At 60.0% G+C, this 113,557-nt stretch carries 107 protein-coding genes, 2 tRNA genes and 3 pseudogenes (2 of these 112 running past the window's edge); 62 read left to right on the top strand and 50 right to left on the bottom strand.

All coding sequences use genetic code 11. The annotated features are described in order from the left end of the window. From PMI25_RS18845 to PMI25_RS18860, 4 genes are all read left to right on the top strand, one after another. Positions 1–880: the 3' portion of a S41 family peptidase gene (locus PMI25_RS18845; protein ID WP_007961721.1), read on the top strand. The gene continues 440 nt to the left of window position 1, outside the view; 880 of the gene's 1,320 nt are visible here — the last part of the coding sequence; its start codon lies beyond the left edge, outside the window; its stop codon occupies positions 878–880. A gap of 2 nt (positions 881–882) precedes the next feature. After that, positions 883–1,659, top strand: a complete 777-nt coding sequence (locus PMI25_RS18850; protein ID WP_045122122.1) for a divergent polysaccharide deacetylase family protein — start codon at positions 883–885, stop codon at positions 1,657–1,659. A 279-nt stretch (positions 1,660–1,938) separates the two neighbouring features. Continuing rightward, positions 1,939–2,358 (top strand): hypothetical protein, encoded by a 420-nt coding sequence (locus PMI25_RS18855; protein ID WP_007961717.1) that lies wholly within the window; start codon positions 1,939–1,941, stop codon positions 2,356–2,358. Between the two features lie 207 nt (positions 2,359–2,565). Continuing rightward, a complete protein-coding gene (locus PMI25_RS18860) occupies positions 2,566–3,870 on the top strand; it encodes a Vps62-related protein (protein ID WP_007961716.1) in 1,305 nt (434 codons plus the stop codon). Here the strand turns inward: PMI25_RS18860 and PMI25_RS18865 are convergent. The 7 genes from PMI25_RS18865 to PMI25_RS18895 form a co-directional block, all read right to left on the bottom strand. After that, positions 3,851–4,606 carry a substrate-binding periplasmic protein gene (locus PMI25_RS18865; protein ID WP_045122123.1) on the bottom strand — a complete coding sequence of 252 codons (756 nt, stop codon included), beginning with the start codon at positions 4,604–4,606 and terminating at the stop codon, positions 3,851–3,853. The two genes, PMI25_RS18860 and PMI25_RS18865, sit on opposite strands and share 20 nt — an antisense overlap. 74 nt (positions 4,607–4,680) lie before the next feature. Next, a complete protein-coding gene (gene hisF / locus PMI25_RS18870; protein ID WP_007909211.1) occupies positions 4,681–5,451 on the bottom strand; it encodes an imidazole glycerol phosphate synthase subunit HisF in 771 nt (256 codons plus the stop codon). Positions 5,452–5,460: 9 nt separating this feature from the next. After that, positions 5,461–6,198 carry a 1-(5-phosphoribosyl)-5-[(5-phosphoribosylamino)methylideneamino]imidazole-4-carboxamide isomerase gene (gene hisA, locus PMI25_RS18875; protein ID WP_007961714.1) on the bottom strand — a complete coding sequence of 246 codons (738 nt, stop codon included), beginning with the start codon at positions 6,196–6,198 and terminating at the stop codon, positions 5,461–5,463. Positions 6,199–6,240: 42 nt separating this feature from the next. Beyond that, positions 6,241–6,501, bottom strand: a complete 261-nt coding sequence (locus PMI25_RS18880; RefSeq protein WP_007961713.1) for a DUF2164 domain-containing protein — start codon at positions 6,499–6,501, stop codon at positions 6,241–6,243. After that, positions 6,502–7,140 (bottom strand): imidazole glycerol phosphate synthase subunit HisH, encoded by a 639-nt coding sequence (gene hisH, locus PMI25_RS18885; protein ID WP_007961712.1) that lies wholly within the window; start codon positions 7,138–7,140, stop codon positions 6,502–6,504. Continuing rightward, entirely contained in the window at positions 7,140–7,733 is a 594-nt protein-coding gene (hisB, locus tag PMI25_RS18890; protein ID WP_007909204.1) for an imidazoleglycerol-phosphate dehydratase HisB, read from the bottom strand. Before hisB ends, hisH begins: the two co-directional genes overlap by 1 nt. A gap of 273 nt (positions 7,734–8,006) precedes the next feature. Beyond that, positions 8,007–9,671 (bottom strand): OFA family MFS transporter, encoded by a 1,665-nt coding sequence (locus PMI25_RS18895; protein WP_007961711.1) that lies wholly within the window; start codon positions 9,669–9,671, stop codon positions 8,007–8,009. Between the two features lie 318 nt (positions 9,672–9,989). Here PMI25_RS18895 and PMI25_RS18900 point away from each other — a divergent pair, with 318 nt between their 5' ends. The 7 genes from PMI25_RS18900 (at position 9,990) to PMI25_RS18930 (ending at position 16,408) form a co-directional block, all read left to right on the top strand. Next, entirely contained in the window at positions 9,990–10,394 is a 405-nt protein-coding gene (locus PMI25_RS18900) for an acetyl-CoA sensor PanZ family protein (RefSeq protein ID WP_007961710.1), read from the top strand. A 78-nt stretch (positions 10,395–10,472) separates the two neighbouring features. Next, positions 10,473–12,698, top strand: coding sequence for an AsmA family protein (locus tag PMI25_RS18905; protein ID WP_007961708.1), 2,226 nt, complete (start codon positions 10,473–10,475; stop codon positions 12,696–12,698). Beyond that, positions 12,695–13,762: an A/G-specific adenine glycosylase gene (mutY, locus tag PMI25_RS18910; protein WP_007961707.1), complete on the top strand. Its 1,068-nt coding sequence runs from the start codon at positions 12,695–12,697 to the stop codon at positions 13,760–13,762. The genes PMI25_RS18905 and mutY overlap by 4 nt, the downstream gene beginning before the upstream one ends. After that, entirely contained in the window at positions 13,759–14,031 is a 273-nt protein-coding gene (locus tag PMI25_RS18915; RefSeq protein ID WP_007961706.1) for an oxidative damage protection protein, read from the top strand. The genes mutY and PMI25_RS18915 overlap by 4 nt, the downstream gene beginning before the upstream one ends. Before the next feature lie 103 nt (positions 14,032–14,134). After that, positions 14,135–14,210, top strand: a tRNA-Phe gene (locus PMI25_RS18920). Between the two features lie 262 nt (positions 14,211–14,472). Beyond that, entirely contained in the window at positions 14,473–15,546 is a 1,074-nt protein-coding gene (locus PMI25_RS18925) for a hypothetical protein (protein WP_007961705.1), read from the top strand. Between the two features lie 70 nt (positions 15,547–15,616). Next, on the top strand, positions 15,617–16,408 hold the full coding sequence (locus tag PMI25_RS18930) for a TSUP family transporter (RefSeq protein ID WP_007961704.1): 792 nt from the start codon (positions 15,617–15,619) through the stop codon (positions 16,406–16,408). Positions 16,409–16,526: 118 nt separating this feature from the next. Here PMI25_RS18930 and PMI25_RS29985 read toward each other — a convergent pair. Further along, positions 16,527–16,730, bottom strand: a pseudogene (locus PMI25_RS29985) (hypothetical protein); the annotation flags it as partial. Positions 16,731–16,818: 88 nt separating this feature from the next. On the opposite strand from PMI25_RS29985, the gene PMI25_RS18935 reads away from it, so the two are divergent. Continuing rightward, positions 16,819–17,169: a hypothetical protein gene (locus PMI25_RS18935; protein WP_007961703.1), complete on the top strand. Its 351-nt coding sequence runs from the start codon at positions 16,819–16,821 to the stop codon at positions 17,167–17,169. A gap of 50 nt (positions 17,170–17,219) precedes the next feature. Here the strand turns inward: PMI25_RS18935 and PMI25_RS18940 are convergent, their stop codons facing one another. Beyond that, on the bottom strand, positions 17,220–17,669 hold the full coding sequence (locus tag PMI25_RS18940; protein WP_007961701.1) for a hypothetical protein: 450 nt from the start codon (positions 17,667–17,669) through the stop codon (positions 17,220–17,222). Positions 17,670–17,927: 258 nt separating this feature from the next. Between PMI25_RS18940 and PMI25_RS18945 the strand changes: the two genes are divergently transcribed. The 4 genes from PMI25_RS18945 (at position 17,928) to PMI25_RS18960 (ending at position 20,935) form a co-directional block, all read left to right on the top strand. Further along, entirely contained in the window at positions 17,928–18,986 is a 1,059-nt protein-coding gene (locus PMI25_RS18945; RefSeq protein WP_007961700.1) for a PDDEXK nuclease domain-containing protein, read from the top strand. Positions 18,987–19,053: 67 nt separating this feature from the next. Next, positions 19,054–20,034: an alpha/beta hydrolase family protein gene (locus PMI25_RS18950; protein WP_007961699.1), complete on the top strand. Its 981-nt coding sequence runs from the start codon at positions 19,054–19,056 to the stop codon at positions 20,032–20,034. Positions 20,035–20,062: 28 nt separating this feature from the next. Next, positions 20,063–20,476 carry a hypothetical protein gene (locus PMI25_RS18955; RefSeq protein WP_007961698.1) on the top strand — a complete coding sequence of 138 codons (414 nt, stop codon included), beginning with the start codon at positions 20,063–20,065 and terminating at the stop codon, positions 20,474–20,476. Between the two features lie 6 nt (positions 20,477–20,482). Further along, complete coding sequence (locus tag PMI25_RS18960) at positions 20,483–20,935, top strand: hypothetical protein (protein ID WP_007961697.1); 453 nt, start codon at positions 20,483–20,485, stop codon at positions 20,933–20,935. A gap of 306 nt (positions 20,936–21,241) precedes the next feature. On the opposite strand, the gene gabP is transcribed toward PMI25_RS18960, so the two are convergent. Beyond that, positions 21,242–22,633, bottom strand: a complete 1,392-nt coding sequence (gabP, locus tag PMI25_RS18965; protein WP_007961696.1) for a GABA permease — start codon at positions 22,631–22,633, stop codon at positions 21,242–21,244. Between the two features lie 552 nt (positions 22,634–23,185). Between gabP and PMI25_RS18970 the strand changes: the two genes are divergently transcribed. From PMI25_RS18970 to PMI25_RS18995, 6 genes are all read left to right on the top strand, one after another. Then, positions 23,186–23,959, top strand: coding sequence for an ABC transporter ATP-binding protein (locus PMI25_RS18970; RefSeq protein ID WP_007961695.1), 774 nt, complete (start codon positions 23,186–23,188; stop codon positions 23,957–23,959). Positions 23,960–23,972: 13 nt separating this feature from the next. Beyond that, on the top strand, positions 23,973–24,722 hold the full coding sequence (locus PMI25_RS18975) for an ABC transporter substrate-binding protein (RefSeq protein ID WP_007961694.1): 750 nt from the start codon (positions 23,973–23,975) through the stop codon (positions 24,720–24,722). A 76-nt stretch (positions 24,723–24,798) separates the two neighbouring features. Beyond that, positions 24,799–25,494, top strand: coding sequence for an ABC transporter permease (locus PMI25_RS18980; RefSeq protein ID WP_007961693.1), 696 nt, complete (start codon positions 24,799–24,801; stop codon positions 25,492–25,494). Continuing rightward, positions 25,491–26,180 carry an ABC transporter permease gene (locus tag PMI25_RS18985; protein ID WP_007961692.1) on the top strand — a complete coding sequence of 230 codons (690 nt, stop codon included), beginning with the start codon at positions 25,491–25,493 and terminating at the stop codon, positions 26,178–26,180. The genes PMI25_RS18980 and PMI25_RS18985 overlap by 4 nt, the downstream gene beginning before the upstream one ends. Continuing rightward, positions 26,161–27,396, top strand: a complete 1,236-nt coding sequence (locus PMI25_RS18990; RefSeq protein ID WP_007961691.1) for a methyltransferase — start codon at positions 26,161–26,163, stop codon at positions 27,394–27,396. Before PMI25_RS18985 ends, PMI25_RS18990 begins: the two co-directional genes overlap by 20 nt. Positions 27,397–27,814: 418 nt before the next feature. Continuing rightward, a tRNA-Thr gene (locus tag PMI25_RS18995) sits at positions 27,815–27,890 on the top strand. A 118-nt stretch (positions 27,891–28,008) separates the two neighbouring features. On the opposite strand, the pseudogene PMI25_RS19000 reads toward PMI25_RS18995, so the two are convergent. The 5 genes and pseudogenes from PMI25_RS19000 to PMI25_RS19020 all read right to left on the bottom strand — a co-directional run. Further along, positions 28,009–28,134: pseudogene (locus tag PMI25_RS19000) on the bottom strand (helix-turn-helix domain-containing protein); the annotation flags it as partial. A gap of 64 nt (positions 28,135–28,198) precedes the next feature. Further along, entirely contained in the window at positions 28,199–28,879 is a 681-nt protein-coding gene (locus PMI25_RS19005) for an RES family NAD+ phosphorylase (protein ID WP_007961689.1), read from the bottom strand. Then, on the bottom strand, positions 28,876–29,286 hold the full coding sequence (locus PMI25_RS19010) for an MbcA/ParS/Xre antitoxin family protein (RefSeq protein ID WP_007961687.1): 411 nt from the start codon (positions 29,284–29,286) through the stop codon (positions 28,876–28,878). Before PMI25_RS19010 ends, PMI25_RS19005 begins: the two co-directional genes overlap by 4 nt. Positions 29,287–29,422: 136 nt before the next feature. Beyond that, positions 29,423–29,737 (bottom strand): type II toxin-antitoxin system YafQ family toxin, encoded by a 315-nt coding sequence (locus PMI25_RS19015; protein ID WP_007961686.1) that lies wholly within the window; start codon positions 29,735–29,737, stop codon positions 29,423–29,425. Then, the gene (locus PMI25_RS19020; protein WP_003220704.1) at positions 29,703–29,993 is read right to left on the bottom strand and encodes a type II toxin-antitoxin system RelB/DinJ family antitoxin; all 291 of its coding nucleotides are present in this window, start codon (positions 29,991–29,993) and stop codon (positions 29,703–29,705) included. Before PMI25_RS19020 ends, PMI25_RS19015 begins: the two co-directional genes overlap by 35 nt. Before the next feature lie 469 nt (positions 29,994–30,462). Between PMI25_RS19020 and PMI25_RS19025 the strand changes: the two genes are divergently transcribed. Next, entirely contained in the window at positions 30,463–31,389 is a 927-nt protein-coding gene (locus PMI25_RS19025; RefSeq protein WP_007961685.1) for a LysR family transcriptional regulator, read from the top strand. Here PMI25_RS19025 and PMI25_RS28215 read toward each other — a convergent pair. The 6 genes from PMI25_RS28215 to PMI25_RS19050 form a co-directional block, all read right to left on the bottom strand. Then, entirely contained in the window at positions 31,306–31,623 is a 318-nt protein-coding gene (locus PMI25_RS28215) for an AzlD domain-containing protein (protein ID WP_003220702.1), read from the bottom strand. The genes PMI25_RS19025 and PMI25_RS28215 overlap by 84 nt on opposite strands. Further along, positions 31,602–32,318, bottom strand: coding sequence for an AzlC family ABC transporter permease (locus tag PMI25_RS19030; RefSeq protein ID WP_024164477.1), 717 nt, complete (start codon positions 32,316–32,318; stop codon positions 31,602–31,604). The genes PMI25_RS28215 and PMI25_RS19030 overlap by 22 nt, the downstream gene beginning before the upstream one ends. Beyond that, positions 32,315–32,692: a GNAT family N-acetyltransferase gene (locus PMI25_RS19035; RefSeq protein WP_003220700.1), complete on the bottom strand. Its 378-nt coding sequence runs from the start codon at positions 32,690–32,692 to the stop codon at positions 32,315–32,317. Before PMI25_RS19035 ends, PMI25_RS19030 begins: the two co-directional genes overlap by 4 nt. 79 nt (positions 32,693–32,771) lie before the next feature. Further along, positions 32,772–33,518 carry a 2OG-Fe dioxygenase family protein gene (locus tag PMI25_RS19040; protein WP_007961854.1) on the bottom strand — a complete coding sequence of 249 codons (747 nt, stop codon included), beginning with the start codon at positions 33,516–33,518 and terminating at the stop codon, positions 32,772–32,774. Positions 33,519–33,750: 232 nt separating this feature from the next. Further along, on the bottom strand, positions 33,751–35,037 hold the full coding sequence (locus tag PMI25_RS19045) for an OprD family porin (RefSeq protein ID WP_007961853.1): 1,287 nt from the start codon (positions 35,035–35,037) through the stop codon (positions 33,751–33,753). A gap of 295 nt (positions 35,038–35,332) precedes the next feature. Next, the gene (locus tag PMI25_RS19050) at positions 35,333–36,001 is read right to left on the bottom strand and encodes a DsbA family protein (protein ID WP_007961851.1); all 669 of its coding nucleotides are present in this window, start codon (positions 35,999–36,001) and stop codon (positions 35,333–35,335) included. A gap of 256 nt (positions 36,002–36,257) precedes the next feature. On the opposite strand from PMI25_RS19050, the gene PMI25_RS19055 reads away from it, so the two are divergent. Continuing rightward, a complete protein-coding gene (locus tag PMI25_RS19055; RefSeq protein ID WP_007961850.1) occupies positions 36,258–38,351 on the top strand; it encodes a TonB-dependent receptor in 2,094 nt (697 codons plus the stop codon). Between the two features lie 173 nt (positions 38,352–38,524). Here the strand turns inward: PMI25_RS19055 and PMI25_RS19060 are convergent, their stop codons facing one another. The 3 genes from PMI25_RS19060 to PMI25_RS19070 form a co-directional block, all read right to left on the bottom strand. Then, positions 38,525–38,737, bottom strand: coding sequence for a hypothetical protein (locus PMI25_RS19060; protein ID WP_007961849.1), 213 nt, complete (start codon positions 38,735–38,737; stop codon positions 38,525–38,527). 245 nt (positions 38,738–38,982) lie between these two features. Continuing rightward, on the bottom strand, positions 38,983–40,089 hold the full coding sequence (aguA, locus tag PMI25_RS19065) for an agmatine deiminase (protein ID WP_007961848.1): 1,107 nt from the start codon (positions 40,087–40,089) through the stop codon (positions 38,983–38,985). 226 nt (positions 40,090–40,315) lie between these two features. Next, positions 40,316–43,228: an aminotransferase gene (locus PMI25_RS19070; protein WP_007961847.1), complete on the bottom strand. Its 2,913-nt coding sequence runs from the start codon at positions 43,226–43,228 to the stop codon at positions 40,316–40,318. Positions 43,229–43,375: 147 nt separating this feature from the next. On the opposite strand from PMI25_RS19070, the gene rfbC reads away from it, so the two are divergent. Genes rfbC through PMI25_RS19090 form a run of 4 tightly spaced genes read left to right on the top strand, consistent with a single transcriptional unit; the run spans position 43,376 to position 47,606 of the window. Beyond that, positions 43,376–43,921 (top strand): dTDP-4-dehydrorhamnose 3,5-epimerase, encoded by a 546-nt coding sequence (rfbC, locus tag PMI25_RS19075; protein WP_007961846.1) that lies wholly within the window; start codon positions 43,376–43,378, stop codon positions 43,919–43,921. A 42-nt stretch (positions 43,922–43,963) separates the two neighbouring features. After that, on the top strand, positions 43,964–45,772 hold the full coding sequence (locus tag PMI25_RS19080) for a sensor histidine kinase (RefSeq protein ID WP_024164478.1): 1,809 nt from the start codon (positions 43,964–43,966) through the stop codon (positions 45,770–45,772). Next, positions 45,769–47,154 carry a sigma-54-dependent transcriptional regulator gene (locus PMI25_RS19085; RefSeq protein WP_007964663.1) on the top strand — a complete coding sequence of 462 codons (1,386 nt, stop codon included), beginning with the start codon at positions 45,769–45,771 and terminating at the stop codon, positions 47,152–47,154. The genes PMI25_RS19080 and PMI25_RS19085 overlap by 4 nt, the downstream gene beginning before the upstream one ends. Next, positions 47,151–47,606, top strand: coding sequence for a YiiD C-terminal domain-containing protein (locus PMI25_RS19090; RefSeq protein ID WP_007964664.1), 456 nt, complete (start codon positions 47,151–47,153; stop codon positions 47,604–47,606). The genes PMI25_RS19085 and PMI25_RS19090 overlap by 4 nt, the downstream gene beginning before the upstream one ends. Positions 47,607–47,753: 147 nt before the next feature. On the opposite strand, the gene cysQ is transcribed toward PMI25_RS19090, so the two are convergent. Continuing rightward, the gene (gene cysQ, locus PMI25_RS19095; RefSeq protein ID WP_007964665.1) at positions 47,754–48,581 is read right to left on the bottom strand and encodes a 3'(2'),5'-bisphosphate nucleotidase CysQ; all 828 of its coding nucleotides are present in this window, start codon (positions 48,579–48,581) and stop codon (positions 47,754–47,756) included. A gap of 11 nt (positions 48,582–48,592) precedes the next feature. Further along, positions 48,593–49,159 (bottom strand): ADP compounds hydrolase NudE, encoded by a 567-nt coding sequence (nudE, locus tag PMI25_RS19100; protein ID WP_007964667.1) that lies wholly within the window; start codon positions 49,157–49,159, stop codon positions 48,593–48,595. Positions 49,160–49,247: 88 nt separating this feature from the next. On the opposite strand from nudE, the gene yrfG reads away from it, so the two are divergent. Next, positions 49,248–49,910 (top strand): GMP/IMP nucleotidase, encoded by a 663-nt coding sequence (gene yrfG / locus PMI25_RS19105; RefSeq protein ID WP_007964668.1) that lies wholly within the window; start codon positions 49,248–49,250, stop codon positions 49,908–49,910. A gap of 103 nt (positions 49,911–50,013) precedes the next feature. Here the strand turns inward: yrfG and lysM are convergent, their stop codons facing one another. Next, positions 50,014–50,454 (bottom strand): peptidoglycan-binding protein LysM, encoded by a 441-nt coding sequence (gene lysM, locus PMI25_RS19110; RefSeq protein WP_007964669.1) that lies wholly within the window; start codon positions 50,452–50,454, stop codon positions 50,014–50,016. A gap of 233 nt (positions 50,455–50,687) precedes the next feature. On the opposite strand from lysM, the gene fdhD reads away from it, so the two are divergent. From fdhD to PMI25_RS19125, 3 genes are all read left to right on the top strand, one after another. Then, the gene (fdhD, locus tag PMI25_RS19115) at positions 50,688–51,527 is read left to right on the top strand and encodes a formate dehydrogenase accessory sulfurtransferase FdhD (RefSeq protein WP_007964670.1); all 840 of its coding nucleotides are present in this window, start codon (positions 50,688–50,690) and stop codon (positions 51,525–51,527) included. After that, the gene (locus PMI25_RS19120) at positions 51,524–53,872 is read left to right on the top strand and encodes an FdhF/YdeP family oxidoreductase (protein WP_007964671.1); all 2,349 of its coding nucleotides are present in this window, start codon (positions 51,524–51,526) and stop codon (positions 53,870–53,872) included. Before fdhD ends, PMI25_RS19120 begins: the two co-directional genes overlap by 4 nt. A 346-nt stretch (positions 53,873–54,218) precedes the next feature. After that, the gene (locus PMI25_RS19125; RefSeq protein ID WP_007964672.1) at positions 54,219–54,701 is read left to right on the top strand and encodes a glycine zipper domain-containing protein; all 483 of its coding nucleotides are present in this window, start codon (positions 54,219–54,221) and stop codon (positions 54,699–54,701) included. Between the two features lie 103 nt (positions 54,702–54,804). Here the strand turns inward: PMI25_RS19125 and PMI25_RS19130 are convergent, their stop codons facing one another. The 4 genes from PMI25_RS19130 to PMI25_RS19145 form a co-directional block, all read right to left on the bottom strand. Continuing rightward, the gene (locus PMI25_RS19130; RefSeq protein WP_007964673.1) at positions 54,805–55,236 is read right to left on the bottom strand and encodes an acyl-CoA thioesterase; all 432 of its coding nucleotides are present in this window, start codon (positions 55,234–55,236) and stop codon (positions 54,805–54,807) included. Between the two features lie 30 nt (positions 55,237–55,266). After that, positions 55,267–56,490 (bottom strand): 3-hydroxyacyl-CoA dehydrogenase, encoded by a 1,224-nt coding sequence (locus tag PMI25_RS19135; protein ID WP_007964674.1) that lies wholly within the window; start codon positions 56,488–56,490, stop codon positions 55,267–55,269. Positions 56,491–56,688: 198 nt separating this feature from the next. Continuing rightward, complete coding sequence (locus PMI25_RS19140) at positions 56,689–58,617, bottom strand: RecQ family ATP-dependent DNA helicase (RefSeq protein ID WP_007964675.1); 1,929 nt, start codon at positions 58,615–58,617, stop codon at positions 56,689–56,691. 191 nt (positions 58,618–58,808) lie between these two features. Then, complete coding sequence (locus PMI25_RS19145; protein WP_007964677.1) at positions 58,809–59,312, bottom strand: hypothetical protein; 504 nt, start codon at positions 59,310–59,312, stop codon at positions 58,809–58,811. A 302-nt stretch (positions 59,313–59,614) separates the two neighbouring features. Between PMI25_RS19145 and PMI25_RS28220 the strand changes: the two genes are divergently transcribed. The 5 genes and pseudogenes from PMI25_RS28220 to nadS all read left to right on the top strand — a co-directional run bounded on the left by PMI25_RS28220 (position 59,615) and on the right by nadS (position 62,486). Beyond that, positions 59,615–59,890, top strand: coding sequence for a hypothetical protein (locus tag PMI25_RS28220; RefSeq protein ID WP_003220660.1), 276 nt, complete (start codon positions 59,615–59,617; stop codon positions 59,888–59,890). A 92-nt stretch (positions 59,891–59,982) separates the two neighbouring features. After that, complete coding sequence (locus PMI25_RS19150) at positions 59,983–61,125, top strand: hypothetical protein (RefSeq protein ID WP_007964679.1); 1,143 nt, start codon at positions 59,983–59,985, stop codon at positions 61,123–61,125. A 342-nt stretch (positions 61,126–61,467) separates the two neighbouring features. Continuing rightward, positions 61,468–61,770 (top strand): annotated as a pseudogene (locus tag PMI25_RS19155) (hypothetical protein). 111 nt (positions 61,771–61,881) lie between these two features. After that, entirely contained in the window at positions 61,882–62,196 is a 315-nt protein-coding gene (locus PMI25_RS19160; RefSeq protein WP_007964684.1) for a type II toxin-antitoxin system RelE/ParE family toxin, read from the top strand. 2 nt (positions 62,197–62,198) lie between these two features. Continuing rightward, a complete protein-coding gene (gene nadS / locus PMI25_RS19165) occupies positions 62,199–62,486 on the top strand; it encodes a NadS family protein (protein ID WP_007964686.1) in 288 nt (95 codons plus the stop codon). 65 nt (positions 62,487–62,551) lie between these two features. Here nadS and PMI25_RS19170 read toward each other — a convergent pair whose 3' ends face one another. Both PMI25_RS19170 and hslO read right to left on the bottom strand, forming a co-directional pair. Beyond that, on the bottom strand, positions 62,552–64,093 hold the full coding sequence (locus PMI25_RS19170; protein WP_007964688.1) for a phosphoenolpyruvate carboxykinase: 1,542 nt from the start codon (positions 64,091–64,093) through the stop codon (positions 62,552–62,554). 181 nt (positions 64,094–64,274) lie between these two features. Further along, positions 64,275–65,177 carry an Hsp33 family molecular chaperone HslO gene (gene hslO, locus PMI25_RS19175; protein ID WP_007964690.1) on the bottom strand — a complete coding sequence of 301 codons (903 nt, stop codon included), beginning with the start codon at positions 65,175–65,177 and terminating at the stop codon, positions 64,275–64,277. Between the two features lie 104 nt (positions 65,178–65,281). Between hslO and PMI25_RS19180 the strand changes: the two genes are divergently transcribed. After that, entirely contained in the window at positions 65,282–66,085 is an 804-nt protein-coding gene (locus tag PMI25_RS19180) for a phosphatase PAP2 family protein (RefSeq protein ID WP_007964692.1), read from the top strand. A 166-nt stretch (positions 66,086–66,251) separates the two neighbouring features. Here the strand turns inward: PMI25_RS19180 and PMI25_RS19185 are convergent, their stop codons facing one another. Next, the gene (locus PMI25_RS19185) at positions 66,252–66,659 is read right to left on the bottom strand and encodes an RNA-binding S4 domain-containing protein (protein ID WP_007964694.1); all 408 of its coding nucleotides are present in this window, start codon (positions 66,657–66,659) and stop codon (positions 66,252–66,254) included. Positions 66,660–66,874: 215 nt separating this feature from the next. On the opposite strand from PMI25_RS19185, the gene rimB reads away from it, so the two are divergent. Both rimB and rimK read left to right on the top strand, forming a co-directional pair. Beyond that, positions 66,875–67,354, top strand: a complete 480-nt coding sequence (rimB, locus tag PMI25_RS19190) for a retropepsin-like aspartic endopeptidase RimB (protein WP_003220644.1) — start codon at positions 66,875–66,877, stop codon at positions 67,352–67,354. After that, positions 67,351–68,256, top strand: a complete 906-nt coding sequence (rimK, locus tag PMI25_RS19195; protein ID WP_007949201.1) for a 30S ribosomal protein S6--L-glutamate ligase — start codon at positions 67,351–67,353, stop codon at positions 68,254–68,256. Before rimB ends, rimK begins: the two co-directional genes overlap by 4 nt. Positions 68,257–68,456: 200 nt before the next feature. On the opposite strand, the gene PMI25_RS19200 is transcribed toward rimK, so the two are convergent. Both PMI25_RS19200 and ompR read right to left on the bottom strand, forming a co-directional pair. Then, on the bottom strand, positions 68,457–69,770 hold the full coding sequence (locus PMI25_RS19200; protein ID WP_003220639.1) for an ATP-binding protein: 1,314 nt from the start codon (positions 69,768–69,770) through the stop codon (positions 68,457–68,459). Between the two features lie 114 nt (positions 69,771–69,884). Further along, on the bottom strand, positions 69,885–70,625 hold the full coding sequence (gene ompR, locus PMI25_RS19205) for an osmolarity response regulator transcription factor OmpR (RefSeq protein WP_007964700.1): 741 nt from the start codon (positions 70,623–70,625) through the stop codon (positions 69,885–69,887). Between the two features lie 358 nt (positions 70,626–70,983). On the opposite strand from ompR, the gene PMI25_RS19210 reads away from it, so the two are divergent. The 7 genes from PMI25_RS19210 (at position 70,984) to tauD (ending at position 79,431) form a co-directional block, all read left to right on the top strand. After that, complete coding sequence (locus tag PMI25_RS19210) at positions 70,984–73,308, top strand: Tex family protein (protein ID WP_007964702.1); 2,325 nt, start codon at positions 70,984–70,986, stop codon at positions 73,306–73,308. Continuing rightward, the gene (locus PMI25_RS19215; RefSeq protein WP_003220635.1) at positions 73,308–73,691 is read left to right on the top strand and encodes a PaaI family thioesterase; all 384 of its coding nucleotides are present in this window, start codon (positions 73,308–73,310) and stop codon (positions 73,689–73,691) included. The genes PMI25_RS19210 and PMI25_RS19215 overlap by 1 nt, the downstream gene beginning before the upstream one ends. A 270-nt stretch (positions 73,692–73,961) precedes the next feature. Continuing rightward, positions 73,962–75,545 carry a glutamate--cysteine ligase gene (gene gshA, locus PMI25_RS19220; protein ID WP_007964704.1) on the top strand — a complete coding sequence of 528 codons (1,584 nt, stop codon included), beginning with the start codon at positions 73,962–73,964 and terminating at the stop codon, positions 75,543–75,545. Positions 75,546–75,827: 282 nt separating this feature from the next. Continuing rightward, positions 75,828–76,805 carry a taurine ABC transporter substrate-binding protein gene (gene tauA, locus PMI25_RS19225; RefSeq protein WP_007964707.1) on the top strand — a complete coding sequence of 326 codons (978 nt, stop codon included), beginning with the start codon at positions 75,828–75,830 and terminating at the stop codon, positions 76,803–76,805. 16 nt (positions 76,806–76,821) lie between these two features. Next, the gene (tauB, locus tag PMI25_RS19230) at positions 76,822–77,616 is read left to right on the top strand and encodes a taurine ABC transporter ATP-binding subunit (protein WP_007964709.1); all 795 of its coding nucleotides are present in this window, start codon (positions 76,822–76,824) and stop codon (positions 77,614–77,616) included. After that, positions 77,613–78,446, top strand: a complete 834-nt coding sequence (gene tauC / locus PMI25_RS19235) for a taurine ABC transporter permease TauC (protein ID WP_007964710.1) — start codon at positions 77,613–77,615, stop codon at positions 78,444–78,446. The genes tauB and tauC overlap by 4 nt, the downstream gene beginning before the upstream one ends. A 142-nt stretch (positions 78,447–78,588) precedes the next feature. Then, positions 78,589–79,431 (top strand): taurine dioxygenase, encoded by an 843-nt coding sequence (gene tauD / locus PMI25_RS19240; protein WP_007964711.1) that lies wholly within the window; start codon positions 78,589–78,591, stop codon positions 79,429–79,431. Positions 79,432–79,591: 160 nt separating this feature from the next. Here tauD and mgrA read toward each other — a convergent pair whose 3' ends face one another. The 3 genes from mgrA to PMI25_RS19255 form a co-directional block, all read right to left on the bottom strand. Beyond that, positions 79,592–80,629, bottom strand: a complete 1,038-nt coding sequence (gene mgrA / locus PMI25_RS19245; protein WP_007964712.1) for an L-glyceraldehyde 3-phosphate reductase — start codon at positions 80,627–80,629, stop codon at positions 79,592–79,594. 173 nt (positions 80,630–80,802) lie between these two features. Continuing rightward, positions 80,803–82,122: an LLM class flavin-dependent oxidoreductase gene (locus PMI25_RS19250; RefSeq protein WP_007964713.1), complete on the bottom strand. Its 1,320-nt coding sequence runs from the start codon at positions 82,120–82,122 to the stop codon at positions 80,803–80,805. 1 nt (position 82,123) lies between these two features. After that, positions 82,124–84,349 (bottom strand): TonB-dependent receptor, encoded by a 2,226-nt coding sequence (locus PMI25_RS19255; protein WP_007964714.1) that lies wholly within the window; start codon positions 84,347–84,349, stop codon positions 82,124–82,126. 205 nt (positions 84,350–84,554) lie between these two features. On the opposite strand from PMI25_RS19255, the gene PMI25_RS19260 reads away from it, so the two are divergent. Together PMI25_RS19260 and PMI25_RS19265 are read left to right on the top strand one after the other, a co-directional pair. Then, positions 84,555–85,592: a LacI family DNA-binding transcriptional regulator gene (locus tag PMI25_RS19260; RefSeq protein WP_007964716.1), complete on the top strand. Its 1,038-nt coding sequence runs from the start codon at positions 84,555–84,557 to the stop codon at positions 85,590–85,592. A gap of 183 nt (positions 85,593–85,775) precedes the next feature. Beyond that, a complete protein-coding gene (locus PMI25_RS19265) occupies positions 85,776–86,036 on the top strand; it encodes a hypothetical protein (protein WP_007964717.1) in 261 nt (86 codons plus the stop codon). A 24-nt stretch (positions 86,037–86,060) separates the two neighbouring features. Here the strand turns inward: PMI25_RS19265 and betT are convergent, their stop codons facing one another. Next, the gene (betT, locus tag PMI25_RS19270; RefSeq protein ID WP_177325728.1) at positions 86,061–88,022 is read right to left on the bottom strand and encodes a choline transporter BetT; all 1,962 of its coding nucleotides are present in this window, start codon (positions 88,020–88,022) and stop codon (positions 86,061–86,063) included. A gap of 424 nt (positions 88,023–88,446) precedes the next feature. Next, positions 88,447–89,373 (bottom strand): serine O-acetyltransferase EpsC, encoded by a 927-nt coding sequence (epsC, locus tag PMI25_RS19275; protein ID WP_007964719.1) that lies wholly within the window; start codon positions 89,371–89,373, stop codon positions 88,447–88,449. 190 nt (positions 89,374–89,563) lie between these two features. On the opposite strand from epsC, the gene PMI25_RS19280 reads away from it, so the two are divergent. The 12 genes from PMI25_RS19280 (at position 89,564) to PMI25_RS19335 (ending at position 102,011) form a co-directional block, all read left to right on the top strand. Beyond that, a complete protein-coding gene (locus PMI25_RS19280) occupies positions 89,564–90,562 on the top strand; it encodes a D-cysteine desulfhydrase (RefSeq protein WP_007964721.1) in 999 nt (332 codons plus the stop codon). 342 nt (positions 90,563–90,904) lie between these two features. After that, the gene (gene tcyJ / locus PMI25_RS19285) at positions 90,905–91,705 is read left to right on the top strand and encodes a cystine ABC transporter substrate-binding protein (RefSeq protein ID WP_007964723.1); all 801 of its coding nucleotides are present in this window, start codon (positions 90,905–90,907) and stop codon (positions 91,703–91,705) included. Then, entirely contained in the window at positions 91,705–92,370 is a 666-nt protein-coding gene (gene tcyL, locus PMI25_RS19290; RefSeq protein WP_003220607.1) for a cystine ABC transporter permease, read from the top strand. Before tcyJ ends, tcyL begins: the two co-directional genes overlap by 1 nt. A 4-nt stretch (positions 92,371–92,374) precedes the next feature. Beyond that, the gene (tcyN, locus tag PMI25_RS19295; protein WP_003220606.1) at positions 92,375–93,124 is read left to right on the top strand and encodes an L-cystine ABC transporter ATP-binding protein TcyN; all 750 of its coding nucleotides are present in this window, start codon (positions 92,375–92,377) and stop codon (positions 93,122–93,124) included. A gap of 471 nt (positions 93,125–93,595) precedes the next feature. Continuing rightward, the gene (locus PMI25_RS19300; RefSeq protein ID WP_007964726.1) at positions 93,596–94,366 is read left to right on the top strand and encodes a hypothetical protein; all 771 of its coding nucleotides are present in this window, start codon (positions 93,596–93,598) and stop codon (positions 94,364–94,366) included. 398 nt (positions 94,367–94,764) lie between these two features. Next, positions 94,765–96,006 (top strand): SfnB family sulfur acquisition oxidoreductase, encoded by a 1,242-nt coding sequence (locus PMI25_RS19305; protein ID WP_007964728.1) that lies wholly within the window; start codon positions 94,765–94,767, stop codon positions 96,004–96,006. Positions 96,007–96,042: 36 nt separating this feature from the next. Beyond that, on the top strand, positions 96,043–97,236 hold the full coding sequence (locus PMI25_RS19310) for an SfnB family sulfur acquisition oxidoreductase (RefSeq protein WP_007964730.1): 1,194 nt from the start codon (positions 96,043–96,045) through the stop codon (positions 97,234–97,236). Continuing rightward, positions 97,236–98,594, top strand: coding sequence for an LLM class flavin-dependent oxidoreductase (locus PMI25_RS19315; protein WP_007964732.1), 1,359 nt, complete (start codon positions 97,236–97,238; stop codon positions 98,592–98,594). Before PMI25_RS19310 ends, PMI25_RS19315 begins: the two co-directional genes overlap by 1 nt. A 126-nt stretch (positions 98,595–98,720) precedes the next feature. Next, on the top strand, positions 98,721–99,530 hold the full coding sequence (locus PMI25_RS19320) for a MetQ/NlpA family ABC transporter substrate-binding protein (protein WP_007964733.1): 810 nt from the start codon (positions 98,721–98,723) through the stop codon (positions 99,528–99,530). 2 nt (positions 99,531–99,532) lie between these two features. Further along, positions 99,533–100,654, top strand: a complete 1,122-nt coding sequence (locus PMI25_RS19325; RefSeq protein ID WP_007964735.1) for a methionine ABC transporter ATP-binding protein — start codon at positions 99,533–99,535, stop codon at positions 100,652–100,654. Beyond that, the gene (locus tag PMI25_RS19330; protein WP_007964737.1) at positions 100,644–101,288 is read left to right on the top strand and encodes a methionine ABC transporter permease; all 645 of its coding nucleotides are present in this window, start codon (positions 100,644–100,646) and stop codon (positions 101,286–101,288) included. Before PMI25_RS19325 ends, PMI25_RS19330 begins: the two co-directional genes overlap by 11 nt. A gap of 93 nt (positions 101,289–101,381) precedes the next feature. Continuing rightward, a complete protein-coding gene (locus PMI25_RS19335) occupies positions 101,382–102,011 on the top strand; it encodes a class I SAM-dependent methyltransferase (protein ID WP_007964739.1) in 630 nt (209 codons plus the stop codon). 84 nt (positions 102,012–102,095) lie between these two features. Here PMI25_RS19335 and PMI25_RS19340 read toward each other — a convergent pair whose 3' ends face one another. The 3 genes from PMI25_RS19340 to PMI25_RS19350 are packed head-to-tail and all read right to left on the bottom strand — an operon-like array spanning position 102,096 to position 107,310. Further along, positions 102,096–105,149, bottom strand: coding sequence for an efflux RND transporter permease subunit (locus tag PMI25_RS19340; protein WP_007964741.1), 3,054 nt, complete (start codon positions 105,147–105,149; stop codon positions 102,096–102,098). After that, complete coding sequence (locus tag PMI25_RS19345) at positions 105,146–106,210, bottom strand: efflux RND transporter periplasmic adaptor subunit (RefSeq protein ID WP_007964743.1); 1,065 nt, start codon at positions 106,208–106,210, stop codon at positions 105,146–105,148. The genes PMI25_RS19340 and PMI25_RS19345 overlap by 4 nt, the downstream gene beginning before the upstream one ends. Next, positions 106,207–107,310, bottom strand: coding sequence for an efflux RND transporter periplasmic adaptor subunit (locus tag PMI25_RS19350; RefSeq protein ID WP_007964746.1), 1,104 nt, complete (start codon positions 107,308–107,310; stop codon positions 106,207–106,209). The genes PMI25_RS19345 and PMI25_RS19350 overlap by 4 nt, the downstream gene beginning before the upstream one ends. A 259-nt stretch (positions 107,311–107,569) precedes the next feature. On the opposite strand from PMI25_RS19350, the gene PMI25_RS19355 reads away from it, so the two are divergent. Beyond that, entirely contained in the window at positions 107,570–108,766 is a 1,197-nt protein-coding gene (locus PMI25_RS19355) for an AAA family ATPase (RefSeq protein WP_007964749.1), read from the top strand. Between the two features lie 120 nt (positions 108,767–108,886). On the opposite strand, the gene PMI25_RS19360 is transcribed toward PMI25_RS19355, so the two are convergent. From PMI25_RS19360 to PMI25_RS19385, 6 genes are all read right to left on the bottom strand, one after another. Then, positions 108,887–109,768: a transporter substrate-binding domain-containing protein gene (locus PMI25_RS19360; RefSeq protein WP_007964751.1), complete on the bottom strand. Its 882-nt coding sequence runs from the start codon at positions 109,766–109,768 to the stop codon at positions 108,887–108,889. After that, on the bottom strand, positions 109,765–110,547 hold the full coding sequence (locus PMI25_RS19365) for an amino acid ABC transporter ATP-binding protein (RefSeq protein ID WP_007964752.1): 783 nt from the start codon (positions 110,545–110,547) through the stop codon (positions 109,765–109,767). Before PMI25_RS19365 ends, PMI25_RS19360 begins: the two co-directional genes overlap by 4 nt. Continuing rightward, positions 110,544–111,203 (bottom strand): amino acid ABC transporter permease, encoded by a 660-nt coding sequence (locus PMI25_RS19370; RefSeq protein WP_007964754.1) that lies wholly within the window; start codon positions 111,201–111,203, stop codon positions 110,544–110,546. The genes PMI25_RS19365 and PMI25_RS19370 overlap by 4 nt, the downstream gene beginning before the upstream one ends. Further along, positions 111,184–111,849 (bottom strand): amino acid ABC transporter permease, encoded by a 666-nt coding sequence (locus PMI25_RS19375; RefSeq protein WP_007964755.1) that lies wholly within the window; start codon positions 111,847–111,849, stop codon positions 111,184–111,186. Before PMI25_RS19375 ends, PMI25_RS19370 begins: the two co-directional genes overlap by 20 nt. Before the next feature lie 597 nt (positions 111,850–112,446). Then, positions 112,447–113,244 carry a MetQ/NlpA family ABC transporter substrate-binding protein gene (locus PMI25_RS19380; RefSeq protein WP_007964757.1) on the bottom strand — a complete coding sequence of 266 codons (798 nt, stop codon included), beginning with the start codon at positions 113,242–113,244 and terminating at the stop codon, positions 112,447–112,449. Positions 113,245–113,505: 261 nt separating this feature from the next. Further along, on the bottom strand, positions 113,506–113,557 hold the final stretch of the coding sequence (locus PMI25_RS19385; protein WP_007964758.1) for a sigma 54-interacting transcriptional regulator. The gene runs 869 nt beyond the window's last position; the window shows 52 of its 921 coding nt (coding positions 870–921); the start codon falls outside the window, past its right edge — the gene reads right to left on this strand; its stop codon occupies positions 113,506–113,508.

Below are 113,557 nucleotides of genomic sequence, written 5' to 3' on the forward strand. Positions count from 1 at the left end.
CAACGGCCAGCCAACTCGCGGCCAGACCATGACCGAAGCCGTAGACAAGATGCGCGGCAAGATCGGCCAGAAGATCACCCTGACCCTGGTGCGCGACGGTGGCACGCCGTTCGACGTGACCCTGGCCCGCGCGGTGATTCAGGTGAAGAGCGTCAAGGCGCAGCTGCTGGAATCTGGCTACGGCTACATCCGCATCACCCAGTTCCAGGTCAAGACCGGCGAAGAGGTTTCCAAGGCCCTGGCCAAGCTGCGCAAGGACAACGGCAAAAAGCTCAACGGCATCATCCTCGACCTGCGCAACAACCCGGGCGGCGTGCTGCAGGCAGCAGTGGAAGTGGTCGACCACTTCATCAAGAAAGGCCTGATCGTTTACACCAAGGGCCGGATCGCCAACTCCGAGCTGCGCTTCTCCGCCACCGGCAAGGACGAAAGCGAAGCGGTGCCAATGGTCGTGCTGATCAACGGTGGCAGCGCCTCGGCTTCGGAAATCGTCGCCGGCGCCCTGCAGGATCAGAAACGCGCCGTGGTCATGGGCACCACCAGTTTCGGCAAAGGCTCGGTGCAGACCGTGCTGCCGCTGAACAACGACCGCGCGCTGAAGATCACCACCGCGCTGTACTTCACGCCGAACGGTCGCTCGATCCAGGCCCAGGGCATCGTCCCGGACATCGAAGTGCGCAAGGCCAAGATCACCAACGAAGCGGATGGCGACTACTTCAAGGAAGCCGACCTGCAAGGTCACCTGGGCAACGGCAACGGCGGTGCGGACAAGCCGACCGGTTCCGGCGCCAAGGCCAAAGCCATGCCGCAGGATGACGATTACCAGTTGGCCCAGGCCCTGAGCCTGCTCAAAGGGCTGAGCATCACGTCCGGCCGTTGAGGATGTCGTTGCGTTTCTTCTTCGTCCTGCTCTGCTGTCTGGCGGGTGCTGCTCACGCAGAACCCGCCAGGACGTCCCCGCCAAAAGCCTACCTGACGCTGATCATCGACGACCTGGGACAGAACCTGCCCCGGGATCGCCGCGTGCTGGCCCTGCCCGGCCCGGTGACCACAGCGATCATGCCCGACACTCCGCACGCTACCGAATTCGCCCGCGAAGCCCATCGCGCCGGCAAGATCGTGATCCTGCATATGCCCATGGACCCGGCCACCGGCCCGTATGCCTGGCATCCCGAGCTGCCGCTCGAAGAGCTGGAGAGGCGCCTTAACGCTGCGTTCAAAATGGTCCCCTACACCGCTGGCATCAATAACCACATGGGCAGCCGCATGACCGCGCAACCGGTGGCAATGGCGTGGCTGATGGGCGAGTTGCAGCGCCGTCACAAGTTCTTCGTCGATAGCCGCACCAGCGCCCAGACCGTGGCGGCGCAGCAGGCCCAGAAAATCGACTTGGCCAGTGTTTCACGGGATGTGTTCCTCGATGACGAGCGCACGGAAGCCGCCATCTTCACCCAACTGCAAACGGCCATCAGCCTGGCGCAAAAGCAGGGTTCGGCGGTGATGATCGGTCACCCTTATCCGCAGACACTGGCAGTGCTGGAACGTGAAATGCCGAAACTCAAGGCGCAAGGCATCGAGTGGATCGACATCAAGCAGATGATCAGCGTGCGCAGTAACAAAGCCACCGCTGCACACGGAAAGAACGGAATTTACCGTTAGTTTTTGCAGCGGGTTTCCAATAACTCTTTGCAACTCCAACAAATAGCAACACCTCCGAAACCGCAATAAGGCAAAACCACCTTATTCTGCGCCAGTCTCATATCCCGCACATTAGCTAAAGACTGGCCATGAACTTATCCCGCCTGGAACTTTGAAGTAACCGCCAGCACCCGTTTTATCCGGACCAAACGAACTACTGATCCGCTCGACTGCGAAACTCCGCAAGGCTACAGCCAGCCAATCAATACTGACACCCCCCCCACTCGGCTAAATGTTCCAATGGGACCTGAAACCGGGCTTAACAATCTTTGTATCATTGCCACCAACAGTATCGAGGACCTATTGCCCGCCGGCACTTATCGCAATGCCGTCACTGTCCCCACTTACCTGATTGATGCAGGCCCGACGCCTGTTCCGACCGTAGATATATCCTTTAACAAAGAAATAAACAGGGCGCAGATTTTCTGGCCGAAACGCAAGAACGAGGGCTTTGATGGCTACGAGGTAAAAGACGGTCTTGCTGGAAAAGTCAGCTGCGAAGACCCGCAGGGTTATAGGCGTGTGACCTCCAATTGGCTGCGTCCGGAAAGCAACTTCCCCCTCAAGCTCTGCGTTTACGCTGTCGACCCCAACAATCAGCGCTCAGAATTGAAGGAATACGTCCGGGAATGGGAAGCGCTCAAAAACAGCGCCCCCTGAGCTGATCAGCGACACCCGCCTTGTGCTTCCGCATTAATGGGCAAAACGGGAGCGCAAGACAGCCAATGGCACGGAACGGTTTTTTCGGAAACAACTGGTCACGACGTCATACATAGTTACCGCCAGAGAGCGGAGACGAACACCGATAGTGAGACCTGCAACGGGTCGCGACTCCCTTGAGTCGCCGTTCAACTATCAGGAGTGACCATGACCATTCATGACCAGGCCGCAGCGCCATCCAGGCAAATCGAGCCGATCCGACACGACAATCTGCTGATCCATTTCACCTCGGAATTTCACCGGATCTGGGACAGCACCGGCTCACGGGCAAAACCCGCGGCCTTCTGGCGCCCGACTCCGGCGCCAGATGTGTTGCCGGGCTATTTTCCGCTCGGCGACGTGTTCACCGCCGGACTCCACAACATCAACGGCAGCACCGTCGTCGCCGTGGTTTGCGAAGCCGATTTCCCCAGTGCAGATTCAATGAATGGGCCGGCACTGTGCCGTCCGGAGGATTTCGAGCTGATCTGGAAAGATTCCGGCTCAGGCTCGAAGAAAGACGGTGCCGTATGGCGACCGCTTGCCCCGCAAGGTTATGTGGCCATGGGCGCGGTCTGCTCCAATGATCACGAAAAACCTTCACTCAATGCGGTTCGCTGCGTGCGCGCCGATCTCGTGATCGCCTCGGACATCGGCGAACTGATCTGGAACGACAGGGGCAGCGGCGCCCGACAGAGCCTCAGTGCATGGAGTGTCACACCACCCGGTGCAGCCCCGGGAGAGATTCACTTCGCACCAGGTACTTTTATTGCGGCAAACACTTTCAACCGGCCCGAGAGCAATGTCGGGGTCTATTCGCTACGGATGCAGATCACCCCACTGATCAAATCATCGCCACAGTTGCCGGTGCTCAGCGCAGCGGATGCTCCGCAAAAAAACGGCGCAGCGACTATCGCTCAAGTGGTCGAGCTTCCATGGTTTGCCGTCAAGGATGACTTGTCACCACTCGAACAATTGCGCACCACGCCGTTTTATCGCCTGGAAAGAACCGACCAGTACTATCTGGTTGGGAGCGGACACAACACGGGCGATGGAAGCCGGGCGTTCAAATGGACGACGCAGCGGCTGCAGAATCCGAAAATGCTGCGACTATTCACTCAACTGACTACGGTGAATTTCGTCGGTCCCTGGACAAGGCATGCAGATATGCTTCCGACATTACCGTTCTCGGCGAGATTGGACAGTCAGTTCACCCACAGCGAGACTTCAATCAGCGGCTGGCAGGCGCCGTCTGTCACCCATGTAATTGCCATGGCAGGCAAAGGCAGGTTCGTGGCGGTTTATCAACTGGAGAGTTTTTACGAGTTGCTGAGGGCAGACGGTTCGCAAGTGGGGATCAATCTCGGCTACACCCACGATGAAAATCTGTACCTACTGCAATATCCACCGCACGAATGTCCCCACAATACAGCGGAACAGCCGGCACCGACGGCTACAGATAGCGCCCCATGATTTCATCGACAACCCCGTCCTTGCGCATCTGATCCAACGCCGCCTGCAGCCTGGCGACCGTTGCATCCGACACATCCTTGTTCAGCGCCAGGTACAACTCGGCGCTGTTGAAGCGCAGCACGGTCTTGAGGCCGGTGACCCCGTCCTGCCGCGCCAGATAACGCCCGGCAGGATCGCCCGTGGCCCACAGGTCGATCTGGCCGTTGACCAGTTTTTTCGCGTTGTCCTGATCGCGCAGCACGACCATAGGCTTCAAGCCTTGTTTGGTCAGTGTCTCGGCAATCGCATCGCCCTTGTAGGCACCGATCCTGTATTTGCGCGCATCGTTGAGGGTGTCGAGGGTGATCTTGCTGTCGGCCCTGGCCAACATGATCCAGTCGTCCGGACCGATCGGGCCGACCCATTTGAACAGGTTTTCGCGGTCCGGCAGGCGGGCCATCACGAAGGCGCCGTAGCCGGGGTTTTCCAGCGCCAGCTTGTAGACGCGCTCCCATGGGAAGCGCAGCGTCAGGCTGTAGGTGAGCCCGGCACGCTTGAACATTTCACGCACGATGTCGGCGGCAATGCCGTTGATGTTCTCGCCCTTGGCGAAATTCTTGCCGTCTTTCGCCATGTTGTAGGGCGGAAAGTTTTCGGTGAGGAGCACCAGATCGGTGTCAGGACTGTTTTCGGCCCGCGCCGTGTTGATTAACAACACAGAGGCACTGGCGAGAACAAGAAGCAGGCGTTTGATCATGTCGGGGCTACCGGAATCCATGGCGTGCCCAAGAGTGCCTTGGGTACGCCATGCTGTCCACTGGCCTGTACGGTTTAGCGCATCACGATGCCGCGTTTGGCCATATACGCTTTCGCTTCCTGCACGGTGTATTCGCCGAAGTGGAAAATACTCGCCGCCAGTACCGCGCTGGCGTGGCCTTCAAGTATGCCGTCGGCCAGATGCTGCAGGTTGCCGACGCCGCCGGAAGCGATCACCGGAATGCCCAGCGCATCGCTGATTGCGCGGGTCACACCGAGGTCGAAGCCGTTTTTCATGCCGTCCTGATCCATGCTGGTCAGCAGGATCTCGCCGGCACCGAGGCCTTCCATCTTCTTCGCCCACTCGACCGCATCGAGGCCGGTCGGCTTGCGCCCGCCGTGGGTGAAGATTTCCCAGCGCGGGGTTTCACCCGGGCCGGAGACCTTCTTCGCGTCGATGGCGACGACGATGCACTGCGAGCCGAAATGCTGCGCCGCTTCGCCGACGAACTCCGGATTGAACACCGCTGCGGTGTTGATCGAGACCTTGTCCGCACCGGCGTTGAGCAGATTGCGGATGTCCTGCACGGTGCGCACGCCACCGCCGACGGTCAGCGGAATGAACACCTGGCTGGCCATGCGCTCGACAGTATGCAGCGTGGTGTCGCGACCATCGACGCTGGCGGTGATGTCGAGGAAGGTAATCTCGTCGGCACCCTGCTCGTCATAACGCCGGGCGATTTCCACCGGGTCGCCGGCGTCGCGGATGTTCTCGAACTTCACGCCTTTGACGACCCGGCCGTTGTCCACGTCCAGGCAAGGGATGATGCGTTTGGCCAGCGCCATGGTCAGTCCTCAGCCTTGGTACGCGTCGCAGAAAGCTTGCGCTTCGGCGACGTCGAGAGTGCCTTCGTAGATCGCCCGGCCAGTGATGGCGCCGATGATGCCCGGCGCCTTGGCGTCGAGCAGCGACTTGATGTCACCCAGATTGTGGATACCGCCGGACGCGATCACCGGGATCTTCGTCGCTGCAGCCAGTGCAGCGGTGAACGGTACGTTGCAGCCCTGCATCATGCCGTCTTTGGCGATGTCGGTATAAACGATCGAGGACACGCCGTCGGCTTCAAACTGCTTGGCCAGGTCGATGACCTGCACGGTGCTGATTTCAGCCCAGCCATCGGTGGCAACGAACCCGTCCTTGGCATCCAGACCGACGATGATCTTGCCCGGGAACGCGCGGCAGGCTTCAGCGACGAACGCCGGATCTTTTACGGCTTTTGTGCCAATGATCACGTAGCTCACGCCCGCCTTGACGTAGTACTCGATGGTTTCCAGCGAGCGAATACCGCCACCGATCTGGATCGGCAGGGTCGGATAACGCTTGGCAATTGCGGTGACCACTTCGCCGTTGACCGGCTGACCTTCGAACGCGCCGTTCAGATCGACCAGATGCAGACGGCGGCAACCGCCCTCCACCCACTTGGCAGCCATGCTCACCGGGTCATCGGAGAACACTGTGGAATCTTCCATGCGGCCCTGGCGCAGACGTACGCAGGCACCGTCTTTAAGATCGATAGCGGGAATAATCAGCATCTGGCAAACCTTCAAATTTGAATGTTCAGCTTGGCTCGGAAATCAGTTTTTCTCGAGCGCCCACAGGTCGCTTTCGATGCTTTCAAACCGCTCTTTGAGGTGGGTCTGCACATCGAAAATCGCCCTGTTGTAATAGTGCGGAGCAATTTCACGGGTAAACAGCTCAAGAATTTCCGCCGCTTCGAACGAACCCAGGTCGAGTTCAAAATGGTCTTCCATGAACCGCTGAATCTTGCGATTGGCCTCACTCTCCTGTTCGGGCGTGAGAGTCAGGATCGGCGGTTTGGACTTCTTGGCAGCCATTTACCAGCGACCGTCCCATGCGGCGAAGTTCTGCAGCAATTGCAGGCCATGGGTATGGCTCTTCTCCGGGTGGAACTGCACGGCGAAGCGCGAGCCTTCGGCCAGCGCTGCGGCGAAATCGACCCCGTAATGACCGCTGCCCACCACCTGCCGCGCGTTGGCGGCGGCGATGTAGTAGCTGTGCACGAAGTAGAAACGCGCCATGTCCGGAATGTCGTGCCACAGCGGGTGACTGACCTTCTGCTGCACTTCGTTCCAGCCCATGTGCGGGACTTTCAGGTGCTCGCCGTCTTCATGCAGGTCTTTGCCGAAGAACTTCACCGCGCCCGGGAACAGGCCGATGCAGTCGACACCGTCGTTCTCTTCGCTGCTGTCGAGCAGGGCTTGCATGCCGACGCAGATGCCGAGAAACGGACGATCCTGGCTGACTTCACGTACCAGCGAATCGAAACCAAGGCGACGGATCTCCGCCATGCAATCGCGAATCGCGCCAACGCCCGGGAATACCACCCGGTCGGCTTCGCGAATCACGTCGGCATCGCTGGTGATCAGCACCTTGCCGGCGCCGACGTGCTCGAGGGCCTTGGCCACCGAGTGCAGGTTGCCCATGCCGTAATCGATAACTGCAACCGTCTGCATTACAGAACGCCTTTGGTCGATGGCATTTGCCCGGCCATGCGTTCATCCAGCTCGACGGCCATGCGCAGGGCGCGGCCGAAAGCCTTGAACACGGTTTCGATCTGGTGGTGGGTGTTGGTGCCACGCAGGTTGTCGATGTGCAGGCTGACCAAGGCGTGGTTGACGAAGCCCTGGAAGAATTCCTGGAACAGGTCGACGTCGAAGCCGCCCACGGTGGCGCGGGTATACGGCACGTGCATCTGCAGGCCTGGACGGCCGGAGAAGTCGATCACCACGCGCGACAGCGCTTCATCGAGCGGCACGTAGGCGTGGCCGTAGCGACGGATGCCTTTCTTGTCGCCGATGGCTTTGGCGAAGGCCTGGCCGAGGGTGATACCGACGTCTTCCACGGTATGGTGGTCGTCGATATGCAGATCGCCCTTGCATTCAATATCCAGGTCGATCAACCCGTGACGGGCGATCTGATCCAGCATGTGCTCAAGAAAAGGAACACCGATATCGAATCGGGCCTTTCCGGTGCCATCAAGGTTGATCGAGGCTTTGATCTGGGTTTCCAGAGTGTCGCGCTCGACAGACGCCTTACGTTCGGCCATCACCAGCTCCGCAAAATCATTGGGCGAAAAAGGCAGCCATTATAGGCACGCGGGGCCGAAACAGAAACACGCGACGTGAGATGCCTGACGGACAGAAGCCCCGGCTGTCGCGGGTAGACATGTCCATACAAGCCATTACAGGCACCCCGAAAACAAATGTGGGAGCGAGCTTGCTCGCGAATGCGGTAGTTCAGCCAACACTGATGTCGACTGACACTGCGCCTTCGCGAGCAAGCTCGCTCCCACAGGTTCGGTGTTTATCCAGCTAACACCTTAGTGAAACAGTACCGCCGTCTTCTGCAGGGTCACCCACACACCCCACGCCAACGGAATACCCACCGCCAGCCACGCGGCAATCGCCAGCGGCTTGCTGCCCGGTGCGGCTTTCCACTCCAGCACGGTGCTGGCATCAGCACCTTTGTCATGACCCAGCGCTTGTTCGGCGGCCAGTTCGGCGTCGGTCATGAAGTACTTGTCGGCCACCGGACGCACCAGCAGGTTGCACAGGAAACCCAGCACCAGCAGGCCCGCGAGGATGTACAGAGTGATGTCGTAAGCGGCGGCGCGTTCAACGCCGATGCTCAGCTGATACTCACGCAGGTAGTTCACCAGCACCGGACCGAGCACGCCGGCGGCGGCCCAGGCAGTCAGCAGGCGACCGTGGATCGCACCGACCATCTGCGTGCCGAACAGGTCGGCCAGATACGCCGGAACGGTCGCGAAACCACCACCGTACATCGACAGGATGATGCAGAACGCCGCCACGAACAGCGCAACATTGCCCAGATGGCCCATGTTCGGGATCAGCGCGTACAGGGCAAAACCGAGGGCGAAGAACACGAAGTAGGTGTTTTTGCGTCCCAGGTAGTCCGAGAACGAAGCCCAGAAGAAGCGGCCTCCGATGTTGAACAGGCTCAGCAGACCGGTGAAGCCGGCAGCGATCGCGGCGATCGAAGCCAGTTGCCCGGCGTCCAGTTGACCGAACGGCACGTCAACGCCCAGCAGCTTGCCGCCGAACACTTCCTGCAGCAGTGGCGAAGCCATGCCGAGGATGCCGATACCGGCCGATACGTTCAGGCACAGCACCAGCCACACCAGACGGAACTGCGGGGTTTTCCACGCCACATTCACGTGAACGTGACGGTGGGTGATCATCGCGTTCGAGGCTTTTTTCGCCGGCGCAGTCCAGCCTTCAGGCTTCCAGCCGGTTGGCGGCACGCGGTAGGCCAGGGCGCCACCGATCATGAACACGAAGTAGATCGCCGCCATGGCCACGAAGCTCTGCCACACGCCGACACCGGCAGGCGAAGCGAAGTGGCTCATCAGCGCAGTCGCCAACGGTGCACCGACCATCGCGCCGCCGCCGAAGCCCATGATCGCCATGCCGGTTGCCATGCCGCGCTTGTCCGGGAACCACTTGATCAGGGTCGATACCGGCGAAATGTAGCCCAGGCCCAGACCGATACCGCCGATCACGCCGGAGCCGATCCACATCAGCCAGATCTGGTGGGTATAAATCCCCAGCGCCGAGATCAGCAGACCGCCGCACCAGCACAGTGCCGAAACCACACCAGCCTTGCGTGGCCCGGCGTGTTCCAGCCAGCCACCCCAGATCGCGGCCGAGCAGCCGAGGAAGATGAAGAACAGCGTGTAGATCCAGCCGAGCATGGAGATCGGCCAGTCGCATTGCGAAGAAAAGACCTGAGCGATGAAGCTCATGTCCGGCGCGCAAGCCACCGGAGCGGTGACGCCCAGCGCCTTGGACAACGGCAGCCAGAACACCGAGAAACCGTAGGCCATGCCGATGCACAGGTGAATGGCCAGAGCGGCCGGTGGCACCAGCCAACGGTTGAAACCGGGCTTGGCGATGATGCGTTCCTTGGACAGGAACGCAGGCTGGTCGGCGCGAAGGCCGTCCGCCGTGATGCTCGTGCTCATTGTGTATCCCCCAATTATTAGTATGGTTCGCCAGCCACTGCTCACCCTCGGCCTTTATGCACGCAGGCATGACCGTTTTTTCGGGTGAAGCTCCTTGAAGGCGCGACGTTAAGTCGCAGAAGGACGGACGAACCGGCGAAGGTTACCATTTGCACGTGACAGAAAAACCAAACTGATATCACCTTTTTCGTGTCATCTGATCTCGTCCCTGCAGGAGCTGCGGAACGCTGTGATCTTTTGATCTGTTTTGAAATCGCCAACGTCAAAAGATCGCAGCCTGCGGCAGCGCCTGCATAGAGCCTCATAAACGGGAAAATCATGCCTGTCATCGTTCAAATGCTTGAAGACGCCAGTTACCAGGATCAACAGGACTTGCAGAAGATCTATGGTGACGCCCCGCCATGGCTGTTCGCGCCGTACTCCGGGGACGCCCAATTGATTGAAATCAGTCTGGCTGGAGAGTCTTTGATTACAGGACGTTTCAATGATCGCCTGCTTGGTGCGGCTCGCCTGACAAGGCACGACAAGGTTTGGTACTTGTCACATTTGTGTGTACGAAAAGTCACCCGGCGCCGTGGGGTAGCCGAGCGGCTGGTGAACCAAGCACAGAAAATGGCGTCGCAAGCGGGAGCCCAACTGCGCCTGCTGGCACCGGCCGGACACCTTGAAGCTCAGGCGCTGGCTACCAAATTGCAATTGCCGCTGGACGTCATCGCGACATGACAGCGCCCCGATTCGGGCGGATGCAGCGCTATACTCCCCGGCTAAATTACGAATTCGACTAACTACAAGGACTCGCCCATGAAAGCGTTCGGCAAAATCCTGGGTCTGGTACTTCTCGGGCTGTTGCTGATCATTGTGGCGGCGGGCTTCGCCCTGACCCACCTGTTTGATCCCAACGACTACAAAGACGAGATTCGCCAGATAGCTCGCGACAAGGCCCACATCGAGCTGACGCTCAATGGCGATATCGGCTGGAGCCTGTTCCCGTGGCTCGGCCTGGAACTGCATGAGGCCAGCATCGCCACCCTGATCAACCCGACCGAACCGTATGCCGACCTGCAGATGCTCGGCCTGTCCGTGCGCGTGCTGCCGCTGTTGCGCCGCGAAGTGCAGATGAGCGATGTGCGCGTCGAAGGCCTGAACCTGCGCCTCAAACGCGACAAGAACGGCCACGGCAACTGGGAAGACATCGGCAAGCTGCCACCTCCCGCCACGCCTGTCGGCAGCCCGACGCCTGCCAGCCCGCCTGTTGCAGCGGCCCCCGCCCAGCCGGAAAAACCGCCACAGCCAATCCGCCTCGACATCGACAGCCTGACCGTCAACAACGCCCGGGTTGAATACAACGACGAGCAGACCGGCAAGCAGTACAGCGCCGAAAGCATCCAGCTGAGCACCGGTGCGGTACACGATTCGACCAATATTCCGCTGAAAGCCACGGCGTTTCTGAGCACCAATCAGCCTGTTCTGCGCGTGCGTACCGAACTCAATGGCGAGCTGCGCATCGAGCGCGCCTTGCAGCGCTACAAATTCGAAGACATGAAACTGTCCGGCGAACTGACCGGCGATCCGCTGCAGGGCAAAGCCATGACTTTCTCCGCCCAAGGCCAGATCTCTCTGGACAAGGCAGCGAATGTCGCCGAATGGACCGGGATCAAGATCTCCGCCAACCAGTTGCGCGCGCTCGGTGAGCTGAAGGTCAACGACCTCGACAAGACCCCGCAGATCACTGGCGGGCTCTCGATCGCCCAGTTCGATCTGGCGAAATTTGTCGACAGCATCGGCCAGACGCTGCCAGCCATGGCGCCCGGCAGCCTGAGCAAAGTCGAACTGGTGAGCCGCGTGGCCGCCACGCCAACCAGCGTGGCCTTCGACAACATCAACCTGAAACTCGACGACAGCAGCTTCAGCGGACGCATTGCCGTGGAAGATTTCGCCAAGCAGTCGCTGCGCGCGATCCTCAAGGCTGACACCTTCGACGTCGACCGCTATCTGCCGCCGAAATCGGAAAAAGCCAAGAACGCCACGCAAGTGCGTCAGGCCGAAGTCGCCAGCACCGAAGCCGATGCCATGGCCGGCGCCGGCAGCACTCCGCTGCCGGACAAGCCAAGCAAAAGCGCCTGGAGCACCGAGCGTCTGCTGCCGGTCGAGCGCCTGGCCAAACTCGACGTCGATGCCGACCTGACCTTCGGCCAGCTGACCCTGGACAAACTGCCGATCCAGAACGCCGCACTCAAAGCCACGGGCCAGGGCGGCCTGCTGACGTTGGAGAATCTGCGTGGCGGCCTGTACAACGGCGACTTCGAAGCCAAGGGCACCCTCGACGTACGCCCAAGTGCGCCGGTGCTGAACCTGCAGACCAGAATCAACCGCGTGCCGGCCGAGAAAATCCTCGAAAGCCAGGGCAAGAATCCGCCGGTCAAAGGCCTGGTCACACTGACCAGCAGCCTCACCGGCAGCGGCAACAGCCAGCAGGCGCTGATCGAAACCCTCAACGGCAACGCCAGTTTCGTGATCAACAACGGCGTGCTGCTCAACGCCAACCTTGAACAGCAACTGTGCAAAGGCATCGCCACCCTCAACCGCAAAACCCTCAGCGGCGAGCCACGGGGTAAGGACACGCCCTTCCAGGAACTCAAGGGCAACCTGACCTTCCGCAACGGCGTGGCCAGCAACCCGGACCTGAAAGTGCGCATCCCGGGCATGACCGTCAACGGCGATGGCGACATCGACCTGCGGGTGCTGGGCATGGATTACCGCGTCGGCATCATCGTCGAAGGCGACACCAGTGCCATGCCGGATCCGGCCTGTCAGGTCGGCGAGAAATTCGTCGGTATCGAGTGGCCGCTACGCTGCCGTGGCCCGCTGGAGCTGGGCGCCAAGGCCTGCCGTGTGGACAACGAACGTCTCGGCCAGGTCGCGACCAAAATGGCCGGCGACAAACTCAGCGAGAAGATCGATGAAAAACTCGGCGACAAGGTCAGCCCGGAATTGAAAAACGCATTGAAGGGGCTGTTCAAGCGATGAGAGCGGAGCAGTTTTCCACGGCGGTGCTGGAATGGTTCGACCGCCACGGCCGCCACGATTTGCCTTGGCAGCAGGACATCAATCCGTATCGGGTGTGGGTGTCGGAGATCATGTTGCAGCAGACCCAGGTCAGCACCGTGCTCAATTACTTCGACCGCTTCATGGCCGCGCTGCCGACGGTGCAAGCGCTGGCCGAAGCGCCGGAGGACGAAGTGCTGCACCTGTGGACCGGGCTCGGTTACTACACCCGCGCGCGCAATCTGCAGAAGACCGCGAAGATCGTCATCAGCCAGTACGGCGGCGAGTTTCCCCGTGACGTCGAAAAGCTGACGGATCTGCCGGGGATCGGCCTGTCCACCGCCGGCGCCATCGCCAGCATCAGCATGGGCCTGCGCGCGCCGATCCTCGACGGCAACGTCAAACGCGTTCTGGCGCGTTTTACCGCGCAAGAGGGCTACCCGGGTGAACCGAAGGTCGCCAAGCAGCTGTGGGCCAATGCCGAGCGTTTCACGCCGCACGATCGGGTCAACGCCTACACCCAGGCGATGATGGATCTCGGCGCCACGTTGTGCACCCGCAGCAAACCCAGCTGCCTGCTGTGTCCGCTGGAAAAGGGTTGCGAGGCGCACATGCTCGGGCTGGAGACACGCTACCCTATCCCCAAACCGCGCAAGGCCATCCCGCAGAAACACACGCTGATGCCGATGCTCGCCAACAAAGAAGGCGCGATTCTGCTTTATCGTCGGCCCTCCAGCGGCCTGTGGGGCGGTTTGTGGAGCCTGCCGGAACTCGACGACCTCGACGACCTGCAACATCTGGCCGATCAGCATTCGCTGACCATGGGCGAGCAGCAGGCGCTGCCAAGCCTCGTCCACACCTTCAGCCATTTCCAGTTGTCCATCGAACCCTGGCTGGTTCAGGTACAGGAGGCCAGCCATCACGTGGCCGAGGCCGACTGGCTCTGGTATAACCTCGCCACCCCGCCGCGCCTGGGCCTTGCCGCCCCGGTCAAAACCTTGCTCGAACGCGCGGCCGCCGTATTGAACGCAGGAGAGTTGTCATGACCCGCACCATCATGTGCCGCAAGTACAAAGAAGAACTGCCCGCGCTGGACCGCGCTCCTTTCCCGGGCGCCAAAGGTCAGGATATTTTTGACCACGTATCGGCCAAGGCCTGGGCCGACTGGCAGAAGCACCAGACCCTGCTGATCAACGAAAAACGTCTGAACATGATGAATGCCGAAGACCGCAAATATCTGCAGGGCGAAATGGACAAGTACTTCTCCGGCGAGGATTACGCCAAAGCTGAAGGCTACGTTCCGCCTGCGGAGTAAACCCGCAAAATCGGGGGGCGAATCGTAAGCGACGGAATTAATTTAAGAAATTTTAAAAAAGTCGTTGACGTAAATCCGAAAAACCCTTTTAATGCGCCCCGTTGCCCAGATAGCTCAGTCGGTAGAGCAGGGGATTGAAAATCCCCGTGTCGGCGGTTCGATTCCGTCTCTGGGCACCAAATACCGAAAACCCTGAATCGCAAGATTCAGGGTTTTTTTATGCCTGCGATTTGATCAAGCACGCCGCCCGCCTCTGCGAAGCACCGAACCGTCCCTGCGCTCCATATCAAAAATCTCCCTTTCCTGAATTCTTTCAAAACTGCCAGAACGCTCCGTAGGCCCTAGCGGAAATGGACGACATACGCTCGCCCATGGATTGGGCAGAATTGGACTCAGAGCTGCCGCGTAGCCCGAAGCGGATGCATAACAGGGATGTAACAGATGATTAGCAAGATCAAAGCCCAAACCTCTGATTCATGCATTGGGCAAGAATCCAGAACCTTCACCTTCAATTGCCGGCAATCGGCATTGCTTCATCAACTCTCTGTGGAAATCGCAGCCATCGGTGGACCGCAGGCTCCTGGTGCCAATTTCCTGGCCTCTGCCGCGGCCAGTGAATTGAAGCCTTCCTTTTCGCAACGCCAATGTGCATTGCTCGAGGCGTATTCCGACAGCCTGTTCTCGATGTTGATATTCGAAGGCCTCAAGACTATCAACACTTCCAACCCTCCAGATGAACTCCCTGATCTGGCCACTCTGGAAACTCGTCCAGATGTTCTTTGTCTGGCTTCACGCAATCAGATTTTGTTGAAGCTGGTGGACAACAACGCGTTCGCTTACGACATAGACAACGATGGGAAATTGGTACGGCTGGTGGCCAACTTCAAGGGAGGCGGCCTCACAAGGATCAAGGCGGAGCCAGAATCCAGAGAATTGAGTTCACACTCAGGCCTTGCGCTTGGCCCGCACACTGAAGCACCTTACTGGTGTGCCGTAGATGCAAAGGACGGGCATTCACCCTCCCCGTCTTCGCTAATACTTTCTGCGCTGTGGAACCCCACCCTTGAACCTACACGGGTCATCCCGCTCCCACCTGTCCTCGAAAGAATTGGTGTCATCAACTGTCTGGCGCTGACCACTGAAAACTTCCAGTTCACTCGCAGCGACTCCTTTGTCAGTGGCAAAGGTGCAAACGGTCGTGACGTGTCGATTCTGGCTTTCAACGACAAAGTCGGGTTCTCGGCCCGATTCAACTCTTACCGTTTCTCGATGAACAGTAATGTGTCGAAGATTGTGAAAACGGCTTACTCCGCTCTTTGCCAAGGCGTAGAGGAGTCGACTCCGGCGGAGTACGCGCTGACTCAGGAATCAGCCATGGTCATCAATAACACCCGGGCACTGCACTGTCGCGATGTGATTAAAGACAACAGAAGAGTGCTGGTGCGTATTTTCGGACTTTCAAAATTCTCCTCCCCGATTGTCATTTCAGAAGATCCATTACTAGTGCGGGGCTGATCTGCGCACGGCGGGTACGGAACTTCTCGCAAGCATAAAATTGATTGGTAACCATTAAAGAGGTAATGCAATGTCTTGGGACATCATTGGCATGCTGGCGCTTGTCGCGTTTTGTGCCGGTTTTTTTGATGCGATTGCCGGTGGTGGAGGACTGATCACCTTGCCTGCATTGTTTCTGGCCGGTGTAGATCCGATCAGCGCGATTGCAACTAACAAGTTTCAGGCAGCATCAGCAACCATTTCGGCGACAGTGACTTTTGCTCGTAAAGGGTTGATTGAATGGCGTGAAGGACGCTTCCTGGTTGTCTGCGGATTTATTGGTGGAGCCAGCGGCGCCTTGCTGGTCAGTTCAATCGATAAACGATATCTGGAAGCTTGCGTGCCTGTAATGCTGATTCTGGTGGCGATCTATTTTGCTCTATCGCCGAAACTGGCCAATGAAGATCGGCGCAAGAGAATAGGAATTCTGCTTTTCTCCTTTACTGTCGCGCCGATCCTCGGTTTCTACGACGGAATATTCGGCCCCGGGGTGGGATCGTTCTTTATCGTTGGGTTTGTACTGCTCTGCGGTCTGGGCATGATGCGGGCCATGAGTTTTACCAAACTTGCCAACGCCTCGTGCAATCTCGGCTCGCTTTGTGTCTTCATCACCAAGGGCGTGATTATCTGGCCAGTAGCTCTAGCGATGGCGCTGGCTGCCTTCATCGGCGCACAGTTGGGCGCTCGTGCCGCCGTTCGGGTCGGGCCGAAGTTGGTCAAACCGATGTTGATCGTGGTTTGCTGCGCCTTGGCCATCAAACTTCTTAGCGTAGAGAACAATCCATTGCGCATTGCCATAGCTCAGACATTTGCTTCGCTCTAAACGCTGCGTATCCGTACATTTATTCCCGATGAAGAACCCGCGATCCTCCATGGGACCGCTGGTTTTATCGTTCTAGTCGATCAATAAGCCATCGACCAATTCGACGTTTACATCCGCCCACGCCCCGGTAATCGTAGAGATGCGCCGAGCCATAAGTCGGCGAGTGATAGAAGTTGTTGTCTTCGTTGCGGTAAGACGCTTGCAGGTAGAAGTCCTGCCCGAGTACATCGCTGTGGTGATAGTTGGCGTTGAACAGCACGCGCTTGGTACGCGGGTCGAGATCGATGGAATAACCATTGCGCAGTTCGGCGTCTTCCAGGTTCTAAACGAGTTTTCAACGTCGACGGGTTTCGGCCATCGTCGATACGCGCTACTTTGGCCGCACCTTATGGAAGAGGGTCATCCGCTCGATGAACCAGAAAAGAACCCGCGTGCCCCTGCCCCATCCACCACCCTATCGCCAGAGCCGGATTGCATTCTGGCTGACGGTGCTGGTCGGCGTACTGATCGCCTTTCTTATCGCCGCGTCGACTTATCTGATCGTCCACAGCTTGATCAGCGGCTCCATTACCACCTGGAACCGCTCCGGCCCCCGGCATACCTACACCCTGGCGCAGCAACCCCGAATGTTCTGGTTCGAGATCGTGTCGCAGTGCGTTGGCACCCTGTTCCTGATAGCCGTCGGCTGGATTGGATTGTGGATTCACCGAATGGCGCGCGAGCCCGGCGACAAGCAGAAGGCCAAGCGTACGCGGGGGTAAAGGAAGGCGCGGGATTGTACCCGCGCCTCGACTTTTCAATACACCCGACGTTATCCAGCGTCATTCCAGTGGAACACCAGATTGCGCGCAGTGCCGCTGCCAACGTCTGTCACGTCACGCCGTGTTTCGCCATTGCGTGTGGCGACCACAGTGTATTTACCGGGTGGCAATTGCACGTACACCAGCGGCCCCGTTTGAGTGAGGGTCAGCACGGTTTGCCCCGGTGCCTTTTGAATCGTCACATCGACATCCGCGGTGTACTGGTCTTGCGCGCCCACCGCAAACGTCATGTGCAGGTTGTAACCGGGGGTTTGCTGAATGGCTTTTGACTCGTCCAGGCCAATCCCGCCGGACAGGTAGTTGATGCCGTTTTGCTGTTGTTGCTGGACTTGCACGCCGGCACTGTCGACCGGTTCCAGGCTGGCGGCCTGGGACATGCCAGGCAACAGCAGCCAACCGACAGCAGCGAGCGGCAGCATGAATGAACGAATGTTTTTCATGATGGCGACTCCCGGGTTCTGAAGAACCCAATCGTTACCCTTTTTTAGATTTGGCACCGCAAGGCTTGTTTTAGATTGATTGGTACTTGGCGCATGTACGAAATGGACTACAGACCATTGCTATCAATACGCCTTTTGCCGGCAACGTCCTGCACTACCCATCCCGCCTTCCTGCTGACTTCACAGGCTCGCCCGACATCGCCGAGCGGTGAATCCCGGCATGCTTTTGCGTCTGTTTCCAATGATGCGGAAGACCCGATGAACCCGTTAAAAACTGATGATGCGCAAGACCCGAAAATCGATTCATTGCTTGGAGAGTTGGGCGAACTGATCCGCCAGGCGCGGCAAAAAGTGCTGCGTGCGGTGGATACGATCCAAGTGCAGACCTGCTGGCAGATCGGCCGGCATATTGTCGAGTTTGAACAGCAAGGGGCGCAGCGGGCGGGGTATGGCAAGCGGTTGCTGGCCTTATTGGCGAAGGATCTGACGGCGCAGTTCGGGAAGGGGTTTGATGATCGAAATCTGCGCTATATGCGGAGTTTTTATCAGTTGTTTCCCATTTGGAACGCAGTGCGTTCCGAATTGAGTTGGACACACTATCGGCGGCTTTTGGGCGTCACCAGTGACAAGGCTCGCCATTGGTATATGGAAGAGTCTGCCAACCTGAACTGGTCCAGCCGCGCCCTTGATCGCCAGATCAATACGCTCTACTACGAGCGACTGCTGATGAGCCGGGACAAGGCCGATGTGATCGAAGAAGCCACCACCAACATTGCAGCCATGAAACCCCATCCGCGCGAATTCATACGCGATCCCGTCATACTCGAATTCCTTGGGCTACCGTCGGCCGGCAAGGTCAGGGAGAGTCGTCTCGAACAGGCTCTCATTGACCATCTGCAGGGCTTTCTTCTGGAGTTGGGCAAAGGCTTTTCCTTTGTCGCTCGACAACAACGCATCAGCACCGATGGTGACGATCTGTACATCGACCTGGTGTTCTACAACTACGTACTCAAATGCTTCGTGATCATTGACCTCAAGCGCGGCAAGCTCAGCGCTCGCGACGTCGGACAAATGGACATGTACGTGCGCATGTACGACGAACTAAAGCGCAGCGAAGGCGACAAGCCGACAGTCGGGATCATTCTGTGTGCTGAGAGCAACGACTCGGTCGCGCGTTACTCGATGCTCAAGGGCAATGAGCAACTGTTCGCCAGCAGTTACAAAACGATACTGCCGAGTGAGGAAGAGCTGCGCGCCGAACTCAATCGGGAACAGGCTCTGATCGAAGAACGCCTGCTCCTGCAATCCGCTGAATAGAAACGGCGGATTGTTCCCGTGTGGCGCGAAGGCTATTGTTGACAGCTCCGCGAAAGGGTCGAAAGCGATGAGCTGTCAGGATGCGCCAGCAACGCAAGACATGCAGTCACCGTCACCGTCACCGGTGTTGACAGGCAAACAAGGTGAGGCCTTCAAGGAAGTCGCCGCCGATGACTTTGTGCTCGGCGGTTTCACCTGGCAGCACACCCTGCCTGACCCGCAACGCCCGGTGGTCATCATCAACGCTGCCACCTCGGTACGCTGCCGACACTACACGCGCTTCGCCGATTACCTGTTCGCCAACGGCTTCGACGTGATCACCTACGACTACCGAGGCATCGGCGAATCGCGCCCGGCAACCCTGAAAGGCCTTGAGGCTACATGGACCGATTGGGGCGCGCTGGATTTCGAAGCGATGCTCAAGCGCGCTCAACGGGAATTCCCCGGCCAGCCCATCGATGTGGTCGGCCACAGTTTCGGCGGTTGCGCGGCGGGACTTGGCGAGTCCGGGCAGGTCATTCGTCGGTTGGTGACGGTCGGCGCGCAGTTCGCTTACTGGCGCGACTATGCGCCGGTACAGCGCTGGCGCATGTTTGGTAAATGGCATTTGCTGATGCCGCTGCTGACGCGCATCTGTGGCTATTTCCCGGGCAAACGCCTCGGCTGGCTGGAGGACACGCCCTCAGGCGTGGTTCGCGACTGGAGCACACCTGTAGCGCGCTACGAGCAGCGTCCGAGCGGCCGCCGACTGCTGCAGCAAAGCGGTCGCCTGCCCTTCGCCAATGTCCGCGCGCGCACCCTGGCGGTCAGCATCAGCGACGACCCGTACGGCACGATCCCGGCCATCGAACGCCTGCTGGGCTACTTCAGCCATGCGCACAAAACCCACTTGCGTATCGAACCGCAGGACATCGGCGAACAACAAGTCGGACATTTCGCCTTTTTTCGCAGCGCATACCAAGCCACACTATGGCCCATCGCTCTGACCTGGCTGCAAACCGGCGAACTGGCCCCCGACACACCCGGGCGGTCAGTGCCGCGCAGCTGAGCCCTTCCAACGCACGACGGAACACACCATGGCCTCCGCCAACAAGCAGCAAAAACGCGCCGCCCGGGCCAAGACCAAGGCCAAGCAGAACCGCACCAAACGTGCCGAGACACCGGTAGAACTGGACCCGAACGATGACCGCATCGACTTCGAGTCGGTGGACCTGACCGAACTGTTCAAGAAAATGATCGACGCCGAGAAGATCAGCCAGCAGGCCATGTGCACCGCGTTCCTCGAAGACCCGCTGCTGGAGCTGGTCTACGAACAGGAAGGCGAAGAAGGCGCGATGGACTTCATCCTCGCCGCGCTGATCGAGTATCGCCAGTGGTCCAAGGAAACCGACGAAGCCGGCGCCCTGGCGTGGATCGAATCCCCAGCCTTCCAGGCCGACTATGTGGCGGCGTCCGACGCGATTGCCGCACACACCCAACAGAAGAACTGAGTTCCCATGGCATCCCTGAACAAGCAACAGAAACGCGCCAAACGCGCCAAGGCCAAAGCCAAGCACATCCGCATGGTCGGCCGTAAGCCGCTGGACCAGGACGACAACCTCGGGCATCTGGACGAGCCGATCCCGGAATACACCCTCGCAATGTTCAGCAAAATGCGCGATGCCGAAGCCGTCAGCCGCAACGAAATGCTGCTGACCCTGCTGCGCGAACTGGCGTTCATCATCGTTGACCATCCAGAGCTGCTGGACATGGAAAACGCCGAGAACGAAGGCATGGCCGCCACTCACCTGGCCGCCGACATGCTGATCGACTACCGCATGTGGGCCGACGGCATGGACATCGAAACCGCCCAGGCCTGGCTGAGCGAGCCACAGTTCATCACCGATTTCGGGATTGCGCTGGATACTTACGGCAAGTCGCTGGAGGACAGCGCCAGCAAAGCCGAGTAACTTTTTGCACCTGACATTCACGCACGGTCAAAAAAGGAGGTCAGGTGAAGAAGACAGCTTCATGCAAGGATGGACAATTGCCGAAATCAGAAGACTCAGCTGCGACCCTCCAAAGCAAAACCATTAACTCCCAAGGAAACAACTTGGGATGAATGGTTCGACGAAGAGAAAGGCAGCTCAGACTTTATGCTCTTGCGAGAACAAAGCTGATTACGGATTTGTGGTGACGTTTCGCAACCGGCAGCACAAACAAAAACGGCCGCTCGTCATCACTGACAGCGGCCGTTTTGCATTACGCGTTGCGGATCAGTTCAACACCACCGCACCGCGGTTTTCCAGCTTGCGACGGCGTGCCACCAGCAGGCCGGCGGCGACTACCATGAGGCTCAGCAGGCCGGTTGCGAGGATTTCCACGCGGTGGGCTTCCTGGAACAGCATGATGGTCAGGGCCGCGACGATGAAGATGATCACCGCGTAGGTCAGGCCCGGGAACAGCCACATGCTGAAGACGATTTTCTCGCCGCGGGCCATGCGTTGTTTACGCATGCGCAGTTGCGAGAACGCGATCACCAGGTACACCAGCAGTGCAATGGCGCCGGAGCTGGCCAGCAGGAATTCAAACACGGCAGCCGGGGCTACGTAGTTGGCGAAGGTGCAGAGGAACGCCGCGCCGGTCGACAGCATGACTGCCCAGTAAGGCGTGCCGCTTTTGTTGACCCGGGTCGACATGGCCGGTGCATCACCGCGCTTGCCAAGGGAGAACAGCATGCGCGACGAAGTGTACAGCGCCGAGTTCAGGCAGCTGGTGACCGCGACCAGCACCACGATGTCGACGATCATTTTCGCGTTCGGAATGCCCATGCGCTCAAGCACGGTCTGGTAGGAGCCGAGGTTGGCCAGCGTAGGATCGTTCCATGGCACCAGGGCCACAACGATGAAGATCGATACCAGGTAGAACAGGCCGATCCGCCAGATCACCGAGTTGGTTGCCTTGGAAATCTGCTTGCCCGGGTTCTTCGATTCCGCGGCCGCGATGGTCACGATCTCGGTCCCCATGAACGAGAACATGGTAGTCAGGATTGCACCCAACACAGCGCCCATGCCGTTGGGCAGGAAGCCGCCGGAGTCGAACAGGTGCGACACGCCGCTGACCTGGCTGTTCGGCAGGAAGCCGAAGATAGCCGCCAGACCGAGGATGATAAAGCCGATGATCGCCAGCACTTTGATCAGGGCAAACCAGAATTCGAATTCACCGTAGTTTTTTACGCTGAACAGGTTGGTGACCGTCAGCAGCATGGTGATGATCAATGCGAACGCCCAGATCTCGATCCCCGGGAACCAGGCATGGAGGATGGTCGCAGCGGCGTTGGCTTCCAGCGGAATCACCAATACCCAGAACCACCAGTACAACCAGCCGATGGTGAAGCCGGCCCAGTGCCCGATGGCACGGTCGGCGTATGTCGAGAACGAGCCGGTGTCGGGCGAGGCGACAGCCATCTCACCGAGCATGCGCATCACCAGCACCACCAGGGTACCGGCGGCGGCGTAGGCCAACAGTACGGCGGGGCCGGCGGCAGCGATCGCGTGGCCGGAGCCAACGAACAGACCGGCGCCGATAACACCGGCGATCGACAACATGGTCACATGACGCGGTTTGAGCCCCTGTTCGAGGCCATTGGAGCTTGGGGTACTGCTCATCGGAACTACCTTTGCGAGGAAAGCGATTGCGTCCGTCCTGTCTGGTTTTCCTTCTCGTAAAAAGAAACCAACGGGGCGTTCCAGATTCTGCACGCAATAAATGCGCCAAAATGTTTCAAAGTCTTCTGGCCCGCGGCTTTGAACGCGACCGGACAGTCATCGCAAGTCCTTGAGATTAATGGCTATTCGCCAGAGCGTTACCCTGCGACTCACTTTTCAGACGAATCAGCGCACCAGAAACACACTGAAAAAGTGTGGGATGCCCAATAAAAGGGCGAATCGTGTACGTTCAGCCGGATAGCGCTTCCAACACCCCGCCAAAGCTGGCAACATCGCGCCTTTTTTTACGCAACGCCCACGGGTTTTCACGATCAAACACCCGTTCGGTTGTTGATGGGGCGACAGTCTGCTGTGCCGATGCGACAACCTGCCACACGCCATCCGCTTACCGCTCGTAGCGCTGTTGGCTGCCATTGAAACGCTATGCTAGCTTGGCCGCCTCGCCAGGAAGGCCCGCCAACAGCAGGAGCGCAACATATATGAGGAACGCACATGGCTGAGGCCACGCCCGCGCTTGAAATCCGCAACTTGCACAAACGCTACGGACAGCTTGAGGTGCTCAAAGGCATCTCGCTGACCGCCCGCGACGGCGATGTGATCTCGATCCTCGGTTCCTCCGGTTCCGGCAAGTCCACGTTCCTGCGTTGCATCAACCTGTTGGAAAACCCGCACCAGGGTCAGATTCTGGTGGCCGGGGAAGAGCTCAAGCTCAAGCCCGCCAAGAATGGCGAACTGGTTGCCGCTGATGGCAAACAGATCAACCGCCTGCGTTCCGAGATTGGTTTTGTGTTTCAAAACTTTAATCTGTGGCCGCATATGAGCGTGCTCGACAACATCATCGAAGCCCCGCGCCGCGTGCTCGGCCAGAGCAAGGCCGAGGCGATCGAAGTCGCCGAAGCGCTGCTGGCCAAGGTCGGCATCGCCGACAAGCGCCATGCCTACCCGGCGCAACTGTCCGGTGGTCAGCAACAACGCGCGGCGATCGCCCGCACGCTGGCGATGCAACCGAAGGTGATTCTGTTCGACGAGCCCACCTCCGCCCTTGACCCGGAAATGGTTCAGGAAGTACTTAGTGTCATCCGCGCACTGGCCGAAGAAGGCCGCACCATGCTGCTCGTGACCCACGAAATGGGCTTTGCCCGTCAGGTCTCCAGCGAAGTGGTGTTCCTCCACCAGGGGCTGGTGGAAGAGCAAGGATCGCCTCAGCAGGTGTTCGAAAACCCGCTTTCGGCGCGCTGCAAACAATTCATGTCCAGCAACCGCTAACGGAGCAACATGCATGCAGAATTTTAAAAAGGTCTTCCTGGCCGCCGCCGTCACCCTCGCGTTCAGCGCCGGCGCCATGGCCGAGACCCTGAAGATGGGCATCGAGGCGGCTTACCCGCCGTTCAACAACAAAGACGCCAGCGGCAACGTGGTCGGCTTCGACAAAGACATCGGCGACGCCCTGTGCGCCAAGATGAAGGTCGAGTGCAGCGTGGTCACCTCCGACTGGGACGGCATCATCCCGGCGCTGAACGCCAAGAAGTTCGACTTCCTGGTCTCCTCGCTGTCGATCACCGAAGAGCGCAAGGGCGCGGTGGATTTCACTGATCCGTACTACTCGAACAAGCTGCAGTTCATCGCGCCGAAAAACGTCGACTTCAAAACCGACAAGGATTCGCTCAAGGGCAAAACCATCGGTACGCAGCGTGCGACGCTGGCCGGTACCTGGCTGGAGGACACCTATGGTGACGACATCAAGGTCAGCCTTTACGACACCCAGGAAAACGCCTATCTGGACCTGACCTCCGGTCGTGTCGATGCCATCCTCGCCGACAAGTACGCCAACTATGACTGGCTGAAAAGCGACGCCGGCAAGAACTATGAGTTCAAGGGCGACCCTGTCGTGGAAAGCGACAAGATCGGCATTGCTGTGCGCAAAGGCGATCCGCTGCGTGAGAAGCTGAACGCCGCCCTGAAGGAAATCGTCGCCGACGGTACCTACAAGAAGATCAACGACAAGTATTTCCCGTTCAGCATCTATTGATCTGACCTGCGGGACCGGCGCCGTGATCCGACGGCGCCGGTCCCGGCCTTGCCTGCCGCGATTTGAATAGAAATCCATGATTATCGACCTCTACGGATTCGGCCCGGCCCTCGCCGCCGGTGCGCTGATGACCGTCAAACTGGCGCTGACGGCCCTGTGCCTGGGACTGGTGCTCGGTCTGCTCGGCGCCTTGGCCAAGACTTCCCCGTACAAGCCGCTGCAATGGCTTGGCGGTACTTATTCGACCCTGGTGCGTGGCGTCCCGGAATTGCTCTGGGTGCTGTTGATCTACTTCGGTACGGTCAACCTGATGCGCAGCCTCGGTGAGTTCTTCGGCAATCCCGACCTGCAACTCAGCGCCTTCGCTGCCGGCGTGATTGCGCTGGGCCTGTGCTTCGGCGCCTACGCCACGGAAGTGTTTCGCGGCGCGATCCTTGCCATTCCCAAGGGCCATCGTGAAGCCGGTGTGGCGCTGGGCCTGTCGAAATGGCGGATCTTCACCAAACTGATCATGCCGCAGATGTGGCGCATCGCCCTGCCCGGTCTGGGCAACCTGTTCATGATCCTGATGAAGGACACCGCACTGGTCTCCGTGATCGGTCTGGAAGAAATCATGCGTCACGCGCAGATCGGCGTGACCGTCTCGAAACAGCCGTTCACCTTCTATCTGGTGGCGGCGGTCATGTACCTCGGCCTCACCGTGCTGGCGATGACCGGCATGCACTTCCTGGAAAAACGCGCCGCTCGCGGCTTTGCGAGGAGCGCTTCATGAACTGGGAAGTGATCATCAAGTGGCTGCCGAAACTGGCGCAGGGCGCGACCCTGACCCTGGAGCTGGTGGCGATTGCCGTGATTGCCGGCCTGTTGCTGGCGATTCCGCTGGGCATCGCCCGCTCGTCGAAGCTGTGGTACGTGCGCGCCTTGCCCTACGCCTACATCTTCTTTTTCCGTGGCACGCCATTGCTGGTGCAACTGTTCCTCGTCTATTACGGCCTGGCGCAATTCGATGCGGTTCGCAACAGCGCGTTGTGGCCGTACCTGCGCGATCCGTTCTGGTGTACGACTGCGACCATGACCCTGCACACGGCGGCGTACATCGCCGAGATCCTGCGCGGCGCGATCCAGGCGATTCCGCCGGGCGAAATCGAAGCGGCGCGGGCGTTGGGCATGTCCAAACCCAAGGCGATGTTCTACATCATGTTGCCGCGAGCGGCGCGCATCGGTTTGCCGGCCTACAGCAATGAAGTGATCCTGATGCTCAAGGCCAGCGCGCTGGCGAGTACCGTGACCCTGCTGGAACTGACCGGCATGGCCCGCACGATCATTGCCCGCACCTACCTGCCGGTGGAAATCTTCTTCGCCGCCGGCGTGTTCTACCTGCTGATGTCCTACGTGCTGGTGCGCGGCTTCAAGCTGCTGGAGCGCTGGCTGCGCGTCGATGCCTGCCAAGGGCGTTGAAACTTCCCACGTGCTGACGGGCGAGAACCTACTCGCCCGCTTCACTGCGCTGGATGCTTTTCTGATTGAGCATCAGGCGCTGTGGAAACCTCGTCCGTTCACTCATCTTTCGCTTCCATGGGAAATCGTTTACCCCGAATTGGCTTCGTGGCTACGCGGACGATCGCTGGAAGATGCAGAGCGGGCGCATAACCACCCTGCCGACCTTATCGATGCCCCGGAGCCGTTCGCTGCATTGGCGGCGCTGTCGACTGAGCTGAGCGCGGTCGGTGAATTGCCGGGACATACGCTGGAAACCCCAGGCCATCGATTGAACGTCGATGTGCCGGGGCGCAAGTGGCAGCAGATCGAAGCCTTCGCCAGTCGTTTATCTTTCGCCTCGCCGCCGACACATTGGCTGGACTGGTGTTCCGGCAAGGGGCATTTGGGTCGGCGTCTGTTGGGTACGGGACAACAGCTGACTTGTGTCGAATACGATCCGGCGTTGGTCGCCAGCGGTCAGGCCCTGAGTCAGCGGCATCATTTGCACGCCCTGCATGTCGAGCAAGATGTACTGGCGGCAGACGCAGCGAGCGTTATAAGTGCTCAGCACACCCCGGTCGCCCTGCACGCCTGCGGCGACCTGCATGTGCGCTTGATGCAACTGGCGAGCGCGGCCGGATGTCAGCAGATGGCCATCGCCCCGTGCTGTTACAACCGGATCGATCGCAGCGAGTACCAGGCCTTGTCCTCAGCGGGTTTGCGATCCGCCCTACAGCTCTCGCTCGAAGATCTGGCACTGCCAATGAGCGAAACCATCACCGCCGGTGCAAGAGTCCGACGTCAGCGCGACACCTCCATGGCCCGACGCCTGGCTTTCGATTTGCTGCAACGGCAGGTACGTGAAGTAGACGAATACCTGCCCACCCCGTCCCTGCCCAGCGCCTGGCTGGACAAACCTTTCGCCGATTACTGCCGCGATCTGGCTGCATTGAAGGAGTTATCCACAATCGGCACGCCAGATTGGCAGGCACTGGAAGCCGCTGGTTGGCAGCGGTTGGCCGAAGTTCGCAACCTGGAATTACTGCGCGGACTGTTCCGACGACCGCTGGAGCTTTGGCTGAATCTTGATCGAGCCATTTTCCTCGCCGAACGGGGATACGTCGTACGCCTAGGAACCTTCTGCGACCCACTGCTGACGCCGCGTAATTTTCTGCTGCTGACCGAACGCGCTTGAAATCTTTACAGCCTGTGGATAACTCTGTTGATGGTTTTCCACTGGATCCAATATCTACAGCTGTTACGCGGCCGAAACAGCATTGGTCATTTTTTGTTCATATAGATAAAAAACCTGTAAAACAGGCATTTGCGCACAAAATGAGAACGTGTCCACAAAATCCCCCGCAACACTGCCGTAGCGACGATCCGTTGTGCATAAGCTTCCAATCAAAAGGACATAAACGGGCGAATGGGTGCTTGAACGGTGCAGAAACTCTGCCATCACTCTCATGCTGGATTGGCGCCGAGCAGCCCGATTTTGCGGCTTGAAACCCGGCGACACAGCCCACGTCACGCCCGATCCAGCGCCTGCGTAAAAATAGTCTGAATTCAGGGGTTTACAGAACCAACCCAATCGCTATAATCGTCGCCCACACGCCGGTATAGCTCAGTTGGTAGAGCAACTGACTTGTAATCAGTAGGTCCCGGGTTCGACTCCTGGTGCCGGCACCATACAAAACAAAGCCCCTGCAGAAATGCAGGGGCTTTGTTGTTTCTGGTACGTCCACATTACGTCCACACTGCCTCAAGCCTGTGAAGCCCCAAATCGTCATTGATCTGGATGGCTGGTCACCGAGGGACGTGCTTCTGCCGGTGCGAGGCGCGGCACCTCGGTTACACGTGCAGCTTTACCGGCCTTCATCTGACGTACAGATTCCAGCAAGTCCTTCCGGAATTGTTCCAATTCATTGAGCATCAATGAGTTTTCATTCGGTTGCTTAAGGCCGGCTACGAACAGGCTCGTCGAATAAGGTTGCGCTTCAAACCTGACTGATCTCAAACACATACGAAATCCTGCGCTGACTCGCACTCCACACATACCGCAAATGCTTGCCCTGCTTCGGAATCGACACCGCCGGCGGCCGAAATGCGGCGACGCATTCATGGCCCGACAGACGCACGCTGTTGTAGAGCATCCCCCACGATTCCGACTCGCGCAGTTGTCGGGCGAACACCTGGGATGGGCCATAGGCGTCTGGATCGGGTTGATGCAAATCTGGAAAGTCGTGACGAACATCATGCAGCGGCTTAACCACGCGATTAACGTAAGTACGCATGGTCAACTCAAGATCCGCCTCGTTGGTGGCCGCGAGGAAACGCTCCTGGTGATAGCAGGTTTCGGCGATGGCCGCGGCCTGGCTGCTGGCGGCGTAGTAGACGCCGAAGGTGCCATCGGTGAAGCGGCTGCTTTTGCCGATGTGGGTAAATGCCGCCATCACCGGGGTTGAACCGGGGCCGGAGAGCCGGTCTTCGGGGCGCACGCGGGCGAGGACGCCGGCCTGTTCGATCAGGCGATCGTTGGTCAGTGCTTCCAGCGCGTAGGCGATTTCCAGGTCTTCGGGGTCGAGCACGTCTTCGAACAGCGCAATCGGCGGGAAGCTGCTGTTGACGATCCGGTAGGCCTTCGGCCATTGCGGCTCAGCCAGCGGCGGGGCCTTCAACCGCGCACCCCGTCGAGGTAGCGGCGCACGTCGGCGATGTCGACCACCCTCCCCGCCAGCATGTAATCCAGCGCCGTTCGACCATTGAATGGCGCAGCCGTGTTGGGGCTGCTGACCCACGTATAAGCGCGCTCGCGGCTGTTGCTGAAGATGATGCTCAAGGCCTTGTGAATACCCATCAGATATGAGATTCGCTCTAGCGTGTCGTGTGGCAGGCGAATGTTCGGCGGCAGGTGTTTGTACTTGTAGAACGTGGTGTTGCCGACGCCACCCAACAGCGTGCGCTGCTGCTCGGCGTTGCAACCCCAGCGCTCCATGAGGTTGAAGAAGAACTTCAGCGCGACGCGCCCGGCTTCGGGGACGTCGAGTTGTTCACGCGGGGTGAGGGCTGGGGATGAGGTAGGCATAGACGCCTCCTGATTTTTTGTCTTAACTGAAGACTAGTACATAACTGTATTTTTTTAGAGTTTTTATACACAAACGAACAATCGTAACGACCAAGAGCACAGAAGCCGGAGTTAAGCCCGCTTATGTATTTCTGCGCTATTTGAACAATTCTGAATGACTCCCTAGATCCACAAATGTGATCAGGTCTGGGCGCGTGTTCTCGTAAATCATCAGAAAATCGCCACCGATATGACACTCGCGGAATCCAGACCAATCTCCAGTCAGCGCATGATCCAGATATTCTGCCGGTAATTGCTGCCCCAAGAACAACATCGCCATCACCTTCCGGACGTCGTTCATGTCTCGCTTTCCGGCGCGGTTATAACGATCCCAAGACTTCTTGAATTCAGAAGTCTGCGCACACTGTTTAGGCCGATCAGCGCGTTTTTGTGTTTTCTCCGGTCTCGCCATCAGCAGTCCTCAGCATGTCGTCTATCGAGTCGAAACGCTGACGGATTTCTCGTGCTTCCATCATTGCGCGGGCCGTTTTCTCTGATGGAACTCGTACCTCGAAGGGAAGCCCCTGAGTGGCAACAACCTGTCGCAGAAAAAGTCGCATGGCGTCGCTAATGCTCAGCCCGCAAGCGTTCAAGACTTCAGTGGCACGCGCTTTCAAATCCTCATCAATTCGGCAGCGCACATCGGTAGTTTTCAGTAGTGCAGCCATTTCAATTACCTCATCGTGATTTTGTAGCTACATAAGCGCTACCTCTGCATTGTGGTCGGAGGGATCTTCGTCGGTCAACGCGAAGTTGATAGGTGGTTCTCTACCGCCATGACTCGCATGCCAGGCAGCCATTTCAACTCCTTTTACAAGGTAGGGCTATCAGCTGAATCGTTACTTTGCCTGAGACCTATCTGCGCATAACGAAGGCATAAACCCCGGAAGATGTAAGCTGTTTCTCTTCGAAAAAAATTGCCCCACGCATCAAAACCACGCACTTTTCTTGACCCCAATCACCCCCGCGTCATCAAAAATCCCGATCCTGTGTCAGCTTCCAGCCATCGGCGGGGACATCAATTCGCTACTAAACCCGCGACAACTATGCTCAGGTGCTGGAATATAGCCGGCATATGACGCCGGATCGGCCGTCTCGTAAACAACAATACCCAGCCCACTTCAGAGGGCATTACCCATGGATAGCAGAACCTTACGCAACCTCATGCGCATCGTGCAGACCGGCTCGTTGTCGGCCGCAGCCGAGCATTCGTGCCTGACTGTGCAGGCCCTGGCCGCGCAGTTAAACAAGGTCGAAGAGCAGTTCGGTTTCCGCTTGTTTCGACGTTCCAACAAAGGGCTGACGCTGACGCCGCAAGGCACGGAGCTGACGCCCTACATGGACAAAGTGCTGATTGCCACGCGACAGATGGAAGAAAAGGTCGAGGCGCTCAAGGTGCCGGGCCAGCGCACATTGAAGGTTGCGTTGAACAACACGTTGTCGTCTGACTTCAACCGGCGAATGATCGGACGCCTGATCGAGGTGTTTCCCGATTACCAGATGGAATTCAGCTACGCCGAGTCGATGGAGAACCTCAGCAAGCTGAAGAATGAAGACTTTGATCTTGCGGTGTTGATCGGCCCGCAGCGGCCGGGTCTGCCGAGCATTGTTTTGCCGGATGTGCAGGTGCAGGTGGTCGGTGCCCATTGCGGGCAGGAAAACGATCCACTGACGTTGCTGGGCAACAAGTTTCAGGTGCGTCCTGCAGAAGATTGTCCGTATTCCCACAGTTTCTTGCGTTTTCTCGACGCCGGACTGGGCAATCACGAGAACGGTCAACGCATGGTCTATTCCTGCAGCGAAACCCTGACCCTGTCGCTGATCACGCAGATGGACGCGGTGGGCATGGTTTCTCGTGAGGCCGCGCAAAAGAACGGCCTGACTATTTTCCCCGGATTCGAGGATTTCCTCGAAGTGCGTCTGGCGGTGAATAACCCGAACCTGTCGGGCCAAGCCTTGAACGACGTGGTCGATCTGCCGCTACATGAACGAGCCGAGCGCAATGTACGCAGCCGTCCCAACCGCCACACTGAGAAAGAGGTTTTTGCTGAAATACGCACATAGCAACGTCGGAATGGCTGCATAAAATTCCGGGCGATCGAGCTGCAGGTGCTGATCCTTGATCAACAAGGGTGTCAGGCTGATCGCAGCGACGATCGCCACCGGCAGGTACTCCAGCGCCCGCGCAACGAACGGCGGCCAGTGCTCGGTGTTGACCTGCAGTGGCAGCGCGCGTGGCAGGAAGGTCACGGCCATCATCAGCGCGACCACCAGGATCAGGAACGTCTGGTCAGGCATACACCCACTCCGCAGCCCACAAACGTGGCGATGAATACATTGAATGGCGAAGTGCCGACCAGGCTCAGCGCGCCCATGCAGGCCACGGCTGCCGCAGCGGCGATGAGTTTGTTGCGGGTGTTGCACAGCGACACCAGCACGTAGAGCATCATCGCGGTCAGTGCGTAGTCGAGCTGATATTTGATCAGGTGCGACGCATATTGCGCGCAGACAGCGCCCAACAATCCGCCCAGCACCCAAGAGGTGTGGCAGAACAGGTTGAAGCCGATCAGGTAACGAATGTTGACCGGCGCGCCGGTGCCCAGTTTGACGCTGTGAAACGCGAAGGACTCGTCGGTCAGGCCACCGGCGTAGGCCCAGCGCTCCATGCGGCTGAGCCCCAGTGCGCGCAGGGCCTTGGCCATGTACACCGACATCAGCATGTGCCGCGCATTGATCAGGAAGGTGGTCAGCACGATGGTGGTCAGCGACGCACCGCTGGAGATCAGCGCCAGCGCGGCAAATTGCGAAGCGCCGGCGTAAACGAACAGACACATCGCCACCGGCAGCCACATCGGCAGCCCGGCGTTGACCGCCATCAGCCCGAACACGAACGACACCGTGAAGTAACCGGCCACCACCGGGCTGGCTTCGGCAAACGTGCGCGATGGCTGATGAGCAGCCATCAGCGGCGCACTGCCGGACGTTTCATTCATAGATCCCTCTCAAATGTCCGCTCGCCGTGGGGTTCGCAAAAACCCTGGGCAGTCCAGAATCGCTTGCCCGCGAGGTTAGCATCGTCGACGAACAGAAACATCCGTAATACACCGACCCGTTTCATGTCGGATGACGCCGCTTCCACCAACCGCTGGCCGACGCCCTGACTGCGATAGCGTGGGCTGACCGCCAAGTGGTTGATGGTGCCGCGACTACCGAGCATGCCGCCAAGCACCGCACCGACGATCTCGCCTTCGACGTCGAAGGCCAGATAGGCCGTGGTGGTCTTCTGGATCAATACACCGCGCAAGCATTTGGCGTCCTGCCACTCACAGAACGACACTTCGTCGAACTGGCGGAAGAAACGCTCCATGCGCTGCGCGTCCTTGGCGGTGGCGCGTCGCAGCACCACCGGCGTCGAGCACTCGACGCCATCGATTGGGGTGATCTGATTAGCGAACAATGTCGAAAGCGGTCCCGGGCCGCGAGAAGGAAATCGCCAGAATCTGCCGGTACGCCATCGCATGAGTGTGCGTATTGCGGGCCGGGGTCACGTAGTGGCGCATATCACGATCAAGGAAGTAGGTGGTGTCGAGAATTTCCTGGTAGGTGGTCGACGCCAGTTGATGCTCGTGGATGTCGTAAAGACGACTCTCCGCGCCCTCGACATTGTTGCGCCCCCAGAAGTGCACACCGCTGAACGGATAGCCGTCGCAGTGAATCCCTTCCGGGGTGATTTCCAGTTGCTTGCCGGGTTTGATCTCGATGCGGATCTGATGAATTTGGCACTGCCAGATTTCATCGTGCAGTTCTTCCGGCAGCACGCTTTTGTACACTTCAAAATCGGTGTCGATCAGGCTGCGCATCACCGGCGAAGTAATCACTTCATCGGAGAAGTCCTGAAAGTGCCGCACAACACCGCCCACGTAGGCGTTGTTCTCTTTCGACTGCACGTACGCGCGATGCTCGAGTTGCTTCAATTCACGGGTTTTCGGGTTGTACTCAAAGTCGCTGTAACGACGGTAACGCATGCCGGCTTCGGCCTGACCGTAGTAACTGTCTGGCTCCATGTTTTCCCAACTTTTGGTCAGTCTGACGAAGTCGGCAAAATGACCGTAGAGATTGAAGTCACCACCCTGGACGTTGACATATTTGTCGCGCCGTAGCGATTCGCCCACTTCTCTGTTCAAAACGATCATTACCAAATTCTCCGCTGCGTTGAGCGGCCTAATCTATTAGGTGGAGAATTTGCGTCCATGAGAAAGAATTTCAGGCATTTAAAGCCCTGTTTGAAACGGTACTTGAAGACGCTTTAAAACAACTTTTACATGACAAAAACACGGGTTTTTTACGGTTTTTGCAGAAAAGACCTCGAAAAAAAACCCCGAGATCAGTCGGGGTTTTCTCATGTTTCTTACACCGGATCGTGCATCAGAAGATGTTGATCGGGTAGTCCACGAATACCCGCAGCTCGTTGCCGCCGACGTTGTACTCGCTGGATTTCTGCGACACACGCAGGATCGAGCTGCGCAATTTCACGCTCAGATCTTTAGCCGGACCGCTTTGTACGACGTACTTGACCTGGTTGAAGATCTCGCGCTCGGTGCCGCCTTCGCTGGTGGATGTGGTGATGTTGTCGCCACGCACATAAGCGAAGTTGTAGCTCAGACCCGGTACGCCAAACGCGCCGAAGTCCAGGCCGTAGCCCAACTGCCAGCTGCGCTCGTCTTCAGCGTTGAAGTCCGACCAGTAGGAGTTGGCCAGGTAGATAGTGTTGCCACCGTCACCGACACGACCTTGCTCTTTCTGATAGCCGCCGTAGGCGTAGCCCAGGTTGCTGTCGCCAGTGGAGCGCTGGTGTGCCACGGTGAAGGAGTGAGGGCCGGTGGCGAACGTCGCTGCCAGGCTCCAGATCTTGTTGTCATCGCCGGTAGCGCCACTTTCACGGACGTAAGAGTCGTCCAGCTTGGTGCGATAGCCATTGAAGTCCAGGGTCAGGGACTGATCCTTGTCGATCGGGAACACGTAGTTGGCGTTCACGTATTGCTTCTTCAGCACGTCCTCGACGTCGGAAGCGTACAGCGCCGCCTTGAATTGTTCGGTGAACTGGTAGCTACCGCCCAACACGTTGATTGCCTTCAGACCACCGCTGTCACGGCCTTCAGCGCTTTTGCGCGATTCGGCAGTGAAACGACCGGCGTCCAGTTGCAGGCCTTTGATCTCTTTGGAGGTGATCAAGGTACCTGTGTAGCTTTCCGGCAGCAGACGCGAATTGTCGTAGTTCAGCACCGGCAGCGCCGGCATCTGGTCACCGTAGGTCAGCACGGTGTTGGACAGACGGAATTTGACCGCAGCGCCGCCCTTGGACAGGTCGTTGGCAGGTTTGCCGCTGTCGCCACGTTTGAAGAAGTCGATACCGCCAGCACCGCTGCGATCTTCGCTGCGCTCCAGGTTCAGGGCGTACAGGCCGAAAGCATCAACACCCACACCGATGGTGCCTTGGGTAAAGCCGGACGAGAACGTACCGATGGCCGCCTGGCCCCACTCGGATTTGTCTGCGTTGCCGTCTTTGTAATCACGATTGATGTAGGCATTGCGCAGCAGCACTTTCAGACTGCTGTCTTCTACAAAACCCTTGGACTCGGCCTGGCCGTCAGCCATGGCCTGTGTGGCACTCAACATCCCCAGTGCGATCAGACTGATTCGCTTGTTCAACATTTTGTTTTCCTTATTACGGGTTGAAACGCGCTGTGTCGAACGGCTGAAACGGCGCTATTGCACTCTTTTTTCACCCCGAAACAAAAAGACCCGCCCACGGTAAAACCGTGTCGGGCCCTTTTATTATTTTGAGTCATGGCGGTTGGCCACAGGCGTTGGGCCGAATCGTAGCCGCGCCTTCAATAATGTGTCAATTTCAAGAATCGTCTTTAAATAGGTAAAAATCGTCTAAGAATCGTAAATTTTGCGATAGCGCATTGCTCGGAAATGCGCTCAGCCAGTGAATCCAGTGCGATTACGCGCAGCCGTCGAGACTGCATTGCGCGGCGGATTGCCCTGGCTCAACCGCGACCACCGCTTGTCCCAACCAGCCGGCGAAAGCCTGCGGTTTGCCAAGCCATGGGCTGATGTCGATCAAGGTGAATTGCCCGTCCTGCTCCAGCGCCAATGTCGGAAACCCCTGGCCGCCCAGTTGCGCCAAGAGTGCGCGGCTGGCTTTTATATGCGCTGTCGTATCAACGGATTTAAACGCAGCCGCAAAGGTGTCCTCGGCGTAGCCCAACTCACTGGCAAGTTCGAACAGTACGGATTCATCGGCAATCCGCCGTCCTTCCATGTAATGCGCGGTCTGCAAACGCCCGAGCATCTGCAGGCCACGACCGTCGATGGCCGCTGCCGCCAGCACCGCTGCGATCGGCGGCGTCGAATCGAAAACCGCCGATTGATCACGCAGCAGACCTTCGAAATACGTCTCGCCAAATGGCTGCCCGGTGTATTCGGCGATGCGCCGGTCGTGGGGCATGACGTAATCACGCAGTTGCGGCGAAACGCGCTGACGATTCGCGCCGCTCATCATTCCGCCCCCATGCGCCGCGACCGGCAGCACTTGCTGCGCCGCTTGCACCAACGGTTTGGCGCCGTAGCACCAGCCGCACAATGGATCGTAAATGTAGTGAAGGATCATGGGATGACTCCGGCAGGCAATCAGGAAAAATCGATGGCGGCAGACTATGCCTACGCGTGTTGGGGAAAAACGCCGGAATGGCTTTCAGACTGTTCCGAGAATCGGTCGAATGGATTACCTGATCAGGTTGTATCAAAATCGACATAAATTGAAACAATCTGACAGGGGAACTTCTCAGGAATAAATAACGGCAGCAAATGCAAAGCATTACCATTCGCGCGTTTGAATTTCCCTACTCTTTCGGATGTGCTTTTCCATGCCTGCCCCGTTCCGCCTCACGCCCGTCACCCTTGGATTGTCTGCCGTTCTGTCCAGCGGTTTTGCTTATTCCGCCACTGAACTGCCCGCCACGGCGATCAGCGCCGAAGAACAAGCCGAGGACCCGCGCGTCAAGATCAGCACCACTGCGACTCGCACCTCGACCCCGGTGCGTTATGTGCCGCAGGCCATCGACTCGATCAAGACCTCGAACGTCGCCGACTACGGCACCAATGACATCGGTGACGCCCTGAGCGGGATTCCCAACGTCAGCAGCAGCGCCGACACCCGCTTCGACAGTCTGCGCATCCGCGGCTTCGACGCCAGCAACGACTTCTATCTGGACGGCATTCGCGACGACAGCCAGTACAAGCGCGACCTGCACAACATCGAGCGGGTCGAAGTGCTCAAAGGTCCGGCAGCCGTACTTTATGGCCGAGGCAGCCAGGGCGGGATCGTCAACCGCGTGAGCAAGCTGCCCGAGTTCGGCCGTCGCTCGACCATCGAGGCCCAGGGCGGTAGCGAAGACCTGCGCAGCCTGTACGCCGACCTCAGCACCGACCCCAGCGAAAACCTCAGCCTGCGCCTGAACATGGGCAACATGGATGAAAACAGCTTTCGCGACGGCGTCAGCGGCAACCGGCAGTTGTTCGCGCCGTCGATGAGCTGGCAGCTGACTCCGGACCTGAACTGGCTGGTGCAATACGAATACAGTCGCTACAACCGCACGCCGGATCGCGGCATTCCGGGGGTGAATGGCCGTCCCGCAGACGTAGGTCGTGACACCACCTACGGCAACGATCACGATTTCATCGACGACAAGGCGCAATCCCTGCGCTCGAAATTCACCTACGAGATCAACGACGCCTGGCAACTGCGCCAGACCCTCGGCGTGTTCAAGCTCGACAGCGATTTCGACAACACCTATCTGACCGGCTTCGACCCGAAAACCAACAAGGTCGCGCGCCAGCACTGGCAGCAGGATCTGACCACCCGCAACGTCTACAACAACCTCGAACTGGAAGGCGGTTTCGATACCTTTGGCCTTGAGCATCGCCTGCTGACCGGCGTCGAGATCGGCAGCCAGCGCCGCGATCCGAAGTTGTACAACGCCGCCACCGGCAAGACGCCCGGCGCACAACCGGTGCCATCGCTCGATCTGTTCAACCCCAACCGCGAGCTGCGCCACACCGGCAGCATGCAAACGTTCAGCGACAGCCACACCGAAGTCGAAAGCCGCGCGGTCTACGTCCAGGATCAACTGCGCCTGAACGATCAATGGCAACTGCTGGCCGGCCTGCGCTACGACACGTTCGATATCGAGTCGACCAACAAACTCAAGAACATCACCGAAGACCGCGACAGCCACAGCACCAGTCCGCGTTTCGGGATTGTCTGGACGCCGCTGCACAACCATTCGTTCTACGCCTCCTGGTCGAAGACTTTCTCGCCGGTGGGCGGCGGCCTGATCGGCATCACTCCGGGCGCTGCCGGCAACACCAACGACTTGAGTCCGGAGCTGACCAAACAGAAAGAAGTCGGCGTGAAGAGCGACTGGCTCGATGATCGCCTGAGCACCACGCTGGCGGTCTACGACCTGGAACTCTACAACCGCCGCACCAGCGATCCGAACGATCCGACCCTGACCGTCATGACCGGTTTGCAGCGCTCGCGCGGCATCGAGCTGACCGCCACCGGCAAACTCGTTGGCAACTGGTACATGCGCGGTGGCGTCGGCGTGCAGGACACCACCATCGAGAAGGACAACAACGGTCTGGAAGGCAAACGCGTCAACAACGTGGCCAAACACAACGGCAGCCTGTTCCTGACCTGGAAACCGGAGATGGGCTGGTACGGCGAAACCGGCCTGACCCTGGTCGGTCAGCGTTATGCCGACAATGCCAATACCACCGTGCTGCCGGGTTATGGCCGCTGGGATGCGCTGCTCGGCTACCGCTTCAAGGACTGGGACTTGCGCGCGGCACTGAACAACATCACCGACCGCGAGTATTACGCCTCGGCCACCAGCCAATATCAGATCCAGCCAGGCGCACCGCGCAGCGTGGTGATGACCGGTACCTATTCTTTCTGACTCAACCCAATACCTGTAGGAGTGAGCCTGCTCGCGATGACTATTTAACATTCAACAGATTCGTTGGCTGTTACTCCGCCATCGCGAGCAGGCTCACTCCTACAGTGGTTTTGTTTCGTGCATAAAAAGCGCCGCCATCCCGGCAGCGCTTTCAGCAATCCCTGTTGTTTTTCTTATCCTTCCATCACAGCCCATAACGCTTCCAGTTCGGCCTCGCTGAACAGGCCAGCGGGGTAGCGCTCGATCATCATCCGGCGCGGATCAGGTTCCCTGATCTGACGCGTTCCGTTGGATTTCAAAAAGTGCGCGACAATCTGGAGCGATTCGCCGTTGACGGCCATGGGATGCAAAGTCCGCTCGCTGACTACGTTCACTTCGGCGTTCATTTCAGCGCTCTCTCCCCGTTCGTGAGCGGCTAAGTTATCCAAGGTATATGACAGAACTGTTGAAGTTCCCCCCTCTCCCTAGTGCACTTTGTCCGATACAAGAGCTATGCCAAGGTTTCCGATTTGTCGACAGGCGGATACAAACAAGCCCGCGGTCCAACAGGGCCGCGGGCTTGTTTGAATGTGTAGCAAGCTAATTGTTGCCCGGCCGATTTATGAATCAACTCAAGCTGTTACGTCTCAACTCACTCTTTGTGCGGGGCTGGCTGTTGTTGGGTAAGGCAGTGGATATTGCCGCCACCCAGTAACAGTTCACGGCCCGGCACCATCACCACTTCGTGCTGCGGGAACAGCTTCTGCAGGATCTCCCGCGCAGGCGCGTCCATTGGATCGTCGAAGCTCGGCGCGATGATGCCGCCGTTGACGATCAGGAAATTCACGTAGGAACCGGCCAGGCGCACGGACGGGTTACGCTCCTGCGTACCGTCCACCGGATCGACACCGGCGCACTCTTCTTCGGTGGCGTACAGCGGCCCGGGAATCGGCATCTTGTGCACCGTGAACGGGCGGCCCTTGGCGTCGGTGCTGCTTTGCAGCACGTTCATCGCCGCCTGGCAGCGCGGGTAGTTCGGATCCTGCGGATCGTCGGTCCACGCCAGCAACACTTCGCCCGGGCGCACGTAGCAGCAGAAGTTATCCACATGGCCGTCGGTCTCGTCGTTGAACAGGCCATCCGGCAGCCAGATGATCTTGTCCACCGACAGATTATCGCGAAGCACCGCTTCGATTTCTTCGCGGCCCAGGTGCGGGTTGCGGTTGTGATTGAGCAGGCACTCTTCGGTGGTGATCAGCGTGCCTTCGCCATCGACGTGAATCGAGCCGCCCTCGAGCACAAAACCTTCGGTGCGATAACGCGGGCTGCGCTCGATTTCGAGGATCTTGCCGCCAACCTGCGAATCACGATTCCACGGCGAATACAAACCGCCTTCGAAACCGCCCCAAGAGTTGAAGTCCCAGTTCACACCGCGCACTTCGCCACTGTTGTTGATGACGAACGTCGGGCCGGTATCACGCACCCAGGCGTCATCGCTGGACATCTCGACCACGCGGATATTTGGCACGTCGAGGCGTGCACGGGCGTTTTCGTACTGGCCGGCCGAAACGGCAACGGTTACCGGTTCGAAACGGGCGATGGCCTTGGCCACTGCAACGTGCGCGGCCTGCGCCGGCTTGCCACCCAGGCGCCAGTTGTCCGGACGCTCAGGCCAGATCATCCAGGTCTGGGTCTGCGGCGCCCACTCGGCCGGCATGTAGAAGCCATCGTCACGCGGGGTACTTTTCAAAGTGGTCATCGGCACAGGACTCCTGGGGAACCGTCGAAGGGTTGCAAAGCAATGGCGACTTTATAACCGATAAATATCGGCATTAAAAGCTGACAACTAACCGAACATCTAAAATCTCACAACAATTATCGATATAAATCTGAATCCCTGTAGGAGCTGCCGCAGGCTGCGATCTTTTGATCTGGCTACAAAATCAAAAGATCGCAGCCTGCGGCAGCGCCTACAGGGGTATGGGTTACAGTCCTTCTTCGAGCACCCGATCCAGCATGTCGACAAAGAAGTCGACGCTGCGACGCGAGGTGACCATCGGCGGTTTGATCTTGAGAATGTTCAGGTCATCTCCGGTCGGCTGCATGAAGATCCCCAGCTCGCGCAGGCGATCGCACAACAACGTGGTCTCCTCGGTGGCCGGCTCCAGGGTTTCGCGATTGCGGATCAACTCCACGCCCAGATAAAACCCGGAACCGTGCACCGCGCCTACCAGCGGATGTTTATCGATCAAGGCTTCCAGCCGCGCCTTGAAATGCCCGCCAACCACCTGGGCGTTTTCCCAGAGTTTTTCTTCTTCCATCACATCCAGCACCGCCATGCCGATCTGGCAACTCACCGGGCTGCCGCCAGCGGACGAGAAGAAGTAGCCTTCGGCCTCCAGCGCTTCGGCAATCTCCCGGCGTGTGATCACCGCGCCGAGCGGCTGACCGTTGCCCATGCCCTTGGCCATGCAGATGATGTCCGGCACCACGCCCTGCTCTTCGAAACCCCAGAAAAAATGGCCCATGCGTCCGTAACCGACCTGTACTTCATCGGCGATGCACACCCCGCCTTGGGCACGTACCAATGCATACACCTGCTTCAGGTAATTGGGCGGCAGGGCAATACCGCCGGCATTGCCATACACCGGCTCGCAGATGAACCCGGCCAGTTGACGCTCCTGCGCGGCGATATGCGCCAGTTGCGCCTCGACGCTGCGCACATAATCCGGCGCCGAATCGAGGCCACGGAATTCACCGCGATAGATGTTCGGCGCGGTCACCGGGTGCACCCAGTCCGGGCGGCTTTCAAGTGCACGCGGGTTGTCGGCGATCGACGTCGACACCGCATCGGCGCCCACCGTCCAGCCGTGATAGGCCTCCAGCACGCTGAGCATGTCGCGGCCGCCGCTGTAGGCCCACGCCAGACGGATCGCCAGGTCGTTGGCTTCGCTGCCACTGTTGACCAGAAACACCCGGTCCATGCCTTCCGGCGCCAGTTTCAGCAGGCGCTCGGAAAACTCCGCCACGGCTGCATAGTTGAATCGCGAGTTGGTGTTGAGCAGCGACCACTGTCGCGCCGCCACTTGGGCCATACGCGGATGACCATGGCCGAGCACCGCGACGTTGTTGAGCATGTCGAGGTAGGAGCGGCCCTGCATGTCGATCAGGTGATTGCGCCAGCCGCGCTCGATGCGCGGCGGGTCGAGGTAATAGTGTTTTTGCGTGCGGGCGAAACTGGCGTCGCGCCGCTCAAGCAAGGTTTTCGCGTCCAGCTCCGGCTCGGCATCGCAGGCCAAGCCCAACAGCGCCGCTGGCGACGGGCACAAGGCCTGCCACGCGGCAGCGCGCGAAGGGCTGCAGAACAACGGCGCATCCAGCGATGCAACGCGGCTCAACTGCACAAGCAGCCGCCCATTGACCGCACCCAGCACCTGACCTTTGACCAGCGCCGCGCCGCTGTGCAGCGAGGCGTTCACACCGCGCAAACGCACGCTGAGCTGCGGCCCGTCGAGCTGCAACACACCGTCCGCCGCGTGATGCAGCACACCGGCAAACGGCGCTTCCACGACCGTGCCTCGTGGCACACGCAGTTCAACGTGCAGCGGGAAGGTCTCCGGTTCGACCGCGCTGTCCACTCGCGTCTGCGACAAGCGGTATTGCCCGTAACGACTGGCCGCCAGGCCATGCGCGGCGGCGGCTTCAGTCAGCAGCTGCTGATCGATGCCCGCCTGCTCCCAGTTGCCCGCCTCGAAATGCGGACTCAGAACGCCAAGATCGATCAGCGCAAATTCCCGCCCGACCAGTTCCGGCAGCAGCGGCGCGAACCCTTCACTGCCAATGGCCGGCAGTTGCTGGCCGACCGCCGTGAGGATCGCCGCTTCCATCAGCGCCAATGGCACCGAAGTCGCCACGTGGAAAATTTCCCACTCGTGACCAAGATTGTCGCGGCTGTAGGTGTTGCCCGGGTCGATGCTGACCTGCTGCTCGCCACTGAGTACCAGCACCGCCGCCCGCGCCACGATCAGCGGCCACAGTGCCTGCAACTCTTCGTGCTGCAGCGGATTGACCGCGTGATAGGCCTGCACCGCCGGCAGAATCACGAACGGATCACCGCCGGCATGGTGCAGCAGCGCCGCGCAGGTCACCGACAGATCGGTGATGCGCCATGTGCGCACCAGATCGCCAAAATCGATTACGCCCTGCAATTGCCAATGACGCTTGGCATCGCGTTGCCACACGGCGTTGTCATCGGTGATGTCCATGTGAATCGCCTGCACCGGCAGTTTGTCCTGCAACGGCTGCAAGCGACGTTCGGCCTGTTCGGCGGCGGCAGCGATCAGTGCGCGCTGGCGTTCATCCTTGATCACCGGCAGCAGGTGGTTGATCAGCGCACTGGCATGGCGCGCATCCCATTGCAGCGCGCGCTCAAGACCCGGATGGTCGAAGCCGGCCAGCGCCAGATCCATCTCGCCACATAACTGACCGAATCTGGCCACCACGTCATGCCCCAAATGCTCGAGCTGGGTCAGCGACTGACCTTCGATGTACTCCAGCAGCCGCACGTGCACCGGCTCGCCGTTGGCCTGCAGCGATAACAGGTCCTCACCGTTATTGGCCGAGATCACCTTGGGTACGTGCACTGACGAATGCTCGGCGAGGTACTTGAGGCCCGCATGTTGGGCCTGCAACTCCACCAGCGCGTAATCACCCCGGCAGATTTTCAGGACGAAGCGCCCACGCTCGCTGTCGACCCGATAATTCAGATCCTGCTGACTGCCCAGCGCCTGCAACGTGCCGCTGAGCCCGTAATGCTCCGCCAGCCACTGCCGGGCCAGTGCCTCAGAGACCTGCGGGCTGGGCAAACTGGCGCGATGAATCAACGTGGCGAGCGGCATGGAACGACCCCTGAAATTTTATTAGGCGCCTATATCGCCATTGCTACAGAGGATGCGCAACCCCCGACCTGAGATATTCAAGCGCTCGCATCCGCCGGCACTTTGCGCAAGAATGTCGGCCATTCACACCTATCTGGAAATAATCACATGAATGTAATCACCACCGATCTGCCCGGTGTTCTGATCATCGAACCCAAGGTATTTGGTGACGAGCGCGGCTTCTTCTACGAGAGTTTCAACGCCAAGGCCTTTCAGGAAGCGACCGGTCTGGACACTCAATTCGTTCAGGACAACCATTCGCGCTCGCAGAAAGGCGTGCTGCGCGGCCTGCATTACCAGCTGCAAAATACCCAGGGCAAACTGGTTCGGGTGACCGCCGGCGAAGTGCTTGATGTAGCCGTGGACATCCGTCGCAGCTCGCCGCACTTCGGCAAGTGGGTTGCTGTACGCCTGTCGGCCGAGAACCACCGTCAACTGTGGGTTCCGGAAGGCTTTGCCCATGGTTTCGTGGTGCTGAGCGAGTTCGCCGAATTCCTCTACAAGACCACCAACTACTACGATCCATCGTCCGAACGCAGCATTCGCTGGGACGACCCTGCCTTGGGCATCGACTGGCAACTGGACGAAGCGCCGAAACTGTCGGCCAAGGATCAGGCCGGTGCGCTGCTCAAGGACGCTGACGTCTTCGCCTGAGCCTAGGCATAATGCGCCTGTTCACTCAGGCGCATCCGGCTCATGAAACCATCTCTACCCCGCAGACCCCGCTGGCGCAGCCTCGCCCTGCTGGCGTTGTGCCTGGCACCGCTGCTGTGGCCGCTGGAGCATCTGGCCGAGCGCTATTACCGCAGTGAACTGGCCGGGCAAAACCGCCAGACCCTCGATCTTTACGTCGCCAACCTGCTCGGCACCCTCCACCGCTACGAAGTATTGCCGCAGATCCTCGGCGATTTGCCGGCCCTGCGCGCCGTGCTCGGGGCACCGGACGACGGCGTCACCCAAGGCAACGCCAACCGCCTGCTGAAAAACATCGCCGCACAGACCGGCGCCGAAGTCATGTACCTGATGGACACCAGCGGCCAGACTCTCGCGGCGTCAAACTGGGACAAACATGACAGTTTCGTCGGGCGCAATTTCGCTTTCCGTCCGTATTTCAGCGAAGCCATGGCCGGGCGTCTGGGCCGCTTCTTCGGCCTCGGTACTACTTCGGCCAAACGCGGTTATTTCTTCGCCGCGGCGGTGCGCAACGGCGAAAAAATCATCGGCGTGCTGGTGATCAAAGTCGATCTCGACCACACCGAAAGCCTGTGGGGCAAAACCCCGGAACAACTGTTGGTGACCGACCACAACGGCGTGGTGATTCTCACCTCGCGCCCGGAGTGGCGCTTTCGCTCGACCCGCGTCCTCAGCGACAGCGAGCGCGCTGCCATCACCGCGATCCAGCCCTACCCGACCCGCGAGCCGCGCCCGCTGAACCTCAGCCCTAGCGCGTGGCTGATCCAGACCCACGACATCGCCGAAACCGGCTGGAGCGTGAGCATTCTCGCCCCGCGCACCCTTATCGACCGCCCGGTGCGCACCGTCGTAGCCATCGGCGGCGCCACCCTGCTGGTGGTGATGTTGCTGCTAGGCCTGATGATGCAGCGCCGTCGCCATTATCTGGAGCGCATCGCTTTCGAGGCCAAGGCGCGGCGTGAACTGGAAGGTCGGGTCGCTGAACGCACCAGCGACCTCGAAGGCCTCAACCGCCGCCTCAAGCAGGAAGTGCTGGAGCGCGAACAGGCCCAGCAGGAACTGGTGCGTGCCCAGGACGATCTGGTCCAGGCCGGCAAACTCTCGGCACTGGGCACCATGTCGGCGAGCATCAGCCACGAGCTCAACCAGCCGCTGGCGGCGATCCGCAGCTATGCGGAAAACGCCGAAGTACTGCTCGATCATCAACGCACCGACGATGCTCGCGGCAACCTCAAACTGATCAGCGAGCTGACCGGGCGCATGGCCTCGATCATCGCGCACCTGCGTGCCTTCGCCCGCCGTGATCGCCACGCCCCGGAAAGCGTGGCTCTGCAACCGGCGCTGGACGATGCGCTGGCATTGCTGGCCAAACGGCGCCGCAGCATGGAAGTCGAACTGATCCGCGATCTGCCCGCCGCCACGCTGTGGGTCGAGGCCGGGGAAACCCGTCTGCGCCAGGTGCTCGGCAATCTGCTGGCCAACGCCCTCGATGCGCTGACCGAAAAAGGCCCGCCGCGCAAACTGTGGCTGAGTGCCGAATCCACGGCCGAGGGCGTCAATCTGTACATTCGCGACAACGGCCCGGGCTTTTGCATGGAAGCCCTCGGCCGCGCCAGCGAGCCCTTCTACACCACCAAGACCCGTACTCAGGGCCTTGGCCTGGGGCTGGCGATCTGTGAAACCCTGATGCGCGCCTTCGGTGGTGAACTGTCGTTCGCCAACCACAAGCAAGGTGGCGCCTTGATCACCCTGCGGCTGCGCGCCGGCGCGCCCGGGGTCAGCCTGCAACCGTCCGAGGATCGAAGTGCATGACCATCGACAATCGCATTCAGGTGGTGTTGATCGACGACGATCCGCACCTGCGTCAGGCCCTCGGCCAGACCCTGGACCTGGCCGGGCTGAAAATCCTTCCTCTGTCCGAAGCCAAAGGTCTGGCCGGGCAACTGGAGCGTGACTGGCCCGGCGTGGTGGTCAGCGACATCCGCATGCCGGGCATGGACGGCCTGGAGCTGTTGAGCGAATTGCACGCTCAGGATCCGGAGCTGCCGGTGCTGCTGATCACTGGCCACGGCGATGTGCCGCTGGCGGTGCAAGCAATGCGTGCCGGCGCCTATGACTTTCTGGAAAAACCGTTCGCCAGCGACGCCCTGCTCGACAGCGTGCGCCGCGCCCTGGCCCTGCGCCGGCTGGTGCTGGACAACCGCAGCCTGCGCCTGGCCTTGAGCGATCGCAACGAACTGAGCGCACGACTGGTCGGCCACTCGGCGCCAATGTTGCGCCTGCGCGAGCAGATTGGCGCGCTGGCGGCGACCAAGGCCGACGTGCTGATCCTCGGTGAAACCGGCGCCGGTAAAGAGGTCGTGGCCCGTGCACTTCACGATTTATCGAGCCGGCGAAACGGCCCGTTCGTGGCGATCAACGCCGGGGCACTGGCCGAATCGGTGGTGGAAAGTGAGCTGTTCGGGCATGAACCGGGCGCGTTCACCGGCGCGCAGAAACGCCGGATCGGCAAGTTCGAGTTCGCCAACGGCGGCACGCTGTTCCTCGACGAAATCGAAAGCATGAGCATGGACGTGCAGGTGAAACTGCTGCGCATGCTGCAAGAGCGTGTGGTCGAACGTCTGGGTGGCAATCAGTTGATCCCGCTGGACATCCGCGTCATCGCCGCGACTAAGGAAGACCTGCGTCAGGCCGCTGATCAAGGGCGTTTTCGCGCCGACTTGTATTACCGTCTGAACGTTGCACCGCTGCGCATTCCGCCACTGCGCGAACGCGGCGAGGACGCGCTGGTGCTGTTCCAGCATTACGCCGATGAAGCCAGCGCCCGCCACGGTTTGCCGCCTCACGAACTGCAACCGGCGCAACGCGCCTTGCTGCTGCGCCACACCTGGCCGGGCAACGTGCGCGAATTGCAGAACGCTGCCGAGCGTTTCGCCCTCGGTCTGGAACTGGCGCTGGATAACAGTGGCGTCGAAGGCGCCGGCACTACCGTGGAAGTCATCAGCGGCGGTCTGAGCGAGCAAGTGGAAAACTTCGAGAAGTCGTTGATTGCCGCCGAGCTGGCGCGCTCCCACAGTTCGGTGCGCAGCCTCGCCGAAGCCCTGGGTATTCCGCGCAAGACCCTGCACGACAAACTGCGCAAGCACGGCTTGAATTTCGCCGACAGTAACGCCCATGGAGACGAAGCCGAATGAGCCGCGACAGTCACTATCTGGAATCGGTGCTGCATCACGACATTCCCCTGACCCGCGAGATGGGCCTCAAGGTCCTCGCCTGGCACGAGCAGCAGTTGAGTTTGCACTTGCCGCTGGAGCCGAACGTCAATCACAAAAGCACCATGTTCGGCGGCAGTCTCTACTGCGGCGCGGTGCTGGCGGGCTGGGGCTGGCTGCATCTGCGCCTGAAGGAAGAAGGCATCGAAGACGGGCACATCGTGATTCAGGAAGGCCAGATCAGCTATCCGCTGCCCGTGACCGGTGATGCCACGGCGCTTTGCCCGGCACCGGAAGCGGCGGTCTGGAAGAAGTTTCTGGCGATGTATCACCGCTACGGGCGGGCGCGATTGACGCTCAACACGCGGATCGTCAATGCCGGGAGTGATGAGGATGCGGTGACGTTCAGCGGGCAATACGTTCTGCACCGCTGAGTCTTCAGTGATGCACTAATCACTTGTGGCGAGGGGATTTATCCCCGATCGGCTGCGCAGCAGTCGCAATTCATGTCGTACGTAGAGTAGGGCCGTTACGCGGCCCATCGGGGATGAATCCCCTCACTACAATGCGATGTGCAGGAATCAGGAGCGAGCCAGCTCCAACAGTCTTGCACGCCACGCGGCCTTCGCCGGCAACGCCAGAAAGAACTCATTGAGCAGCGATTCCCGCGCCGGATAACAGAACGCCTCGCCCTGCAGATCCAGCACTTCGCCGCCGGCACCTTCGAGTACGCCCTGCGCTGCCGCGGTGTCCCATTGCGAAGTCGGCGCCAGTCTTGGGTAGCAATCCGCCGCCCCTTCAGCCAACAGACAAAACTTCAGCGAACTGCCGATGTTCGCCAGTTGCAACTCGCCCAGGCTGGCGCTCAAACCGGCAAGCAGCCGCTCTTGCTCCGGACTCGAGTGCCGACGGCTCGCCACCACGGTGAACGCTTCACCGGGCGCGAGCACCTCACGCACCTCAATCGCCACCGGCGAACCACCTTTGTCCCCACGCCACGCACCGAGCCCGGCACCGCCGACATAGAACCGGCCATTGGTCGGCATCGACACCACGCCAAACACCACCCGCCCGTTTTCGATCAGGGCGATGTTGACGGTGAACTCTTCACTGCCGCTGATGAACTCCTTGGTGCCATCCAGCGGGTCCACCAACCACCAGCGCTGCCACCCGGCGCGCACGCTCTGCGGGATGTTGGCGTCTTCCTCGGACAGAATCGGAATACTGGAGTCCAGCGCGGTCAGCCCGGCAACGATCACGTGGTGCGCAGCCATGTCCGCGGCGGTCACTGGTGAATCATCGGACTTGGCGGTGACCGCCACGTCAGCGCGCCAAAACGGCAGGATCGCCTCGCCAGCCTGCAATGCCAGCTCAACCACTGGCGCCATCAACGGATGGGTAAACTTCATCAATATCTCACTCATGGCTGAAAGAACCCGCGCTGCGTCAGCAGATCACGCGCCAGATACAGCGCCGCCAAGGCACGGCCTTCGGTAAATTGCGGGTTTTGCGCCAGCGCCGCCAGTTCACGCAGGTTGACCTTGTCGACGCGCATCGGCTCGGGCTCGTCGCCCTCCAGACGCTCCTCGTACAAATCGGTGGCCAGCACCACCTGGATCTTCTGGCTCATGTAACCGGGCGACAGCGACAACTCGGTCAGATGTTCCAGCTGGCGCGCGCCGAAACCGGCCTCCTCCTTGAGTTCGCGCTCGGCGGCTGCCAGCACATCTTCGCCCGGCTCGATCAAGCCTTTGGGCAGGGACAGTTCGTACTCGTCAGTGCCGCCGCAGTATTCCTCGACCAGCACCGCGTGTTCGCTGTCGAGCATCGCCACAATCATCACCGCGCCATAACCCGCGCCTTTGCCGACCAGACGCTCGTAAGTGCGTTCCACGCCGTTGGAAAAACGCAGCTTCAGTTCTTCGACGCAAAACAGACGACTGGTGGCGACGATCTCGCGGGCGAGTACAGTGGGTTTCTGGCGCATGCAAAGCTCCTTGGCGTGAACGCGCTACTATAACGCGGCTTTCCCGATTGTTTGTGTCGGATATCTTTCTACCGCTCGAGACGTTGCCATGCCTTCTCTACCGTGGTCTGACATCGATACCGTCCTGCTGGACATGGACGGTACGCTGCTGGACCTGCACTTCGACAACCATTTCTGGCTGGAACACCTGCCGCAACGCTACGCCGAACTGCACGGGGTGAGCCGCGCCATGGCCGAGATGGAACTGCAGCCGCTGTTCGAGCGCCATGCCGGGCAACTGCAGTGGTATTGCCTGGATTTCTGGAGTGCCGAGCTGAAGCTCTCGGTGCGTGAACTGAAACTGGAAACCGCACACTTGATCGCCCTGCGTACGGATGCCGACACGTTTCTGCAAGCGATTAAAAACGCCGGCAAACGGGTGATCATGATCACCAATGCACACCGGGATTCGCTGTCGCTGAAACTGGAACGAATTGAACTGGCGCCCTATTTCGAGCGGCTGATCAGCTCGCACGATTACGGGTTTCCCAAGGAAAATCCGCAGTTCTGGGATGCCCTGCAGGTGGACATCGACTTTGATCCGGCGCGCAGCCTGTTTATCGACGATACGTTGCCGATTCTGCGTAGTGCGCGGGAATTTGGTGTGACGCATTTGTTGGCGGTGAAAGAGCCGGACAGTCGCAAGGGGCCGAAGGACACGGCTGAGTTTGCTGCAGTTGAAGACTACCGCGATTTGATTCGGGGTCTCTGATTTCCTGTAGGAGCTGCCGAAGGCTGCGACCTTTTGACTTTGATTGTTTAAAAAACAAGATCAAAAGATCGCAGCCTTCGGCAGCTCCTACAGGGGTTGTGAGCTACTCAGGGATACGCAGGGTCTGGCCTGGATAGATTTTGTTTACATCCTTGAGCATTGGTTTGTTGGCCTCAAAGATCTTGTTGTACTGGTTGGCGTTGCCATACACCGCCAGGGAAATTGCGCTGAGGGTGTCGCCCTTTTTCACCACGACAAAACGCGCGGCGGCCACCACCGGCCCGGTCACGGTGATCTGATCATCAACGCTGCCCACGCCTTCGATATTACCCACCGCCAGCAAAATCTTTTCCTTCTCCTCCTGGCTGGCGACTTCACCGGTGACCGTCACCTTGTCGCCGTCCACGGTGGCCTGAACATTCGGGTTGCCCAACCCGACCTTGCTGATATGTTCCTTCAACTGCTCACTGGCATTGGCATTGCCCGGGGTCAGCAGGTCGATCAGCTTTTCACCGGCCTCTTTCACAAAGCTAAAAAGACTCATAGCGCACACTCCTTGATTTGGGTTCCAGACGTCCAAGCCTAGACCACACCAGAGCAACCCGGTTCCAGGCCGACCAATGACCCGGCAAGTCGCGTACTCAAACCTTTGGCGTGCCGCCCCGCCAATTGCGGAGCCGCTTGATCGACGCCATCTATCAATAGATCGACAGTACCGATTAGACGCGACAAGTTGCCGCGCCTAGTCTTAGCGTTGATCAATCCGTCGGTGATGCCATGAACGCCAAGCGCCCAACTTGCGCGGCGCCTGCACTCGAAACGCCCGCGCCCGCCGCCAGCCAGACCTACAGCTACAGCGACCTGCCTCGTGTGGAATCGTCCAGCACCGCGCTCGCCGAGGAAGTCGCGCTGGCGATCGCCTACAACGGCATCAGTCAGGCGGTGATGCTGGTGACGCCGACGGATCTGGAAGATTTCATCGTCGGTTTCAGCCTCGGCAGCGGCATCATCGAAGACGCCAGCGACATTTACGACCTGCAACTGACCGGCGCAGGCTCGGCGCAATACGCGCAAGTGACCATCGCCAACCGTGCATTCTGGAACCTCAAGCAACAGCGCCGCCAATTGGCCGGTACCAGCGGTTGCGGGTTGTGTGGCGTCGAAGCGGTGGAACAGGCCTTGCCCGATCTCAAGGTGTTGCCCGGCGCGCCGCTGCCGCCCGCCGCATGGCTCGATGGTCTGCGCCAGCGCATCGGGGCATTTCAGCCACTCGGTCAGCACTGCGGCGCAGTCCACGCGGCGGTGTTCATGAACGCCAGTGGTGAATTGCTGCTGGGCCGTGAAGACATCGGCAGGCACAACGCCCTCGACAAACTGATTGGCGGGCTGATCCGCCAGAAGATTTCCACCGAAGGCGGCCTGGCGATTGTCACCAGCCGTTGCAGTCTCGAATTGATCCAGAAAGTTTTACGCGCCGGCATCCAGACTCTGGTCAGCCTGTCCGCGCCCACGGGCCTTGCCGTGCAATGGGCCCGTCGCCACAACCTCAATCTCATCCACCTGCCGCAGAAGAATGCGCCGCGGGTCTACAGCCCAGCGATGGAGAATCAAGCGTGAGCCAACATCATCAAGCCGACCAGAAACCTGTCCCGCGCTACAAACCTTACAAAGGTGCAGCCGGTGGCTGGGGTGCCCTGATCAGTGTGGCCCAGGCCTGGTTGACCAGCGACAACGCACTGAAAAACCTGCGCATGATGCTCAAGACCAACCAGAACGGCGGCTTCGACTGCCCGGGCTGCGCCTGGGGCGATTCGCCGGAGAGCGGCATGGTCAAGTTCTGCGAGAACGGCGCCAAAGCAGTGAACTGGGAAGCGACCAAGCGTCGGGTGGACGGCAAGTTCTTCGCCAAACACAGCGTCACGTCGTTGCTGGAGCAGAGCGACTACTGGCTTGAATACCAGGGCCGCCTGACCGAGCCGATGGTCTACGACGCCGAAACCGACCGCTACAAACCCATCGCCTGGGACGATGCCTTCGCCCTGATCGGCAAACACCTGCAAGCGTTGTCGAGCCCCGATCAAGCCGAGTTCTATACCTCGGGCCGTGCCAGCAACGAAGCGGCATACCTGTATCAGCTGTTTGTGCGCGCCTACGGCACCAACAACTTCCCCGACTGCTCGAACATGTGCCACGAGGCCAGCGGTGTGGCGTTGGCGCAAAGCGTTGGCGTCGGCAAAGGCACCGTGACCTTCGACGACTTTGAACACGCCGACGCGATTTTCGTCTGGGGCCAGAACCCCGGCACCAATCATCCACGGATGCTCGAACCACTGCGTGAAGCGGTGAAGCGCGGCGCGCAAGTGGTGTGCATCAACCCGCTGAAAGAGCGCGGCCTGGAACGCTTCCAGCATCCACAGCACCCGATCGAAATGCTCACCAACGGCGACAAGCCGACGAACACCGCGTACTTCCGTCCAGCACTTGGCGGCGATATGGCGGTGCTGCGCGGCATGGCCAAGTTCCTCCTGCAGTGGGAGCGCGATGCGCAGAAGGCCGGTGAACCTGCGGTGTTCGATCACGACTTCCTTAACGCCCACAGCACCAACGTGCTGGAGTATCTCGGCGTGGTCGATGACACGCCTTGGGAGCAAATCGTCGCGCAATCCGGCCTGACCCTTGTGGAAATCGAGCAAGCGGCGCGCATGTACGCCAAAGGCAAGAACGTGATCATGTGCTGGGCGATGGGCATCACCCAGCATCGCCACTCGGTGCCGACCATCCAGGAAATCGCCAACCTGATGCTGCTGCGCGGCAACGTCGGCAAACCCGGCGCAGGCCTGTGCCCGGTGCGCGGTCACAGTAACGTGCAGGGCGACCGCACCATGGGCATCAACGAGCGTCCACCGGTGGCGTTCCTCGATTCACTTGAGCGGCGTTTCCAGTTCAAGGTGCCGCGTGACAACGGGCACAACGTGGTCGAGGCGATCCACGCCATGGCCGAGGGCCGCGCCAAGGTTTTCATCGGTCTGGGCGGTAACTTTGCCCAGGCCACACCGGACAGCCCGCGCACCTTCGCGGCGCTGAGCAATTGCGACCTGACCGTGCAGATCAGCACCAAGCTCAACCGCAGCCACCTGGCCCACGGTAAAGACGCACTGATCCTGCCGTGCCTGGGCCGTACCGACATCGATATCCAGACCGAAGGCCCGCAGGCGGTCACCGTGGAAGACTCGTTCAGCATGGTCCACGCCTCCAACGGTCAGTTGCAGCCGCTGTCGAACCAGATGCGCTCGGAACCGGCGATCATCGCCGGCATCGCTGCCGCCACGCTGGGCAGCAAACCGGTGGACTGGAACTGGCTGGTGGCCGACTACGGGCGCATCCGCGACTTGATCGCCGACACCATTCCTGGCTTCAAGGACTTCAACGAGAAGGTCAAGAACCCGGGCGGTTTCTACCTAGGCAACAGTGCGGGCGCGCGCAAGTGGAACACCTCTTCAGGCCGGGCCAACTTCCGCGCGAACCTGCTGCCCAAGGACCTGGTGCATGAACGCACTCGCGCCACCGGGCAACTGCCGGACCTGATCCTGCAATCGATGCGTTCACACGATCAGTACAACACCACGATCTATGGCCTCGACGACCGTTATCGCGGGGTCAAGGGCCAGCGCGATGTGCTGTTCGCCAACGAGGCCGACATCATTCGCCTGGGCTTCCGCCCGGGACAGAAGGCTGACATCGTGTCGATCTGGGACGATGGCCGTGAGCGTCGGGTGAAAGGCTTTACCTTGCTGGCGTTTGATATCCCGGCGGGGCAGGCCGCGGCTTATTACCCTGAGGTGAATCCGCTGGTGCCGCTGGAAAGCACCGGGGATGGCAGTCATACGCCGACATCGAAGTTCATTGCGATCCGCCTTGAGGCGGCGAGTGAGACCGGGTTGATCATGGCCAAGTCCGCTTAAAGACGCTGCCCTGTGGCGTGGGAGCTTGCTCCCGCTGGAGGCCGCAGGACTGCCTCCGTTTGCATTTTTTGGGGCCGCTTCGCGGCCCGGCGGGAGCAAGCTCCCTCGCCACAGAATTTGTGTTGAGTCTCTGTTTCCTGAAACTTTCATACGCCCACAAAAAAGGCCGCTTTTTTACAAAAGCGGCCTGTCCGAAGTAGCTAAAGACCGGCGAAAATCGCTTAAGTTCCGCATACAAAACAGTAACTTGCATAATTGTATACAAGTCGTGTTATTCGTCGGATTTCGATTGTCAGCCTTGTTACACAGCCTCAGGATCGCGCCGTCATCCCTTTGAGGCTCCTCTATGAAGTTCTCCTCGATTCTCTTGTTGTCCCTTGGCCTGGTCAGTGGCTTCGCTTCTGCCGGAGGCACCACCGAAGCAGGTGTGGGCGGCGCATTGGGCGGGGTTCTTGGCTCGGTCGTCGGTCAGTCTTTAGGCGGCAGCACAGGTTCAACCATTGGCGCAGCCCTGGGCGGCGCGGGTGGTAGCGCGGTCGGCGCCAACAAACACAGCCGTGGCGAAGCGGCCATTGGCGGTGCGTTGGGCGCAGCCGGCGGTAACGTGGTCGGCCGCAGCATGGGCGGCACCACCGGCAGCCTGATCGGCGCCGCAGCAGGTGGCGGCGCCGGTGGCGCGCTGGGCAACTACATGGGCAACAAGAGCAACGAGGACGACCGTCATTACGATCGCGATCGTGATCACCGTCGCTACTACCGCGACGACCACCGTGGTCGCGGCCATGCCTACGGCCATCGCAAGCATCACCGGTATTACAACCACCGCTGATTGCTGAGCCTGGCGGGCAACGGATCAAAAGATCGCAGCCTGCGGCAGCTCCTACAGTCGAACCCTGTAGGAATTGCCGCAGGCTGCGATCTTTTTTGCGTTATCACACCAGCAAACGCTCCAGAGCCTGACGCAACCGGCCAGGAATCGGTACCGGCTGATTGCTCGTCCGATCCACAAACACATGAACAAAACGCCCCGCCGCACACGCCTCGCTTTCACCGACCTTGAACACCGCCAGTTCATATTGCACCGAACTGTTACCCAGCTTGCCTACCCGCAGACCGATCTCGATCTGATCCGGGAACGCGATCGAGGCGAAATAATCGCAAGATGAACTCACGACAAAACCCACCACCTCGCCGTCGTGGATATCCAGGCCACCGACCTGAATCAGGTAAGTGTTCACCGCGGTATCGAAAAAGCTGTAGTAGGTAACGTTGTTGATGTGCCCATAAGCATCGTTGTCGTGCCAGCGGGTGGTGATCGGCTGGAAATGCGGGTAGTCGGTGCGTTGCGCCATGGTGCTGGACATCGGTGTCGATTCCTTGAGTTTCTGCCCAGTCTAAAGGTAAAAACCTTTGCCTCGCGCCGCCAGCTCGCCAATCAGTGGCGCCGGCCGCCATTGATCGCCCTGTCGCGTCTCCAGCGCCAGCAAGCGCTGGTGAATGGCTGCCAGCCCCTGATCGTCCGCCCAGGCCATCGGGCCGCCCCTGTCCGCCGGGAAGCCGTAGCCATTGAGGTAAACCTGATCGATGTCATGCGCCGAATCGGCAATGCCTTCCTGCAGAATTTTCGCGCCCTCGTTGACCAGCGCCAGAAGACACCGCTCGAGGATTTCCTCGGACCCAATCTCCCGGCGCTGAAAGCCGAGGCCTTCGCTGACGCGCAATATCAGCGCATCCACCTCAGGATCATGCTCGGCCTGACGACTGCCCGGCTCGTAGTGGTAATAACCATTGCCGGATTTCTGCCCGAATCGGCCCATCTCGCACAAGCGGTTGTCGACCTGAACCTCTGGCGCATCCTGCCCCTTGCCAGCCAATTCGCGCGCGCGCCATTCCAGATCGATGCCCACGACGTCATACATGCGGAACGGCCCCATGGCGAAACCGAAGCCCTGCAAGGCCGCATCGACCTGCTGTGGATAAGCGCCTTCGAGCAACATCTTGCGCGCCTCCAGCACATACGGATGCAACATGCGATTGCCGATAAAACCGTGGCAGTTGCCCGACACCACACTGACCTTGCCCATGCGCTTGCCCAGCGCCAAGGCTGCTTCCAGCGCCGCCGGTGAAGTCTGCGCGCCACGGACGATTTCCAGCAGTTTCATGATGTGCGCCGGGCTGAAGAAATGCAGGCCTAGCACTTGCGATGGACGTCTGGTTGCGGTGGCAATCGCGTCGATGTCCAGCGCCGACGTATTGCTTGCCAACAACGCCTCAGGCTTGAGCAGGCCATCCAGCTCGCGAAAGATCTTCTGCTTGAGCTCAAGGTTTTCGTACACCGCTTCGATCACCAGATCGACATTGCGAATCGCTGCGTAATCCGCCGCCACGCTGACCCGCGCGACACGCGCGTCCGCCTCGGCCTGATCGATCCGGCCCTGGCGCACGTTGTGTGCATACGTGTCGGCCAATGTGCCCAGCGCCTGTTCAAGCATCTGTGGATTGTTATCGACCCATTGCACGGCGATGCCGGCATTGGCCAGGCACATGACAATGCCACGGCCCATGGTGCCCGCACCAATCACGGCAGCTCGCTGAATATCGAAAGTTGTCTGGCTCATGTTGTTCTCTTGTTGGCGATCCGAAGACAGCCTTCACCATAGTCAGGCACTGGACGTTTTTGAAGTTTATTACCGTGATGATCGGCATTCAGCGCATGGATAAGCCCTGAAGCCGCACCGTGTAGAAGCTGCCGAAGGCTGCGATCTTTTGATCTTGATTTTGAAAGATCGCAGCCTTCGGCAGCTCCTGCAGACAGATCAGAGATGCTCTTGAGCCCAACTGCGGACTTGCGCGTACGGATACTCCTCCAGCGCCGCATACCCGCCAATCGCCCGCGCCTTGAGCTTTGTAAACAACGGCACACTGATCCCGCACAGGAACCGCGTCAGGCGCTCGGCCGTTGGCAAACTGCCGGTGTGCTGCTGGTGCTTGTGGATAAAATCACCGCACAACGCCGCGAAGTTCTTATCCACAAGCGCTGGCAACCCGGGAGGTGCCGGCAGCCGCGCGACATTACCGTGGCACACCGAACAGTGCCCGCAGCGCTCGGGCGCATTGTGGTCGCCAAAGTACTCGGCCAGGCGATAACCCAGGCAGCGCTCAGTGGCGAACAGTTCGAGCATGGCGTGAATCCGCGCGACTTCAGTCTGTTCATGCCGGGTGAAGTACTCGTGCAACTCGGCGCTCAGCACAGCGCTGTCGAAATCGCTGTGCAGCACGTTGTAGACCTCGGTCATCTGCTTGCTCTCAAGCTCGACCCAGCCCTTCTCCTGAAAGTAGTCCAGCGCCTTGACCACCCGATTGCGCTCAGCCGAATACTGCGTGTACATCGCCTCGAAATTCACCGTGGCCCAGGTACGTGCGCGGCTGGAAGTCTGGATGATCGCTGCGACAAAATCCCTGCGCTCACCTTCAAAACGCTCAAGCAACGCTTCCGGTTCCAGCAGGTATTTAAAACGGTACTCGGCGTAATAGGCATAGCGCGGCGCGATGAAACCACGCAACTCCATTTGCACCAGCAAAGTCTTCAGCGGCAGCGTGCGAATGTTGCTCTGATCAGCCAGTGGCCCGAGCAGAAACTCCCACTGCCCTTCGGCTGCGGCACCCTGCATTTCTTCCAGCACACAACGAATCCCTTCGCGCTCCGGGGTATCGCCGTAGACGAAGTTTTCCAGCACGTTGAGGCTGTCGCGGTTGGCCAGCACCAGGCAATCCGACGGCTGCCCGTCACGTCCGGCGCGACCAATCTCCTGGCTGTAGTTTTCGATAGATTTCGGCAAGTCGAAATGCACCACGTTGCGGATGTCGCTCTTGTCGATACCCATACCGAAGGCAATGGTCGCGACAATGCAATTGGACTGCCCGGCCATGAAGCGCTTCTGGATCGCCTCGCGCTGATCGTTGGGCAACCCGGCGTGATAAGCCTCGGCCTGTATGCCGTTGCGCCCCAGATGTTCGGCGATGTGCTCGGCGGTTTTCTGCAACGTGACATAGACGATGCTCGGCTGGCCCGGACGCTCGCTCATCCAATCCACCAGGCGCCGGCGCTTGTCCTGGCCACGCACCGGCTCCACCAGCAGATTGAGGTTGGGGCGATAGAAACCGGTGATCACCACATCTTCGGCAGCGATGGCGAATTTGGCTTGCATGTCGGCGATGACTTTCGGCGTCGCCGTGGCCGTCAGCAGCAGGGTTTGCGGAATGTTGAACTGGCGTTGATAGTCCGGCAGTTTCAGATAGTCGGGACGGAAGTTGTGCCCCCATTCCGAGATGCAATGCGCTTCGTCAATCACCAGCAGCGAGATTGGCACCTGCTGCAAAAAGTTGCGGAAACGCTCGTTCTTCAGGCGCTCCACCGAGATCATCAGAATCTTCAGTTCACCCGAACGGGCGCGAGCCATCACATCATTGGCGTCATCGCGGCTTTGTGCCGAATCGATGCTGCCGGCACTGATGCCGTGACGCTTGAGGAATGCCAGTTGATCCTGCATCAACGCCAACAGTGGTGAGACCACCAGGGTCAGATGCGGCAGCAACAGCGCCGGCACTTGATAGCACAGCGACTTGCCGGACCCGGTGGGGAAAATCGCTGCCGCCGAACGTCCCGCCAGTACCGCGCCGATCGCGGCTTCCTGCCCGGGTCGAAACTGTGGATAACCGAAAACCTGTTCCAGGGTGTTGTGCATGCGCTGTCACTCCGTTGACCGCTGTGATGCCAACAGCCTAGCGGGCGATCGCAGCGAGTCGAGAAAAGGCCGGGGTCAATTCAATTCGGGATGATACAGCCAATGGCGCAGACAACTCGGTCCACTGCAGGAGCGAGCCCTCTCGCGAAGAGGCCCCGTAGAACAAAACAAAACAAAACAAAACAAACAATTCACGGCTTTAAAACCGCCACTCGCAACTGCTCGTTCAACACCAGCTCATGCACGCCCTGGCTCTTGCTCGCCCACGTTGCATGGGCCGGGCTGATGTCACCGGTGAAAGCTGCCGCCAACTGCCGCAGTTCCGCGACACTGCGCACGCGCGGGCAGAACGGTTGCCCGTCACAGTCAACGCTGGCGTTGCGATAGGTGCTCAACAAACGATCCCACAGACCGTCACGCACCTGCCTGATCGACTTGAGCTGCACATGCGGCACACCCAGTCGCTGCTCCAGCCCCACCTCGTCCAGCGCTTCACTGGCGAGCAAGGCCCTGCCGAACATCAACACCTCGGCGCGCGAGGCGGTATCGATGCCGGTCTGGCTGGAGAGCGCATCGGGCCAACCGGTGCGTTCAAGGTCGGCAAACATCCAGCTGTTGCCGACATCAGACGCCATGGCCAAACGACAACCACTGGCCCACAGCAATAAAATCGAGGCCATACGTAGCCACTGCATACTCAATTCCCTTTAAGCGCGTATCGGACGTTTGGAAACGTCCTACAAATTCTGGCGCGCACCATACATAGATTTGCCAAGAAACGCCTGTGAATCCCGTGGGAAATTTCTGCGCTAGGGGTTTCACCGCAAAAAAGCCGCAAAACCTTGTAGGGCATATGCCCGGCCCTCGGAAAATCCCCTACGAACGCCGTCCATTGCGGCGCTCTTGTGAGTGCTCGCCACGCACTTCTATAGTGGCCGGCGCGACTGACCACTGAATCAGCCCCGCCCGAGTGCCTTTGTAAAGGACAAGCCTCACCATGATTACCCGCTATCGCCCCTTGAAGACTTGCTACAACGAAAATCCCGTATTGGTCATCGATACTCACTCCAGCCATCGCGATCTGCTTGATGCCGCTGACCAGCGACTGCGTGCCGCCAGCGATCTGCTGGAAACCCTTTACTGTTTATGTTTCAAACAGGCTGATGTTAAAGATATACCTAACATCGTTAATGCTCTTTATTTATTAGTGCAGGACGGTTGTGATTTGCTCGAAGTAGCAAAACATAAACCCCAACAACCAGACCCACACTGAAAACAACTAAAATCCAGAAACAACAGAATGCTTTAATAAACAATCCAAGAAGATCTAAGTTGTTGACTCTTACTTCAACCGAGAGCAACACAATGACTGTTTTAACTATATTTTTTTGCGGCACTGGTTCCAATAAATTCGACGTTACCCACGAAAACTTCTGGGACGGCGAACTGATTTCCACCTTGGCTGCCAATCATACGGGTTACGAGTTCGCCGAATGGATCGTGGTCGATGGCCCCGGCAGCGGCAACATGCAGGCCGACGATCTATTCACCAAGACCAAGGAATACGGCATGAGCGGCACCTTGTTCGGCAAGGGCTGGGAAGAAAACGTGTTGCATGCGCTCAATATCATCAAGGGCAAGTGCGACTGGCAACGCGAGCAACTGACTGAAGCCGAATACAATCGGCTGAAAGCGGCCGGCATTCCGATCGAAGATGTAAAAGCCGAGGGTTCTTGGTTCTGGCGCAAATATAATTATGGTAATCGCAGCATTACCCAGCAGCAATTACAGGAAGGAATCATCAAAACCCACCGCAAGGATGGTGTTATTCCTACTCAAGTCAATCTCGTCGGTTGGAGCCGAGGCGGCATCAGTTGCCATATGTTGGCCAATGCAATGTTCAAGGACAGTCTGCTGAAAAACATCCCGGTCAATATCTTTGCGCTTGATCCGGTGCCAGGCATTGGTAACTTTCAGGAAGAGCGGGTCAAACTCGCGGGCAATGTCAAAGAGTATGTAGCGTTCTATGCTCGTGACGAACGCTCCAAAGGTTTCAGCTGCGTCATCCCACAGACCGCTACCGGCACTAAAACCTGCATCTATCCTATGGCTGGCCGCCACGCCACCATGGCCGGCAATGCCACCAGCAGCGGCGGCTTCCCGACCGGCGCCAATGATCTGAAAGCGCTGTCCGAGCCCGGACGCATCGTGCGCCATCTCGCTGAAACCTGCCTCAAACGCTGGGGCGTACGACTGCAAAAAACGTTGAATCTGACCCAGGCCGATCTGGAAAACCTCACCAACGGCATCGCACGCGATGAAGCCAAATACACACTGATGCACAAACATTCCTACACCTACTTCACCGAGCTGGACCAAGGCGAGCGCTACGTTTCGCTGGGCAGCAAAGGTGTACCGTTCACCAGCGTGAAGGGCGAGATCTACAAGCCGGCGACCGGCCTGGCAACCAGCTTGCTGGATATTTCGGCGTATCAGCATTTACGTTGAAAAACGATTAAAAATCGGTAGGAACGTCCGATGCAATCTTCATCCCGTTCCTACACGCCACGACTCTTTGTCGCCTATCGCGGCTTGAGGGCACAAATCTATAGTCGTGACTGTCGCTGGCAAATCAGCGGCTCGGGCTTGGTCACCCGGAGGGACACATAAATGTGTCCGTTGTATGCTGCCGACAGTTCAAATGTCTGCACGCTTAATGGTGACTGTATTTGGGACGCCTTTGAGCGTGCCGGACTTGTGTGTTCCTTCGGTTGACCAACCCGAACACAGTTCGCCTCCCATCGCTTGGTCACGGTGGGATGAATCCTCACGACATTTGGAATACACACTATGAAAGCATGGACCCCGTTTCCCCTTGATCGCTACCGCCCACTCGAATCCAACCTCACCGACACCAAGCCCCTGATCATCGACACAGAGGCCAACCCGCAAGACATCCTCGAATGCGCCGTCCAGCGCCTGCGCGCCTCCACCGACCTGCTGAAAACCCTCTACTGCCTCAGTTTCAAACAAGCCGACGTCGAAGACATTCCCACATCACCCACGCCCTTTACCTGCTGACCAAAGAAAGACGGCTTTAACCTGTTGCAGGTCGCCGAACAACGAATGCTCAACTGCAAAGCTCCAGTCTGAGGTTGAGTGATCGGATCGTCCCCATGTTCGACATGAGAACGATCACTTGCCAGTCATCTACTCAAATCCCTTCAGCATTGCTGGAAGGTAAGCCAATGGCGTACATTTACGATGATTTTTATTGAGACTCGAATCTTTACCCGTCGAGTAAATGAGCTGCTGGACGATGACACGTACGCCGCTTTTCAGAAGCAACTGGTTGTAAGCCCTTCGATCGGCGATGTAATTGAAGGCACAGGCGGGATTCGCAAAACCCGAATCGCAGCGAAAGGACACGGCAAGCAAGGCGGAGCACGGGTTATTTACTATCACTTCGTTTCGGCGTCACAAATCGGGTTATTGATGATCTACCCTAAAAATGAACAACACGATCTGTCCAGCGATGAGCGTAAAGCACTCAAGGTCTTGATCGAAAAATGGAGATGACCATGAGCAAATTTTTTGATGAGCTGATGGAAAGTGTGCAAGAGATGGACGAGATCGTACGAGGCGAGCGCACACCTTCTCGCGAATTCCACGTTGATGCATTGCAGGTCAAAGAAATTCGTAAAGCTACCGGTTTGACCCAGATCAAATTTGCGGCACTGATCGACGTCCAACTCGGCACTCTACGAAATTGGGAACAGGGCCGTCGCGAGCCAACCGGGCCGGCAAAAGCTTTGCTCAAGGCCATTCATAACGACCCGGTTCATGTTTTGAATGCATTGGCTCATTGAGAAAATGAACACCCACAAAAAAGCCGCCCCTAAGAGGCGGCTTTTTTATTCACCAGAACTAAGCCTTACAACTTAGGACCCGCAGCCTTGATCGCATCGCTCACTTCGAACTTCTTGAAGTTCTCGATGAACAGACCGGCCAGCGCCTTGGCAGCTTCGTCGTACGCAGCCTTGTCAGCCCAGGTGTTGCGCGGGTTGAGCAGGTTGGTTTCAACGCCCGGTACGGCCAGTGGCACGTCGAGGTTGATGGTGTCCAGGTGCTCGGTGGCGGCACCGATCAACGCGCCGCTCTGGATCGCTGCGATCACCGCACGGGTGGTCGGGATGTTGAAGCGTTTGCCGACGCCGTAGCCACCGCCGGTCCAGCCGGTGTTGACCAGGTAGACCTTGGAGCCGAAGCCGCGGATGCGCTTGATCAGCAGTTCAGCGTATTCGCCAGCCGGACGCGGGAAGAACGGTGCGCCGAAGCAGGTGGAGAAGGTCGACTTGATGCCGCTGCCCGAACCCATTTCAGTCGAGCCCACCAGCGCGGTGTAGCCGGACAGGAAGTGATAGGCCGCTTGTTCTTCATTGAGGATCGACACTGGCGGCAACACGCCGGTCAGGTCGCAGGTCAGGAAGATCACCGCGTTTGGCTCGCCGCCCAGGTTCTTCTCGGAACGCTTGGCTACGTGCTCCAGCGGGTAGGCCGCGCGGCTGTTCTGGGTCAGGCTGACATCGGCGTAGTCGGCATGCTTGGCGTCGTCGATGACCACGTTTTCCAGGACTGCGCCGTGCTTGATGGCTTTCCAGATGACCGGCTCGTTCTTCTCGGACAGGTCGATGCACTTGGCATAGCAACCGCCTTCGATGTTGAAGACAACGCCTTCGCCCCAACCGTGTTCGTCGTCACCGATCAGGTAACGGCTTTCGTCGGCGGACAGGGTGGTTTTACCGGTGCCCGACAGACCGAAGAACAGGGTCACGTCGCCTTCTTCACCAATGTTGGCAGCGCAGTGCATTGGCAGCACGTCAGCGGCCGGCAGCAGGAAGTTCTGCACGGAGAACATGGCTTTCTTCATTTCACCGGCGTAACGCATGCCGGCGATCAGCACTTTCTTCTGCGCGAAGTTGATGATCACGCAACCGTCGGAGTTGGTGCCGTCCCGCTCAGGCACGCACTCGAAGTTGGCGACGTTGAGCACTTGCCACTCTTCACGACCGGCCGGGTTGTACTGGGCCGGATTGATGAACAGGCAACGACCGAACAGGTTCTGCCAGGCAGTCTGAGTGGTCATTTTCACGGCCAGGTAGTGATCTTCAGCCGCACCTACATGCACGTGGGAAACAAAGTGCTCTTGCGCGTTGTTGAACGCCTCGACACGAGCCCACAGCGCGTCGAACTTGTCGGCCGGGAACTTGCGGTTGATCGGGCCCCAGGCGATAGCGGCCTGGGTGGAAGGCTCTTCAACGATGAAACGATCGACTGGCGAACGACCGGTACGGTGACCGGTGCGAACGACCAGAGCGCCGGTATCGGCAAGCTCGCCCTCACCGCGTTGCAGGGCTTCTTTTACCAGATCATCAACACTCAGATCGGTGTACACGGCGTTATTGGCTTGCGTCATGAGGTTCCCCGTCGGCCAGTGGCCGAGTGTGCTCCAAACGTTTTGTAGTAGAAAGTCGTGCACTACTACCGCGAAAAAAGTGGGCCGGATTATGCCAGAAAAGCCCAAAAAGAGTAGGGTCCTCCCGTCGTAACGGCGAAATTCCGTCGTTACGCAGTGAATTTACCTGCGCTGAACCGTTTTAGTGCCGGGTATCTGACGGCGTGTCGACGCCTGCGCCAGCAAACAATTGAGCAATATCGGCCGCGTCGAACAGGTAACGCTGGTTGCAGAACTGGCAATCGATCTCGACTTCGCCACCCCTTTCGGCCACCAGTGCCTGCGCATCTTCCAGACCCAGACTGACCAGCGCATTGCCCGAGCGTTCCCGCGAGCAGCTGCAACGGAAGCGCAAGGTCTGCACATCGAACAGGCGCACCTGCTCCTCGTGGTAGAGGCGGTGCAGGACGGTTTCGTTGTCCAGGCTGAGCAATTCGTCGGCAGTCAGGGTGCTGGCCAGTGCGGTGACGTGCTGCCAACTGGCGGCGCGCTCTTCTTCGTCTTTCAGACGGTCGGCCGGCAGTTGTTGCAGCAGCATGCCGCGGGCACGACGGCCGTCGGCGAACAGCTTGAAGCGCGTGCCGACCTGTTGCGACATGACGAAATAATTGGTGAAGCATTCCGACAGGGTTTCACCATCGAGGTCGACAATGCCCTGGTAACGCTGGCCGATTGTCGGGTCGACGGTCAGGGTCAGATCACCGCCCGGCATCAGGTCGGCAAGGGTCGCGTCCGCGGCGATCTGCTCGGCGTTGTAACGCGCCAGGCCACGGATCTCGCGCTCGCTGGAGCATTCGATCATCAGCAGCGGAATCGGCCCTTCGGAGCGCGCCTGCAGAATAAGCAAACCATCGAATTTCAGCGTGCCCACCAGCAGCGAGGCGGCCGCCATCAGTTCGCCCAGCAATTGCGCGACCGGCTCCGGGTAGGGGTGCTTGGCGAGAACTTCGGCGTAGCTGCGTTCCAGCGCCACCAGTTCGCCGCGAGTGTCGCTGTCATCGAAGATGAAGCGTTGGGTGTAGTCGGTATCCGGTAGGTCGGTCATAGGTCTGGGTATCTGAATTGATGACAAAATGGTTACAAAAGTTGAAAATCCCGCACTTATCCGCACCCATTTGGTGCGAAATGTTCAGCCACGGGAGGCATTTTATGAACAATCCGGGTTTGTTCCAATCAAGGTGGAACCTCGGCCGGCTGGTTCTGTGTAACGTAGTGCCATTGGCGCTACTGGCTTTCTGGTTATGGCCTACAGGCCAGATGCTGTGTGTGATTTTCGACGAGTGGCTGTTCCGCTCACTCAATGCACCACTGGCCAGCAACCCCATATGGCTCCACATCTGGGCAATTGCAAGTCTGCGTCCATTCGACATCGTCGTCGGTCTGATCCTGCTGACGCTGCTGATCAAGGGTGACTGGGTGTTCAAGGCGATTGATGTACGTCGCGCCTTTTTCGGTTTTTTCTCGATTCTGCTGTTGATGGTGGTGATTCGCGCGCTGTTTTCCAAATTCGCCGACTACATGGACTGGCAGCACAGCAGCCCATCGATGGTGCTGGAAGGCGCGGTGCACCTGAGTGACTACTTCCCGCATCTGGAAAAAGCCTGGGAGCTGAAGGATCGCTCGAGCCAGAGCTTCCCCGGTGACCACGCTTCGGTGTTGCTGATCTGGGCGCTGTTCATGGGCGTGTTCAGCCGTACTGTCGGCCAGTTCCTGACGGTCTGGGGCCTGGCGTTGCTGTTCATGCTGCCACGTCTGGTAGCCGGTGCGCATTGGGGTCAGGACGATTACATCGGCGGCATGCTGCTGGCGGTGTGGGCGTTGGGCTGGGGTTACTACACACCGTTCGCTTATCACGCCGCCAATTTCTGGCTGAAGGTGACTGCGCCGGTTTTCCATCTGCTGGGCAAGCTGCCGGTGATTTCGCGGATGAGTGTGGTGTCTGCCGCGAACTGACAGTTTGTACACACCTGTGGCGAGGGAGCTTGCTCCCGCTTGACTGCGCAGCAGGCTCTGGACCAGTCGACTCGGTTGTATTGTGAAATACATGATCGACTGGATTGGGAGTCCTTCGGCCTCCAGCGGGAGCAAGCTCCCTCGCCACAATGGTGTGCCGTGCCGGTCAATCGCTATTGCTGTTGCCACGAAATTTAAACAGATCCCGCCGCTGCTTCTTGCTCGGCTTGCCGTCGGTACTCACACCTAACGCCCCGGCCTTGCGCATCGCCGCAGCCGCTTCACGTTTGGCAATACTCGCCTCGGTCTCGGTATACAGCGTCTGCGCTTCGGGTGCGCCGCGACGCACGATCGACAAGGCTTCAACCCTCACCGTGCGCTCTTCAAAACCGGTCCGGATTTCGAACTCATCGCCAATGCGTGGCTCTTTGCCAGGCTTGCAGCGCTCTCCCCGGCAATGCACCTTGCCACTCTCGATGGCCGCTTTGGCCAGAGCCCGGGTTTTATAAAAACGCGCCGCCCACAACCATTTATCGAGACGGACCTTGTCGTCCTCTTCGCTTTTTTGTGCCATGGAATTTCCTCATTCTGAAATATTGATGAACTGTACTACCGTTTCTGTCATGCCATGAATTACCCGGTCCCGGATTACAATGCGCACCAGCCGATACCTGCTTGAAGCGTCGGCGATCCGGGCCGTAGAAATCTGTCGCCTTTTAACCCTTATTCTGCGTGAATACCGCGATTCGGCCGTACGCGGCCCGAGCGGTTTCTGCCGGTTGATTACCTTTGAAGACATTTGACCATTTGACCGTTGTCGGTCTGCGCGAGTGGGTGGCGCTCCCCGATCTGGGAGTCGCCGGCCTGCGGGCGAAAATCGATACCGGCGCCAGCACCTCCAGCCTGCATGCCACCGACATCGAACCGTTCGAACGCGACGGCGAGAAGTGGGTGCGTTTCACCGCGCACCTGGGCACCGTGGTGCAGTTGCGTCACCGCCGCTGCGAAGCGCCGCTGGTGACGCGCAAAACCATTAAAAGCTCCAACGGCCAGGCGCAGGTGCGCTATGTGATCAGCACCACCCTGGCCCTCGGTGATCGGGTCTGGGCAGTCGAGTTCACCCTCGCCTGCCGCAAGTCCATGCGCTATCGCCTATTGCTCGGCTCCAAAGCTCTGATCGACGGCCAGTTGGTAGTCAATCCGGGTATCAAATATGTACAAGACAAGCCGGTGTTCCCGGTATCTACCTCCTCCACAGGTGTTGCATGAAGATCGCTGTGCTGTCGCGGAATCCGCGTCTGTATTCCACCCGTCGTCTGGTCGAGGCCGGCACCGAGCGCGGGCATGAAATGGTGGTGATCGACACCTTGCGCGCCTACATGAACATCGCCAGTCACAAGCCGCAGATCCACTACCGCGGCAAGCCGCTGGAAGGCTTCGACGCCGTGATCCCGCGGATCGGTGCGTCGGTGACGTTCTATGGCTGCGCGGTGTTGCGCCAGTTCGAAATGATGGGGGTGTTTCCGCTCAACGAATCGGTGGCCATCGCCCGCTCGCGGGACAAACTGCGTTCGCTGCAACTGCTGTCGCGGCGTGGCATCGGCCTGCCGGTCACCGGCTTCGCTCACTCGCCGGATGACATTCCCGACCTGATCGACATGGTCAACGGGGCGCCGCTGGTGATCAAGGTATTGGAAGGCACTCAGGGTATCGGCGTGGTGCTGTGCGAAACCGCGACCGCAGCCGAATCGGTGATCGAGGCGTTCATGGGCCTGAAGCAGAACATCATGGTTCAGGAATACATCAAGGAAGCAGGTGGTGCGGACATCCGCTGCTTCGTGGTCGGCGACAAGGTGATCGCCGCCATGAAGCGTCAGGCCAAGCCGGGCGAGTTCCGCTCCAACCTGCACCGTGGCGGCAGCGCCAGCCTGATCAAGATCACCCCGGAAGAACGCATGACCGCGTTGCGTGCGGCCAAGGTCATGGGGCTGGCAGTGGCGGGGGTGGATATCCTGCGTTCGAACCATGGGCCGCTGGTGATGGAAGTGAACTCGTCGCCGGGTCTGGAAGGGATCGAGACCACCACCGGCAAGAACGTGGCGGGGATCATCATCGAACACCTTGAGAAGAATGGCGGGCCGAACATGACCCGCACCAAAGGCAAAGGCTAAAGCGAGGAGCAAGAGCCCTCACCCTGACCCTCTCCCAAAGCGAGAGGGGAATGATTGGGGGATGCTTAAAAGATACGCCGACCTGATCCTGCTGTGCCGAATCCACAATCGCCCCAGTCTTTCAGGTCGATGTATGACGCCAGACACCTCGGTCAGCTCCCTCTCCCTCTGGGAGAGGGCTGGGGTGAGGGTTTTATGGTTTAAACGGCATCCCGAGGCAACATCAGCCCCAGCGGCAACCTGACTCGCGCTTCCAATCCCCCCCCGGACCGGTTACGCAATTCAACATTGCCGCCATGCATCGAAGCAATCCGCTTCACGATCGCCAGCCCCAACCCCGTACCTTTGCCACCCCGGGCGCGGTCGCCACGGGTGAACGGGTTGAAGATCGCCTCCAGCTCCGACGGATCAATCCCCGCCCCTCGGTCCATCACGCTCAGCACCACGTACGGCGCGCTGGTGTCACCGGACACATAAGCCGCGACCTCGACGCCACTGCCGGCATGGTTCAGGGCGTTGCCGATCAGGTTGTTCAGCAGGCGCTTCATTGACACCCGGCGCAGTGGAAACGGCTGGATCGGTTCCAGACGCAAACGCACTTTCTCTTCGTTCTGGTTGTACGGCGCGGCCACTTCACGCACCAGATCGCTCAGGTCGACCTCCTCCACCGACTCGTCGCGACCATCGCGAATGAACGCGAGGAACTGGTCGAGAATCGCGTCCATGTCTTCGATGTCGCGCACCATGTCGTCGGTCAAATCGTTGCGATCGCCCATCAGTTCCAGCGACAGACGCAAGCGCGTCAGCGGCGTGCGCAAATCATGGGACACCCCTGCCAGCATCAACTCACGCTCGCGACCGGCCTGTTCGACGTCTTCGGCCATCTGGTTGAAGGCGCGATACACCTCGGTCATCTCGCTCGGTGTGTCGCTGATCGGCAGACGTACGCTGCGGCCCTGACCGAGTTGTCGGGCGGCGTACACCAGGCGCTTCAATGGCTGGTTGAGCTGGCTGACGAAAATCCAAGCCGAGGCGGTGGACAGCAAGCCGATGGCGAGGAACCAGCCGAGCACGTTCCAGATTTTCTGGCCGCGCAATGGATGCGGGTACAGCGGCACTTTCAGCCAGCCGTCACCGAGGCTCGGCGCACGCACCCACAGCGCCGGCGGCGAGTGCATGCGCAAGCGCACTTCGGTGTCGGCACCCAGTTCTGCCTGCATCTGCCGCTGATAGATTTCACTGTACGGCCAGTGCTGTTCGCCCTCCGGCACACCGGCGCCGACCACCCGGATCAGGGTCGCGGCATCGGCGATCTTTGCGCGATTTTCTTCATCGGCCGCCCAATAGGCGCGCAACGTCAGGGCGACGCCGTGGCTGTATTGGCGATCCACCAGCACGTCCTCGTTCATCAACAGATAAACCAGGGTCAGCGCCTTGGAAAACAGCACGACGATGAGCACCAGCCACAGGGTGCGGGAGAAAAAACTTTGGGGGAACCAGACGGGGGTTTTCATCGATAACCGTTACACACTTGCAGGAGCGAGCAATGCTCGCATATTGCGGATTGCGAGTCTGCGTAGAGGGTTGTTCAACCCGATCGGCGCAGACCCGCTCCTACAAATCGCCGATCACTTGGTAGCGGCGCCATCCGGTACGAACACGTAGCCCACGCCCCAGACCGTCTGGATGTAACGCGGTTTCGACGGATCGGGTTCGATCATCCGGCGCAGGCGGGAAATCTGCACATCGATGGAACGCTCGAGGGCATCCCACTCGCGGCCACGGGCCAGGTTCATCAGTTTGTCGCGGGTCAGCGGCTGCCGCGCGTTCATCACCAGCGCCTTGAGTACCGCAAACTCACCGGTGGTGAGCATGTGCACTTCGTCGCCACGCTTCAGTTCGCGGGTTGCCAGCGACAACACGTAATCACCGAAGGTGACGTTTTCGTCTTCGCTGCCCGGCGCGCCCGGCACCGGTGCGGCCTGACGCCGCAGAACCGCTTTGACGCGAGCCATCAGCTCATCCGGGTTGAACGGCTTGGCCAGGTAGTCATCGGCGCCCAGTTCCAGGCCCTTGATGCGGCTCATCTCATCGCCCTTGGCGGTGAGCATGATGATCGGAATCTGATTGTTCGCCGCCCGCAGGCGACGGCATGCAGTCAGGCCGTCTTCGCCCGGCAGCATCAGATCGAGGACGACCAGATTGAACACTTCACGCGACAGCAGACGGTCCATTTGCTCGGTGTTCGGAACGGCACGGGCACGGTAGCCCTTGCTGACGAAGAAACGTTCCAGCAGGCTGCTCAGCCCCGGATCGTCGTCAACAATAAGAATTTTTTCGCCTTCAGCATTGTTTGCAGTGCTGCTCATTGGATGCTCCTTTTAGCTCGGCGCGCATTATGGCGTAGCTGCCGTTATACGCACCGTGTGCATTGTTAGCAGATTTTTCCTTCACTGCCAGAAAACCGGGGTATCTACCTACAGACTGCTACACCCCCGAATGACAGAACGCTGGTTATAATGCGCGGCGTTTTGTGCCAGGCAACGTCTGAATCGTTACCGCAGGTGGCCGGGCTTTTTTACCGGTGGCCGCAGTAATTGTTCGATTTCACGGGTCAATGGGGTGCCTTTTGACCCAGGCAGCGGCAATTTTCTAGCCGCTCAACCAGACTCCGGGCCTTTGTTTCCGTGCCTGCGAGCCTGCTTTCACAATATGTCAGGTGGTTTTATGGACAGCATCAACAGCCGCATCGCCGAGGAACTCGGCGTACGCCCGCAACAGGTCGAAGCGGCCGTCGCGCTACTCGATGAAGGCTCTACCGTTCCCTTCATCGCCCGTTACCGGAAAGAAGTCACCGGCAGCCTCGATGACACCCAGCTGCGTCATCTGGAAGAGCGTCTGCGCTACCTGCGAGAACTCGACGAACGGCGCATCAGCATCCTCGCCAGCATCCAGGAGCAGGGCAAACTCACCCCTGCCCTCGAACGCGATATCAAGCTCGCCGACACCAAGACCCGCCTCGAAGACTTGTACCTGCCGTACAAGCAGAAGCGCCGCACCAAGGGCCAGATTGCCCTGGAAGCCGGCCTCGGCGAGTTGGCCGACGGCCTGTTCAACGATCCGAATCTGACGCCGGAAACCGAAGCCGCACGTTTCGTCGACGCCGAGAAAGGCGTGGCCGACGTGAAAGCTGCGCTGGAAGGCGCCAAGTACATCCTGATGGAACGCTTCGCCGAAGACGCCAGCCTGCTGGAAAAGCTGCGTAACTTCCTCAAGCAGGAAGCGACCATCAGCGCCCGCGTCATCGCCGGCAAGGAAGAAGAAGGCGCGAAGTTCCGCGACTACTTCGAACACGACGAGCCGCTGAAAAGCATGCCATCGCACCGCGCACTGGCGATTTTCCGTGGCCGCAACGAAGGCATCCTCAGCTCCGCGCTGAAAGTCGGCGACGAACTGCCGGGCACCATGCACCCGTGCGAAGGCATGATCGGCCAGCAATTCGGCATCCAGAACCAGAACCGCCCGGCCGACAAATGGCTCGGTGAAGTGGTGCGCTGGACTTGGAAGGTCAAGCTCTACACCCACCTGGAAACCGACCTGCTTGGCGAGCTGCGCGACGGCGCCGAAACCGAGGCGATCAACGTCTTCGCCCACAACCTGCACGACCTGCTGCTGGCCGCGCCGGCCGGCCCGCGTGCCACCCTGGGCCTCGACCCGGGCCTGCGTACCGGCTGCAAAGTCGCGGTGGTCGACTCCACCGGCAAACTGCTCGATCACGCCACGGTTTACCCGCACGTGCCGCACAACAAATGGGATCAGACCATCGCGATTCTGGCCGCCCTGTGCGCCAAGCACTCGGTGGACCTGATCGCTATCGGCAACGGCACCGCCAGCCGTGAAACCGACAAGCTGGCCATCGAGCTGATAAAAAAATACCCAGCGATGAAGATGACCAAGGTCATGGTGTCCGAGGCCGGCGCCTCGGTGTACTCGGCGTCGGAACTGGCGGCCAAGGAGTTCCCGGACCTGGACGTGTCGATCCGTGGCGCCGTTTCCATCGCCCGTCGTCTGCAGGATCCACTGGCCGAGCTGGTGAAGATCGACCCGAAATCCATCGGTGTCGGCCAGTACCAGCACGACGTGTCGCAGCTGAAACTGGCGCGTGGTCTGGACGCGGTGGTCGAGGACTGTGTGAACGCCGTCGGCGTCGATGTGAACACCGCTTCGGTGGCCTTGCTGGCGCGGATCTCCGGCCTCAACGCGACCCTGGCGCAGAACATCGTCGCCCACCGCGACGAACACGGCGCCTTCAAGACCCGTGCAGCGCTGAAGAAAGTCGCGCGTCTGGGCGAGAAAACCTTCGAACAGGCCGCAGGCTTCCTGCGCGTGATGAACGGCGACAACCCGCTGGATTCCTCGGCCGTTCACCCGGAAGCCTATCCGCTGGTGCAGCGCATTGCCGCTGAAACCGACCGTGACATTCGCTCGCTGATTGGTGACGCCGCGTTCCTCAAGCGTCTGGATCCGAAGAAATTCACCGACGAAACCTTCGGTCTGCCCACCGTCACCGACATCCTGCAAGAACTGGAAAAACCCGGTCGCGACCCGCGTCCGGAGTTCAAGACTGCCGAGTTCCAGGAAGGCGTCGAAGATTTGAAAGACCTGCAACTGGGGATGATCCTCGAAGGCGTCGTGACCAACGTGACCGCGTTCGGCGCGTTCGTCGACATCGGCGTGCATCAGGACGGCTTGGTGCACATCTCGGCGCTGTCGGAGAAGTTCATCAAGGACCCACGCGAAGCGGTGAAGGCCGGTGACGTGGTGAAAGTGAAGGTCATGGAAGTCGACATTCCGCGCAAACGCGTCGGCCTGTCGATGCGCATGAGCGACACCCCGGGCGAGAAAATCGATGGCGCCCGTGGTTCGCGTCCGGGCTCGGCACCGCGCCAGTCATCAAACAACGCGCCACGCAAGGAAACGGCCACCGCCGCGCCGGTGAACAACGCCATGGCTTCGCTGTTCGCTAACGCCAAGCAGCTGAAGAAACGCTGATGGAAGTTCCGGCCGGGCTCGTCGAGAGCGCGTTTTTCAAGCTGTTGGGCTGCCGCCTGCACAGCCTGGAAACCGGGGTGGCGCAAGTCGCCCTGGTGCTGGAACCGCAACTGCGCAATCGCGGCGGCAAATTGCACGGTGGCGCGCTGTTCAGTCTGGTCGATATCGCCATGGGGCTGGCCTGTTCCAGCACCCACGGCTTCGATCAGCAGAGCGCGACCATCGAGTGCAAGATCAACTACATCCGCGCCGTATCCGACGGCGAGGTGCTGTGCACGGCGCGGGTGATCCACCCGGGCCGCCGCACGCTGGTGGTCGAGGCCGACGTGATGCAGGGCGACAAACTGGTCGCAAAAGCGCAAGGCACGTTCGCTGTCCTGTAGATGTTGTTCATCATTTTGAGTTAATTTCGGCGCAACGAACCTTGTGGGAGCGAGCTTGCTCGCGAAGGCGGTGTGTCAGGCAACCGAAATGTTGACTGATAAACCCTCTTCGCGAGCAAGCTCGCTCCCACAGGGATTGTGCAGTTCCTGACTGACCGGCAAATGGCCTGCCGCTACAAAACCAGGCGATAACGCCAGTTTCAACTTCACCCTTGTAGACCGTCCTGCCCACCCCCATATTGGGGCGACTGACGCGTGAAGGAATCCAAATTGAGCGAACTTCTCAACCGCCGCCTGGCTCTGCTCGGCGAGCGCGCCAACCTCTCTCTGCTCGAACAGTGCCTCCACGGTATCGAACGTGAATGCCTGCGCGTGACCAGTGAAGGTCGTCTGGCGCAAACGCCGCACCCGGAAGCCTTGGGTTCCGCGCTGACCAATGAACAGATCACCACCGACTATTCCGAGTCGCTGCTGGAATTCATCACCCCCGCCCTGCCCGATCCAGCCGATACACTGGCGAGCCTGGACAAGATTCATCGCTTTGCCTACAGCAAGCTCGGCAACGAGTATCTGTGGAGTCCATCGATGCCGTGCCCGTTGCCGGCCGAGGAAGACATCCCGATCGCCTATTACGGCACCTCCAACATCGGTCAGCTCAAGTACGTTTACCGCAAGGGCCTGGCCCTGCGGTACGGCAAGACCATGCAGTGCATCGCCGGGATTCACTACAACTTCTCGCTGCCGGAAAAACTCTGGCCGCTGCTGCGCGAAGCCGAGGGTTTCGTCGGCACCGACCGCGATTTCCAGTCGTCGTCCTACATCGCGCTGATCCGTAACTTCCGCCGTTACAGCTGGCTGCTGATGTACCTGTTCGGCGCCTCGCCAGCGCTGGACGCAGGTTTCCTGCGCGGTCGCTCACATCAGCTGGAACAACTGGACCCGGACACCCTGTACCTGCCGTATGCCACCAGCCTGCGCATGAGCGACCTCGGTTACCAGAGCAACGCCCAGGCCGGCCTGACGCCGTGCTACAACGATCTGGCGAGCTACACCGACAGCCTGCGCAAGGCTGTGGCCACGCCGTATCCGCCGTATGTGGAAGTCGGCACGCACCAGGATGGCGAGTGGGTGCAGTTGAACACCAACATCCTGCAGATCGAAAACGAGTACTACTCCAACATCCGCCCAAAACGCGTGACCTACACCGGCGAGCGACCGATCCAGGCCCTGATGGCCCGGGGCATTCAGTACGTCGAAGTGCGTTGCCTGGACATCAACCCGTTCCTGCCGATGGGTATCGATGTCACCGAATCGCGCTTCCTCGACGCGTTCCTGCTGTATTGCGCGCTGAACGACAGTCCGCTGCTGACCAACACTTCGTGCGGCAATGCCACTTCGAACTTCCTCAGCGTGGTCAAGGAAGGTCGGCGTCCGGGCCTGCAATTGCAGCGTGACGGCGAAGCGGTCGAGTTGAAGGTCTGGGCAGCCGAGCTGCTGGAAAAAATCGCCCCGCTGGCGGCATTGCTCGATCAGAGCCATGGCGGCGACGCACACAGCAAGGCGCTGGATGCGCAACTGGCCAAGGTCAAGGATTCGTCCCTGACCCCGTCGGCCCAAGTGCTGGCGGCGATGGCTGAGTACAAGGAAAGCTTCGCGCAATTCTCCCTGCGTCAGAGCCAGGCGCATGCCGAGTTCTTCCGCAGCGAGCCATTGGCGGCGGATGAACAGGCGAAGTTCGAGGAGCTGGCGCGTTCGTCGCTGGCGCAACAGGCGGAGCTGGAGCAGAACGAGGTTGGCGATTTCGATGTGTTTGTCGGGTCGTATCAGGCGAGCATTTTGGCAATCAGCAACTAACCACTATTCCCTGTGGCGAGGGAGCTTGCTCCCGCTCGGCTGCGCAGCAGTCGCAACTTCAGTCCCCCGGTGCATCAGCAGCACCGTGATGAATTGATATGGGAGTCCTCCGGCCTCCAGCGGGAGCAAGCTCCCTCGCCACAATGACCTCACCCACAATCCCTCACGCCTTAGATTTTTCCGCTCATAAGCTAAGTCTAAAAAGTTATTTATTTTTAGATTCTTAGATCATTTAGTCTCCTTTCACGCCGATCATCGGTCGCCTGATTTGGAGCACTCCCCATGAAACTGAATTTCCCGCTTCGCCTGCTGGCCGTGGCCTCGTTGGCTGCTGCGAGCTTTCTGGCGCAGGCCGCCGACCTCACCGTCGCCTACCAGACCACCGTTGACCCGGCGAAAGTCGCCCAGGCCGATGGCGCCTACGAGAAAGCCACCAAGGCCGACATCAGCTGGCGCAAGTTCGATAACGGCGCCGACATTATCGCCGCCATCGCTTCCGGTGACGTGCAGATCGGCTACCTCGGTTCCAGCCCGCTGACCGCTGCGATCACTCGCAAGGTGCCAGTGGAAACCTTCCTTATCGCCACCCAGATCGGCGCCGCCGAAGCACTGGTCGCCCGCGACGGTTCCGGGATCAAGACCCCGCAGGATCTGGTCGGCAAGAAAATCGCCGTGCCGTTCGTGTCCACCGGTCACTACAGCCTGCTCGCGGCGTTGAAGCACTGGAACATCGATCCGTCGAAAGTCACCGTGCTCAACCTCGCCCCGCCAGCGATCATCGCCGCGTGGAAACGCGGTGATATCGACGCCACATACGTGTGGGATCCGGCCCTCGGTGTCGCCAAGGAAAACGGCAAAGTGCTGATCACTTCCGGTGAACTGGCCAAGTTCGGCGCGCCGACCTTCGATGCCTGGATCGTGCGCAAGGACTTCGCCGAGAAGCACCCGGAAATCGTCACCGCGTTCGCCAAGGTCACCCTCGACGCTTACGCCGACTACCGCAAGGATCCCAAAGCCTGGCTCGCCGATCAGTCCCACGTCGACAAACTGGTGAAGCTCTCCGGCGCCAAGGCCAGCGACATTCCGCTGCTGCTGCAAGGCAACGTCTACCCGCTGGCGGCTGATCAGGTGATCACCCTCGGCGCGCCGACCACCAAGGCCATTACCGACACCGCCGCGTTCCTCAAGGAGCAAGGCAAGGTCGAAGCCGTCCTGCCGGACTACGCGCCGTACGTCAGCGCCAAATACATCACCAACTGATCGGGAGTTCACTGCGATGGCCTTGCTACAGCTGGAGCGCATCAGCGCACAGTATCCCGGCAGCCCGGAACCGGTACTGGCGGACATTTCCCTGACCCTCGGGCCACAGCAATTGCTGGTCGCCCTCGGCCCGTCCGGCAGTGGCAAGACTTCGCTGTTGAACCTGATTGCCGGTTTCGTCGAACCCAGCGCCGGGCGCATCACCCTCGACGGCGTGCCGGTCAGAGGCCCGAGCGCCGAACGTGGCGTGGTGTTCCAGGATGATGCGCTGCTGCCTTGGCAGGATGTGCTGGCTAATGTGGCTTTCGGTCTGGAACTGGCTGGCGTTGCCAAAGACAAACGCGAACAGCGCGCCCGCGAGATGCTCGCGCTGGTCGACCTCACAGGTTTTGAACACCGCCGTATCTGGCAACTCTCCGGCGGCCAGAAGCAGCGCGTGGGCCTGGCCCGCGCGCTCGCCGCTGACCCGCGCGTGCTGCTGATGGACGAACCCTTCGGCGCCCTCGATGCGTTCACCCGCGAGCAGATGCAGGAGCTGTTGCTGCAAGTCTGGCAGCGCACCGCCAAACCGGTGTTCCTGATTACCCACGACATTGAAGAAGCAGTGTTCCTCGCCACTGACCTGATTCTGCTGGCGCCGAATCCGGGGCAGATCGTCGAGCGTTTGCACCTGGATTTCGGCCAGCGTTACGCTGCTGGTGAATCGGCGCGGGCGATCAAATCCGACCCGCGTTTTATCGAAACCCGCGAGCACGTGCTGAGCAAAGTGTTCTCGCAACGCAGCGCCGTGCAACGGCAGGAGCGCGCATGAGCAGTTACGACGTTTCCGCCCCCGCCGTGAAAAGCCCATCGGTGGCAATTCCCGTGCGGCGCAGCCTCAGCACCCGCTGGATCAGCCTGCTGACCCTGTTCGCCTTGCTGGTGATCTGGTGGGCCGTAACCGCCACCGGTTTGATCGAACCACTGTTCCTGCCACCACCGTCCGCCGTGCTGCAAAAAGGCTGGTTGCTGGCGACCACCGGTTACATGGATTCGACCCTGTGGCAGCACCTGGGCGCGAGCCTGAGCCGCATCGGTCTGGGCCTCGGCTTCGCGATTCTGACCGCAGTGCCGGTGGGCATCGCCATCGGCGCCAACCGTATTGCCCGTGGTGTGCTTGATCCGTTGATCGAGTTCTACCGGCCGATTCCGCCATTGGCTTATCTGCCGCTGATCGTGATCTGGTGCGGCATTGGCGAGTTGTCGAAAGTGCTGCTGATCTACCTGGCGATTTTCGCGCCGATCGCCATTGCTACCGCGACCGGCGTGCGTACTGTAGACCCGGCGAAATTGCGCGCCGCGCAGTCGCTCGGTGCCACTCGCGCACAACTGATTCGCCATGTGATTTTGCCCAGCGCCCTGCCTGACATTCTCACCGGTGTGCGCATTGGTCTGGGCGTTGGCTGGTCGACCCTGGTCGCCGCCGAACTGATCGCCGCCACCAGCGGTTTGGGCTTCATGGTGCAATCGGCCGCGCAATTTCTGGTCACCGATGTGGTGGTGCTGGGAATTCTGGTGATCGCCCTGATCGCCTTCGCCATGGAAATGGGCCTGCGTGCGCTGCAGCGCAAACTGGTGCCGTGGCACGGCCAGGCGCACTGACATATTTGATGTGAATCCCCTGTAGGAGTGAGCCTGCTCGCGATTGCGGTGTGTCATTCACCCCAGCATTGACTGCCAGCCTGCAATCGCGAGCAGGCTCACTCCTACAAAAGCTCTATCCCCGAATTCGAAGAGTAAGACCATGAGCAGCCTGACAATCACCCCCTTAAGCTCGGCCCTCGGCGCGCAAATCAGCGGCGTCGACGTCAGCCAGCCGTTGAACCTGGAACAGCGCGATGCCATCGAGCAGGCGCTGCTCAAGTATCAGGTGCTGTTCTTCCGCAACCAGCCGGTCGAGCCATCGCAACAGGCGCGTTTCGCCGCGTATTTTGGCGACCTGCATATTCACCCGATCTACCCGAACGTGCCGGAGCAGCCCGAAGTACTGATCCTCGACACCGCCGTCACCGACGTGCGCGACAACGCGATCTGGCACACCGACGTGACCTTCCTGCCGACCCCGGCGATGGGCGCAGTGCTCAGCGCCAAACTGCTGCCGGAGTTTGGCGGCGACACCCTGTGGGCCAGCGGAATTGCCGCGTATGAAGCGCTGTCGGCACCGATGAAAAAGCTGCTCGAAGGCCTGACCGCGACGCACGATTTCACCCGTTCGTTTCCGCTGGAGCGTTACGGCAACACCCCAGAAGCCCTGGCACAGTGGGAAGAGGCGCGGCGCAAGAATCCGCCGCTGTCACATCCAGTGATCCGCACGCACCCGGTGAGCGGACGCCGCTCGTTGTTCGTCAACGAAGGCTTCACCTCGAAGATCAACGAGCTGTCGGACACCGAGAGCGAGGCGATTCTGAAATTCCTGTTCGCCCACGCAACCCGGCCGGAGTTCACCATTCGCTGGCGCTGGCAGCAGGACGACATTGCGTTCTGGGACAACCGCGTGACGCAACATTACGCGGTGGATGATTACCGCCCGGCGCGGCGGGTGATGCAGCGGGCGACGGTGTTGGGGGATGTGCCGTTCTTCAGATAAGACCCGATTTCCTCGTTGTCTGAACTGGCCCCTTCGCGGGCAAGCCCGCTCCCACAGGTACAGCACCGTTCACAGACTTTGTGTACGACTGGAATCCTGTGGGAGCGGGCTTGCCCGCGAAAGCGTCAGAGCAGGCGCCGAATAATTCGGCGCCAGTCACTTATTCAGCGGTCGACGGTTTCTCCCAAAGATTGATCCCGCCCTCCTGGGCAAACCGGTCGATCTCCGCCAGTTCCTCGGCACTGAAACTCAGGTTCTTCAACGCCCCGACGTTCTCGATGATCTGCTCTGGCCGGCTCGCGCCGATCAGCGCCGAGGTCACCCGTGGATCACGCAGGGTCCAGGCCAGCGCCAGTTGCGCGAGGCTCTGGCCGCGACGTTTGGCGATCTCGTTCAACGCACGCACGTGGGCAATGTTGGCCTCGGACAAGTGCGAAGCCTGCAGCGAACTACCGCCCGGACGATTGACCCGCGCATCCGCCGGCACGCCGTTGAGGTACTTGTCGGTCAGCAGACCTTGCGCCAGCGGCGTGAACGCAATGACGCCAGTGCCGAGTTCGTCGGTGGTGTCGAGCAGGTCTTTTTCCACCCAGCGATTGAGCAGGTTGTACGCCGGCTGATGAATCAGCAGCGGCACTTTCCACTCCTTGAGCAGCGCTGCCATTTCACGGGTTTTCACCCCGGAGTACGACGAGATACCGATGTACAACGCCTTGCCCTGCTGCACGGCGGTGGCGAGGGCGCTGGCGGTTTCTTCCAGCGGGGTGTCCGGGTCGAAGCGGTGCGAGTAGAAGATATCCACGTAGTCCAGACCCAGGCGCTGCAGGCTCTGGTCGAGACTGGCCAGCACGTATTTGCGCGAACCGCCGCCCTGGCCGTACGGGCCAGGCCACATGTCCCAACCGGCCTTGCTCGAGATGATCAGCTCATCGCGGTACTGCTTGAAATCTTCACGCAACAAACGACCGAAATTGATCTCGGCGCTGCCGTACGGCGGGCCGTAGTTGTTGGCGAGGTCAAAGTGGTTGATGCCCAGGTCGAACGCGGTACGCAGCAGGGCACGCTGGGTGTCGATCGGCGTGCTGTCGCCGAAGTTGTGCCACAGGCCCAGCGACAGCGCCGGCAACACCAGACCGCTGCGGCCGACGCGGCGGTAAGGGATGGAGTCGTAGCGGTTTTCGGCAGCGGTGTAAGTCATCGAATCCTCTCTTGTTTGATTGACAGCAAATTGAGGGTGAATTTCAACTTTGTGGTGAGGGGATTTATCCCCGATGGGCGGCGTAGCCGTCCCAAAAAAATCGCGAATTTGAATGCAGATTTGGGGGTGGCTTTCGCCACCCATCGGGGATAAATCCCCTCACCACAGGGTGTTTACACAAATTTGTTTATGGGTCGGGCAAGGCCGAGGTTCTCGCGCAACGTCCGGCCCTCATACTCGGTTCTGAACAACCCACGCCGTTGCAGTTCCGGGACCACGCCCTGGGCGAAATCTTCCAGCCCGCCCGGAAGGTGCGGTACCAACACGTTGAAACCATCCGCCGCGCCCTGCTCGAACCATTTCTGCAAGCGATCGGCGATCTGCGCCGGGGTGCCGACCAGGCTGTAATGCCCGCGCCCACCGGCAATCCTGCGGCCCAATTCGGCGAGGGTCAGGTTCTCCCGCCCCGCCAATTCAGTCAGCAATTTCTGCCGGCTCTGCTGGCCGCTGTCGGTCAGAGGCAACTCCGGTAGCGGTCCGTCCAGCGGGTACTTCGACAAGTCGAAGTTGCCCAGCATACGCCCAAGCAAGGCGACGCCAACCTCCGGTTCGACCAATTGCTGAAACGTTTCACATTTTTCCTGCGCTTCGGCTTCTGTCTGCCCGACGACGACAAACACCCCGGGCATGATCTTCAGCGAATCGGCACTGCGTCCGTACTTGGCCAGGCGCCCCTTGAGGTCGGCGTAGAACGCCTGCGCGCCGGCCAGCGAAGTCTGCGCGGTGAACACCACTTCGGCGGTCTGCGCCGCCAATTCACGCCCGGTTTCAGACGAGCCTGCCTGCACGATCACCGGTTGCCCCTGCGGCGAGCGCGCCACGTTCAGCGGGCCTCTCACCCGAAAGTGCTCACCGACGTGATCCAGCACATGCAATTTTGCTGGGTCGTAATAAGCGCCACTGGCCTTGTCGCGGACAAAAGCATCGTCCTCCCAACTGTCCCACAGCCCGGTGACCACTCGATGAAACTCGCGAGCGCGGCTGTAGCGTTCGGCGTGGCCGAGGTGTTCGTCGCGACCGAAATTCAGTGCCTCAGCGGCGTTGTCCGAGGTCACCAGATTCCACCCCGCACGCCCGCCGGACAGATGATCGAGCGAGGCGAATTTGCGCGCCACGTGGTACGGCTCGTTGTAGCTGGTGGTCGCCGTGGCGATCAGGCCGATGTGCTCGGTGACCGCGCTCAGGGCCGAGAGCAAGGTCAGCGGTTCGAAGTGATCCGAACGCGCCATGCGGCTGGCGATTTCCTGAGTCGGCGCGGCGACGCTGTCGGCGACGAACAGCGTGTCGAATTTCGCTGCCTCGGCAATCTGCGCCAGACGCTTGTAGTGGGCGAAATCCAGACCGGCATTGGCCGGCACCTGCGGGTGCCGCCACGCGGCGATGTGGTGCCCGGTGGCCATGAGAAACGCGCCGAGTTTCAGTTGTCTGCTCATCTCAGAAATCCTTGCGCAGTTGCACGCCGAAGTAGCGCTCGTCATCCCGTGGCACGGCGCGGTAGATGTAGCTGCCGCCGCTGGCCAGCAACGGTGAGTAGGACTTGTCGGCGAGGTTCTTGCCCAGCAGCGCCACGCGCCAGCCGTTGCTGTAATCGGCGAGAGCGACGCTGGCGTTCCAGATGCCGTAGGCGCCCTGCTTGGTATCGGCGTTCTGGCTGATGTCGTACTGCACTTCGCTCTGCCAGCTGTAGTCGGTGTCGAATTCGATATCGAGGCCGTTGTCCAGCGGGATGCTGTAGTCGGCGCGCACGTAGCTTTTCCAGTCCGGACTGAACGGCAACGGCTTGCCATTGACGTTGCACGACGCCGCCGCACCCGCCGGGCAGCTGAATTGGTCGATGCGGGCGCGGGTGTAGGCCAACGCACCGGAGAACTTCAATTGCTGGGTCGCCTGCAAGGCGTAATCGAGTTCGACGCCTTCAGTGCTGACGCTGCCGGCGTTGATCAGACGCGTCACCACTTGCCCGGCGACCGTGTCGAAAAAGTTCGCCTGGTAGTTGTCGTAATCGCTGTGGAACACCGCGAGGTTGGTGGTCAGCCGGTTGTTCCAGCTGGTGGCCTTGATCCCCGCCTCCCAGGTGTTCGAGGTCTCCGGCTTCAGCGCCTCGGTGTCACGCGGCTGCATGTTGAAGAACACGTTGTAGGCCGGGCCTTTGTAGCCGCGCGAGTAGGTCAGGTAAGTGGTGACCGTTTCGCTGAGGTCGTACTGCACGCCGAGCCGACCGGACCAGCCGTCCTCGTCCACCGAGCCGGAACTGCTGGTTGCAGGTTGAATGCCGCTGACCGTGGTCGCCGAGGTCGAGACGCGGCGGTGATCGTATTCCAGATCATCGTGCGTGTAGCGCAGGCCGGCGATGCCACGCAGGTCCGAGGTGAAGTTCAGCGTGGCTTCGCCAAACGCCGCGTAGCTGTCGCTGGTGGTGCTGTAATCGGCGACGCCACGGTCGGTACGCGTGGTGGTGGTCAAGGTGCGCTGATAGGTCTCGTCGTCCTTGCCGTGCATGTAGAACAGGCCGCCAACGTATTCGAGGAACTCACCTTTCGGCGAAGCCAGGCGCAGCTCCTGCGAGTACTGATCAAAAGCCAGATCACCCTTGTCGGCGGTACCAGGGAACGCTGCGCTGATCGTGCTCAGCCGATCGCCGTCCTGATACTGGGTGTTGTCCCAGCCGCGCCATGCGGTGATCGAGGTCAGTGTGTAATCGCCCAGTTGCCAGTCGAGCTGGCCGGACAGGCCTTTGTTGGTGTCCTCGACGTGGCTGCGGGTGTCGGTGTTGATGTCGCGGTTGTGGCTGGTCGCGTTCACCGGGCTCAGCGCGTTGGCGAAGGCCGGGGTCAGCGACTTGCTGACCACGCCGTTGGGACCGTCATCGTGGGACTGCATGTAGTCGGCGATCAGGGTGAAGGTGATGTCGTCATTGGGCGTGAATTCGAGTTTGCCGCGCACCCCGCGATGGTTGTAACCGTTGACCTCCTGGCCATTGTTTTTGTTGTCGACGTTGCCGTCGTAACTACCGAACAGGGTGCTGATCGAACCCTTGAGCGTGTCCGGAATCAGGCTGCCGCCGATGCCGAAACGGGTGCGGCTTTCGTTGCCGCTGTAGTACGACTGGTCGATGTAACCGTGGGTCTCGTTGGTCGGCGCCTTGCTGGTGATGTTGAGCACACCGGCCGAGGCGTTCTTGCCGAACAGCGTGCCTTGCGGGCCACGCAGCACTTCGACGCGTTCCAGATCCAGCAGATCAAGGGTCGATTGACCGGGACGCGCATAGACCACGCCATCGATCACCGTGGCCACTGTTGGCTCGACGCCGGGCGAGGTGGAAATCGTGCCGACGCCTCGCACAAACAACGAGGTGTCCTTGTTCGACGCACCGGTACGGAAATTCAGCGACGGCACTTGCTGGACGATGCTCGCCACGCCGTTGCGGTTGTCGCGCTCCAGTTGTTCGCCGTCGATCACCGACACTGCCACCGGCACCTTCTGCAGCGACTCTTCGCGGCGGGTGGCGGTGACCGTGACGGACTTGAGGGTCGGCTCTTGATCGCTGCTGTCGGCGGCAAAAGCATTGGGCAGCGGCAACACTGCCAGCCCGGTAAAAATCCAGCCAGCGGCGCGAATCGACTGCGCCAGTGTGTGTGTCGCCCCAGGAATGTTGTGCATGGTTGCCCGCTCGAAATTGGCCCTGAACCGCTGCCGTTCTACGACGACAGCGCCTGAATCGGTGTCTTGGGCATTCGCTCGAGCGAGTAGCAGACAATACGCTTTGTTAGCGCTAACATCACCAGTATCGACAAGCTCGTCATAGAGCGTCCAATACTGAAAAATTACTTTTATATGCATTTTGGTTTTTAAGAAGGATCGAGCCTTGAGCCAAGAAAAGCCCCGAAAACGCCGTGGCGCCGGACGCGTGACCCTGAATGCGGTGGCACGCCAGGCGGGTGTTTCGGCGATTACCGTGTCGCGCTATTTCAATCAGCCGGAAACCGTCTCGCCGGAGCGCCGCGAGCGGATCGCGGCGGTGGTGGCCGAGCTGGGTTACGTGCCGAATCTGGTGGCCGGCGGACTGGCGTCGGCGCGGGGCAAAATCGTCGGCATGGTGATTCCGAACATCTCCGGGCCGATCTTCGCCAACACCATTCAGGGCTTCAGCGACACCCTCAGCCGCCACGGTTATCAATTGCTGCTGGCGTCGAGTTACTTCAGTACCGAGCAGGAAGAAAACGCCGTGCGCGCATTTCTCGGCTGGTCGCCGGCGGCGCTGGTACTGACCAGCCACTTCCACAGTTCGGGCACGGAAAAGATGATCGCCGAAGCGGATATTCCGGTGATCGAAACCTGGGATTACCAGCCGGATCGCGAGCCGATGCAGATCGGCTTTTCGCACTATGAAGTCGGCGTGACCGCTGCGCGTTATCTGCACGATAAAGGCTATCGCCGCATCGCCTTCGTACAGAACAGCGCTCCCGGTGACCTCAGTGCCCTCGAGCGTCGCGACGGTTACGCCGCGACCGTGCGCGGGTTCGGCCTTGAGCCGTGGGTGTTCGCCCCCGACGCCGACCGCGCGCCGTTTGAAGCCGGCAAGCAAGCGATGGAAGCGCTGATGAACGCCTCCCCGCGCGCCGACGCGATCATCTTCGCCAACGACAACCTCGCCGCCGGTGGCCTGCTCGCCGGGCAACGCGCCGGCATCAAAATCCCCGAAGACTGCGCCGTGCTCGGCTTCGGCGATTACCCGTTCGCCGAGATGCTGTTGCCGAGCCTGAGCACGATCGAACCGCCGGCACTGGAGATTGGCGTACTGGCGGCAACGCGGGTATTGGAAAGCCTTGGGGTGTTGCCGAGCGATGATGTGCAGCGCCTGAATCTATTGCAGTGCAATGTGATCGAGCGCGAGAGCACCTGACCAAAATGGCCTAGGCTGGATTGGCTATGCTCGAAGTAACACCGAGGTGGCCCTTTCGCGGGCAAGCCCGCTCCCACAGGATCTTGGTTGTACGCAGAATCTGTGAATGACCGAGATCACTGTGGGAGCGGGCTTGCCCGCGAAGGCGTCCGATCAAGCACCGCATGACCCGCAGGCACGCCTATGCACACCGCCATCATCATCTTCTTCGGCCTGGCCCTGCTCGCCCTGATGCTTTACATCGGCGAGCGCATTGGCTTCAGCCGGCAGACGCTGGCCTACAGTTTCGCCGCGCTGTGGCTGGCGTTGACGGTGATCAATGGCGCGGTGGGGGTGGTGCATGCCGGGCAGCCGCTGGGGTCGGAGATCGCGGTGGGCAGTGCGGTGTTCGGGGTGCCGATGGCGGCGATGGTGTTGTTCATGGTGCTGAGCGCCGAGTCGTGAAACGTCCCGGCGCTCAGTTGCCGATCAACGCACCAGATGCAGGAACTGCATGTGGCGTTCGTACTGGTCGAGGATGTCGTTGATGATCTGCTCTTTGGTGTAGCCGACCAGATCGTAGTCCTGACTGCCCTCGCTCAAGTGCACTTCAGCGCGGTAGTAGCGGCGGTTGTTGAGTTGCTTGGAACCCATGCCTCCGCGCGCAAACGACGGCGTGAAGTAGCCGCGCATCTGCACCTGGTAGACAAACGGATGCTGTTCGCCATGACCGATTTCCAGGCTGATGTTGTCGTGCGCCGGATCCGGCTGGGTGACCACGTTCAGACCTTTCTCGGCGAACACCGCCGTCACCTCTTCGATCGCCGGCCGCACCGTGGTGTCCATGAAGCGGTACACCTCGTCGCGTGACGGGAAGTGCACGGCCTGGCTCAGACGCTGACGCCAGCCACCCTTGCCACGGCGTGAACCGGAGACCGGGGCCAGCGAATGCAGCTGCGCGATCTGTTTCTGCGACTCCAGATAGAACGCCTTGTGCAGGCCCCACATCATCAGCAACAGGATCATCGAGAACGGCAACGAGGTCAGCACCACCGCCGACTTCAGTGCATCGATGCTGCCGGAGAACAGCAGCGCACTGGTGATCAGCGCGGTCATCGCGCCCCAGAACACCCGCAGCCATTTCGGCCCGTCTTCGTCCGGGTTGCCGCCCTTGGCCGACAGGGTCGAGAGCACCACGGTGCCGGAGTCGGCCGAGGTGACGAAGAACACGAAGCTGATGAACACCGTCACCGCGATGACGGTTTTGCTCCACGGGTAGGTTTCCAGCAGCAGGTAAAGGCTCATTGACGGATTGTCGAGGGCCGACATCCCCAGCGCCGACATGCCGTGGTTGAGCACCTGATCGATGGCGCTGTTGCCGAAGATCGACATCCACGCCAGGGTGAAACCCAGCGGAATCAGCAGCACGCCGAAGACGAATTCACGGATGGTCCGACCACGGGAAATGCGCGCGATGAACAGGCCCACGAACGGCGACCATGCGATCCACCAGGCCCAATAGAACACCGTCCAGCCACCGAGCCAGTCGCTCGGTTTGTCGTAGGCGTAGAGGTCGAAACTCTTCATCGGCAACGCGCCGAGGTAATCGCCGAGGTTCTGGATCAGGGTGTTGAGCAGGTGCTGGGTAGGCCCGGCGAACAACACGAACAGCAGCAGCGCACAGGCCAGCAGCATGTTGATGTCGGACATCACCCGCACGCCCTTGTCCACACCCGACACGGCAACGATGATCGCCGCGCCCATCATCAGGGTGATCAGGCCGACCTGAATCCATTGGGTGTGCGCGATGCCAAACAGGTAGTCGAGACCGGAGTTGAGGTGCAGCACGCCGAAGCCCATGTCGGCACCCAGACCGAACACCGTGGCGATGATACCGAAGCCGTCCACCGCATAACCGATGGGGCCGTTGATGCGCTTGCCGATCAGCGGGTACAGCGCCGAACGCAAGGCCAGCGGCAGGTTATGCCGGTAAGCGAAATAGGCCAGCGCCATGCCGACGAAGGCGAACACGCCCCAGCCGTGCAGGCCCCAGTGCAGAAACAGAATCTGCATCGCCTGCCGCGCCGCATCGGCGGTGCCGGCCTCGCCTTGCGGCGGTTGGGCCAGGTGCGTCAGTGGCTCGGATACGCAAAAGAAAAACAGCGTGATGCTGATCCCGGCGGCGAACAGCATGCCGGCCCAGGACAGGTAACTGAACTCGGGTTCGTCGTGGTCGGCACCGAGTTTGATCTTGCCGTAGCCCGATAACGCGGTGACCACCACGAAGACCAGATACAGCGTCATCGCGAGCATGTAGTACCAGCCGACCGTATTGGCCGCCCAGTTTTGCGCAGCCAGCAACCAGGCGCCGGCCTGCTCCGGCATGGCAATGACAACCAGACCAAACAGCAGAATGACCGTCGCGGCGAAGTAGAACACCGGCGGATTCATGCGCACCAGACCGCTGGCGGGGGTAGACGATGCACTCATGAAACGTGCACCTCGAGGGGTTGAAACGTGGCTGAAATGATCGGACTCAGCAAAGGCAAGCCTCCTGTTGTGAGCGGGCAGCGAACCACCGGTTTAACTTGAATGAACGTTCAAGTTAAACATGGATAGGGTGGTAAGGACTAATCGCAGGGCCAGGCGGTAGTTTTCCTACAGTAGCCCAAGGAGGGGTATGACGCGGGTTTGGGGGGATTCGTTCAATGGAGAATTGGCTGAATGCCATCAACCTGATTCGATGCGAAAATTGTGGCGAGGGAGCTTGCTCCCGCTGGACTGCGCAGCAGTCCCAATCCGGCGTCAGTCGCAATTGGGAGTCCTGCGGCCTCCAGCGGGAGCAAGCTCCCTCGCCACAAACGAATTGGATGTTTTACTTCTGCGTCCCGTCATCATGCTGCAGATTGGCCTGGGTCAGGTTGCTCCCCGCCGGCACACTCCGCGTCAGCCAGACATTACCGCCGATGGTTGAACCCTGGCCGATGGTGATCCGCCCGAGAATCGTCGCCCCGGCGTAAATCACCACGTCATCCTCGACAATCGGATGCCGCGGATGGCCCTTCTGCAACTGCCCGTCTTCATCCGCCGGGAAGCGCTTGGCGCCCAGAGTCACGGCCTGATAAATCCGTACCCGCTCGCCGATGATCGCGGTCTCGCCGATCACCACACCCGTGCCGTGGTCGATGAAGAAGCTGCGGCCGATCTGCGCGCCCGGATGGATATCGATGCCGGTGGCCGAGTGCGCAATCTCCGCGCTGATTCGCGCCAGCAACGGCAACCCGGCGCGATACAGATGATGCGCCAGACGATGGTGAATCACCGCCAGAATCCCCGGATAGCACAGCAACACTTCATCGACGCTGCGCGCCGCCGGATCACCGTGATAGGCGGCCAGCACGTCAGTATCGAGCAGGCTGCGCAGGCCCGGCAAGGCCAGGGCAAAATCCCGAATTATACGGATCGCCTGAGCTTCGACATCAGCATCACCTTGAGCGCTGTGCCGCGCGACATAACGCAACTCCAGCCGCGCCTGCGCCAGCAAGGCATTCAATGAGGTATCGAGGGTATGCCCGACATAGAAGTCCTCACTTTCCTCACGCAGATCCACTGGCCCCAGCCGCATCGGGAACAACGCACCACACAGCGCCTCGAGAATCTCGGCCATCGCGGCGCGGGACGGTAACTCGCGACCACCCTGCTCGCCGCTGGCCCGGCCATTCTGGGTACGCCACTGATCCCGCGCGGTACGCAGTTGGCTGACGATGGTCTGCAATTGCCAATGGCTGGAACGCTCGCTCACGGTAAAGACTCCTCACGGGCGGCCGGACGGTCGGGCCGCGTCAACGGCGACTACTTTACGACATGCCCGTGAGGGCGCATCAAGAACCGATAGTGCTGGACTAAGCACATTTGGCTATAAGCAATTCACGGTTGCCCCGCTAAAACCGCCTGCCTATAGTCCTGTCATCTTCCTCCGCCAGTACGGGCTCATGATCAAACAACAGCTGGATCGCTTTAACCGTCTCGACCTGCTCGGCCAACCCACGCCACTGGAAAAACTCGAACGCCTGTCCGCCTGGCTGGGCCGCGATGTGTACATCAAACGCGATGACCTGACGCCGTTGGCCATGGGTGGCAACAAGCTGCGCAAACTCGAATACCTTGCCGCCGACGCCCTCGCCCAAGGCGCCGACACGCTGATCACCGCCGGCGCCCTGCAATCGAACCACGTACGCCAGACCGCCGCATTGGCGGCCAAACTCGGCCTGGGTTGCGTGGCGCTGCTGGAAAATCCGCTGGGCACCGACGACAGCAACTACACCGGCAACGGCAACCGCCTGCTGCTGGACTTGCTCGACACCAAGGTCGAGCTGGTGGACAACCTCGACAACGCCGACGAATTACTGGCCGCCCTCGCCGTGCGCCTGCGCAGCAATGGCAAGAAACCCTATCTGGTGCCGATCGGCGGCTCGAATGCACTCGGTGCATTGGGCTACGTACGTGCCGGTCTGGAACTGGCGGAACAGATCAAGGACACCGGCCTGGATTTCGCCGCCGTGGTGTTGGCCTCGGGCAGCGCCGGAACCCACAGCGGTCTGGCGCTTGCGTTGAGCGAAGCGCTGCCGCAATTGCCAGTGATCGGCGTGACGGTCTCGCGCAGCGAAGAAGATCAGCGACCGAAAGTGCAGGGTCTGGCCGAGCGCACGGCGGACCTGCTGGGCGTAAAATTGCCCGTGAACTTCAAGGTCGAGTTGTGGGACGAATACTTCGGCCCGCGTTACGGCGAGCCAAATGCCGGGACACTCGCGGCGGTGAAACTGTTGGCCAGTCAGGACGCGGTGCTGCTCGACCCGGTGTACACCGGCAAGGCCATGGCCGGATTGCTCGACGGGATCGGCCGCCAGCGTTTCAACGAGGGTCCGATCATCTTCCTGCACACGGGTGGGGCGCCGGCGTTGTTTGCCTACAAGGACGCTTTGAGCGGTTGAAGTGCTTTTGTGGCGAGGGAGCTTGCTCCCGCTGGGGCGCGCAGCGCCCCCAAACTTGCTTCCCCATTTTCAGTTGAACACTGGCGGCAGGTATTGCGACTGCTGCGCAGTCGGGCGGGAGCAAGCTCCCTCGCCACAGGCAGATGCCACATATTCCATATATGAATATCAAATTAGATATTAAGTATTTTCAAGTCTAAAGCAGACATCTTATAGTCTCGCCGCAGGCGAATTTCGGGCAAGACGCATAAGCTGCTTTAGGGCACGATAACGCAGTCGTTGAATTCCCGGATTCGCCAACTTTCCTTAAGCGTCTTCCATAAGAAAACACAGGGGCTTGTCATGAATTTTTCCGCACTACGTCGCAATCTGCTGGTAGGTTCGCTGGGCCTTGCACTGAGCGCCGGCCTGATCGGTCAGGCAACCGCCGGTGAGCAGTTGCAACAGATCAAGGACAAAGGCGTCATCAACGTCGGCCTGGAAGGCACTTACCCACCGTTCAGTTTCGTTGATGCCGACGGCAAGCTGTCCGGTTTCGAAGTCGAACTCTCCGAAGCCCTGGCGCAGAAACTCGGCGTCAAAGCCAAGATTCAGCCGACCAAGTGGGACGGTATCCTCGCTGCACTGGAATCCAAACGTCTCGACGTCGTGGTCAACCAAGTGACCATCTCCGACGAGCGCAAGAAGAAGTATGACTTCTCCGAGCCGTACACCGTTTCCGGGATTCAGGCGCTGGTGCTGAAGGACAAGGAAGCCAAGTTGAACATCAAGACTGCCGCCGATCTGTCCGGCAAGAAAGTCGGTGTCGGCCTGGGCACCAACTACGAACAGTGGGTCCGCGCCAACGTGCCGGGCGCTGACGTGCGTACCTACGACGATGATCCGACCAAGTTCGCCGACCTGAACAACGGCCGCACCGACGCCATCCTGATCGACCGTCTGGCTGCACTGGAATACGCCAAGAAAGCCCCGAAAACCGTGGCTGCCGGTGAAGCGTTCTCCCGTCAGGAATCCGGTATCGCCCTGCGCAAAGGCGAGCCTGAGCTGCTGGCGGCGGTGAACAAGGCGCTCGACGAGCTGCGCGCCGACGGTACCCTTGAGAAGCTGTCGAAGAAATACTTCAACGCTGACGTCACCAAATAATGGAAGAAGCTTTCCAACTCGCACTGGATTCCGCGCCCTTTCTGCTCAAGGGCGCGTATTACACGGTCATCCTCAGCCTGGGCGGCATGTTCTTCGGCTTACTGCTGGGCTTCGGCCTGGCCTTGATGCGCCTGTCGCGCTTCAAACTGGTGAGCTGGATTGCCCGCATCTATGTGTCGTTCTTTCGCGGCACGCCGTTGCTGGTGCAACTGTTCGTGATCTATTACGGCTTGCCGCAATTGGGTCTGGAACTGGATCCGCTGCCGGCGGCGCTGATCGGCTTCTCGCTGAACATGGCCGCCTACGCCTGTGAAATCCTGCGTGCGGCGATCGGTTCGATCGAGCGCGGCCAGTGGGAAGCCGCTGCGAGCATCGGCATGACCCGTGCGCAGACTCTGCGCCGGGCCATCCTGCCGCAAGCCATGCGCACGGCGCTGCCGCCGCTGGGCAACAGCTTCATTTCGCTGGTCAAGGACACGGCACTGGCCGCCACCATTCAGGTGCCGGAACTGTTCCGCCAGGCGCAACTGATTACTGCCCGGACTTTTGAAGTCTTCACCATGTATCTTGCCGCCGCGCTGATCTACTGGATTCTGGCCACGGTGCTGTCGCACCTGCAGAACAAGTTGGAAGAGCGGGCCAATCGGCACGACCAGGAGTCCTGACCCCATGATTGTCGTGGAAAAACTGACCAAGCAGTTCAAGGGTCAAGAGGTGCTCAAAGGCATCGATCTTGAGGTGAAGGAAGGTGAGGTCGTGGCCATCATCGGCCCCAGCGGTTCGGGCAAGACCACGTTCCTGCGCTGCCTGAATTTCCTTGAACAACCCACCAGCGGCCGGATCAAGGTCGGCGATATCGAGATCGATACCAGCCGCCCGCTGAGCCAGCAACAGAGCCTGGTGCGCAACCTGCGTCAGCACGTGGGCTTCGTGTTCCAGAACTTCAACCTGTTCCCCCACCGCACGGCGCTGGAAAACGTCATCGAAGGGCCGATCGTGGTCAAGAAGATGCCGCGCGAGCAAGCCGTTGCCCTGGGCATGAAGCTGCTGGCCAAGGTCGGTCTGGCCGGCAAGGAAGATGCTTATCCGCGTCGTCTGTCCGGCGGTCAGCAGCAGCGCGTGGCGATTGCCCGGGCGCTGGCGATGGAGCCGGAAGTGATCCTGTTCGACGAGCCGACCTCGGCCCTCGACCCGGAGCTGGTGGGCGAGGTGCTGGCGACCATTCGCGGTCTCGCTGAAGAAAAACGCACCATGGTCATCGTCACCCACGAAATGGGTTTTGCCCGCGACGTGGCCAACCGTGTGGTGTTTTTCGACAAGGGCGTGATCGTCGAACAAGGCGAAGCCAAGGCGTTGTTTGCCAATCCGAAAGAAGAACGCACCCAACAGTTTCTCAGCAAGTTCCTGAATCACGCCTGAGAACATTATTGTTTTTAATCATTAACTTCCACGGATGGAAGTTATACTTCCCCCCGCCTGAAAAATATTTGAATCCCTCCAGTTTAAAAACCTGTCAAAACAATACATTTATCCTCTGCAACAGATAAAAATAATCTGCGGCGCGCTTTTGCGCCTGTAAAACCACTTAAACCGGTCTACACAGAAACCGCAGAAACTCCGGAAGAATCGTAGTTCCATTCGCCATAACAGCTAGGCAGCATGCCTGATCAGCGTAGGAAGCTTCTGATTAATCCGTAATTCATTGATTAACTAACATGCTCTATTGACACTCTTTCCCGCACGCTCTTATCTAGTCGGCAACCGGCACCCAGTAGTTGAATAAATCCGTACTCAGCCCGAACAAAAGTTCACGGTTGCATTACCGATTCATCACGCCTTTTGTTTTTTCAAGACATGGAATTCGCCGCAAGACTTCAAGGAGAGAACCTGATGACCCGCACTTCGCATATTGCCGAACTGGCAGCGCCGAACCTCGCATCCGCACACAACAACGCGATCAACCTGGCGGCTGCCGCGCATTTGCTGATTGATGTGCTGCCCTATTCCGGCATGGACGCCGGTGATCTGATCGAACTGTTCTGGAACAACTGCTACGTTGCATCGCGGGTCTTGACCAGCGAAGACGTTGGCGCCTCGATCAGCCTGCGGGTACCGGAGAGTTTTATCGCCAGTGGCACCGCACGGATTCACTATCGGGTGATGCAGATCGGCCAGGGGCCGGCGCTGTCGGCGGCAACCCGGGTGCAGGTCAAGCTCGATTGCCCCGGCGGCCAGCCTTCGCCGCTCTGCGGTGACGAGAATCAGCAACTGGCGCCCGTCTCGCTGCCCGACACCATTCGGCGCCAGGGCGTGAATCCCTATCAGATCAAACGCGGTGTACCACTGACCATCGAACCCTACCTGAACATGGCCGAGGACGACGCCATTACCTTGCGCTGGGGCGACGTGCGCATGGACCTGGCCCGGATCACCGCAGCCGATGTCGGCCTTCCGATTCAGGTCTGGGTACCACCGGCAGTGATCGTCGAAGGCGGTGAGGATCTGCGTCTGGACGTGACCTACTGCATCATCGACTGGGTGGGCAACAACTCACGCTGGGCACCGCCACGGGCGCTGAAGATCGGCTGTGTGAATCCTTATCTGAAGGTACCGTTGCGCCAAGCGCTGAAGGCTGCTGAATCGCGCAAAGAAGAGCGCTGAACTTTGTGGCGAGGGAGCTCGCTCCCGCTGGGGTGCGAAGCGCCCCCAGAACCTGCAGAACGCGTTCTTTCAATTGAAACGTGGAGATCAGGTTTCGCAACTGCTGCGCAGTCGAACGGGATGGTGCGACGATTCGACGAGCTCCTTGCCACACTCCAGTCACCGAAACAAAGTTGTTAACCAACCCGACCACCACCCCTTCTATACATATTCCTAAAAGTTAGTTTATTTAATATTTATACACGCTTAGGGTATATGAACCGGACCACCGGACATTCTTTCGTTCGCCGCACTTTTGCGGCGTTTTTCATGAGATGTGAGGTAGGTAGTATGGTCCGGAACACAATCACCCCAGTGCAGATCGCCAGGGCATTGCGTGCAGCCAAGGAGCGGCACTGATGTCCAGTCTGGCCGATGCAAACGTCCAGTCGGATCTGGACATCGCCCCGTTGTTGTTGCCCGCGCAGGTCTTGCGCAACGACGCCCAAGCCATCAAGGCTGCCCACGAACTGGCGCAAGTTGCCCGCGTGCAGGCCGCCAAACGTGATCGTCAGCGCAAGCTGCCGTGGTCGGAAATCGAACAGTTCACCCGCAGCGGTCTGGGCAGCATTGCCATCCCGCGTGAGTACGGCGGCCCGCAGGTTTCGTTTGTCACGTTGGCCGAAGTGTTCGCGATCATTTCCGCAGCCGACCCGGCACTGGGACAGATCCCGCAGAACCAGTTCGGCATTATCAATCTGGTGCTTGGCAGCGCCACTGAAGAACAGAAAAAGCAGCTGTTCCAGAGCGTTCTGGAAGGCTGGCGCATCGGCAATGCCGGCCCTGAGCGCGGCACCAAAAATACTCTTGAATTGAAAGCGCGTATCACCGCCGATGGTGATGATTACGTGATCAACGGCCAGAAGTTCTACTCCACCGGCGCGCTGTTCGCGCACTGGGTGGCGGTCAAGGCGCTCAATGACGACGGCAGGCAAGTGCTGGCCTTCGTCCGCCGTGGCACCCCGGGCCTGCGCATCGTTGATGACTGGTCGGGCTTCGGGCAGCGCACCACCGCCAGCGGCACGATTTTGCTGAACAACGTGCGGGTCGAGTCGAGCCTCGTCGTCGATAACTGGAAGATCAACGAAAAGCCCAATACCCAAGGCGCGGTGTCGCAATTGATTCAAGCGGCCATCGACGCCGGCATCGCCCGTGGCGCCATTGACGACGCCATCGAATTCGTTAAAACCCGCGCGCGGCCATGGATCGACGCCAAGGTCGAACGCGCCAGCGATGACCTCTACGTGATCGCCGACATCGGCAAACTGAAAATCGAACTGCACGCGGCTGAAGCACTGCTGCGCAAGGCCGGGCAAGTGCTGGATCAGGTACACACCGCGCCGCTGACCGCCGAATCCGCCGCCCGCGCCTCGATTGCCGTGGCCGAAGCCAAAGTGCTGACCACCGAGATCTCGCTGCTGGCCAGCGAAAAACTCTTCGAACTGGCCGGCAGCCGCGCGACCCTCGCCGAATTCAACCTCGACCGTCACTGGCGCAACGCCCGGGTGCACACCTTGCACGACCCGGTGCGCTGGAAATATCACGCGGTCGGCGCCTATCGCCTGAACGGTACTTTGCCGGCCCGCCATTCCTGGATCTGACGACCGCACACTTTCTCAAAGGCATTGGAGAGAACCATGACTTTTTCCCATCCCGTCGCGGTCATCACCAGCGATGAGCAAGCCCTGATCGTCGCCAGCGACCTGGCCGAAGATTTCAAACGCGACAGTGCCGTGCGTGACCGCGAACGCCGCCTGCCACTGCCGGAGCTCGACGTGTTTTCCCGCTCCGGCCTGTGGGGCATCAGCGTGCCCAAGGAGTATGGCGGCGCCGGCGTGTCCAACGTGACCCTGGCCAAAGTCATCGCCCTGATCGCTCAGGCCGACGGCTCCCTCGGACAGATTCCGCAGAACCATTTTTACGCCCTCGAAGTGCTGCGGGTTAACGGCAGCCACGAGCAGAAACAGCGGCTGTACGCCGAGGTGCTGGCCGGTCAACGTTTTGGCAACGCCCTGGCGGAACTGGGCACCAAAACCGCCCACGACCGCGTCACCAGTCTCAAGCGTGACGGCGACGGCTATCGCATCAACGGGCGCAAGTTCTACGCGACCGGCGCGATCTACGCCCAGCGCATCCCGACCTCGGTGGTGGATGAAAACGGCGTGCAGCAACTGGCCTTCGTCCCGCGTGACAGTAAGGGCCTGACGGTGATCGACGACTGGAGCGGTTTCGGCCAGCGCACCACCGGCAGCGGTTCGGTGGTGTTCGAAGACGTCTACGTCGCCGCCGAGGACGTGATTCCGTTCCAGAGCGCCTTCGAGCGTCCGACCACGGTCGGCCCGCTGGCGCAGATTCTTCACGCCGCCATCGATACCGGTATCGCTCGCGCCGCTTACGAAGATGCCCTGCACTTCGTGCGCAGCAAGACCCGGCCATGGATCGACTCCGGCAACGACAAAGCCACCGAAGACCCGCTGACCCTGAAGAGTTTCGGTCACTTGAGCATTCGTCTGCACGCCACCGAAGCACTGCTGGAACGCTCCGGCGAATTCCTCGACAAGGCCCAGGCCGAGACCAACGCCGAGACCGTCGCTGCCGCCTCGATTGCCGTCGCCGAAGCACGGTCGATCAGCACTGAAATTTCCCTGGCGGCCGGCAGCACCCTGTTCGAACTGGCCGGCAGTCAGGCGACCCTGATCGAGCACGGCCTCGACCGTCACTGGCGCAACGCCCGGGTGCACACCCTGCACGACCCGGTACGCTGGAAGTTTCACGCGGTGGGTAACTACTACCTCAACGATGAAAACCCTCCGCTGCGGGGGACGATCTGATGAGCGGCGCGAAAAAGAAGATTCTGCTCAACGCGTTCAACATGAACTGCATCGGCCACATCAACCATGGCCTGTGGACGCATCCGCGCGACACTTCGACGCGCTACAACACCCTCGAATACTGGACCGAACTGGCGCAGTTGCTGGAGCGCGGGCTGTTCGACGGGCTGTTCATCGCCGACATCGTCGGCGTGTACGACGTCTATCAGAATTCGGTGGACGTCACGCTCAAAGAGTCGATCCAGCTGCCGGTCAACGACCCGCTGCTGCTGGTCTCGGCCATGGCTGCGGTGACAAAAAACCTTGGTTTCGGCCTGACCGCCAATCTCACTTACGAGCCGCCGTATCTGTTCGCCCGCCGCATGTCGTCGCTCGATCACCTGAGCCGCGGTCGGGTCGGCTGGAATATCGTCACCGGTTACCTGGACAGCGCCGCCAAGGCCATGGGCCTGCGCGAACAGGTCGAGCATGACCGTCGCTACGATCAGGCCGACGAGTACCTTGAAGTGCTCTACAAACTCTGGGAAGGCAGTTGGGAAAACGGCGCGGTGCTCAATGACCGCGAGCAACGCATCTACGCGCAGCCGGAGAAAGTGCACAAGGTCGAACACCACGGCGAGTTCTATCAGGTCGAGGGATATCACCTCTGCGAGCCGTCGCCGCAGCGCACACCGGTGCTGTTCCAGGCTGGCAGTTCGGATCGCGGTTTGCTGTTCGCCGGGCGCCACGCCGAGTGCGTGTTCATCAGCGGCCAGAACAAACCGTCGACCAAGGTGCAGGTGGACAAGGTCCGCGCCAGTGCGGTCGAGGCCGGGCGCAATCCCGAAGACATCAAGGTGTTCATGGGCCTCAACGTGATCGTCGGCGCGACCGAAGAAGCCGCGTGGGCCAAGCACGCCGAGTACCTGAGTTATGCCAGCGCCGAGGCCGGCGTCGCGCATTTCTCGGCCTCCACCGGCATCGACTTTTCCCAGTACGAAATCGACGAACCGATCCAGTACGTCAAGAGCAATGCCATCCAGTCCGCGACCAAGAACCTGCAGAACAACGACTGGACCCGACGCAAATTGCTCGAGCAGCACGCTCTCGGTGGCCGCTACATCACCGTGGTCGGTTCGCCTGAGCAAGTGGCGGATGAACTGGAAGCGTGGATCGCTGAAACCGGGCTCGACGGCTTCAATCTGACGCGCATCGTGACCCCGGAAAGCTATGTCGATTTCATCGAGCTGGTGATTCCGGAGTTGCAGCGGCGTGGGTCGTACAAGACTGCGTATGAGAGCGGCAGTTTGCGCGAGAAGTTGTTCCACGGTGAGGCGCATTTACCTGAGCAACACACTGGCTCTTCATACCGACATTAAAAGCTTCGCTGGCAAGCCAGCTCCCACAAGGGTCTGTGGCGTTCACAAAACCTGTGGGAGCTGGCTTGCCAGCGATGAGGCCCGACCAGACACCACAAAATTCATGCACTGACTGGAAAAACCACCATGACCAAGAAACGTCTCTCCCACCCAGTCAAAGCACTGGCCCTGGCCTTCGGCCTGTTCAGCTCAGCGGTGTTCGCCGCTGATGCACCACTGAAAATCGGCACCACCGCCGCCTTCGCCATTCCCCTGGAAGCTGCCGTAGAAGAGGCCTCCAAACAAGGCCTGAAAGTCGAACTGGTGGAGTTCACCGACTGGATCGCGCCGAACGTCAGCCTCGCCGCCGGCGACATCGACGTGAACTACTTTCAGCACATCCCGTTCCTCGAAAACGCCAAGGCCGCTTCCGGTTTTGACCTGGTGCCGTTCGCCCCGGGCATCATCAACAACGTCGGCCTCTATTCGAAAAAATACAAAAGCTTCGACGAGTTGCCAGAAGGCGCCAGCGTCGCCATCGCCAATGACCCGATCAACAGCGGTCGCGGTCTGCAACTGTTGGCCAAGGCCGGCCTGATTACCCTGAAACCGGGGGTCGGCTACAAGGCCACCGAAGACGACATCGTCGCCAACCCGAAGAAGATCAAGATCCTCCAAGTCGAAGCCGTGCAACTGGTGCGCGCCTATGACGACGCCGATCTGGTCCAGGGCTACCCGGCCTACATTCGTCTGGCGAAGACCTTCGACGCCGGCTCGGCGCTGCTGTTCGACGGCCTCGACCACAAGGAATACGTGATCCAGTTCGTGATCCAGCCAAAGAGCAAGGACGATCCGCGCCTGATCAAATTCGTCGACATCTACCAGCACTCGCCGGCCGTTCGCGCCGCCCTGGATAAAGCCCACGGCAAGCTGTATCAGGCCGGCTGGGAAAGCTGAACATGACGGCCGCGATCCAACGGCGACTGGAGATTCCAGAGCCCAAAAATGCTAAAAAAACCGAACTGCATCCCGAGCTGAATCGCGCCCACGTGCGCTTCATCGGCCTGGGTAAAACCTACGAGGGTCGGCAAGGCCCGGTCGCGGCCCTGCAAGGCATCGACCTGGCGATCCAGCGCGGCGAGGTGTTCGGCATCATCGGTCGCAGCGGCGCCGGCAAGTCGTCGCTGATCCGCACCATCAATCGTCTGGAACAACCCACTGCAGGGCGGGTGCTGATCGATCAGGTCGATATCGGCGAGTTCGATGAAGACCGTCTGGTGACCTTGCGCCGAAGGATCGGCATGATCTTCCAGCACTTCAACCTGATGTCGGCCAAGACCGTGTGGCAGAACGTCGAACTGCCATTGAAGGTGGCTGGCGTGCCGAAGGCACAACGCGAGCAGAAAGTCCGCGAACTGCTCGAACTGGTCGGCCTGCAAGCCAAGCACACGGCCTACCCGGCGCAGCTTTCCGGCGGGCAGAAGCAGCGCGTCGGCATCGCACGCGCATTGGTGCATGACCCGGACATTCTGCTCTGCGACGAGGCCACTTCGGCGCTCGATCCGGAGACCACCCAATCGATCCTCGGCCTGCTGCGCGAGATCAACCAGCGCCTGGGCCTGACCATTGTGCTGATCACTCACGAAATGGCGGTGATCCGCGAAATCTGCGACCGCGTGGTGGTCCTGGAACACGGGCGGATCGTCGAGCAAGGCCCGGTCTGGGAGGTGTTCGGCAATCCGCAGCACGAGGTCAGCCAGACCTTGCTCGCGCCGCTGCAACACGCCTTGCCGGCAGAGCTGCAGAATCGCCTGCATGCCCAGCCACCCTACTCCGAGGCAGCGGTGGTGCTGCGTTTGCAGTTCACCGGTAGCGCCGCCGACGAGCCGGATCTGGCCGCGTTATTTACCGCCCTCGGTGGACGCGTGAGGTTGCTGCAGGGCGGCGTCGAACGGATTCAGGGCCACGCGCTGGGACAACTGTTGTTGGCGGTCAGCGGCTCATCCTTGAGCGCCGAACAATTGCGCGAGCGCGCCGGGCAGTGGGCGCAACGGGTGGAGGTATCGGGTTATGTGGTTTGATCGTTTGCTCCAGGGTTTCATCGACACCTTCCTGATGGTCGGCGTGTCGTCACTGATCGCGTTGCTGGTGGGGATCCCGATGGCGGTGATTCTGGTCACCAGCGACAAGGGCGGGATCTATCAGGCGCCGCTGCTCAACCGGGCGCTGGGCGCGTTCGTGAATCTGTTCCGCTCGATCCCGTTTCTGATTCTGATGGTCGCGCTGATTCCGTTCACCCGGCTGATTGTCGGCACCACCTACGGTGTGTGGGCGGCGGTGGTGCCGCTGACCATCGCCGCGACGCCGTTCTTTGCGCGGATTGCCGAAGTGAGTCTGCGTGAGGTCGATCACGGCTTGATCGAGGCGGCGCAAGCCATGGGCTGCCGGCGCTGGTACATCGTCTGGCATGTGCTGTTGCCTGAAGCGCTGCCGGGGATCGTCGGCGGGTTCACGATTACGCTGGTGACCATGATCAACTCGTCAGCCATGGCCGGGGCGATTGGTGCCGGCGGTTTGGGCGATATCGCTTACCGCTACGGTTATCAACGTTTCGACAGCCAGATCATGCTGACGGTGATTGTGTTGCTGGTGGCGTTGGTAGCGGTGATTCAGTTGGGCGGGGATCGTCTGGCGCGGGGCCTGAACAAGCGTTAAGGCATGCCGCGCCTCTGAAACCGCTATCGCGAGCAGCGGCCCCGCGGGTTGGCGTATATTCGACACACACCAACTGCCGCGCAGCACCTGACCATGAAGCAAACGCCCACCGATCTGGAACAGATCACCGCCACCACCCTCGGCCACTACAACTCGGTGGCCGAAGACTTTCGCGAAGGCACCCGCGATCACGATGTCAGCCAGAACATCGACGCGCTGCTACGGCATATCCACGGCACTGCGCCGTTCACCCTTCTCGATTTCGGCTGCGGCCCGGGGCGCGACTTGCAGACGTTCACCCGCCTGGGCCACGTCGCGGTCGGCCTCGATGGCACGCCGGAATTTGCGCGCATGGCCCGCGAGGACAGCGGTTGCGAGGTCTGGCAGCAGGACTTTCTGAAACTCGATCTGCCGGCCGAGCGCTTCGACGGCATCTTCGCCAATGCGGTGCTGTTTCATGTGCCGTCGCAGGAGTTGCCGCGAGTGCTCAAGCAGTTGCATGGCACGCTGAAACCGGGCGGGGTGTTGTTCAGCTCCAATCCGCGCGGGGATAACCGTGAGGGCTGGAACGGGCCGAGGTATGGCGCGTATCACGATCTTGAAGCGTGGCGCGGGTTGTTGACGGCGGCGGGGTTTGTCGAGCTTGAGCACTACTACCGGCCGGCAGGCTTGCCGCGCGAGCAGCAGCCTTGGCTGGCCAGCGTTTGGCGGCGGGTTGGCTGAAGATCAAAAGATCGCAGCCTTCGGCAGCTCCTACAAAGGATTACCTGTAGGAGCTGCCGAAGGCTGTGATCTTTTGCTTTTACCTTAAGCGGCCTCTTTCTGCGGCTCGCGAATCTTGTACCAGGCCACATACAGCGCCGGCAGAAACAGCAGGGTCAGCAACGTTGCGACCACGATCCCGCCAATCATCGCGTAGGCCATCGGCCCCCAGAACACTTCGCGGGCGATCGGGATCATGCCCATGCTCGCCGCCGCCGCGGTCAGCAGGATCGGCCGGCGACGGTGCTCGGTCGCTTCCACCACCGCATCCCACGGCGCATAGCCCTTCTGTTCGAACTCATCGATCTGCGTCACCAGAATCACCGAGTTGCGGATGATGATGCCGATCAGTGCCAGGATCCCGAGAATCGCCACGAAGCCCATCGGTGTCCCGGTCGGCACCAGCGCCAGCACCACGCCGATCAGCCCGAGTGGCGCGACGCTCGCCACCAGGAACATCTTCTGCACGCTGTGCAGCTGGATCATCAGGAAGGTCGCCATCAAAAACAGCATCAACGGCAGCACCTTGGCAATCGGTCCCTGGGCCTTGCCGCTTTCCTCGACCGTACCGCCGGTGGCGACTTTGTAGCCGACCGGCAGTTTTTCAGCGAAGGCATCGATTGACGGCTTGAGCAGTTTCACCAGGTCGGTCGGCTGGATCTCGTCGCGCACCGAGGCCTTGATGGTGATGGTCGGCAAACGGTCGCGACGCCACACCAGCGGCTGCTCCAGCTCATACCGCACAGTGGCGAAGGCCAGCAGCGGAATCGAGGTGCCGTTGGGTGTGACGATCTGCAGGTTCTGCAAAGTTTCCGGGGTGCCGCGCTCGGAATCCACCGCCCGGCCAACAACGTTGATCAGGTAGATATCGTCATCGACCTGGGTCAATGGCGAGCCGCTGACGATGCTGTTCATCAGCTTCGCCACGTCTTCCGACGACAGCCCGAGCTGACGCGCCTTGTCCTGGGCGATGTCGATGCGCAGGACTTTGCCCGGCTCGTTCCAGTCGTAAATGATCTCGCCGATGTGTTCGTTCTTGTCCAGCTCGGTCGCCAGGTCGATGGCGTGCTTGCGCACCTGATCGATGTCCTTGCCGCTGACCCGGTACTGGATCGGCCGCCCCACCGGCGGGCCCATTTCCAGCGCCTGGACGTAACTGCCGATGCCGACGAAGTCCTTGTGCAGACGCTCGCGCAAGCGTTGGCTGAGGGCTTCGCGGGCCTCGAAGTCTTTGCTGACGATCACCAGTTGCGCGTAGTAAGGGTTCTGTAATTGCTGGTCGAGCGGCAGGTAGAAACGGATTGCGCCCTGACCGATGTAAGTGCTCCAGCGCACGATGTCCGGGTCGCCCTTGAGCGTGGCTTCGAGCTTGTCCACAGCCTTGCGGGTTTCGTCGATCGAGGCGTTTTGCGGCAGGTTCAGATCGACGAGGATTTCCGGGCGGTCGGAGGACGGGAAGAACTGGTTCTGCACAAAGCGCATGCAGAACACCGCCAGCACGAAGCACAACACGGTGATGCCGATCGCCCACCAGCGGTTGCGCATCGACCACAGCAAACCGTGGTTGAACGCACGGCCAATGCGCCCCGGCTCACCTTCGTGGGGTTTCACATTGGTGCTGAGGATGTGCACGCCAATCACCGGTGCGAACAGCACCGCGACGATCCACGACACCAGCATCGCCACCGCGATCACCGCAAACAGGGTGAAGGTGTACTCACCGGCGGAGCTGGCGTTGAGGCCGATCGGCACGAAACCGGCGACCGTCACCAGCGTACCGGTGAGCATCGGGAATGCCGTCGAGGTGTAGGCGAACGTCGCCGCCTGCTCCTTGGTCTCGCCCATTTCGAGGCGCGTGACCATCATCTCCACGGTGATCATCGCGTCATCCACCAGCAGGCCGAGGGCGATGATCAGTGCGCCGAGAGAAATCCGCTGCATGGTGATGCCGCTGTATTCCATGAACACGAAGACCATCGCCAGCACCAGCGGAATCGAGCACGCCACCACCAGTCCGGCGCGCACGCCAAGACTGATGAAGCTGACCACCAGCACGATGATCACCGCTTCGAACAGCGCGCTGGTGAAGCCGCCGACGGCCTCTTCCACCACCACCGCCTGATCGGACACGGTGTGTACGCCGACACCCACGGGCAAGTCGGCCGTCAGTTGGTCGATGCGCGCGTGCAGCGCTTTACCGAACTCCTGCACGTTGCCGCCCTTCTGCATGGCGATCGCCAGGCCGATGGCCGGTTTGCCGTCGAAGCGGAATTCCGGCGTGGCCGGGTCGACGTAACCACGGCTGATGTCGGCGACGTCGGCCAGCCGATAGAAACGGTCGTTGAGCTTGAGGTTGACCTCGGCCAGATCCTTCTCCGAAGCGAACTGCCCCGAAGTGCGCACGGAAATCCGCTCCGGCCCGGCCTCGATCACCCCCGCCGGGGTCACCGCGTTCTGCGATTGCAGGCTCTGCACCACCTGGCGCTGATCGATGCCCAGCGCCGCGAGTTTGCGGGTGGAGAAGTTCAGGTAAATCACTTCGTCCTGCTGGCCGATCATTTCGATCTTGCCCAACCCCGGAACGTTGCGGATCTCGGCGCGGGCCTGTTCCACGTAGTCGCGCAACTGGCGCATGGTCAGGCCGTCGGCGGTAAAGGCGTAGACCGAGCCGTACACATCGCCGAACTCATCGTTGAATCCGGGGCCCTGAATCCCTTGGGGAAACTGCCCGCGAATGTCATCGATCTTCTTGCGCACCTGGTACCAGATTTCCGGAATGTCCTTGGCGCTGGTGGTGTCGCGCAGGTACACGTAGACCGTCGATTCGCCGGGGCGCGTGTAGCTTTTCACGTAGTCGAGAGAATCGAGTTCCTCGAGTTTTTTCTCGATGCGGTCGGTGACCTGCTTGAGGGTTTCTTCCTGAGTCGCACCCGGCCACTTGGTCTGGATGACCATGGTCTTGATGGTGAACGACGGGTCTTCTTCGCGCCCCAGATTGAAGTAGGAAAACACCCCCATCAGCAGCGCGACGAACATCAGGTACCAGACGAACGACTGATGCTTGAGGGCCCATTCGGAAAGATTGAAAGAGCCTTTCATTGACTGTCCTCGTCGAGTTTCACGGCTTGTCCGGGTTTGAGACTGTTGACGCCGGCGCTGACCACCTGCTCACCACTCTTGACCCCGCCGGCGAGCACCACGGTGCTGTCGGTGCGGCTGGTGACGCTGACATCGCGCGGTGACACGGTTTTGCTCTGGGTGTCGATGACCCAGATGCGGGTCTTGCCGTCGACTTCCTGCAACGCCGTGGCGGGCAGTTCGATGCGTGGTTTGATCGCCGAGCTGAGGGTCACGCTGATCGCCGTACCGAGACGAAACCCGGTGGGTGTTTCGCTCAGGGTCAGGCGGGCGCGACGGGTACGCGTGGCACTCTGCGCCTGGGGTTCGATTTCACGAATGATCGCCGTGGTGTGAATGCTCGGGTCGAGCTGCGCGGCCACCAGAAACACCACGTCGGACGGGATCTGATCGACCAGCGTGTCCGGCAGGTCGATCACCGCTTCCTTGATGTCCGGTTGCGCCAGGGTCACCACTTGCTGGCCGGCGGTCACCACCTGGCCGGCCTCGGCATTCCATGCGGTGACCACGGCCTTGTGGTCGGCACGCAATTCGGTGTAGCCGAGTTGATCCTGGCTCTGATTGACCGCCGCACGCGCCTGATCGAGCGAAGCCTGGGTGGTTTTCAGGTCGGTGGTGGCGATGTCCAGTTGTGCCTGGGCACCCACTCCGCGATCGAACAGTGCCTGCTGCCGCCGGGCGTTGGCCTGGGCGTTGATCAGTTGCGCCTGGACCTTGGCCAGATCGCCCTGGGCCGAACGTAACTGGTTCTGCTGATCGCTCGGATCGAGGGTGGCGAGCAGCGTGCCCTTGTCGACCTCCGCGCCAACATCGACGTTGCGACTGGCGATACGGCCGCCGACGCGAAACCCGGTATTGCTCTCGTAACGCGCCTGAATGCTCCCGGCAAAACGCCCGAGGGTTTCCTCGTTCAGCGCCTGCACCTTGATCGACAATACCGGCCGCACCGGCTCCGGCGGTGGCTCGCTTTTCGAGCAGGCGGCCAGCAACACGCCGATGGACAACAGCCCCAGACGCTTCATGGCTGCGCTCCCGGTTGCAGATCCTTGTAGGTGTTTTCTGCCACCTCGACTTTTATCCCCGGGTGCAGCAGTTGCCCACCGGCCACGATCACCTTCTCGCCGCCGGTGAGTCCTTCACTGATGATCACGTTGCCGGTCAGATAGCGGCCGACCGTGACGTTGTGCAGTTGCGCCTCGCCCTTGTCATCGACGATCCACACGGCGGGGTCGCTGATGTTTTTGGTCAGCGCCGACCACGGCAGTTCCACTGCCGACTTGCCCGAGCCTTTGGCGCTGGCACTGACCACCGAGCCCAGCTGCATGCCCTGCGGCAGGCTGTCGAGGGTGACCTTGACCTGCACCGTGCCGGACTGCGCCGACACCGCCGGGGTGATTTCGCGCACGGTGCCGGTGGTCTTGATGTTGGGGTTGTCGAGCAGGCTGACCACAATCGAGCGATCGGCAGGCCGTTCCGAGAGCAGCGATTCGTAGACATTGAACACCGCATCGCGCTCGCCATCGCGGGCCAGTTTGAAAATCGGCGCGGTCGCCTGGACCACCTGGCCGACTTCAGCCTGGCGCTCGGTAATGATGCCGGGAGCATCGGCGATCAGCGCGGTGTAACTGAGTTGATCCTTGGCATTGGCCAGTTGCGCCTGCGCTGCGCTCAGGGCGCTCTGGCTGCTGCGCAAGGCGGCTTGAGCGGAGTCGAATTCGCTCTGGCTGGTGTAACCCTTGGGCAACAGTTTCTGCTGCCGCACGAACGCCGCGGCGCTCTGTTTGACCCGTGCCTGCTCAGCGACCACCTGTGCCTGGGCGGAGTCGACATTGGTCTGCAAATCCTTGGGATCGAGTTTGGCCAGCACTTGCTTGGCGCTGACCCGGTCGCCGACATCGACCATACGCTGGATGATCTTGCCGCCGACACGGAACGACAGTTCGGTCTGCACCCGGGCCTGAACGTCACCGGTGAGGGTCACGGCAGCGGCGTAATCGGCCGGTTTGACCTCCTGCACGAAGACTCGTGGCAGGTACTCCGCCGGGGCCTCTTTCTTGCCGCAAGCGGTCAGCGCCGTGAGCAGGCTCAGCACGACAACTGTTTTCAATCCGGGACTCGCCATGCAGACTCCTTCCTGTGTACGAACGTGCAAGTGACGATACGACTGTGAGCTTAGAACAGGGTTCAACCTTCGCTCGCGGGAATAACGCATTTTCCACATTGATTTCTGTGGCGAGGGAGCTTGCTCCCGCTCGACTGCGAAGCAGGCGCAAACCTCTCGAATCGGGGTTTGGGGCCGCTTCGCAGCCCAGCGGGAGCAAGCTCCCTCGCCACAGGGGTACGGGCACGGCACACTATCGGCTCCGGCAAAGGAAACGCCCATGCTCAAGACCCTCGCGGTGGCCAATTACCGCTCGATCAATAAATTGGTGATTCCGCTGGGCCGGCTGAACCTGATCACCGGCCCCAACGGCAGCGGCAAGTCCAACCTCTATCGGGCCTTGCGCCTGCTGGCGGAGACCGCGCAGGGCGGCGTGGTCAACGCGCTGGCCCGCGAGGGTGGGCTGGATTCGACGTTCTGGGCCGGGCCGGAAACCATCAGCCGGCGCATGCGCAACGGCGAAGTGGCGATCGAGCCGACGGTGCGTCAGGGCGTCAAACGTCTGCGCCTGGGGTTTGCCGGGGAAGATTTCAGCTACTCCATCAGTCTCGGCCTGCCCGATTCCAACGGACATTTCATGCTGCCGGGGGACACTCATCCCAGCCCCTCGCGCTTCAGCCTCGATCCGCAGATCAAGCGCGAATGCATCTGGGCCGGACCGCTCTATCGTCCGGCCAGCCTGCTGGTAGATCGCAACGGCCCGATGATTCGCGCCCGCGAAGCCCGCAGCTGGGACGTGCTGGCGCAGCACACCCCGAATTTCGACAGCCTGTTCGATCAGATCGGCAGTCTGCGCAGTTCGCCGGAAGTGTTCCAGATGCGCGAGTTCATCCGCCGCTGGCGCTTCTACGATCACTTTCGCAGCGACGCCGACGCCCCGGTGCGCCAACCGCAACTGGGTACGCGCACGCCGGTGCTGCACCACGACGGCCGCGACCTCGCCGCAGCCCTGCAGACCATCAATGAAATCGGCGACCCCGAGGCGTTGCAGGTGGCGATCAGCGATGCCTTTCCCGGCGCACGGCTGAACATCGCCCCGCTGGCCGGCGGACGCTTTGCCATCGAGTTCTTTCAGGAGGGGTTGCTGCGGCCATTGTCGGCGGCGGAGCTATCGGACGGCACCTTGCGTTATCTGCTGCTGATCGCCGCGCTGCTAACGCCGCGCCCGCCGTCATTGATGGTGCTGAACGAACCGGAAACCAGTCTGCATCCGGATCTGTTGCCGGCGCTGGCACGCTTGATCATTCGCGCTTCGCAGGCGTGTCAGGTGTGGGTGGTGTCCCATGCGCGACGGTTGATTTCGGCGTTGCAGGAAGACTCGGAGTGCAATTGCATCGTGCTGGAGAAGACGCTGGGACAGACCGGGATTGTCGGCCAGCGGGTGCTGGATGAGCCGGCGTGGAACTGGCCGGATTGAGCGGCACCTGAGCGAGCTCTTTCGCGAGCAAGCTCGCTCCCACAGTTGGAATGCGTCCCCCTGTGGGAGCGAGCTTGCTCGCGAAGAGGGCCTTCAGGTCAGCGCAGATTTAACGGCCAATCACCCCTGCCACTTGCCACCCTCGACAATCACACTCTCAGGCTGGGTGTCGTCGCTCAGCTCTTTGCGCACATATTGGTCGTACAGCTTGAGCAGGTACTTCTCTTCACCCAGCTTGGCCAACTCGGTATTCACCCAGTCACGCAGCTCGACGTTGCCCTTCTTCACTGCGGGCGCAATCGGTGCTTCGGCGCCGAGTTTTTCGTCCAGCACGCGGTAGCCCGGGTTCTGCTTGGCCCAGCTGAACAGCACCAGATTGTCCTGCGCGTATGCATCACCACGACCGTTGGCCAGGGCTTGCAGCGACTCGGAGTTTTTCTCGAACTTCAGCAGTTTCCAGTCCGGATGATTCTTGGTCAGCCAGATGTCGGCGGTGGTGCCGGTGGTAACGATAGTGGTGCGGCTGGCCAGGTCATCGAGGCTCTTCACCGCGCTGCTCTGGGGCACCAGCGCCTGCACCGCGACCTTGAGGTTCGGGTTGGTGAATTCCACCGCTTCCTTGCGCTCCGGGGTCACGGTCATGTTGGCGAGGATCAGGTCGACCTTGTCGCTTTGCAGGAACGGAATGCGGCTCGCCGGCTCTACGGCCACGAACTCGACCTTGTTCTCGTCGCCCAGCAGATCCTTGGCGAAGCGCCGACCGATGTCGGTGTCGAAGCCGACGTAGCGCCCGGCCTCATCGACGAAACCGAACGGTGGCTTGTCGGTGAACACGCCGACGATCAGTTTGTCGCGGGCCTTGATCTTGTCCAGGTAACCGGCCGGCGCAGTGCTTGCGCTGGCGACTTTCGGCTTGGCCGGTTCTTCGGACTTGTTGCAGCCGGCGAGCAGCGCGAGTCCCAGCAGCGGCAGTAAAAACAGGGATGACTTGGCAGTTTTCATAGCGGTTCCAGTTCCTTTGTCGGATTCGTTTCAGGCAGTGTTGCAACGAAGGAGAACTTCTCCAGAAACTGCTGCGCGCGTGCGGTTTGCGGGTTCGTAAAGAAAATCTCGGGCGGGTTCTGCTCAAGGATGCGTCCGGCATCCATGAACACGATGCGGTCGGCCACCGCGCGGGCGAAGGCCATTTCGTGGGTGACGATCAGCAGGGTCATGCCCTCGCGGGCCAGGCCCTGAATCACTTGCAGCACTTCCTTGACCATCTCCGGATCGAGGGCGGCGGTGACTTCATCGAAGAGCATGACCCGCGGGTTCATGCACAACGAGCGGACGATGGCGATGCGTTGCTGCTGGCCGCCGGAGAGCTGGCGCGGGAACGCATCGCGCTTGTCCGCCAGGCCCACCCGTTCGAGCAAGGCTTCGGCCTGCTGCTGCGCTTCACGACGCTGGCGTTTCTGCACCTTGAGCGGACCGAGCAGCAAATTGTCGAGCACGCTCATGTGCGGGAACAGGTGATAACTCTGGAACACCATGCCGATCTGCTGGCGCACTTCACGCCAGTCAGTGGCTTTGTCCAACAGTTCACGCCCGACAAATTTCAGGCTGCCGCTGTGCGCTTCTTCCAGACCATTGAGGCAACGCAGCAGCGTGCTTTTGCCACAACCGCTGGGGCCGAGGATGACGATCACTTCGCCGCTGCGCACTTGCAGGTCGATGCCCTTGAGCACCTGCTGCTCGCCGTAGAATTTGTTGAAGCCCTGAAACTCGATCAATGCGCTCATGCTTGCGTCCAGCGCCGCTCCAGCACGCGCGAGGCGGCCGACAGCGGGTAGCAGATGAAAAAGAAAAACAGAAACAGCGCGCCGTAGATCAGCACCGATTCGTAGGTGCGCTCGATGATCTGCTGGCCGACCTTGATCACATCGACCACGCCAATCAGCACCGCCAGCGAGCTGGTCTTGATGATTCGCGTGTAGACGTTGATGGTCGGCGGCGTCATGCGTTTCAGTGCCTGCGGCAGCAGTACGTAGCCGTACAGTTGCGCCGCGTTGAGGCCGATCGACAGCCCCGCCTCACGCTGCCCGCGCGGCAACGAATGCAGCGCACCGCGCGCCACTTCGCCCACCTCGCTGGCGCCCCACAGCGACAGCACCAGCACCGCGCACCAGAAGCTCGGCAGGCTCAGTCCGAAGAAAATCGGCAAGCCGAAAAACAGCAGGTACAGCCAGACCAGCACCGGAATCGCCCGGAACAGTTCCAGATAGATCCGCAGGATCACGTTCAGCCACCTCACGTTGAGCGTGCGCAATACGCCGTAGAGCACACCGCCAACGGTGCTGATGGCGATGCTCAGGAACGAGATCGACAGGGTTTGTCCGGCGCCTTTTGCCAATTGCGGCAACGACACCCAGAGCAGTTCAAGACCCGAACTGGCCATGCTGGAGCCTCCTTTCCAGACGGCTGAGCAGCAGCGACAGCGGCAAGAACAGCAGCACGCAGATCAGCGTCAGCACGGCGAGCATTTCGTAGGTTTTGTAGTAGAGCGCAATGTAGCTCTTGGTGGTGTAGAGGATTTCCGGCACCGCCACCGCCGAGACCACGGTGGTTTCCTTGAGCAGGAAAATGAAATTGGCGAACAGCGACGGCAGGCTGAGAATCCCCGCTTGCGGCAGGATCACGTAGCGCAGCAACTGGCCGTGGGACAAGCCAATGGAGCGCCCCGATTCCAGTTGCGCCTGCGGTACCGCATCGACCCCGGCGCGCAGCACTTCGGTGAGGTAGGCGCCGCCGAGAAAAGTCATGGTGATGATCGCCGCGGTGAAGCCGGAGACCTGGATGCCGATGGCCGGCAAGGCGAAGTAGACGAAGAACAACTGGATCAGCAGCGGCGTGTTGCGCGCCAACTCGACATACAGGCCGACCGCGCGTTGCAGGTACGGTGTGCGAAACACCAGGATCGTCGCGTTGAGCAGCGCCACCAGCAGCGATGTGCCGATGGCGATGAAACCGACCTGCAACGTCACGCCCACGGCCTTGAGAAAGGCCGGCAGGGTGCTGAGGATAAAGGCGTAATCGAAAGTCATGAAGCATCCTGGACGTCGCTCGGTAAGCGGCGGTCATGCAGTCCATGGACAGCGGGTAACTGTCCGGCAGGCGCTGACTTTATAGGTATAAAAACAAGAATTTAAATACCGTTAAAGCATATTGATATCACCCAAAAAACTATCTTGTGGGTTTGCCGGGAAGGAATAAGAAGGCTATTTTCCCTTGCGCTGTAGGAAGGATCTTTTTTGCGTGAAAGCCCTCCAAGGACGAACAGCTTTTGGCCAGACTCCCCCGGCCAAACCATTACAAGGAAGACAACATGGACGTAAAAGTGCCGCAGCGACTGGATCCGCAGGACATCGTGAAATTGCTCGTGGCGTTGCGCCGGGCGTTGAAGGCTCAGGTGGCCTGAACCCGATCTGGCTTTTGATATCTTGTGGCGAGGGAGCTTGCTCCCGCTCGACTGCGCAGCAGTCGCAAACCGGGCACGCCATTGGGAGCCCTTCGGCCTCCAGCGGGAGCAAGCTCCCTCGCCACAGGCATGTCGATCCCACCACTCGAGCACAAAAAAACGCCGATGCCCATCACTGGCCATCGGCGTTTTCATACCTTGAAGGGGTGGTTCACGCGTCGGATCAGAACGCCGGCAATACCGCGCCGTTGTACTTCTTCTCGATGAACGCTTTGACTTCCGGGCTGGTCAGGGCTTTGGCCAGTTTCTGGATGGCGTCGCTGTTCTTGTTGTCCTCACGGGCCACCAGGAAGTTCACGTAAGGCGAGTCAGCGCCTTCGATCACCAGCGCATCCTTGGTCGGGTTCAGCTTGGCTTCCAGCGCGTAGTTGGTGTTGATCATGTCCAGATCAACCTCCTTCAGGACGCGTGGCAGCAGGGCCGATTCCAGTTCCTTGAACTTGAAGTTGTGCGGGTTCTTGGCGATGTCTTTCGGGGTCGCCAGGGCGTTTTTCGGATCTTTCAGTTCGATCAGGCCCGCCTTCTGCAGCAGGATCAGTGCGCGACCGCTGTTGCTGCCTTCGTTCGGAATGGCGATGGTCGCGCCGTCCGGCAGATCAGCCAGCTTCTTGTACTTGCTCGAGTAGCCACCGAACGGTTCAACGTGCACGCCTTGCACGGTCACCAGGTACTTGGCCTTGTCGTCTTTGTATTTACCGGCGTTGAAGCTGTCCAGGTAAGGTTTGGTCTGGAAGTAGTTGGCATCCAGACGCTTCTCGCCAACCTGCACGTTCGGTTGCACGTAATCGGTGAAGACTTTGATCTCCAGATCCACGCCTTCTTTGGCCAGGGTCGGTTTGATCAGCTCAAGAATTTCCGCGTGCGGCACCGGAGTCGCCGCCACCACCAGTTTCTCGCCGGCCTGAGCCAGGGAAGCAGTCAGAGCAGCCGCCAATGCGGTAAACAACAGAACCTTTTTCATGCAGTGTCCTTATCGAGAATCACGGTCGCGAATGGCGACGGCTATTAATACGAGTGCCAGTGAAGTGCTATCTCTGGCGTGAAGCGGACAATACCGGGATTTTTTATTCCCGGACAATAACGTTTATTCACGTTGATATTCCATTTTGTTCATACACGCGAGATAGACGTGCAGGCGCTGCCGCAGGCTGCGATCTTTTGATTTTCAACGGGTTAAATGTGTCTGGAAGCAAGATCAAAAGATCGCAGCCTGCGGCAGCTCCTACACGAGGCCTGCGTTTTTCAGTAGCTGCTTTAGCGCCTGCCGATCGGAG

Source organism: Pseudomonas sp. GM30 (assembly GCF_000282275.2).
Taxonomy (GTDB): Bacteria; Pseudomonadota; Gammaproteobacteria; order Pseudomonadales; family Pseudomonadaceae; genus Aquipseudomonas.

Excerpts from the sequence above, each read along its gene's own strand:
- betT (WP_177325728.1), bottom strand. The coding sequence starts at position 88,022 with ATGAATCCGCCGGTGTTCTACTTCGCCGCGACGGTCATTCTGCTGTTT.
- PMI25_RS19200 (WP_003220639.1), bottom strand. The coding sequence starts at position 69,770 with ATGAAAACCCCCGTCTGGTTCCCCCAAAGTTTTTTCTCCCGCACCCTG.
- PMI25_RS19020 (WP_003220704.1), bottom strand. The coding sequence starts at position 29,993 with ATGGCTGCACTACTGAAAACTACCGATGTGCGCTGCCGAATTGATGAG.
- gabP (WP_007961696.1), bottom strand. The coding sequence starts at position 22,633 with ATGAGCAGTACCCCAAGCTCCAATGGCCTCGAACAGGGGCTCAAACCG.
- PMI25_RS19215 (WP_003220635.1), top strand. The coding sequence starts at position 73,308 with ATGGAAGTTCCGGCCGGGCTCGTCGAGAGCGCGTTTTTCAAGCTGTTG.
- hisB (WP_007909204.1), bottom strand. The coding sequence starts at position 7,733 with ATGGCCGAACGTAAGGCGTCTGTCGAGCGCGACACTCTGGAAACCCAG.
- lysM (WP_007964669.1), bottom strand. The coding sequence starts at position 50,454 with ATGAGTCTTTTTAGCTTTGTGAAAGAGGCCGGTGAAAAGCTGATCGAC.
- PMI25_RS18850 (WP_045122122.1), top strand. The coding sequence starts at position 883 with ATGTCGTTGCGTTTCTTCTTCGTCCTGCTCTGCTGTCTGGCGGGTGCT.
- PMI25_RS19355 (WP_007964749.1), top strand. The coding sequence starts at position 107,570 with ATGCTCAAGACCCTCGCGGTGGCCAATTACCGCTCGATCAATAAATTG.
- PMI25_RS19265 (WP_007964717.1), top strand. The coding sequence starts at position 85,776 with ATGCACACCGCCATCATCATCTTCTTCGGCCTGGCCCTGCTCGCCCTG.
- PMI25_RS19145 (WP_007964677.1), bottom strand. The coding sequence starts at position 59,312 with ATGCAGTGGCTACGTATGGCCTCGATTTTATTGCTGTGGGCCAGTGGT.
- hslO (WP_007964690.1), bottom strand. The coding sequence starts at position 65,177 with ATGACCGACCTACCGGATACCGACTACACCCAACGCTTCATCTTCGAT.
- PMI25_RS19080 (WP_024164478.1), top strand. The coding sequence starts at position 43,964 with ATGAAACCATCTCTACCCCGCAGACCCCGCTGGCGCAGCCTCGCCCTG.
- PMI25_RS18925 (WP_007961705.1), top strand. The coding sequence starts at position 14,473 with ATGATTAGCAAGATCAAAGCCCAAACCTCTGATTCATGCATTGGGCAA.
- tcyL (WP_003220607.1), top strand. The coding sequence starts at position 91,705 with ATGGAAGAAGCTTTCCAACTCGCACTGGATTCCGCGCCCTTTCTGCTC.
- PMI25_RS19060 (WP_007961849.1), bottom strand. The coding sequence starts at position 38,737 with ATGAACGCCGAAGTGAACGTAGTCAGCGAGCGGACTTTGCATCCCATG.
- PMI25_RS19090 (WP_007964664.1), top strand. The coding sequence starts at position 47,151 with ATGAGCCGCGACAGTCACTATCTGGAATCGGTGCTGCATCACGACATT.
- PMI25_RS19255 (WP_007964714.1), bottom strand. The coding sequence starts at position 84,349 with ATGCACAACATTCCTGGGGCGACACACACACTGGCGCAGTCGATTCGC.
- PMI25_RS28215 (WP_003220702.1), bottom strand. The coding sequence starts at position 31,623 with ATGCCTGACCAGACGTTCCTGATCCTGGTGGTCGCGCTGATGATGGCC.
- PMI25_RS19365 (WP_007964752.1), bottom strand. The coding sequence starts at position 110,547 with ATGAGCGCATTGATCGAGTTTCAGGGCTTCAACAAATTCTACGGCGAG.
- PMI25_RS19370 (WP_007964754.1), bottom strand. The coding sequence starts at position 111,203 with ATGGCCAGTTCGGGTCTTGAACTGCTCTGGGTGTCGTTGCCGCAATTG.
- PMI25_RS18905 (WP_007961708.1), top strand. The coding sequence starts at position 10,473 with ATGAAAGCGTTCGGCAAAATCCTGGGTCTGGTACTTCTCGGGCTGTTG.
- PMI25_RS19130 (WP_007964673.1), bottom strand. The coding sequence starts at position 55,236 with ATGTCCAGCACCATGGCGCAACGCACCGACTACCCGCATTTCCAGCCG.
- PMI25_RS18960 (WP_007961697.1), top strand. The coding sequence starts at position 20,483 with ATGGCATCCCTGAACAAGCAACAGAAACGCGCCAAACGCGCCAAGGCC.
- tauB (WP_007964709.1), top strand. The coding sequence starts at position 76,822 with ATGGCCTTGCTACAGCTGGAGCGCATCAGCGCACAGTATCCCGGCAGC.
- PMI25_RS18970 (WP_007961695.1), top strand. The coding sequence starts at position 23,186 with ATGGCTGAGGCCACGCCCGCGCTTGAAATCCGCAACTTGCACAAACGC.
- ompR (WP_007964700.1), bottom strand. The coding sequence starts at position 70,625 with ATGAGCAGCACTGCAAACAATGCTGAAGGCGAAAAAATTCTTATTGTT.
- PMI25_RS18980 (WP_007961693.1), top strand. The coding sequence starts at position 24,799 with ATGATTATCGACCTCTACGGATTCGGCCCGGCCCTCGCCGCCGGTGCG.
- PMI25_RS19210 (WP_007964702.1), top strand. The coding sequence starts at position 70,984 with ATGGACAGCATCAACAGCCGCATCGCCGAGGAACTCGGCGTACGCCCG.
- PMI25_RS18895 (WP_007961711.1), bottom strand. The coding sequence starts at position 9,671 with ATGAGCACGAGCATCACGGCGGACGGCCTTCGCGCCGACCAGCCTGCG.
- PMI25_RS19015 (WP_007961686.1), bottom strand. The coding sequence starts at position 29,737 with ATGGCGAGACCGGAGAAAACACAAAAACGCGCTGATCGGCCTAAACAG.
- mutY (WP_007961707.1), top strand. The coding sequence starts at position 12,695 with ATGAGAGCGGAGCAGTTTTCCACGGCGGTGCTGGAATGGTTCGACCGC.
- PMI25_RS19070 (WP_007961847.1), bottom strand. The coding sequence starts at position 43,228 with ATGCCGCTCGCCACGTTGATTCATCGCGCCAGTTTGCCCAGCCCGCAG.
- PMI25_RS19300 (WP_007964726.1), top strand. The coding sequence starts at position 93,596 with ATGACCCGCACTTCGCATATTGCCGAACTGGCAGCGCCGAACCTCGCA.
- PMI25_RS18935 (WP_007961703.1), top strand. The coding sequence starts at position 16,819 with ATGAACCAGAAAAGAACCCGCGTGCCCCTGCCCCATCCACCACCCTAT.
- PMI25_RS18940 (WP_007961701.1), bottom strand. The coding sequence starts at position 17,669 with ATGAAAAACATTCGTTCATTCATGCTGCCGCTCGCTGCTGTCGGTTGG.
- PMI25_RS19310 (WP_007964730.1), top strand. The coding sequence starts at position 96,043 with ATGACTTTTTCCCATCCCGTCGCGGTCATCACCAGCGATGAGCAAGCC.
- PMI25_RS18945 (WP_007961700.1), top strand. The coding sequence starts at position 17,928 with ATGAACCCGTTAAAAACTGATGATGCGCAAGACCCGAAAATCGATTCA.
- PMI25_RS19340 (WP_007964741.1), bottom strand. The coding sequence starts at position 105,149 with ATGAAAGGCTCTTTCAATCTTTCCGAATGGGCCCTCAAGCATCAGTCG.
- PMI25_RS19170 (WP_007964688.1), bottom strand. The coding sequence starts at position 64,093 with ATGACGCAAGCCAATAACGCCGTGTACACCGATCTGAGTGTTGATGAT.
- PMI25_RS19050 (WP_007961851.1), bottom strand. The coding sequence starts at position 36,001 with ATGATCCTTCACTACATTTACGATCCATTGTGCGGCTGGTGCTACGGC.
- PMI25_RS19350 (WP_007964746.1), bottom strand. The coding sequence starts at position 107,310 with ATGGCGAGTCCCGGATTGAAAACAGTTGTCGTGCTGAGCCTGCTCACG.
- hisH (WP_007961712.1), bottom strand. The coding sequence starts at position 7,140 with ATGCAGACGGTTGCAGTTATCGATTACGGCATGGGCAACCTGCACTCG.
- PMI25_RS19010 (WP_007961687.1), bottom strand. The coding sequence starts at position 29,286 with ATGCCTACCTCATCCCCAGCCCTCACCCCGCGTGAACAACTCGACGTC.
- PMI25_RS19330 (WP_007964737.1), top strand. The coding sequence starts at position 100,644 with ATGTGGTTTGATCGTTTGCTCCAGGGTTTCATCGACACCTTCCTGATG.
- PMI25_RS19380 (WP_007964757.1), bottom strand. The coding sequence starts at position 113,244 with ATGAAAAAGGTTCTGTTGTTTACCGCATTGGCGGCTGCTCTGACTGCT.
- PMI25_RS19305 (WP_007964728.1), top strand. The coding sequence starts at position 94,765 with ATGTCCAGTCTGGCCGATGCAAACGTCCAGTCGGATCTGGACATCGCC.
- PMI25_RS18975 (WP_007961694.1), top strand. The coding sequence starts at position 23,973 with ATGCAGAATTTTAAAAAGGTCTTCCTGGCCGCCGCCGTCACCCTCGCG.
- fdhD (WP_007964670.1), top strand. The coding sequence starts at position 50,688 with ATGAACGCCAAGCGCCCAACTTGCGCGGCGCCTGCACTCGAAACGCCC.
- aguA (WP_007961848.1), bottom strand. The coding sequence starts at position 40,089 with ATGACCACTTTGAAAAGTACCCCGCGTGACGATGGCTTCTACATGCCG.
- PMI25_RS19040 (WP_007961854.1), bottom strand. The coding sequence starts at position 33,518 with ATGATCGTTTTGAACAGAGAAGTGGGCGAATCGCTACGGCGCGACAAA.
- PMI25_RS19125 (WP_007964672.1), top strand. The coding sequence starts at position 54,219 with ATGAAGTTCTCCTCGATTCTCTTGTTGTCCCTTGGCCTGGTCAGTGGC.
- PMI25_RS18855 (WP_007961717.1), top strand. The coding sequence starts at position 1,939 with ATGGGACCTGAAACCGGGCTTAACAATCTTTGTATCATTGCCACCAAC.
- PMI25_RS19280 (WP_007964721.1), top strand. The coding sequence starts at position 89,564 with ATGATCAAACAACAGCTGGATCGCTTTAACCGTCTCGACCTGCTCGGC.
- PMI25_RS19150 (WP_007964679.1), top strand. The coding sequence starts at position 59,983 with ATGACTGTTTTAACTATATTTTTTTGCGGCACTGGTTCCAATAAATTC.
- PMI25_RS19180 (WP_007964692.1), top strand. The coding sequence starts at position 65,282 with ATGAACAATCCGGGTTTGTTCCAATCAAGGTGGAACCTCGGCCGGCTG.
- PMI25_RS18990 (WP_007961691.1), top strand. The coding sequence starts at position 26,161 with ATGCCTGCCAAGGGCGTTGAAACTTCCCACGTGCTGACGGGCGAGAAC.
- PMI25_RS19135 (WP_007964674.1), bottom strand. The coding sequence starts at position 56,490 with ATGAGCCAGACAACTTTCGATATTCAGCGAGCTGCCGTGATTGGTGCG.
- PMI25_RS19335 (WP_007964739.1), top strand. The coding sequence starts at position 101,382 with ATGAAGCAAACGCCCACCGATCTGGAACAGATCACCGCCACCACCCTC.
- tcyJ (WP_007964723.1), top strand. The coding sequence starts at position 90,905 with ATGAATTTTTCCGCACTACGTCGCAATCTGCTGGTAGGTTCGCTGGGC.
- PMI25_RS19360 (WP_007964751.1), bottom strand. The coding sequence starts at position 109,768 with ATGAAAACTGCCAAGTCATCCCTGTTTTTACTGCCGCTGCTGGGACTC.
- tcyN (WP_003220606.1), top strand. The coding sequence starts at position 92,375 with ATGATTGTCGTGGAAAAACTGACCAAGCAGTTCAAGGGTCAAGAGGTG.
- nudE (WP_007964667.1), bottom strand. The coding sequence starts at position 49,159 with ATGCGCCAGAAACCCACTGTACTCGCCCGCGAGATCGTCGCCACCAGT.
- rimK (WP_007949201.1), top strand. The coding sequence starts at position 67,351 with ATGAAGATCGCTGTGCTGTCGCGGAATCCGCGTCTGTATTCCACCCGT.
- PMI25_RS19375 (WP_007964755.1), bottom strand. The coding sequence starts at position 111,849 with ATGACTTTCGATTACGCCTTTATCCTCAGCACCCTGCCGGCCTTTCTC.
- tauD (WP_007964711.1), top strand. The coding sequence starts at position 78,589 with ATGAGCAGCCTGACAATCACCCCCTTAAGCTCGGCCCTCGGCGCGCAA.
- PMI25_RS19085 (WP_007964663.1), top strand. The coding sequence starts at position 45,769 with ATGACCATCGACAATCGCATTCAGGTGGTGTTGATCGACGACGATCCG.
- PMI25_RS18950 (WP_007961699.1), top strand. The coding sequence starts at position 19,054 with ATGAGCTGTCAGGATGCGCCAGCAACGCAAGACATGCAGTCACCGTCA.
- PMI25_RS18865 (WP_045122123.1), bottom strand. The coding sequence starts at position 4,606 with ATGATCAAACGCCTGCTTCTTGTTCTCGCCAGTGCCTCTGTGTTGTTA.
- PMI25_RS18930 (WP_007961704.1), top strand. The coding sequence starts at position 15,617 with ATGTCTTGGGACATCATTGGCATGCTGGCGCTTGTCGCGTTTTGTGCC.
- rfbC (WP_007961846.1), top strand. The coding sequence starts at position 43,376 with ATGAATGTAATCACCACCGATCTGCCCGGTGTTCTGATCATCGAACCC.
- PMI25_RS18915 (WP_007961706.1), top strand. The coding sequence starts at position 13,759 with ATGACCCGCACCATCATGTGCCGCAAGTACAAAGAAGAACTGCCCGCG.
- cysQ (WP_007964665.1), bottom strand. The coding sequence starts at position 48,581 with ATGAAGTTTACCCATCCGTTGATGGCGCCAGTGGTTGAGCTGGCATTG.
- tauA (WP_007964707.1), top strand. The coding sequence starts at position 75,828 with ATGAAACTGAATTTCCCGCTTCGCCTGCTGGCCGTGGCCTCGTTGGCT.
- PMI25_RS19035 (WP_003220700.1), bottom strand. The coding sequence starts at position 32,692 with ATGGAGCGTTTCTTCCGCCAGTTCGACGAAGTGTCGTTCTGTGAGTGG.
- PMI25_RS19250 (WP_007964713.1), bottom strand. The coding sequence starts at position 82,122 with ATGAGCAGACAACTGAAACTCGGCGCGTTTCTCATGGCCACCGGGCAC.
- PMI25_RS19325 (WP_007964735.1), top strand. The coding sequence starts at position 99,533 with ATGACGGCCGCGATCCAACGGCGACTGGAGATTCCAGAGCCCAAAAAT.
- PMI25_RS18860 (WP_007961716.1), top strand. The coding sequence starts at position 2,566 with ATGACCATTCATGACCAGGCCGCAGCGCCATCCAGGCAAATCGAGCCG.
- PMI25_RS19185 (WP_007964694.1), bottom strand. The coding sequence starts at position 66,659 with ATGGCACAAAAAAGCGAAGAGGACGACAAGGTCCGTCTCGATAAATGG.
- PMI25_RS19025 (WP_007961685.1), top strand. The coding sequence starts at position 30,463 with ATGGATAGCAGAACCTTACGCAACCTCATGCGCATCGTGCAGACCGGC.
- PMI25_RS19045 (WP_007961853.1), bottom strand. The coding sequence starts at position 35,037 with ATGTTGAACAAGCGAATCAGTCTGATCGCACTGGGGATGTTGAGTGCC.
- tauC (WP_007964710.1), top strand. The coding sequence starts at position 77,613 with ATGAGCAGTTACGACGTTTCCGCCCCCGCCGTGAAAAGCCCATCGGTG.
- hisF (WP_007909211.1), bottom strand. The coding sequence starts at position 5,451 with ATGGCGCTGGCCAAACGCATCATCCCTTGCCTGGACGTGGACAACGGC.
- yrfG (WP_007964668.1), top strand. The coding sequence starts at position 49,248 with ATGCCTTCTCTACCGTGGTCTGACATCGATACCGTCCTGCTGGACATG.
- PMI25_RS19315 (WP_007964732.1), top strand. The coding sequence starts at position 97,236 with ATGAGCGGCGCGAAAAAGAAGATTCTGCTCAACGCGTTCAACATGAAC.
- PMI25_RS18985 (WP_007961692.1), top strand. The coding sequence starts at position 25,491 with ATGAACTGGGAAGTGATCATCAAGTGGCTGCCGAAACTGGCGCAGGGC.
- nadS (WP_007964686.1), top strand. The coding sequence starts at position 62,199 with ATGAGCAAATTTTTTGATGAGCTGATGGAAAGTGTGCAAGAGATGGAC.
- PMI25_RS19055 (WP_007961850.1), top strand. The coding sequence starts at position 36,258 with ATGCCTGCCCCGTTCCGCCTCACGCCCGTCACCCTTGGATTGTCTGCC.
- mgrA (WP_007964712.1), bottom strand. The coding sequence starts at position 80,629 with ATGACTTACACCGCTGCCGAAAACCGCTACGACTCCATCCCTTACCGC.
- PMI25_RS19140 (WP_007964675.1), bottom strand. The coding sequence starts at position 58,617 with ATGCACAACACCCTGGAACAGGTTTTCGGTTATCCACAGTTTCGACCC.
- PMI25_RS19345 (WP_007964743.1), bottom strand. The coding sequence starts at position 106,210 with ATGAAGCGTCTGGGGCTGTTGTCCATCGGCGTGTTGCTGGCCGCCTGC.
- PMI25_RS28220 (WP_003220660.1), top strand. The coding sequence starts at position 59,615 with ATGATTACCCGCTATCGCCCCTTGAAGACTTGCTACAACGAAAATCCC.
- PMI25_RS18900 (WP_007961710.1), top strand. The coding sequence starts at position 9,990 with ATGCCTGTCATCGTTCAAATGCTTGAAGACGCCAGTTACCAGGATCAA.
- PMI25_RS18955 (WP_007961698.1), top strand. The coding sequence starts at position 20,063 with ATGGCCTCCGCCAACAAGCAGCAAAAACGCGCCGCCCGGGCCAAGACC.
- PMI25_RS19320 (WP_007964733.1), top strand. The coding sequence starts at position 98,721 with ATGACCAAGAAACGTCTCTCCCACCCAGTCAAAGCACTGGCCCTGGCC.
- PMI25_RS18880 (WP_007961713.1), bottom strand. The coding sequence starts at position 6,501 with ATGGCTGCCAAGAAGTCCAAACCGCCGATCCTGACTCTCACGCCCGAA.
- PMI25_RS19160 (WP_007964684.1), top strand. The coding sequence starts at position 61,882 with ATGATTTTTATTGAGACTCGAATCTTTACCCGTCGAGTAAATGAGCTG.
- hisA (WP_007961714.1), bottom strand. The coding sequence starts at position 6,198 with ATGCTGATTATTCCCGCTATCGATCTTAAAGACGGTGCCTGCGTACGT.
- PMI25_RS19030 (WP_024164477.1), bottom strand. The coding sequence starts at position 32,318 with ATGAATGAAACGTCCGGCAGTGCGCCGCTGATGGCTGCTCATCAGCCA.